Annotated in this window: 111 protein-coding genes, 6 tRNA genes, 3 rRNA genes, 1 pseudogene and 1 riboswitch (2 of these 122 cut by a window edge); of the genes and pseudogenes, 35 read left to right on the forward strand and 86 right to left on the reverse strand. The window is 58.7% G+C overall.

What is annotated here, in order from left to right; genetic code table 11:
* Nucleotides 1-372 carry the end of a cytochrome c gene (locus C4J90_RS19470; RefSeq protein ID WP_124420607.1) on the forward strand. The gene continues 435 nt to the left of window position 1, outside the view, so the window shows 372 of its 807 coding nt (coding positions 436-807); its start codon lies beyond the left edge, outside the window; its stop codon occupies nt 370-372.
* Between the two features lie 213 nt (nt 373-585).
* Here the strand turns inward: C4J90_RS19470 and C4J90_RS19475 are convergent, their stop codons facing one another.
* The 14 genes from C4J90_RS19475 to C4J90_RS19540 form a co-directional block, all read right to left on the reverse strand.
* Nucleotides 586-1,389, reverse strand: coding sequence for a transglutaminase family protein (locus C4J90_RS19475; protein WP_124420608.1), 804 nt, complete (start codon nt 1,387-1,389; stop codon nt 586-588).
* A complete protein-coding gene (locus C4J90_RS19480; RefSeq protein WP_124363975.1) occupies nt 1,386-2,336 on the reverse strand; it encodes an alpha-E domain-containing protein in 951 nt (316 codons plus the stop codon). The genes C4J90_RS19475 and C4J90_RS19480 overlap by 4 nt, the downstream gene beginning before the upstream one ends.
* Before the next feature lie 3 nt (nt 2,337-2,339).
* Entirely contained in the window at nt 2,340-3,749 is a 1,410-nt protein-coding gene (locus C4J90_RS19485) for a circularly permuted type 2 ATP-grasp protein (protein WP_124404991.1), read from the reverse strand.
* 444 nt (nt 3,750-4,193) lie between these two features.
* Nucleotides 4,194-4,535, reverse strand: coding sequence for a ribonuclease E inhibitor RraB (locus tag C4J90_RS19490; RefSeq protein WP_057721151.1), 342 nt, complete (start codon nt 4,533-4,535; stop codon nt 4,194-4,196).
* Between the two features lie 213 nt (nt 4,536-4,748).
* Complete coding sequence (locus C4J90_RS19495; RefSeq protein ID WP_124363977.1) at nt 4,749-5,009, reverse strand: hypothetical protein; 261 nt, start codon at nt 5,007-5,009, stop codon at nt 4,749-4,751.
* Nucleotides 5,010-5,088: 79 nt separating this feature from the next.
* On the reverse strand, nt 5,089-5,694 hold the full coding sequence (locus C4J90_RS19500; protein WP_124415370.1) for an START domain-containing protein: 606 nt from the start codon (nt 5,692-5,694) through the stop codon (nt 5,089-5,091).
* 41 nt (nt 5,695-5,735) lie between these two features.
* On the reverse strand, nt 5,736-5,990 hold the full coding sequence (locus C4J90_RS19505; RefSeq protein ID WP_124410570.1) for a YkgJ family cysteine cluster protein: 255 nt from the start codon (nt 5,988-5,990) through the stop codon (nt 5,736-5,738).
* A 160-nt stretch (nt 5,991-6,150) separates the two neighbouring features.
* On the reverse strand, nt 6,151-6,627 hold the full coding sequence (locus tag C4J90_RS19510; RefSeq protein WP_124420609.1) for a translation initiation factor 2: 477 nt from the start codon (nt 6,625-6,627) through the stop codon (nt 6,151-6,153).
* Between the two features lie 94 nt (nt 6,628-6,721).
* Nucleotides 6,722-8,161: a PLP-dependent aminotransferase family protein gene (locus C4J90_RS19515; RefSeq protein ID WP_124363981.1), complete on the reverse strand. Its 1,440-nt coding sequence runs from the start codon at nt 8,159-8,161 to the stop codon at nt 6,722-6,724.
* 269 nt (nt 8,162-8,430) lie between these two features.
* Nucleotides 8,431-9,243: an OmpA family protein gene (locus C4J90_RS19520; RefSeq protein ID WP_124415372.1), complete on the reverse strand. Its 813-nt coding sequence runs from the start codon at nt 9,241-9,243 to the stop codon at nt 8,431-8,433.
* Nucleotides 9,240-9,602, reverse strand: a complete 363-nt coding sequence (locus C4J90_RS19525; RefSeq protein WP_124363983.1) for a DUF4398 domain-containing protein — start codon at nt 9,600-9,602, stop codon at nt 9,240-9,242. The genes C4J90_RS19520 and C4J90_RS19525 overlap by 4 nt, the downstream gene beginning before the upstream one ends.
* 9 nt (nt 9,603-9,611) lie before the next feature.
* Complete coding sequence (locus C4J90_RS19530; protein WP_124415374.1) at nt 9,612-10,424, reverse strand: ABC transporter substrate-binding protein; 813 nt, start codon at nt 10,422-10,424, stop codon at nt 9,612-9,614.
* Between the two features lie 71 nt (nt 10,425-10,495).
* Nucleotides 10,496-11,425 carry an electron transfer flavoprotein subunit alpha/FixB family protein gene (locus C4J90_RS19535; protein ID WP_124420610.1) on the reverse strand — a complete coding sequence of 310 codons (930 nt, stop codon included), beginning with the start codon at nt 11,423-11,425 and terminating at the stop codon, nt 10,496-10,498.
* A gap of 2 nt (nt 11,426-11,427) precedes the next feature.
* Nucleotides 11,428-12,177 carry an electron transfer flavoprotein subunit beta/FixA family protein gene (locus tag C4J90_RS19540; RefSeq protein ID WP_124368003.1) on the reverse strand — a complete coding sequence of 250 codons (750 nt, stop codon included), beginning with the start codon at nt 12,175-12,177 and terminating at the stop codon, nt 11,428-11,430.
* A gap of 505 nt (nt 12,178-12,682) precedes the next feature.
* Between C4J90_RS19540 and C4J90_RS19545 the strand changes: the two genes are divergently transcribed.
* Nucleotides 12,683-14,347, forward strand: a complete 1,665-nt coding sequence (locus tag C4J90_RS19545) for an electron transfer flavoprotein-ubiquinone oxidoreductase (RefSeq protein WP_124420611.1) — start codon at nt 12,683-12,685, stop codon at nt 14,345-14,347.
* A 171-nt stretch (nt 14,348-14,518) separates the two neighbouring features.
* Here C4J90_RS19545 and C4J90_RS19550 read toward each other — a convergent pair whose 3' ends face one another.
* Nucleotides 14,519-15,412 (reverse strand): AraC family transcriptional regulator, encoded by an 894-nt coding sequence (locus tag C4J90_RS19550; RefSeq protein WP_124420612.1) that lies wholly within the window; start codon nt 15,410-15,412, stop codon nt 14,519-14,521.
* Nucleotides 15,413-15,639: 227 nt separating this feature from the next.
* On the opposite strand from C4J90_RS19550, the gene C4J90_RS19555 reads away from it, so the two are divergent.
* The gene (locus tag C4J90_RS19555) at nt 15,640-16,692 is read left to right on the forward strand and encodes an NAD(P)-dependent alcohol dehydrogenase (protein ID WP_124371559.1); all 1,053 of its coding nucleotides are present in this window, start codon (nt 15,640-15,642) and stop codon (nt 16,690-16,692) included.
* Here the strand turns inward: C4J90_RS19555 and C4J90_RS19560 are convergent, their stop codons facing one another.
* From C4J90_RS19560 to C4J90_RS19585, 6 genes are all read right to left on the reverse strand, one after another.
* On the reverse strand, nt 16,693-17,496 hold the full coding sequence (locus tag C4J90_RS19560; RefSeq protein WP_124420613.1) for an IclR family transcriptional regulator: 804 nt from the start codon (nt 17,494-17,496) through the stop codon (nt 16,693-16,695).
* 182 nt (nt 17,497-17,678) lie between these two features.
* Nucleotides 17,679-18,644, reverse strand: a complete 966-nt coding sequence (araH, locus tag C4J90_RS19565) for an L-arabinose ABC transporter permease AraH (RefSeq protein WP_124363990.1) — start codon at nt 18,642-18,644, stop codon at nt 17,679-17,681.
* A 19-nt stretch (nt 18,645-18,663) separates the two neighbouring features.
* The gene (gene araG / locus C4J90_RS19570) at nt 18,664-20,163 is read right to left on the reverse strand and encodes an L-arabinose ABC transporter ATP-binding protein AraG (protein ID WP_124415379.1); all 1,500 of its coding nucleotides are present in this window, start codon (nt 20,161-20,163) and stop codon (nt 18,664-18,666) included.
* On the reverse strand, nt 20,160-21,140 hold the full coding sequence (locus C4J90_RS19575; RefSeq protein ID WP_124363992.1) for a substrate-binding domain-containing protein: 981 nt from the start codon (nt 21,138-21,140) through the stop codon (nt 20,160-20,162). The genes araG and C4J90_RS19575 overlap by 4 nt, the downstream gene beginning before the upstream one ends.
* Before the next feature lie 32 nt (nt 21,141-21,172).
* Entirely contained in the window at nt 21,173-21,994 is an 822-nt protein-coding gene (locus C4J90_RS19580) for an SDR family oxidoreductase (protein ID WP_124420614.1), read from the reverse strand.
* Nucleotides 21,995-22,144: 150 nt separating this feature from the next.
* Complete coding sequence (locus C4J90_RS19585) at nt 22,145-22,624, reverse strand: GNAT family N-acetyltransferase (protein ID WP_034128422.1); 480 nt, start codon at nt 22,622-22,624, stop codon at nt 22,145-22,147.
* 191 nt (nt 22,625-22,815) lie between these two features.
* Here C4J90_RS19585 and C4J90_RS19590 point away from each other — a divergent pair, with 191 nt between their 5' ends.
* From C4J90_RS19590 to C4J90_RS19600, 3 genes are read left to right on the forward strand one after another with little or no spacing between them, the layout of a single operon-like run.
* Nucleotides 22,816-23,166, forward strand: a complete 351-nt coding sequence (locus C4J90_RS19590; protein ID WP_124363994.1) for a hypothetical protein — start codon at nt 22,816-22,818, stop codon at nt 23,164-23,166.
* 51 nt (nt 23,167-23,217) lie between these two features.
* Nucleotides 23,218-23,484, forward strand: coding sequence for a hypothetical protein (locus tag C4J90_RS19595; protein ID WP_124368013.1), 267 nt, complete (start codon nt 23,218-23,220; stop codon nt 23,482-23,484).
* Between the two features lie 48 nt (nt 23,485-23,532).
* Nucleotides 23,533-23,910, forward strand: a complete 378-nt coding sequence (locus C4J90_RS19600) for a Rho termination factor N-terminal domain-containing protein (RefSeq protein ID WP_124410579.1) — start codon at nt 23,533-23,535, stop codon at nt 23,908-23,910.
* Between the two features lie 119 nt (nt 23,911-24,029).
* Here the strand turns inward: C4J90_RS19600 and C4J90_RS19605 are convergent, their stop codons facing one another.
* The 20 genes from C4J90_RS19605 to C4J90_RS19700 form a co-directional block, all read right to left on the reverse strand.
* Nucleotides 24,030-24,947, reverse strand: coding sequence for a PfkB family carbohydrate kinase (locus C4J90_RS19605; protein WP_124420615.1), 918 nt, complete (start codon nt 24,945-24,947; stop codon nt 24,030-24,032).
* Entirely contained in the window at nt 24,940-26,406 is a 1,467-nt protein-coding gene (locus C4J90_RS19610) for a cytosine permease (RefSeq protein ID WP_124420616.1), read from the reverse strand. The genes C4J90_RS19605 and C4J90_RS19610 overlap by 8 nt, the downstream gene beginning before the upstream one ends.
* A gap of 51 nt (nt 26,407-26,457) precedes the next feature.
* Nucleotides 26,458-27,459 carry an ADP-ribosylglycohydrolase family protein gene (locus C4J90_RS19615; protein ID WP_124420617.1) on the reverse strand — a complete coding sequence of 334 codons (1,002 nt, stop codon included), beginning with the start codon at nt 27,457-27,459 and terminating at the stop codon, nt 26,458-26,460.
* A complete protein-coding gene (locus C4J90_RS19620; RefSeq protein ID WP_124420618.1) occupies nt 27,456-28,169 on the reverse strand; it encodes a GntR family transcriptional regulator in 714 nt (237 codons plus the stop codon). Before C4J90_RS19620 ends, C4J90_RS19615 begins: the two co-directional genes overlap by 4 nt.
* A gap of 70 nt (nt 28,170-28,239) precedes the next feature.
* Entirely contained in the window at nt 28,240-28,800 is a 561-nt protein-coding gene (locus C4J90_RS19625) for a DUF1285 domain-containing protein (protein WP_124364001.1), read from the reverse strand.
* 16 nt (nt 28,801-28,816) lie between these two features.
* The gene (locus C4J90_RS19630; protein ID WP_124420619.1) at nt 28,817-29,422 is read right to left on the reverse strand and encodes a DUF4823 domain-containing protein; all 606 of its coding nucleotides are present in this window, start codon (nt 29,420-29,422) and stop codon (nt 28,817-28,819) included.
* A 129-nt stretch (nt 29,423-29,551) separates the two neighbouring features.
* Nucleotides 29,552-30,520, reverse strand: a complete 969-nt coding sequence (locus tag C4J90_RS19635; RefSeq protein ID WP_124415387.1) for a GTP 3',8-cyclase MoaA — start codon at nt 30,518-30,520, stop codon at nt 29,552-29,554.
* 139 nt (nt 30,521-30,659) lie between these two features.
* On the reverse strand, nt 30,660-31,325 hold the full coding sequence (locus tag C4J90_RS19640; RefSeq protein ID WP_124364004.1) for a TetR/AcrR family transcriptional regulator: 666 nt from the start codon (nt 31,323-31,325) through the stop codon (nt 30,660-30,662).
* A 445-nt stretch (nt 31,326-31,770) separates the two neighbouring features.
* Entirely contained in the window at nt 31,771-32,556 is a 786-nt protein-coding gene (locus C4J90_RS19645) for a TatD family hydrolase (RefSeq protein ID WP_124364005.1), read from the reverse strand.
* 63 nt (nt 32,557-32,619) lie between these two features.
* Nucleotides 32,620-33,609 carry a DNA polymerase III subunit delta' gene (locus tag C4J90_RS19650; protein WP_124420620.1) on the reverse strand — a complete coding sequence of 330 codons (990 nt, stop codon included), beginning with the start codon at nt 33,607-33,609 and terminating at the stop codon, nt 32,620-32,622.
* Nucleotides 33,602-34,234, reverse strand: coding sequence for a dTMP kinase (tmk, locus tag C4J90_RS19655; RefSeq protein ID WP_124420621.1), 633 nt, complete (start codon nt 34,232-34,234; stop codon nt 33,602-33,604). Before tmk ends, C4J90_RS19650 begins: the two co-directional genes overlap by 8 nt.
* Nucleotides 34,235-34,253: 19 nt before the next feature.
* Nucleotides 34,254-35,375, reverse strand: coding sequence for an endolytic transglycosylase MltG (gene mltG / locus C4J90_RS19660; RefSeq protein WP_124420622.1), 1,122 nt, complete (start codon nt 35,373-35,375; stop codon nt 34,254-34,256).
* Entirely contained in the window at nt 35,376-36,191 is an 816-nt protein-coding gene (gene pabC, locus C4J90_RS19665) for an aminodeoxychorismate lyase (RefSeq protein ID WP_124420623.1), read from the reverse strand.
* Complete coding sequence (fabF, locus tag C4J90_RS19670) at nt 36,191-37,435, reverse strand: beta-ketoacyl-ACP synthase II (RefSeq protein ID WP_124364010.1); 1,245 nt, start codon at nt 37,433-37,435, stop codon at nt 36,191-36,193. Before fabF ends, pabC begins: the two co-directional genes overlap by 1 nt.
* A 128-nt stretch (nt 37,436-37,563) precedes the next feature.
* Nucleotides 37,564-37,800, reverse strand: a complete 237-nt coding sequence (gene acpP, locus C4J90_RS19675; RefSeq protein WP_010566559.1) for an acyl carrier protein — start codon at nt 37,798-37,800, stop codon at nt 37,564-37,566.
* 191 nt (nt 37,801-37,991) lie between these two features.
* Nucleotides 37,992-38,735 carry a 3-oxoacyl-ACP reductase FabG gene (fabG, locus tag C4J90_RS19680; RefSeq protein WP_124364011.1) on the reverse strand — a complete coding sequence of 248 codons (744 nt, stop codon included), beginning with the start codon at nt 38,733-38,735 and terminating at the stop codon, nt 37,992-37,994.
* A gap of 29 nt (nt 38,736-38,764) precedes the next feature.
* Nucleotides 38,765-39,709: an ACP S-malonyltransferase gene (gene fabD, locus C4J90_RS19685; protein WP_124420624.1), complete on the reverse strand. Its 945-nt coding sequence runs from the start codon at nt 39,707-39,709 to the stop codon at nt 38,765-38,767.
* 126 nt (nt 39,710-39,835) lie between these two features.
* Entirely contained in the window at nt 39,836-40,846 is a 1,011-nt protein-coding gene (plsX, locus tag C4J90_RS19690) for a phosphate acyltransferase PlsX (RefSeq protein WP_124420625.1), read from the reverse strand.
* Nucleotides 40,847-40,850: 4 nt separating this feature from the next.
* Nucleotides 40,851-41,033: a 50S ribosomal protein L32 gene (gene rpmF / locus C4J90_RS19695; RefSeq protein WP_008152339.1), complete on the reverse strand. Its 183-nt coding sequence runs from the start codon at nt 41,031-41,033 to the stop codon at nt 40,851-40,853.
* Between the two features lie 13 nt (nt 41,034-41,046).
* Nucleotides 41,047-41,577 carry a YceD family protein gene (locus tag C4J90_RS19700; protein ID WP_124364014.1) on the reverse strand — a complete coding sequence of 177 codons (531 nt, stop codon included), beginning with the start codon at nt 41,575-41,577 and terminating at the stop codon, nt 41,047-41,049.
* A gap of 105 nt (nt 41,578-41,682) precedes the next feature.
* Between C4J90_RS19700 and C4J90_RS19705 the strand changes: the two genes are divergently transcribed.
* A complete protein-coding gene (locus C4J90_RS19705) occupies nt 41,683-42,261 on the forward strand; it encodes a nucleoside triphosphate pyrophosphatase (RefSeq protein ID WP_124420626.1) in 579 nt (192 codons plus the stop codon).
* Nucleotides 42,262-42,394: 133 nt separating this feature from the next.
* Here C4J90_RS19705 and C4J90_RS19710 read toward each other — a convergent pair whose 3' ends face one another.
* The 3 genes from C4J90_RS19710 to rluC are packed head-to-tail and all read right to left on the reverse strand — an operon-like array spanning nt 42,395 to nt 45,008.
* Complete coding sequence (locus C4J90_RS19710; RefSeq protein ID WP_124405022.1) at nt 42,395-43,378, reverse strand: S49 family peptidase; 984 nt, start codon at nt 43,376-43,378, stop codon at nt 42,395-42,397.
* A gap of 21 nt (nt 43,379-43,399) precedes the next feature.
* Nucleotides 43,400-44,062, reverse strand: a complete 663-nt coding sequence (locus tag C4J90_RS19715; protein ID WP_124420627.1) for an HAD-IA family hydrolase — start codon at nt 44,060-44,062, stop codon at nt 43,400-43,402.
* Entirely contained in the window at nt 44,049-45,008 is a 960-nt protein-coding gene (gene rluC / locus C4J90_RS19720) for a 23S rRNA pseudouridine(955/2504/2580) synthase RluC (protein WP_065951059.1), read from the reverse strand. Before rluC ends, C4J90_RS19715 begins: the two co-directional genes overlap by 14 nt.
* A gap of 758 nt (nt 45,009-45,766) precedes the next feature.
* On the opposite strand from rluC, the gene rne reads away from it, so the two are divergent.
* Entirely contained in the window at nt 45,767-48,958 is a 3,192-nt protein-coding gene (rne, locus tag C4J90_RS19725; RefSeq protein ID WP_218567456.1) for a ribonuclease E, read from the forward strand.
* Nucleotides 48,959-49,131: 173 nt separating this feature from the next.
* Here the strand turns inward: rne and C4J90_RS19730 are convergent, their stop codons facing one another.
* From C4J90_RS19730 to C4J90_RS19750, 5 genes are all read right to left on the reverse strand, one after another.
* On the reverse strand, nt 49,132-49,716 hold the full coding sequence (locus C4J90_RS19730) for an NTP transferase domain-containing protein (RefSeq protein ID WP_124420629.1): 585 nt from the start codon (nt 49,714-49,716) through the stop codon (nt 49,132-49,134).
* Entirely contained in the window at nt 49,713-50,699 is a 987-nt protein-coding gene (locus C4J90_RS19735) for an XdhC family protein (protein WP_124420630.1), read from the reverse strand. The genes C4J90_RS19730 and C4J90_RS19735 overlap by 4 nt, the downstream gene beginning before the upstream one ends.
* Entirely contained in the window at nt 50,699-53,020 is a 2,322-nt protein-coding gene (locus C4J90_RS19740; protein WP_124420631.1) for a xanthine dehydrogenase family protein molybdopterin-binding subunit, read from the reverse strand. Before C4J90_RS19740 ends, C4J90_RS19735 begins: the two co-directional genes overlap by 1 nt.
* Nucleotides 53,017-53,484: a (2Fe-2S)-binding protein gene (locus C4J90_RS19745; protein WP_124364022.1), complete on the reverse strand. Its 468-nt coding sequence runs from the start codon at nt 53,482-53,484 to the stop codon at nt 53,017-53,019. Before C4J90_RS19745 ends, C4J90_RS19740 begins: the two co-directional genes overlap by 4 nt.
* 253 nt (nt 53,485-53,737) lie before the next feature.
* Entirely contained in the window at nt 53,738-55,069 is a 1,332-nt protein-coding gene (locus C4J90_RS19750) for a dicarboxylate/amino acid:cation symporter (RefSeq protein WP_124364023.1), read from the reverse strand.
* Between the two features lie 340 nt (nt 55,070-55,409).
* On the opposite strand from C4J90_RS19750, the gene C4J90_RS19755 reads away from it, so the two are divergent.
* Nucleotides 55,410-56,408 carry an AraC family transcriptional regulator gene (locus C4J90_RS19755; RefSeq protein ID WP_124420632.1) on the forward strand — a complete coding sequence of 333 codons (999 nt, stop codon included), beginning with the start codon at nt 55,410-55,412 and terminating at the stop codon, nt 56,406-56,408.
* A gap of 138 nt (nt 56,409-56,546) precedes the next feature.
* Here C4J90_RS19755 and C4J90_RS19760 read toward each other — a convergent pair whose 3' ends face one another.
* Genes C4J90_RS19760 through C4J90_RS19770 form a run of 3 tightly spaced genes read right to left on the reverse strand, consistent with a single transcriptional unit; the run spans nt 56,547 to nt 58,894 of the window.
* Complete coding sequence (locus C4J90_RS19760) at nt 56,547-57,893, reverse strand: ATP-binding protein (RefSeq protein WP_124415402.1); 1,347 nt, start codon at nt 57,891-57,893, stop codon at nt 56,547-56,549.
* Complete coding sequence (locus C4J90_RS19765) at nt 57,890-58,567, reverse strand: response regulator (protein ID WP_010208358.1); 678 nt, start codon at nt 58,565-58,567, stop codon at nt 57,890-57,892. The genes C4J90_RS19760 and C4J90_RS19765 overlap by 4 nt, the downstream gene beginning before the upstream one ends.
* An 18-nt stretch (nt 58,568-58,585) precedes the next feature.
* Nucleotides 58,586-58,894: a hypothetical protein gene (locus C4J90_RS19770; protein ID WP_124364026.1), complete on the reverse strand. Its 309-nt coding sequence runs from the start codon at nt 58,892-58,894 to the stop codon at nt 58,586-58,588.
* Between the two features lie 138 nt (nt 58,895-59,032).
* Between C4J90_RS19770 and C4J90_RS19775 the strand changes: the two genes are divergently transcribed.
* Nucleotides 59,033-59,749 carry a 4'-phosphopantetheinyl transferase gene (locus C4J90_RS19775; protein WP_124420633.1) on the forward strand — a complete coding sequence of 239 codons (717 nt, stop codon included), beginning with the start codon at nt 59,033-59,035 and terminating at the stop codon, nt 59,747-59,749.
* A gap of 52 nt (nt 59,750-59,801) precedes the next feature.
* On the opposite strand, the gene C4J90_RS19780 is transcribed toward C4J90_RS19775, so the two are convergent.
* Together C4J90_RS19780 and C4J90_RS19785 are read right to left on the reverse strand one after the other, a co-directional pair.
* Nucleotides 59,802-61,412: an ATP-binding protein gene (locus C4J90_RS19780; RefSeq protein ID WP_124420634.1), complete on the reverse strand. Its 1,611-nt coding sequence runs from the start codon at nt 61,410-61,412 to the stop codon at nt 59,802-59,804.
* Entirely contained in the window at nt 61,409-62,134 is a 726-nt protein-coding gene (locus C4J90_RS19785; RefSeq protein WP_124420635.1) for a response regulator, read from the reverse strand. The genes C4J90_RS19780 and C4J90_RS19785 overlap by 4 nt, the downstream gene beginning before the upstream one ends.
* Nucleotides 62,135-62,708: 574 nt before the next feature.
* Between C4J90_RS19785 and C4J90_RS19790 the strand changes: the two genes are divergently transcribed.
* Complete coding sequence (locus C4J90_RS19790; RefSeq protein WP_124364030.1) at nt 62,709-65,600, forward strand: ribonucleoside-diphosphate reductase subunit alpha; 2,892 nt, start codon at nt 62,709-62,711, stop codon at nt 65,598-65,600.
* A 94-nt stretch (nt 65,601-65,694) separates the two neighbouring features.
* On the opposite strand, the gene C4J90_RS19795 is transcribed toward C4J90_RS19790, so the two are convergent.
* The 7 genes from C4J90_RS19795 to C4J90_RS19825 all read right to left on the reverse strand — a co-directional run bounded on the left by C4J90_RS19795 (nt 65,695) and on the right by C4J90_RS19825 (nt 71,954).
* Entirely contained in the window at nt 65,695-66,735 is a 1,041-nt protein-coding gene (locus C4J90_RS19795; protein WP_124420636.1) for a hypothetical protein, read from the reverse strand.
* 174 nt (nt 66,736-66,909) lie between these two features.
* Nucleotides 66,910-68,220 carry a flagellar hook protein FlgE gene (gene flgE / locus C4J90_RS19800; protein WP_124364032.1) on the reverse strand — a complete coding sequence of 437 codons (1,311 nt, stop codon included), beginning with the start codon at nt 68,218-68,220 and terminating at the stop codon, nt 66,910-66,912.
* 31 nt (nt 68,221-68,251) lie between these two features.
* On the reverse strand, nt 68,252-68,971 hold the full coding sequence (gene flgD / locus C4J90_RS19805; protein WP_124420637.1) for a flagellar hook assembly protein FlgD: 720 nt from the start codon (nt 68,969-68,971) through the stop codon (nt 68,252-68,254).
* A 16-nt stretch (nt 68,972-68,987) separates the two neighbouring features.
* Nucleotides 68,988-69,431, reverse strand: a complete 444-nt coding sequence (gene flgC, locus C4J90_RS19810) for a flagellar basal body rod protein FlgC (RefSeq protein ID WP_024076985.1) — start codon at nt 69,429-69,431, stop codon at nt 68,988-68,990.
* A 3-nt stretch (nt 69,432-69,434) separates the two neighbouring features.
* Nucleotides 69,435-69,842 (reverse strand): flagellar basal body rod protein FlgB, encoded by a 408-nt coding sequence (flgB, locus tag C4J90_RS19815; protein WP_057726450.1) that lies wholly within the window; start codon nt 69,840-69,842, stop codon nt 69,435-69,437.
* A gap of 308 nt (nt 69,843-70,150) precedes the next feature.
* Nucleotides 70,151-70,978, reverse strand: coding sequence for a protein-glutamate O-methyltransferase CheR (gene cheR / locus C4J90_RS19820; protein ID WP_124364034.1), 828 nt, complete (start codon nt 70,976-70,978; stop codon nt 70,151-70,153).
* 43 nt (nt 70,979-71,021) lie between these two features.
* Nucleotides 71,022-71,954, reverse strand: a complete 933-nt coding sequence (locus C4J90_RS19825; protein WP_124364035.1) for a chemotaxis protein CheV — start codon at nt 71,952-71,954, stop codon at nt 71,022-71,024.
* A 97-nt stretch (nt 71,955-72,051) separates the two neighbouring features.
* On the opposite strand from C4J90_RS19825, the gene flgA reads away from it, so the two are divergent.
* From flgA to C4J90_RS19845, 4 genes are all read left to right on the forward strand, one after another.
* Complete coding sequence (gene flgA, locus C4J90_RS19830) at nt 72,052-72,804, forward strand: flagellar basal body P-ring formation chaperone FlgA (protein WP_177412834.1); 753 nt, start codon at nt 72,052-72,054, stop codon at nt 72,802-72,804.
* Nucleotides 72,805-72,945: 141 nt separating this feature from the next.
* Nucleotides 72,946-73,269, forward strand: a complete 324-nt coding sequence (gene flgM, locus C4J90_RS19835; RefSeq protein WP_124364037.1) for a flagellar biosynthesis anti-sigma factor FlgM — start codon at nt 72,946-72,948, stop codon at nt 73,267-73,269.
* Between the two features lie 48 nt (nt 73,270-73,317).
* The gene (locus tag C4J90_RS19840; protein ID WP_124368049.1) at nt 73,318-73,788 is read left to right on the forward strand and encodes a flagella synthesis protein FlgN; all 471 of its coding nucleotides are present in this window, start codon (nt 73,318-73,320) and stop codon (nt 73,786-73,788) included.
* 96 nt (nt 73,789-73,884) lie between these two features.
* Complete coding sequence (locus tag C4J90_RS19845) at nt 73,885-74,634, forward strand: flagellar brake protein (protein WP_124364039.1); 750 nt, start codon at nt 73,885-73,887, stop codon at nt 74,632-74,634.
* A 61-nt stretch (nt 74,635-74,695) separates the two neighbouring features.
* Here C4J90_RS19845 and C4J90_RS19850 read toward each other — a convergent pair whose 3' ends face one another.
* The 6 genes from C4J90_RS19850 to C4J90_RS19875 all read right to left on the reverse strand — a co-directional run bounded on the left by C4J90_RS19850 (nt 74,696) and on the right by C4J90_RS19875 (nt 81,690).
* Entirely contained in the window at nt 74,696-76,069 is a 1,374-nt protein-coding gene (locus C4J90_RS19850; RefSeq protein ID WP_124415406.1) for an MFS transporter, read from the reverse strand.
* A gap of 391 nt (nt 76,070-76,460) precedes the next feature.
* A 5S ribosomal RNA gene (gene rrf / locus C4J90_RS19855) occupies nt 76,461-76,576 on the reverse strand.
* A 171-nt stretch (nt 76,577-76,747) separates the two neighbouring features.
* Nucleotides 76,748-79,639: ribosomal RNA gene (locus C4J90_RS19860) — 23S ribosomal RNA — on the reverse strand.
* A gap of 249 nt (nt 79,640-79,888) precedes the next feature.
* Nucleotides 79,889-79,964 (reverse strand) — tRNA-Ala (locus C4J90_RS19865).
* Between the two features lie 30 nt (nt 79,965-79,994).
* Nucleotides 79,995-80,071 (reverse strand) — tRNA-Ile (locus C4J90_RS19870).
* Between the two features lie 82 nt (nt 80,072-80,153).
* Nucleotides 80,154-81,690: ribosomal RNA gene (locus C4J90_RS19875) — 16S ribosomal RNA — on the reverse strand.
* Together the 16S, 23S and 5S rRNA genes with 2 tRNA genes alongside form the textbook arrangement of a ribosomal RNA operon.
* Before the next feature lie 716 nt (nt 81,691-82,406).
* Here C4J90_RS19875 and C4J90_RS19885 point away from each other — a divergent pair.
* Nucleotides 82,407-83,619, forward strand: a pseudogene (locus C4J90_RS19885) (tyrosine-type recombinase/integrase).
* On the opposite strand, the gene C4J90_RS19890 reads toward C4J90_RS19885, so the two are convergent.
* On the reverse strand, nt 83,616-84,086 hold the full coding sequence (locus tag C4J90_RS19890) for a hypothetical protein (RefSeq protein WP_124420638.1): 471 nt from the start codon (nt 84,084-84,086) through the stop codon (nt 83,616-83,618). The pseudogene C4J90_RS19885 and the gene C4J90_RS19890 sit on opposite strands and share 4 nt — an antisense overlap.
* A gap of 297 nt (nt 84,087-84,383) precedes the next feature.
* Between C4J90_RS19890 and C4J90_RS27490 the strand changes: the two genes are divergently transcribed.
* The 3 genes from C4J90_RS27490 to C4J90_RS19905 all read left to right on the forward strand — a co-directional run bounded on the left by C4J90_RS27490 (nt 84,384) and on the right by C4J90_RS19905 (nt 85,747).
* Nucleotides 84,384-84,476, forward strand: coding sequence for a hypothetical protein (locus tag C4J90_RS27490; protein ID WP_372237508.1), 93 nt, complete (start codon nt 84,384-84,386; stop codon nt 84,474-84,476).
* A 118-nt stretch (nt 84,477-84,594) separates the two neighbouring features.
* Nucleotides 84,595-84,831: a helix-turn-helix domain-containing protein gene (locus C4J90_RS19900; RefSeq protein WP_124420639.1), complete on the forward strand. Its 237-nt coding sequence runs from the start codon at nt 84,595-84,597 to the stop codon at nt 84,829-84,831.
* Between the two features lie 262 nt (nt 84,832-85,093).
* The gene (locus tag C4J90_RS19905; RefSeq protein ID WP_256658879.1) at nt 85,094-85,747 is read left to right on the forward strand and encodes a hypothetical protein; all 654 of its coding nucleotides are present in this window, start codon (nt 85,094-85,096) and stop codon (nt 85,745-85,747) included.
* A gap of 104 nt (nt 85,748-85,851) precedes the next feature.
* On the opposite strand, the gene C4J90_RS27200 is transcribed toward C4J90_RS19905, so the two are convergent.
* Both C4J90_RS27200 and C4J90_RS27205 read right to left on the reverse strand, forming a co-directional pair.
* Nucleotides 85,852-86,217 carry a hypothetical protein gene (locus C4J90_RS27200; RefSeq protein ID WP_256658880.1) on the reverse strand — a complete coding sequence of 122 codons (366 nt, stop codon included), beginning with the start codon at nt 86,215-86,217 and terminating at the stop codon, nt 85,852-85,854.
* 93 nt (nt 86,218-86,310) lie between these two features.
* Nucleotides 86,311-86,538, reverse strand: coding sequence for a hypothetical protein (locus tag C4J90_RS27205; RefSeq protein ID WP_124420641.1), 228 nt, complete (start codon nt 86,536-86,538; stop codon nt 86,311-86,313).
* A gap of 357 nt (nt 86,539-86,895) precedes the next feature.
* Here C4J90_RS27205 and C4J90_RS19920 point away from each other — a divergent pair, with 357 nt between their 5' ends.
* The 11 genes from C4J90_RS19920 (at nt 86,896) to C4J90_RS19970 (ending at nt 95,594) form a co-directional block, all read left to right on the forward strand.
* Nucleotides 86,896-87,930 (forward strand): DUF4365 domain-containing protein, encoded by a 1,035-nt coding sequence (locus tag C4J90_RS19920; RefSeq protein ID WP_124420642.1) that lies wholly within the window; start codon nt 86,896-86,898, stop codon nt 87,928-87,930.
* A 684-nt stretch (nt 87,931-88,614) separates the two neighbouring features.
* Entirely contained in the window at nt 88,615-88,809 is a 195-nt protein-coding gene (locus tag C4J90_RS19925) for a YodC family protein (protein WP_124420643.1), read from the forward strand.
* A complete protein-coding gene (locus C4J90_RS19930) occupies nt 88,809-89,075 on the forward strand; it encodes a hypothetical protein (protein ID WP_124420644.1) in 267 nt (88 codons plus the stop codon). Before C4J90_RS19925 ends, C4J90_RS19930 begins: the two co-directional genes overlap by 1 nt.
* Nucleotides 89,076-89,189: 114 nt before the next feature.
* Complete coding sequence (locus tag C4J90_RS19935) at nt 89,190-90,560, forward strand: PIN-like domain-containing protein (RefSeq protein ID WP_124420645.1); 1,371 nt, start codon at nt 89,190-89,192, stop codon at nt 90,558-90,560.
* 258 nt (nt 90,561-90,818) lie between these two features.
* Nucleotides 90,819-91,127 (forward strand): transposase, encoded by a 309-nt coding sequence (locus C4J90_RS27210; RefSeq protein WP_256658881.1) that lies wholly within the window; start codon nt 90,819-90,821, stop codon nt 91,125-91,127.
* Between the two features lie 8 nt (nt 91,128-91,135).
* The gene (locus C4J90_RS19940; RefSeq protein WP_256658994.1) at nt 91,136-91,966 is read left to right on the forward strand and encodes an IS3 family transposase; all 831 of its coding nucleotides are present in this window, start codon (nt 91,136-91,138) and stop codon (nt 91,964-91,966) included.
* Between the two features lie 883 nt (nt 91,967-92,849).
* On the forward strand, nt 92,850-93,113 hold the full coding sequence (locus C4J90_RS27215) for a hypothetical protein (protein ID WP_256658882.1): 264 nt from the start codon (nt 92,850-92,852) through the stop codon (nt 93,111-93,113).
* Nucleotides 93,110-93,541, forward strand: coding sequence for a hypothetical protein (locus C4J90_RS19950; RefSeq protein WP_124420646.1), 432 nt, complete (start codon nt 93,110-93,112; stop codon nt 93,539-93,541). The genes C4J90_RS27215 and C4J90_RS19950 overlap by 4 nt, the downstream gene beginning before the upstream one ends.
* Nucleotides 93,542-93,715: 174 nt before the next feature.
* The gene (locus tag C4J90_RS27220) at nt 93,716-94,249 is read left to right on the forward strand and encodes a hypothetical protein (RefSeq protein WP_256658883.1); all 534 of its coding nucleotides are present in this window, start codon (nt 93,716-93,718) and stop codon (nt 94,247-94,249) included.
* Between the two features lie 23 nt (nt 94,250-94,272).
* On the forward strand, nt 94,273-94,575 hold the full coding sequence (locus C4J90_RS27225) for a hypothetical protein (protein ID WP_256658884.1): 303 nt from the start codon (nt 94,273-94,275) through the stop codon (nt 94,573-94,575).
* Between the two features lie 422 nt (nt 94,576-94,997).
* A complete protein-coding gene (locus tag C4J90_RS19970) occupies nt 94,998-95,594 on the forward strand; it encodes a tail assembly protein (protein ID WP_124421235.1) in 597 nt (198 codons plus the stop codon).
* A gap of 39 nt (nt 95,595-95,633) precedes the next feature.
* On the opposite strand, the gene C4J90_RS19975 is transcribed toward C4J90_RS19970, so the two are convergent.
* Nucleotides 95,634-97,067 carry a hypothetical protein gene (locus tag C4J90_RS19975; RefSeq protein ID WP_124420648.1) on the reverse strand — a complete coding sequence of 478 codons (1,434 nt, stop codon included), beginning with the start codon at nt 97,065-97,067 and terminating at the stop codon, nt 95,634-95,636.
* Between the two features lie 217 nt (nt 97,068-97,284).
* On the opposite strand from C4J90_RS19975, the gene C4J90_RS19980 reads away from it, so the two are divergent.
* Complete coding sequence (locus tag C4J90_RS19980) at nt 97,285-97,902, forward strand: recombinase family protein (RefSeq protein ID WP_124420649.1); 618 nt, start codon at nt 97,285-97,287, stop codon at nt 97,900-97,902.
* Between the two features lie 9 nt (nt 97,903-97,911).
* On the opposite strand, the gene C4J90_RS19985 is transcribed toward C4J90_RS19980, so the two are convergent.
* Entirely contained in the window at nt 97,912-98,601 is a 690-nt protein-coding gene (locus C4J90_RS19985) for a hypothetical protein (protein WP_124420650.1), read from the reverse strand.
* Between the two features lie 156 nt (nt 98,602-98,757).
* Nucleotides 98,758-98,834, reverse strand: a tRNA-Arg gene (locus C4J90_RS19990).
* Nucleotides 98,835-99,156: 322 nt separating this feature from the next.
* Here C4J90_RS19990 and C4J90_RS19995 point away from each other — a divergent pair.
* The 3 genes from C4J90_RS19995 to C4J90_RS20005 all read left to right on the forward strand — a co-directional run bounded on the left by C4J90_RS19995 (nt 99,157) and on the right by C4J90_RS20005 (nt 100,286).
* Complete coding sequence (locus C4J90_RS19995) at nt 99,157-99,384, forward strand: hypothetical protein (RefSeq protein ID WP_124415407.1); 228 nt, start codon at nt 99,157-99,159, stop codon at nt 99,382-99,384.
* An 11-nt stretch (nt 99,385-99,395) separates the two neighbouring features.
* The gene (locus C4J90_RS27230) at nt 99,396-99,575 is read left to right on the forward strand and encodes a PA3371 family protein (RefSeq protein WP_124420651.1); all 180 of its coding nucleotides are present in this window, start codon (nt 99,396-99,398) and stop codon (nt 99,573-99,575) included.
* A 384-nt stretch (nt 99,576-99,959) separates the two neighbouring features.
* Nucleotides 99,960-100,286, forward strand: a complete 327-nt coding sequence (locus tag C4J90_RS20005; RefSeq protein ID WP_003193592.1) for an Arc family DNA-binding protein — start codon at nt 99,960-99,962, stop codon at nt 100,284-100,286.
* Between the two features lie 100 nt (nt 100,287-100,386).
* Here C4J90_RS20005 and mgtE read toward each other — a convergent pair whose 3' ends face one another.
* The 8 genes from mgtE to ltaE form a co-directional block, all read right to left on the reverse strand.
* A complete protein-coding gene (gene mgtE, locus C4J90_RS20010) occupies nt 100,387-101,829 on the reverse strand; it encodes a magnesium transporter (protein ID WP_065892684.1) in 1,443 nt (480 codons plus the stop codon).
* Nucleotides 101,830-102,179: 350 nt separating this feature from the next.
* Nucleotides 102,180-102,256, reverse strand: a tRNA-Arg gene (locus C4J90_RS20015).
* Nucleotides 102,257-102,329: 73 nt separating this feature from the next.
* Nucleotides 102,330-102,406 (reverse strand) — tRNA-Arg (locus C4J90_RS20020).
* 108 nt (nt 102,407-102,514) lie between these two features.
* Nucleotides 102,515-102,605: transfer RNA gene (locus C4J90_RS20025), tRNA-Ser, on the reverse strand.
* A gap of 62 nt (nt 102,606-102,667) precedes the next feature.
* Complete coding sequence (gene csrA / locus C4J90_RS20030) at nt 102,668-102,856, reverse strand: carbon storage regulator CsrA (protein ID WP_003175645.1); 189 nt, start codon at nt 102,854-102,856, stop codon at nt 102,668-102,670.
* A 174-nt stretch (nt 102,857-103,030) separates the two neighbouring features.
* Entirely contained in the window at nt 103,031-104,272 is a 1,242-nt protein-coding gene (locus tag C4J90_RS20035; protein WP_065950555.1) for an aspartate kinase, read from the reverse strand.
* 97 nt (nt 104,273-104,369) lie between these two features.
* Complete coding sequence (gene alaS, locus C4J90_RS20040; protein WP_124364043.1) at nt 104,370-106,988, reverse strand: alanine--tRNA ligase; 2,619 nt, start codon at nt 106,986-106,988, stop codon at nt 104,370-104,372.
* Between the two features lie 146 nt (nt 106,989-107,134).
* Complete coding sequence (gene ltaE / locus C4J90_RS20045) at nt 107,135-108,139, reverse strand: low-specificity L-threonine aldolase (protein WP_124415409.1); 1,005 nt, start codon at nt 108,137-108,139, stop codon at nt 107,135-107,137.
* Nucleotides 108,140-108,328: 189 nt separating this feature from the next.
* A riboswitch (FMN riboswitch) is annotated at nt 108,329-108,498 on the forward strand.
* A gap of 114 nt (nt 108,499-108,612) precedes the next feature.
* On the opposite strand from ltaE, the gene C4J90_RS20050 reads away from it, so the two are divergent.
* Entirely contained in the window at nt 108,613-109,122 is a 510-nt protein-coding gene (locus C4J90_RS20050; RefSeq protein WP_057723717.1) for a 6,7-dimethyl-8-ribityllumazine synthase, read from the forward strand.
* Between the two features lie 132 nt (nt 109,123-109,254).
* On the opposite strand, the gene astE is transcribed toward C4J90_RS20050, so the two are convergent.
* The 5 genes from astE to astA form a co-directional block, all read right to left on the reverse strand.
* Nucleotides 109,255-110,259, reverse strand: coding sequence for a succinylglutamate desuccinylase (gene astE / locus C4J90_RS20055; RefSeq protein ID WP_124415410.1), 1,005 nt, complete (start codon nt 110,257-110,259; stop codon nt 109,255-109,257).
* 11 nt (nt 110,260-110,270) lie between these two features.
* On the reverse strand, nt 110,271-110,555 hold the full coding sequence (locus C4J90_RS20060; protein WP_124364046.1) for a topoisomerase II: 285 nt from the start codon (nt 110,553-110,555) through the stop codon (nt 110,271-110,273).
* A 26-nt stretch (nt 110,556-110,581) separates the two neighbouring features.
* Complete coding sequence (gene astB / locus C4J90_RS20065; protein ID WP_124364047.1) at nt 110,582-111,928, reverse strand: N-succinylarginine dihydrolase; 1,347 nt, start codon at nt 111,926-111,928, stop codon at nt 110,582-110,584.
* A 150-nt stretch (nt 111,929-112,078) separates the two neighbouring features.
* Nucleotides 112,079-113,548, reverse strand: a complete 1,470-nt coding sequence (astD, locus tag C4J90_RS20070) for a succinylglutamate-semialdehyde dehydrogenase (RefSeq protein WP_164488038.1) — start codon at nt 113,546-113,548, stop codon at nt 112,079-112,081.
* On the reverse strand, nt 113,545-113,688 hold the 3' end of the coding sequence (gene astA, locus C4J90_RS20075) for an arginine N-succinyltransferase (protein ID WP_124420653.1). Its footprint extends 882 nt past the window's final position; only the last 144 of its 1,026 coding nucleotides appear in the window; its start codon lies beyond the right edge, outside the window; the stop codon is at nt 113,545-113,547. The genes astD and astA overlap by 4 nt, the downstream gene beginning before the upstream one ends.

The following is a 113,688-nucleotide window of genomic DNA, read 5'->3' on the forward strand; positions in this document are numbered from 1 at the left end:
TTCCAGCTCTCCGGTATCAAGCAACTGGAGACGGTCGCTGAGCGTTTTCCGACGCTGCTGCCCGACCCGCAACTGGCGGCCAACGATCCGATCAACCAAGGCTTCGCGGTGTTCCAGAAGAACTGTCTGGCTTGCCATCGCCTCAATGGGTCGGGCGATGCGCAGATGGGGCCGGACTTAAATGTCCCCTACAACCCCACCGAGTATTTCAGCGGTGATTTTCTCAAGCGTTACATTCGTGACCCGCAGAGCCTGCGACGTTGGCCGCAGGCGAAGATGCCGGCGTTCTCGGCCAGTGTGTTGCCGGACAATGAGCTGGATTTGCTTGTGGGGTATTTGAAGCATATGGCGGGGCGCAAGCAGCAGCCCTGAGGCTCGCGCAGATCAAAAGTGGGAGGGGGCTTGCTCCCGATAGCAGTGTGTCAGTCAGCTTATCGGTAACTGACACACCGCCATCGGGAGCAAGCCCCCTCCCACATTTTGCATTGAGTACAGTCAGTCAGCCCGGCGCACGGCCATGCCGCATTGCAAAACTCCTGAAACAACACAGCCCCCTCCCACACTGGGCGCGGGTTGTATTTAAGATTATTGCTGCTGCACGGAAACCACCGGGGTCGGCGCGACAAACACCTTGGCATGCATCTGCTCATGCCCTCCCCCACGGCGCATGCCACGCACCGGGCAGGCGTCCAGGTAGTCCAGGCCCACGGCGAGTTTCAGGTGCCGCTCCGGCCGGGCCAATTGGTTGGTCACGTCAAAACTGTACCAGGCGTTATCCAGCCAGGCTTCGGCCCAGGCATGGCTCGCCAGGTGCGTGCTGTCTTCGGTGTACAGATACCCTGATACGTATCGCGCCGGAATCCCCAGGCTGCGCGCACAGGCCAGGAACGCATGGGTATGGTCCTGGCACACGCCCGCGCGGCCGGCGAAGGCCTCGGCAGCGCAGGTGTCGACGTCCGTGGCGCCCGGCGTGTAGACCATCGATTGGTTCAGCGCATGCATCAGGTCGATCAGCGCCGTGCGGTCGCGACGCTGGTGGCAGTGTTGCTGGGCAAAACCGCGCAGGGCTTCGTCGGGCTCGGTCAGGCGCGTGCCGCGCAGGAACGGAAAGGCCGACTGGCTCTCGTGTTCAGCCTCACTCAATTCATCGATATCCACCTGGCCACGGGCGCCGATGATGATGGCGTCGTGAGGTTCGTCCAGGGTCAGCACATGCAGGATGTTGCCGAATGGGTCCACTTGCGCGCGTACGGGGCGCGGCAGATCGAGCTGCCAGCTCAATACACGCTGACGCTCGCTGTCGTGGGGCGTCAGGCGCAGATATTGGATGCTGGCCCGCACCTGGTCTTCGTAGTGGTAGGTGGTTTCGTGGCTGATGGAGAGTCTCATGCCGCCTCCAGGTAGGAGCTGTAGATGGCGTCGCCCAACTGGCGGACCAAGGGGATAAAGTCGGTCAGCCAGGCGTGCAGGCCTTCCTCGAGGATTTCATCGATGGCGGTAAAGCGCAGGCGCGCGTCCATCTCGGCAGCCAGGCGCTGGGCCGGGCGACCGTTGAGGCCCGGCAGGCTGGCGAGGATCTGGTCGATCTCTTCGCTGCAGGCCCGTAGCGAGCGCGGAACATCAGCGCGCAGCAGCAACAGTTCGGCGACTTGCCGGGCGCCCGGCGCATCCCGATAGATCTCGGTGTAGGCCTCGAACGACGACAATGCCCGCAGCAACGCACTCCATTGATAGTAGGCGTGGGCCGTGCCATCGCTGACCGTTGCAGCCTGGTCGCCGGCCATTTCGTAACGCGCGTCCAGCAGGCGCAGGGTGTTGTCGGCGCGCTCGATGAAGGTGCCCAGGCGGATAAAGCGAAACGCATCGTTACGCATAATGGTGCCGTAGGTGGCGCCGCGGAACAGGTGCGAGCGCTCCTTGACCCATTCGCAAAACCGGCTCATGCCGTAGCGGCTCAAGCCTTGTTGGGCGATATCGCGAATATCCAGCCAGGTAGCGTTGATGTTTTCCCACATGTCGGCGGTAATTCGCCCACGTACTGCATGGGCGCTGGCCCGTGCGGCGCCAAGACAGCTGTAGATGCTGGCCGGGTTGGCAGCGTCCAGGGCGAAAAAGTGCAGCAGGCGTTCGGCATGCAGTTCACCGTGGCGCTCGTGGTAGTCCTCCAGGGTGCCGGTGATCAACAGCGGCATGGCCAATTCGTGCAGGCCGTCGCCGCGCCCGTCCTGAGGCATCAGCGACAGCGAATAACTGACATCGAGCATGCGCGCGAGGTTTTCCGCGCGCTCCAGGTAGCGCGACATCCAATACAAATCCGAGGCAGTTCTACTCAACATGTGTCAATCCTCGACCACCCAGGTGTCTTTGGTGCCGCCGCCCTGGGACGAGTTGACCACCAGCGAACCTTCGCGCAGCGCCACCCGGGTCAGGCCACCGGGCACCACGCGGGTTTCCTTGCCCGACAGCACGAACGGGCGCAGGTCGATATGCCGTGGGGCGATGCCGTTTTCGACGAACGTCGGGCAGGTGGACAAACACAGGGTTGGCTGGGCGATGTAGGCGTGGGGCTTGGCCTTGATGCGTGCGCGGAAGGCTTCGATTTCCGCCGCCGTGGACGCCGGGCCCACCAGCATGCCGTAGCCGCCGGAGCCTTGGGTTTCCTTGACCACCAACTCGGGCAGGTTGGCCAATACGTGGGACAATTCATCGGGCTTACGGCATTGAAACGTCGGAACGTTCTGCAGGATCGGTTCTTCATCCAGGTAAAACCGGATCATCTCGGTAACGAATGGGTACACAGACTTGTCATCCGCCACCCCGGTGCCGATGGCATTGGCCAGCACCACGTTGCCCGAGCGGTAGGCGGCAAGCAGGCCCGGTACGCCGAGCATCGACGCCGGATTGAAAGCCAGCGGGTCGAGAAACGCGTCGTCGAGACGGCGATAAATCACGTCCACCGCTTTGGGCCCGTCGGTGGTGCGCATGAACACGCGGTCATCACGCACGAACAAGTCGGCGCCTTCCACCAACTCCACGCCCATTTCCCGGGCGAGGAAGGCATGTTCAAAGAACGCACTGTTGAAACGCCCAGGGGTCAGCACTACCACGCTGGGGTTATCCAGGGGGCTGGAACTCTTCAGGGTGTCGAGCAACAGGTTGGGGTAATGGTCAATCGGCGCGATACGCTGGGCCGCGAACAGCTCGGGGAACAAGCGCATCATCATCTTGCGGTCTTCAAGCATGTAGCTGACGCCGCTCGGCGTACGCAAGTTGTCCTCCAGCACGTAGTAAGTGCCGTCGCCATCGCGTACGAGGTCTACCCCGGAAACGTGGGAATACAGGTCACGGTGCAGGTCCAGGCCCTGCATTGCCAACTGGTATTGCTCGTTGGCCAGTACCTGTTCGGCGGGGATGATCCCGGCCTTGATGATGCGTTGTTCGTGGTAAAGGTCGGCGAGGAACATGTTCAACGCCTTGACCCGCTGGATACAGCCGCGCTCGACCATTTGCCATTCGCTCGCCGGGATGCTGCGGGGGATGGTGTCGAAGGGGATCAAGCGCTCCGTCCCTTGCTCGTCGCCATACAGCGTGAAGGTGATCCCGGCACGGTGGAACAGCAAGTCGGCCTCGCGTCGACGCTGGGCCAGCAGTTCGGCAGGGGTGTCGGCCAGCCAACGGGCGAACTCGCGATAATGGGGACGAACCTGCCCTGCCCCATCGTACATTTCATCGTAATAAGTGCGGATCATGCCGTACTCCTTGTCACCCGGACGACAGACCCTTCGCAAGGCCCGTGCCAGCGGCATAAACACTTTAAAATCAAAGGATTGGATAAACTCCGAATTCCCCTCGCACCGTCCTGGTGCGTGGAATGACCACAGCCCCGCTACACGCCTCATCGTAATGCGGCGTTGGCCTATCAACAGCATAGTCAGCGTTGATTTCATTGCCCGCGCGCTTGTGCGGATAATCGCGTCCATCAGCTGAACAGGACATGTCCTACAGCTAAACCCTTTGCACAACCAGTAACGTGCCGGCTCGTGTGATCGGCTCCTCGATCTTCCCCTTCAGCCACCCTTTCGGGTGGCTTTTTTTTGCGTGCAGGAAAGTGCAAATTCCGAACATTTTTACCGAGCCCAAACAAAATCGGCCGACCCAAAAGGTCAGCCGATACGCTGTGTTGCTCATAAACGCTACATCGGTAACCCACGTACCTCCTGCTTGACGCCCCAGCCTTCGATAATTCCGCCCAACGGCTCCACCACTGCCTCAAAGTCCTGCTCGAAGTCTCCTATGCCGTCGTACGTTGCAGACATGATTTTGCTCAGTTCCAGGTACCAGGCACCGTCGTCGCGGGCGCTGACCTGGGCGTTCAGGGATTCTCCGCGAAATCGACCCGCAGCCCTGCGCGCCCGTTCTTCATCCGGGAAAATCGCGTAGAACTCGATGGGGTGAAAACGTGAAAAGTCAAAGCCGCCTTCTTTCATGCGGCGCAGAACGTTGGTGCTGATGTCTTCTTGATAGGCTGTGCTCATGAAACGTCCTCCTCAGACTGATGGATAGACTTTCCGTGCTTCCTGAAACCCGCGCGCTGCTGGCGCGGGCACCACGGCAATAACGACACCGCAGGAAAACAAGCATGTAGCTGACAAGACCAGACCTTAGCGATTCATTCGCTGATCTCGATTGCAGAGTAACGCGAAGCTATCACCTCTACCAGAGGTGCATGAATCGCTTACAGGGAATATTCAGGCGCAGGGTTCGACCTTGAGGTCTTTGATACCGTTTTGATCGTGCAAGCTCTTGACCGTGGGATCAGGGACACGATCGGCAAGATCGTTGAGGTCCAACTTTTCCAATACCGGCGACACACGCACGCGCACCAGCTGTGCAGCTTCTTCCAGCGTCGGCTCATGATCGCAGTCAAACTGCTCGACTACCGGCTCGCCACGGTCATTGATGAAAGAAATGTTCCACTTCGGCATCGGTGCCTCCTCGATAAAACCCATGTGTGGGTTCACATCTATCTGGACCTTGAGGCTTCACCAAACGTTCCACTCAAGGCAGGAGGCACCGGATCAGGCGCGTTTACTTCTCGGCGTGTTCCTTCAGCGCTTTGAGCGTGTTGAACGGTGCGTCCACCACGAACTTGTTGGCCAACCACGACGGCACGCTGCCGCCTGGCTCGGTGTGCACCTGGTAGGTCACTTCGGTCTCGTTGGCGCCTTTGGGCACCAGCTTCCAGAAACCTTCCACCTGGGCGACCCGGACATAGCCTTTTTCTTCAGGCTTGTACGTCGGCACCCCTTGCAACGTGCGTGTAACGCTACCGTCAGCGGCCTTGGTGGTGGTGACATGGATATACGAGTCGCGATCCGTCACAGGGAACGGTGCCTTGAACTGGGTGTAGGTCCAGGCCTCATCGTCTTTCTTGTCGACCAGTTTCTGGGATTTGCACTCATGGATCCACGCGCAAGCGCCAGCGACATCTTCCTGCAGGGCCTGGATCTTCGCCACGGGCGCCTTGATCAGAGCCACACCGCGATACGCCTTGTACTTGGAGCCGGCGACTTCGCTCAGGGACACCTTGATGCCGTCCTCATTCTTGGCGTCTTGCCAATCCTCAGCCTGGGCAGCGCCCGCGAACATCATCGTAAAACCGCACACCACAGCCATTCGTTTCAGCGAACCCATCGTTGTATTCCTTGTTGTTGAAGTTCCGATAGTAAAGCCCATCAAGCCGCCGTCATCTGCTCCCACCAACCGATCAGACGGATCGCGTCGGCCTGGTCGTTGCCGCAGACCTCGATATCTGCCTTGAAATCACTGCACACCGCTGGCCGCTCCGGTTGGCCGAACAGTTGGCATAGCTGTTCGACCGACAAGTGCAGGCAGCGTTCGCCCGCAGGTTTGCCATGGGGCATTCCCGGTAGGGGCGAACTGATGGAGGGGGCGATGCAGCAAGCGCCACAGCCTTCACGGCATTTCATGACCAACAGGTCCTCGACGACTCAATGGGATGGCCGGGCTAGAGTACGCCCTTAAACAGCCGTTTTAAAATGGTCCAACAGGGGTTTTTCGTACAAAACAGAAGTGACCGACCAGTCTACGACCGGTGGTCAGTGGCGCGGGTCACTGATGCTCGGGGGGTTATTGCTTGAATTCAAAATCCAACGCGGCACCTTCCACGTCACGTCGTTCTTCGTTGCGCAACTGCAGCTTCATCTCGTTGCTGAGCAAGCGGCCGTTGATCTGGAACGCGCTGTTGTCGGACGGTTTCTCGCTAAATAAAGGCGGCAATAACGGCACGCTCTTGGGTTTGGGCATGGTGCCGACGGGCTGCAGCAGCCTGACCATGTCCGAGGGCAGGGACAGGTCCAACTGTGCCGGTGGCAGCTTGGTCTGGGCGACTTCGTGGGCGGACTTGGACTTGCTCGCAATCGGTGCGCGCTTCTTTACCTTGGCGGTTTTTTTCTTCGCCTGCGCTGCCGGTTTTTTCGCAGCGGTCTTCTGTTCGGCGCTTGCAGCAGGCTTGGTGTCCGTCACAGACGCGGCCGCCAGCGCAGTGCCAACGTTGCAGAGACTTAACCAGCCAACCATCCAGACAGCGCGAAAAATAGAGGTCATATCGCCAACAGCATTAACGGCAGAAGGCCATATGCTCGCTTGTTGTGCGTGGCATGACAAGCACAGAGATCAATGTTGTCCCCTTTTATGCCCCTCAAAGGCCCGCCGCCGTCTCCTGGCATAATTGGCTGGCAAGCATCCCCAGGGTCATCAGCGCACGCTCTGCCTCGCGGTTCCACGGGGTGCCGCAATTGAGACGGATACAGTGGTTGAACTGTTCCGTATTACTGAAGATCAGCCCCGGAGCGATACTGATGCCCTGTTGCAGGGCACGCACATGCAGTTCCTGGGTATTGACCCGTCCGGGCAAACTGACCCACAAAATGAAGCCGCCGGTCGGACGGGTCATCTGGGTACCTTCGGGGAAATATTGCTGCACCGCCAGCTGGAAAGCGCTGAGGTTTTTGCGGTATTCCTGGCGAATGTAACGCAGGTGCCGGTCGTAACCACCGTTTTCCAGGTACGCCGCAACGCCCATCTGTGTGACGCTGCACGCGGAGTGGGTGCTGAACATCTGCAAACGCTGGATTTCCTGCTGGTACTTACCGGCAATCATCCAACCGATGCGCACGCCGGGGGATAAAGTCTTGGAAAAACTCGAGCAATAGATGACCCGGTCAAGACGGTCATAGGCTTTCAAAGCCTTGGTGCGGCCCAGTTCGAACATCAGCTCGCCGTAGATATCATCCTCGACAATTTGAATATCGAAATCCGAAGCCAGGCGCAGCAACTGTTTCTGCCGCTCTTCGGGCATCGTGCCGCCCAAGGGGTTGCTCAGGCGCGTGGTCAATACCAGCGCCTTGATCGACCACTGGTTGGCGGCCAGTTGCAGGGCCTCCAGGCTCATGCCGGTGGCCGGGTCGCTGGGAATCTCGATGACCTTGAGGCCGAGCAGGTCGGCCAGTTGCAGCAAGCCGTAGTAGGTCGGTGACTCAGCGGCAATCAGGTCACCGGGACGCGTCAGCACGCGCAGCGACATTTGCAACGCGTCGACGCAGCCGTGGGTAATCACCACTTCGGACGGGTCCACCACCACGCCGGCATCGCGCATGCGAATCGCCACCTGGCGGCGCAGCGGTTCGAAACCGGGGCTGAACATGTAACTGAATGCACGCGGGCTCTGGAAGCGCGTGACCTTGGCCAACTGCTGGTGCAACGCCCGTACCGGCAGGTAATCCACGCTCGGCACCGCCGCGCCCAACGGGAATACGCCTTCACGGCGCGACTCGACCAGCACTTGCTGGATGATGCTGCTGCGGGTGACCAACCCTGGGCGTTCAACCCGCGCGATGTCCGGCGTTGGCGCCGTGAGTGCTGGCGTCTGGTGCACGTAATAGCCCGACTGCGGCCGCGCCCGGATCAGCCCCTGGTCTTCCAGGTTGGCGTAGGCCTGCAGCACCGTGGCATGGCTCACGTTGAGCTGGGAGCTCATCTTGCGCACCGAAGGCACACGCTCCCCCGGCTGATAAACACCACGCCGAATATCCTCAGCCAGTTGCTGGGCGATACGTTGGTAGAGCAACAGATTGGTCATGACGCAGCACTCGATTTCACGGGTATTTTATTTTTGTGTGAAACATACCGGCACAGTTTAGAAGTGTACGGGGACAGTTGCCACAATAGTCGAGCGCGGGAAGGAGTGACAGAAAAAACTGTAGGGGTCGTGAATAGAATTTTCAGGTGTCTACAAAAAAATGTGGGAGGGGGCTTGCCCCCGATGGCAGTAGTTCAGTCAACACTTCAGTGACTGACACTCCGCCATCGGGGGCAAGCCCCCTCCCACATTTTGAGTTGCGCCAGACTTCAGCGAGCGGCGCCGAGTTGGCCTTTTTCGTCGGAGAACACAATTTCCACGCGGCGGTTCTGCGCGCGGCCACGTTCGGACGCATTGGCCTCCACGGGGTATTTGTCGCCATACCCTTCAACCTGAATGCGTTTTTCGTCGATGCCCAGGTCAATCAGCACGTCTGCCACCGATTGCGCGCGGTCATGGGACAGAGTCAGGTTGTCGTGCTCGCCCCCGGTGTTGTCGGTGTAGCCCTCGATGCGCACCTTGCGCCTGGGGTTCAGTTGCAGGAACTGCACAATCTTCAACACCGTGCGGTTGGCCGAGTTCTGCAACTCGGCTTCGCCGGTATCGAACAGTACGTCGCCCAGAGTCATCACCAGGCCACGGTCGGTCTGGGTGGTCAGGCTGGCGATTTGCTGTTCGACCCACTTGCCCTGCTGTTGCACGCTGGCCAGCTTGCTCTCACGCAAGGCCAGTTGCAGGCGTTGACGCTCCAACTCGAGTTTGGCCAGGCGCTCGGCGTTAAGCCCTTGCTCGGTATGTTCTCGGGCAATGGCACTGTAGCGTTGGCTCAGGTAGGCGTAATGCACCACGTCGGCGCCGCTGCCCCAGTAGCTGGACAGGCGATCGGCACGCGCCAGGGACTCACCGGCGCGGATCACATCCTTGGGCGCGAAACGCAATACATTGGCGTCTTCCTTGACCCGCTGAAAGTCACTGCTGGCCTGTTGCAGTGCCTGCTCGCCAGTGGGCTGGCTGGCGCAACCGCCCAACGCTACGCTGCTCAGCAGCAATACAGCGCTCAAACCACGCATCGTCGGGCTCATTGGGCTTCTCCCAGCTGCAACTGCTTGCGCAGGCGGGCGATGCGGGTGTTGACCACGTTCAATTGCTCCTGGCTCTTGCCGGTCAGCACCTTGGCCTCAGCCAGGCGCGCATCCAGCTCAGCCTGTTCGGCCCGCATACGCGCGTGTTTGTAGGACTGGTCGGCCATGTCGGCCCTGGCTCTGGCAAATTTGTCTTCGGCTTGTTTCAGCTCGGCCGATTCATCGGCATTGGCACCGACCGCTGTGGCTTGTTCCAGGGCTTGCTGGGTCAGGCGCATTTGTTCGGTCGGCGCAGGATCGGTGGCGCATCCCGCCAGAGCGACAACGGCAAGGGCCGCGAAAAGAGGTCGAAGAGTCACTGAAAATCCCTACTTTGTTGGGGTGCCGACGGGTTGTTGCAATTGCGCCTTCCAGCGCTCGAGATTGCGCTGCAACGCGGTTTCCGCCACACCGGACGCGGGCAATTCTGTCATCTTTTTGGCCAGCTGTCCGCGCAGCCACGGATCATTGCAGGCGGAATTGTGGGAAATCGCCAGGTACAGGCCAGGCTGGTCGATCGGAATGTCGCGCGCCACCAGGTCATCGCTCATGCCCAGGGTCTGGGCCATGGCCATGCCGGAATAGCGGCTGGCGAGCACATAGTCCACCTCTCCCAGCAACAGTTTCTGGAATGCCGGCGTCAGGCCAGGCAGACGCTGCAGGGTCAATTGCTGGCTGGCAACGGTTTCGAACCCCGCACTCAAGCGCGCGCGCTCCGATACGGCCCCCTTGTGGCCCTGCAAGTCGGCAGCGATGCTATAGACCAAAGACGAGTCCTTGCGCGTCCAGACCAGGTAATCGATCTGCATCAAGGCCGGGTGTATGTAGTCGAGGGTTTGCAACTCGCCGAGGTTCAACGGCGCATCGGCGAGCATATCCATGCGTCCACTGCGCACTTCATCCAGAGCCAGGGAGCGTTTGCCGCCGTAAAGCAGGTCGATTTTCAGGCCGAGGTCTGTGGCCACCTGTTGCAGCACATCGGCGGTGGCGCCGATCAGGTGGGTCGGGTCCTGCGGGTCGCGCCACAGCAACGGCGGTGCATCCGGGCTGCCGGTGATCACCAGGCGCTCGCATTTGCCCGCCGCCAGCGACAACGTCGGCAGCAGCACAAGACCCAGCAAGATCAAAGGACGCAATTGCATGGCGAGGTGCTCCCACACGTCAAAAAAAACCCGGTCACAAGACCGGGCTCTTTATAAGTGAAGCGACTGGATTAGACCAGCTTCTCCAACTCGGGGATGGCTTCGAACAAGTCCGCCACCAGGCCGTAATCAGCTACCTGGAAGATCGGTGCTTCTTCGTCCTTGTTGATCGCAACGATCACCTTGGAGTCTTTCATACCGGCCAAATGCTGGATCGCGCCGGAGATACCGACAGCGATGTACAGCTGCGGCGCAACGATCTTGCCGGTCTGGCCGACCTGCATGTCGTTGGGTACGAAACCTGCGTCGACAGCCGCGCGCGAGGCGCCGACCGCTGCGCCAAGCTTGTCGGCCAGGGCATACAGGTGCTTGAAGTTGTCACCGTTCTGCATGCCACGACCGCCGGAAACGACGATCTTGGCAGCCGTCAGCTCTGGGCGATCCGACTTGGCCAGCTCTTCGCCGACAAAGCTGGAAGTGCCAGCGTCGTGGGCTGCGGCAACGGCTTCAACGGCAGCCGAACCACCTTCAGCGGCAACCGGGTCGAACCCGGTGGCGCGTACGGTGATGACTTTGACCGCAGCGTTGGACTGTACGGTAGCGATGGCGTTACCGGCGTAGATCGGACGCTTGAAGGTGTCGGCGCTTTCAACCGAGATGATCTCGGAGATCTGGTCAACGTCCAGTTGCGCAGCAACGCGAGGCAGGATGTTTTTGCCGTTGGACGTGGCGGCGGCCAGGATGTGGCTGTAGCCAGCGCCCAGCTCTGCAACCAGAGGGGCAACGTTTTCCGGTAGCTGATGCGCGTAGGCGGCGTTGTCTGCATTGAGCACTTTGCTCACGCCAGCGATTTTCGCGGCTGCCTCAGCGACTGGACCCGCGCCTTGGCCGGCTACGAGTACATGAATATCACCGCCAATCTTGGCAGCAGCAGCAACGGTGTTCAGGGTGGCCGGAGCCAGCATCTTGTTATCGTGTTCGGCGATTACGAGGATAGTCATTATCAGATCACCTTCGCTTCGTTTTTAAGTTTCTCGACCAGTTCAGCCACCGACTTGACCTTGATGCCCGCGCTGCGTGCAGCCGGTGCTTCAACCTTGATGGTCTTGTTGGTAGAGGCGGTGGAAACGCCCAAAGCGTCTGGAGTCAGCACTTCAAGAGGCTTCTTCTTGGCTTTCATGATGTTTGGCAGGGACGCATAGCGCGGCTCGTTCAAACGCAGGTCGGTGGTGACGATGGCCGGCAGGTTCAGGGAAACCGTCTGCGCGCCGCCATCGATTTCACGGGTCACGGCAACCTTGTCGCCGCTCACTTCCACTTTGGAAGCGAAGGTGCCCTGGCCGTAACCGGTCAGTGCAGCCAGCATCTGGCCGGTCTGGTTGTTGTCGCTGTCGATCGCTTGTTTGCCAAGGATCACCAACTGAGGCTGTTCCTTGTCGACAACGGCCTTGAGCAACTTGGCCACGGCCAGGGAGGTCAGCTCTTCAGCGGACTCGACCAGAATGGCGCGGTCGGCGCCCAGTGCCAGGGCGGTACGCAACTGCTCCTGGGCAGTGGTCGGGCCGATGGAAACCACGACGATCTCAGTCGCCACGCCCTTCTCTTTCAGGCGTACGGCTTCTTCCACGGCGATTTCACAGAATGGGTTCATCGACATCTTGACGTTAGCCAGGTCGACGCCGGAATTGTCCGCCTTGACGCGAACTTTCACGTTGTAATCGACAACGCGTTTGACAGCTACAAGAACCTTCATGGATTCCTCGTTACTCTCCGGTGAAAAGAAAGTCGCCTGGGCAAGCCTGGCGGTTGATGCTCATCGGCACACAAGGGCACCTCCAAAAACGTCAGCGGATGACTCGGCGATGGGAAAATGATGACCGTTCGTCAGGGGTGACTGAGAAGTCATTCTTTATCGCAGTGTGTAAACTGCGCGCCAGCATACGGCGCGCGTCACCTGTGGTGCTTTTGGACGTGCTCTTGAAACCTGCAGTCTGCCTACGGTAAGCGCAAAACCGACCGTATATTGACCGGAACGCCTATTCTGGTCAATACGGCAAAATGGTCAGTCATAAGCCGCGTTGCTTTGATTTACCTAGGCTGCGGGCAATTCAAACAAACGTTTGTATTGGACGCTGCCAGTGGTGTAGATATAATGCGCCACCTAGAGAGAAAGGTGGGTCTTGCCGTTGCTGCAGGGCCGTACCGAACCTCCACCCATTAGAAAAAAAGCCTGTTGAGCCTTGAGTAGGAGATAGCCTGTGGAACGCGAATACATGGAATTCGACGTGGTCATCGTTGGCGCTGGCCCGGCTGGCCTGTCCGCCGCCTGCCGACTGAAGCAGAAGGCCGCCGAAGCCGGTAAGGAAATCAGCGTCTGCGTGGTCGAGAAAGGCTCCGAAGTGGGTGCACACATCCTCTCTGGCGCGGTCTTCGAACCGCGCGCGCTGAACGAACTGTTCCCGGACTGGAAAGCTCTCGGCGCGCCGCTCAACACCCCCGTGGTGCGTGACGACATCTATGTACTGCGCAGCAGCGAGACCTCCACCAAGGTTCCGGACTTCTTTGTGCCCAAGACCATGCACAACGAAGGCAACTACATCATCTCCCTGGGCAACCTGTGCCGCTGGCTCGCCCAGCAGGCCGAGAACCTCGGCGTGGAAATCTACCCGGGCTTCGCCGCCCAGGAAGCGCTGTTCGATGAAAACGGCGTGGTGCGTGGCATCATCACCGGCGACCTCGGCGTCGACCGCGAAGGCAAGCCCAAGGAAGGCCTGTACACGCCGGGCATGGAATTGCGCGGCAAGTACACGCTGTTCGCCGAAGGCTGCCGCGGGCATATCGGCAAGCAACTGATCCAGCGTTTCAACCTGGACAGCGACGCCGACGCCCAGCATTACGGCATCGGTCTCAAGGAAATCTGGGACATCGACCCGGCCAAACATCAGCCAGGCCTGGTGGTGCACACCGCCGGTTGGCCGCTGGATATCATGGGCAACGAGAACACCGGTGGCTCGTTCCTTTATCACCTGGAAAACAATCAGGTGGTGGTCGGCCTGATCGTCGACCTGTCCTACAGCAACACTTTCCTGTCGCCGTTCGATGAATTCCAGCGCCTCAAGCATCATCCGGTGCTGGCCCAATACCTGGAAGGCGGCAAGCGTGTCAGCTACGGCGCTCGCGCTATCGCCAAAGGCGGCCTGAATTCGCTGCCGAAGATGATCTTCAAAGGCGGCGCGCTGATCGGCTGCGACCTCGGCACCCTGAACTTCGCCAAGATCAAAGGCAGCCACACCGCGATGAAGTCCGGCATGCTCGCCGCCGACGCCGTGGCCGACCGCCTGTTTGCCGAATCCGAAGGCGGTGATGAACTGACCGCGTATGTCGACAGCTTCAAAGCCAGCTGGCTGTACGAAGAATTGTTCGCCAGCCGCAACTTCGGCCCGGCCGTGCACAAGTTCGGCGCCATCGTCGGCGGCGGGTTCAACTGGCTCGACCAGAACATTTTCGGCGGCAAGCTCCCTTTCACGCTGCACGATACCAAGCCGGACTACGCCTGCCTCAAGCTGGCCAAAGACAGCCAGAAGATCGACTACCCCAAACCCGACGGCAAGCTGAGCTTCGACAAGCTGAGCTCGGTGTTCATCTCCGGTACCAACCACGAAGAAGAACAGCCGTGCCACCTGAAACTCAAGGACCCGAGCATCCCGATCGGCACCAACCTGCCGCTCTACGATGAACCGGCGCAGCGCTACTGCCCGGCCGGCGTGTATGAAGTCGTGACTAAAGAAGACGGCGAGAAACGCTTCCAGATCAACGCCCAGAACTGCGTGCACTGCAAGACCTGTGACATCAAGGACCCTTCGCAGAACATCACCTGGGTGACACCGGAAGGTGCGGGTGGGCCGACTTACCCGAATATGTAAGCCAAAACGAGGCTCCCCAAGTGGGAGCCTTTTTTATGGCCAGCATCAATTAAAAATGTGGGAGGGGGCTTGCTCCCGATGGCGGTGGGTCAGTCACAATTTGGCTGACTGATGCACCGCTATCGGGGGCAAGCCCCCTCCCACATTTTGATCCCATGAAGTCAGCAAGCTCTATGCAGCCCGCTCTTCGCCGGGGTTGCGCAGGAAGTAGCGTTTGTACTCGCGACTGAACTGCGACGTACTCTGATACCCCACGCCATGCGCCGCCTGCGCCACGCTCACCCCCTCCACCAGCAGCAGTTGCTGGGCCTTCAATAGCCGCAAGCGCTTGAGATACTGCACCGGCGACAACAGCGTGCAGCGCTTGAAGTGTTCGTGAAAGGTCGATGCACTCATGTGCGCATAACCGGCCAACGTCTCGATGTTCAGCGGCTCGGCGTAATGGGCATGCAGGTGATTCAATGACGTGGCGATGCGCGAAAACTGCCCCTGCTGTTCCACCAACGCACGCAACACATCGGCCTGGGGCCCACGCAACGCCGTGAACAATAATTCGCGCACCCGCGCCGGGCCCATGATCCGGCTCTCCAGCGGATCGTGCAGGCACTGCAACAGCCGTTCGACGCACCCGCGCATGGCGTCATCGAGCACCACCGAACTCATCGATTCCAGGGTCTGCGCCGCCGGCGGCGGTCCGGCTTGCATGCCCATCGCCATGACCAATTCCCCCAGCACCACGCGATCAATGCCCACCGTCACGCCGAGCAAAGGCGCCCCGGGGGCCATGGCAAAGGTCTCGCACTCGAACGGCACCGGCATGGCCTGGATCAGGTAGTGACCGGCGCCGTACTCCAGCGTACGCGGGCCCAGATAGGCGACCTTGCTGCCCTGAGCCACGAACATCAGGCTCGGCTCATAGATCTGCGGCCCACGCGCCACGTCGCAACTGGCACGCAACACCTTTACGCCAGGCAAATGAGTCGGCGAAAAGCCGTCGCGGGAGGCAAGCCCCTCGATCAAGGAAACCAGGGTGGCGTTAGCGTCGAGATGGCGGGTCAGCAGCATAAAAGCGGTTCTCGGGAGGGCTTAGGTTTGAGCGCCAGCGAGCTGCAAGCTGCAAGCTGCAAGCTGCAAGCGCGTACAGTTTATAACTTGCAGCTTGTCGCTTGCGGCTTTTCGCTGCTCCTCCAGAGCTTTAGGCATAAGACTCGGAGCAATCGCCATGGCCGCTGATTCGGTCGGCAGGGAGAATGGCCCGCCTCACTGTTCATTGCTTTTTGCGAGGTTTCTCCATGTACACCGCCATCGGTTACGCCGCCCAGTCGGCCACTACTCCCCTCGCCCCCATGTCGTTCGAGCGCCGCAGCCCGCGTGCCGATGACGTGGCTATCGAGATTCTCTACTGCGGCGTGTGCCACTCCGATATCCACCAGGCGCGCAACGAATGGGGCATTGCCGTTTACCCATTGATGCCCGGCCACGAGATCGTCGGCAAAGTCACCGCCGTCGGCGCCAGTGTTACCGCGCACAAGGTCGGTGATCTGGTCGGCGTGGGTTGCATGGTCGACTCATGCCGCCACTGCGAAGCCTGCCAATCGGACCTCGAGCAATACTGCCTCGAAGGCCCGACCATGACCTACGCCACCCCGGACCGCGTGGACGGCAGCAACACCATGGGCGGTTACTCCGACAGCATCGTGGTCAGCGAGCACTTCGTGGTGAAGATCCCGGCCAAGCTCGACCTGGCCAGCGCTGCGCCGATTCTCTGCGCGGGCATCACCACGTACTCGCCGCTCAAGCACTACGGCGTCAAAGCCGGCGATAAGGTCGGGATCCTCGGCATGGGCGGCCTGGGCCATATGGGCATCAAGTTCGCCAAGGCCATGGGCGCCGAAGTGACACTGTTCACACGCTCGGCGAGCAAAGCCGAAGAAGGCCGTCGCCAGGGTGCCGACCATGTGATCGTGTCCACCGATGCCGAGCAGATGAAAGCCGCCGCCGGGCATTTCGACTTCCTGCTCGACACCATTCCGGTGCAGCACGACCTGAACCCCTACCTCGATGTACTACGCTTTGACGGCGTGCATATCCTGGTCGGCTTGATCGAGCCGGTAGACCCGCCCGTCAATGCCGCCAAACTGGTATTGGGCCGCAAAGTGCTGGCCGGCTCGCTGATCGGCGGCATTGCCGAAACCCAGGAAGTCCTGGATTTCTGCGCCGAGCATGGGATCACCTGCGACATCGAGATGCTCGACATCCGCCAGATCAACGAGGCTTACACGCGGATGATCGCCGGTGATGTGAAGTATCGCTTCGTCATCGACATGGCGACCCTGAAGGCCTGATCAGGCTTTCGCGCCCAGTTCCGCCGAGAGCCGAGCCGCGACCTGTTTGATCACAGGGATCAGCTCGGCCATTTTCTCCAGCGGCATGTAGGGCACGGTACTGGCGATGCTGATGCCGGCGACGATTCGCCGGCTGGCATCGCGCACCGGTGCCGCGACGCAACGGATCGACGGTTCGTTGTCTTCCAGATCGAACGCATAACCGCCCACCACGTATTCATGCATGCGCTGCTCGAACTGCGCCCAGGATTGCTCGGGGTGCTGCGGCCACTGCAGGTTCTTGCCCCCCGCCGGCAAGCTGACGTGGTACAGGCGCTGCCACTCTTCCACGCCGTCATCCAACATCAACGCCTTGCCGATGCCGGTGCGTGCCAGTGGCATGCGATGGCCCACCCGCGAGCGCATTTCCGGTCCGTTACGGCCGGGATTCTTGTGCAGGTAGAGCACCTCGTCGTATTCGCGAATCGCCAGGTGGATGGTGTCGCCGGTGAGGGCTGACAACTCGTCCAGGTAAGGCACCGCCAGGTTGACCAAGGGCAGTTCTTCGCGGGCCTGGAAGCCCAACTCGATCAGCTTCGGCCCCAGCAGGTAACCGACTTGCGGCACCACGCGCAGGTAACGCTCCTCCACCAGGCAACTGGCCAGGCGGTGCGTGGTACTGCGGGTGGTGCCGATGCGCCGGGCGATCTCCTTGAGATCCCGCGCGCCCGCCGCCACCGCTTGCACCACGCCCAGTCCGCGCAGCAGGGTCTGGGTGCCGGTGGGGGCGGTGTCTTTGACGGGGGTGTGGGGGTTTTCCAGCATATCGGGCCTATAGGTATGAAAGCGGGGACATTATGGCAAATACCGATCTTCAATACAGTGGAGATCAAAATGTGGGAGGGGGCTTGCTCCCGATGGCGGTGCTTCAGAAGCAAATGTGCTGAATGGCACACCGCTATCGGGAGCAAGCCCCCTCCCACATTTAGTCCTCATCCGACTTTTAATCAGCGTTGCTTCATGCGGTCGATGATCACCGCCAGCAACAGGATCGAACCCCGAATCACGTACTGGTAAAACGTGTCGATGTTTTTCAGGTTCATCGCATTCTCGATGATCGCCAGAATCAACACCCCGGCAATCACATGGCGGATCATGCCAATACCGCCGCTCAGCGACACCCCGCCCAGCACGCACGCCGATATCACCGTCAGCTCGAAACCCTGGCCGATCATCGGCTGGCCCGAGGTCATGCGCGAGGCCAGAATCACCCCGGCCAGTGCGCCGATAAGACCGTGCACGGCAAAAATGATGATCTTGGTACGGTCAACGTTGACCCCGGCCAGCAGCGCCGCTTCCTGGTTGCCGCCAATTGCCATGGTGTTGCGCCCATAGGTGGTGTAGTTGAGCAGCCAGCCAAAGAACACAAAACACAACACGGTAATGATGATCGGCACCGGCACGCCCATCAGTTGGCCGTTGCCGAACACAAAAAAGCGCTCGTCCATCACCCCCACCGCCTTGCCGTTGGAGAAGATGTAGGCCAGGCCGCGCACAATCTGCATGGTCGCCAGGGTGGTGATCAGCGCGTTGATGCGCAGCTTGGCGATGACAATGCCGTTGATCAGCCCCACCAGCAGGCCCATGGCCAAAGCCGCTGACACGCCGAGCACCACGCTGTCGGTATCTCGAATCACGATCCCCGCCACCACGCCGGCGCAGGCGATCACCGAGCCCACCGACAAGTCGAAGTGCCCCGAGGCCAGGCAGAACAGCATGGTGCACGCGGCGATACCCACGGTTGAAATCGCCAGGCCCAGCCCGCGCATGTTCAGCGGCGACAGGAAGTTGTCGATAAACAGCGCGCTGAGCACAAAGATGCCCAGCGCCGCCAATAGCATTACCCAGTCATCCAGGAATTTGCGCTGGTTGAAACCCGGCCAGAAGCCTTTTGCAGTTTTTACCTCAGACATACCCGTACCCTCGAATTCTTCAAGCCCGCGTACGCGGGAGTGCCAGTTGCAACAGCCGTGCTTCATCCGCCTGTTCGCGGGGTAGCTCGCCGGTGAGGGTGCCTTCGCTCATCACCAGGATGCGGTCGGAGATGCCCATCACTTCCATCAGGTCGCTGGACACCACGATCACCGCAATGCCCTGCGCCGCGAGGTTGTGAATGATCTGATAGATCTCCGACTTGGCGCCGATGTCGATACCGCGAGTGGGCTCGTCCAGCAGCAGCACTTTCATCGGCATCGACAACCAGCGGCCGAGAATGGCCTTTTGTTGGTTGCCGCCGGACAGGTACATGATCTTCTGCTCGGCGTTCGGCGTTTTCACCCTGAGCGCCTTGATCTGCGTGTCGGCGTTGCCCTTTTCCCAGTGATCGCGCAACAGCCAGCCAAATGCCGCGTGGGCGCCACGGGCACTGATGTTGATGTTCTCGGCGACACTGGCCAGCGGAATGATGCCCTCCTTTTTGCGGTCCTCAGGGCACAGCAGTACACCACCGGCGATGGCATCGCGCGGGGAGCGCAGGCGCAGGTTTTCTCCGCAGAGTTCCAGCTGCCCCGCCGTCTTGCGTTCAAGGCCGCTGAGCAGGCGCAGCAGTTCGGTACGCCCTGCGCCGACCAAGCCAAACAGGCCGAGAATCTCGCCCTTGTGCACCTGGAAACTCACCGGTTCACGCAAGCCCGGCCCGAGCAGGCCGTCGACCTTGAGCGCGACGTCGCCCTGCTGCCGTGGCCGGTAGTCGTAGATGTCCTGAATATCGCGGCCGACCATGCAGGTCACCAACTGGTCGTGGGTCAATGTGCCCATGTCGTCGAAGGTGCGCACAAAGCGGCCATCCTTGAATACCGTCACCGCGTCGCAGATGCGGAACACTTCTTCCATGCGATGCGACACGTACAGCACCACTTTACCTTCATCGCGCAGGCGCGTGATGATCGCCATCAACCGATCGATTTCGCGGGCAGACAAACTGCTGGTCGGCTCGTCGAAGGCGATCACATGGGCGCCACGGGACAGCGCCTTGGCGATTTCCACCAGTTGGCGCTGGCCCAGGGACAGGCGACCCAGCTTCTCCTGGGGGTCGATTTCATCGGCCAGGCCCTTGAGACACGCCAGCGCCTGCTGGCGCAGCAAACCACCGTTGACCACACCAAAGCGCGACGGCATATGCCCGAGGAAGAGGTTTTCGGCCACGGTCATTTCCGGCACCAGGTGCAGCTCCTGGTGGATCACCGCGACGCCGCTGGCAATGCTGTCGGCGGCGCTCTTGAACGCCATGGTCTGCTCGCCAATCTGCAGCGTGCCACTGCTGGGGATATAGGCGCCGCCGAGGATCTTCAGCAGCGTCGACTTGCCCGCGCCGTTCTCGCCCATCAGCGCATGCACCGAGTGCGGCCGCGCTTCAAAGCTGATCTGCGCCAGGGCTTTCACACCGGGAAACTCCTTGCCGATGCCGTTGAAACGCAAGGCCGCGCCGGTCATTTCCAGAGGCCGATTTTGGTCAGTTCTTCCTGGAAGTTGGCGCGGGTGATCAAGGTCACTTCGTCCATGGCGGTGTATTTAGCCGGCTCCTTGCCGGTGGTGACCCACTCGTACATCGCCAACGCGGTGTTGTAGCCCTCGATATGCGGGCTGGGCAGCATCGAGCCGAAGAAGCCGCTGTCGGCTTTCTTCAATTCGCCGATGGCGTCGGTGCCATTGATGCCGATACCGATCACGTTGGCGGCCTTGAAGCCGGCGCTTTCGGTAGCGCGTACGCCGCCCAGCACGGTGTTGTCGTTCATGCCGCCGATGATCAGGTTTTTCGCGCCGCTGGGCAGCTTGACCAGCGCCGAGTTGGTGGCGTCCATGCTGCCTGGCACGTCGAGGGTTTTCAGCGCGGCGGTCAGGATATGGTCCTTGGGAATGCCGGCTTCTTCCAGGGATTTGATCGAGCCGTCGGTGCGTTTCTTGCCGGTGTCGAGTTCGTTGAAAGTGTTGATCACCGCATAGGTGTCCTTCCAGTCCCAACCGCGTTTTTTCGCTTCAGCGGCCATGGCGGCGCCCTGCTTCTGGCCCACTTCGAAGGCGGCCATGCCCAGGTACGGCACGTCCTCCATGAAGTTGCCCTTGGCATCGACGAAGCGGTCGTCCACGGCCATTACTTTCAAGCCGTTGACCTTGGCCTTGGCGACGATGGCCGGGCCCAGGGACACGTCCGGCGGGCAAATCACAAAGCCCTTGGCGCCGTTGGCGGCCAGGCTGTCGATGGCCGAAAGGGTTTTTTCACCGTCCGGCACGGCGATCTTGATCACGGTAAAGCCGTGTTCCTTGCCGGCTTTTTCGGCGAAGGCCCATTCAGTCTGGAACCAGGGTTCTTCGGCCTGTTTGACCAGAAAACCGATCTTCACTTCCTCAGCGGATACGAACCCACTGAACGCCATCGCAAGCGCCACAGCGCCGAGTGTTTTCTTGAACATGGACCACCTCATTGTTGTTATTGGAAAACGCTTTAGTCGTGGTACATCACCGACCGCCCGCCATCAATCATCAGGCAGGTGGCATTGATAAAGGGCGCCTCGTCGGTCGCCAGAAACAGCGCGGTCATCGCCACCTCGATGGGCTGGCCGATACGCTTGGGCGGGTGCAGGTCGAACGCACGCTGACGCTCCGCAGAGGGGTCAAGGAACCCGTTCCAGTAGTCGACGTTGAGCTGGGTTTCGATATAGCCCGGTGCAATGGCATTCACGCGAATACCCTTGGGCGCGTATTCGATGCCCAGGGCGCGGGTAAGGCCGAGCAGGCCGTGCTTGGCGACAGGGTAAGGAAAGCAGCCGGGAATGATGTGGCTGGAATGGGTAGAAGCAATGTTGATGATGTTGCCGATGCCCTGCTCGATCATGTGCGGCAGCACCGAGCGACAACCGTACCAGGCGCCGTCAAGGTCAATGGCGAAGCAGCGGCGCCAGTCTTCGTCGGTCATTTCCAGCGGGTCGCGAAACACATTGACCCCGGCGCAGTTGACCAGCACGTCCACACGGCCGTAGCGCTCGATGGCCACATTGACCAGCGCCTGCCATTGCTCCTTGGAGGTGATATCGACGGCCTGCGCGACAATCTCGGCGCCACGCTCGCGCCAATGGGCCGCGACTTTTTCGACTTTGTCCGCCTGGATATCCGCGATCACCAACCGCGCCTGCTGCGCCTGGAAGCAGGCGACGATTGCCTCGCCAATGCCTTGTGCGGCGCCGGTGATGATCACCACCTTGTGCTTGAGGCGCTCGCCGTAAGTCGGCTCGGGCACGGCGGGTAAGGACAACGGTTGTGCCTGCATCGCTTCACCTGTTTTATTTTTGGCAGTGAGTGCTGATGCAGGCGACTATAAACCCAGACCTTGAAATATCTCAATATATAAATTTACGTCCCACAATGTGAGTAAACACATTAAAAAGCCGGCCATGAATGGCCGGCTCCGGGGCGCCTGTCAGCCTTGGGCGAAATCCCTTAGCGCATCGCCTTCCATGCGATAGCGCACCCATTCTTCCTGGGGCTGCGCGCCAATGGATTTGTAGAAGGCAATCGCCGGCTCGTTCCAGTCCAGCACGCTCCATTCGAAGCGGCCACAGCCGTTGTCGCAGGCGATCTTGGCGAGGTGGCGCAGCAACTTCTTGCCCGCCCCGCCGCCACGTTGTTCGGGGTTGATATAAAGGTCTTCCAGGTACAGACAGTTGCTGCCCAGCCAAGTGGAATAACTGAAAAAGAACACCGCAAAGCCAATCGGCAAGCCGTCGCGCAAGCAGATCAGGCCGTGGGCGGTGGCGCCCTCACTGAACAGGCTGCGCTCTATATCCACCACGCTGGCGATCACTTCGTGCCGGGCTTTTTCATACTCGGCCAGTTCCGTGATGAAGGTCAGAATCTGCGCAGCATCGCTGGGTACGGCGGGGCGAATCTCGATGGTCATGGGTGCGCCTTGGGCAAGTTCAAAGCCCACATACTAAGACGCTTTGATGACCGATTGCAGCGCATTTTCCATGTGGTGGGCACACAAAATCTTACAGGTCACGCAAGACCGTTCGTCGCCATCAAGGCACGAACCGCAATTTGGGGCTGACCAATACAGGGTAAGGACATCAATCATATGGAGACACCCTCATGAAAAATTCCAAATTGGCTGCCCTCGCTCTCACCGGCCTGTTGTCTGCAGCGTCGCTGAGCGCTATTGCCGCGACTTCGTCCACCGGCACGACGGACCCAGTCGGCTCCCCACCAAGCCCTGCCACCCAGGAATCCCAGGATTCCATGGGCACAGGCCTGGACACCAATGGCGGCGCGATCATCGACAACACCAACGGCGCCGACCCTCGCACTCAGGGTCACGATACCCAGCGCCAGGCACCTGCCGCCGTCGGTAACGGCAAAATGGGCCCTTCGGTCAACGAGCCGAAGATCAATAAAGGCGACGACTCGAATCTGCCGGGCGCACCGAAGCAACCAGCGCCTTGATGCATCCCTGGCACGATCAACACCCGATCATTTCCCAGTGAAGAGGTACACATGAACGTCGATACAAACCTTGAAAAAGAAGTCCTCACCCGCCTGCTGCATGCCCATCCGCAAGGCTTGGGCAAGGAGGTGCTGGACAACTACCGCGGCGAAAAAGAAGTCGCCAGTGTCTTGGCGCACTTGCAGGACCGCGGGCTGATCAGGGATGGGCATGTGACCACCGACGACGCCGGTGAATATTCGTTGAACCTGCCGATCAAGTTGACCGCGTCGGGTGTAGAAGAAGCGCGCAAGCTCGAAGAACCATCCGTTCAGTGATTCATTTCTGGTCTGGCCCCGCAGCTGGGGCCAGAAGGAGTTTTAGCGATGCCTCGTGGAAGCAAAGCCAAATACACCACCGAACAGAAACGCAAGGCCGCTCATATCGAAGACAGTTATGAGCACAAGGGCGTGTCCAAGGAAGAAGCCGAAGCCCGTGCCTGGGCCACCGTCAACAAGCAGTCTGGCGGCGGCGAAAAGGCTGGATCCGGCAAACGCAAAGCACCGGCTAAGAAGGCACAGGATCGCCAGGATTCGGCAAAGCGCGCAGCAGCCAGTCGCGAGGGACAGCCTCGCAGCAGCCGCGCGTCGCTGGGCACGCAAACCAAGGAAAGCCTGATGAAAGAAGCGCGGGCCAAGGATATTCCCGGGCGTTCGACCATGCGTAAGGATGAGTTGATCGAAGCGCTACGCAAGGCCGGTTGAAAAAAACACCGAACAAATGTGGGAGGGGGCTTGCTCCCGATAGCAGTGGGTCAGTGATAAATGAGCTGGCTGACATACCGCTATCGGGGGCAAGCCCCCTCCCACATTTGGATTCGTGTTTATTCAGTGAGCAGTGCATCGACTTCAGCGGTGCCGGGGGATGTCGCCGGCCCCCAGCGCGTCACCGCCAACGCCGCTGCCGCATTCGCTCGACGGGCCGCCTCAACCGGTTTCAAGCCCTTTGCCAACCCGGCAATGAACACCCCCGCATGCGCATCCCCCGCGCCATTGCTGTCCACCGCCTGCACCTTGAAACCCGGCACATGCTTGATATCGCCCACCTGCCCGACCCAGCAACCATTCGGCCCATCGCGCACCACCAACAGCGTCTCGGCCGGCAGGTGTCGACTCAACTCGGGCAACGCGGCGGCGATTTTCCTGGCCCCGGTGAATGCCAGGGCTTCAGGGCCGTTGCTGGTCCAGATATCGATACGCGGCAACAACGCGCGCATCAAGGCCGAGTCCGGCGCCTTGACCAGCGGGCCCGGATCGAACACCACCATCACCTTGCGCGACAGCGCCAGCAACCAGTCGATCAGTGGCTGCGCCTTGCCTTCAAGCAGCAGGCTGTAACCACTGACATACACGTAATCGTCGGCACGCGGGATGATGCCGGCGAGGTCTTCGGCACTGAGTTCACCCTCGGCACCCAGATGGGAAATGAACGTGCGCTCGGTGGTGGCCTCGGTCAGGGCCACGCACAAACCCGTGTCCTTGCCGCTGCTCGCCGGCAGTGCCATTTCGATCCCTTCGGCCTGCATCGCAGCGCGGGCCAGGTCACCGAACCGGCCGCTGCCGTGCCGCCCCAGGTAAACCACCGGCAGACCATTGCGCCGCGCCGCAGCCATGACGTTAAAGCCGCCACCCGTTTCAAAGCTGGCAGAGCTGGCCAGCACGTCGCCACCGCTCGCCGGTAAGGTATCGAGGGCCATGACCAGGTCGACGATGACCTGCCCGGTGTGCAGCAATCTAGACATTAGGGCTCTCGACTAACGCCGCACGCCGATCGGCCGCGCCGCCCAATACTGCGTACACCCCGCCGGCTACCAGGAAGGTGACGACCCAGCCGAGGCCGTTATGGCCGAGCCAGGAGTCGGACAGCGGCCCGGCAAACCAGATGTTGTCCGCAGTGGTGCCGATGGTGGTGAAGCTGAACCCCAGCACGATGGCCAACGCCCACGCGCCAAATGCGCGCCACTCCACACCGCCGCGATACCAGTAGGCGCTGCTCGGGCTCACATCCAGCAAATCCGTGGGGCTGTAGTAGTGACGGTGAATCAGGTCGACCACGAAAATCCCCACCCAGGCGGTGATCGGTACCGCCAGCAACGAGATGAAGGTAATGAACGGGCCGTAGAAGCTGTCGGCGATCAGCATGAAATAAATGGAGCCGGCAAAAATCGCCACGATGTCGACGATCACCGCATGCACACGCTTGACCTTCAAGCCCAGGGTCAGGGTGGTGAGGCCGGCGGAATACACCGACAGGTTGTTCGACAACAGCAGCCCGCCGAACGCGGTGATCAAGTAAGGCACCGCCATCCAGGTCGGCAGCATGTCGCGGATCGCAATGATCGGGTCCGTGGCCGACGCCAGGTCGTTGTTACCCACCGACAGCAGACCACCAAGGGTGATCAGCAACACCAGCGGAATGCCCGCGCCGAACGCGGCGGAGGCCACCAGGCGCACCGCCTTGACGCTGCGATGCTGGTAACGCGACATGTCGGCACCGGCGTTGGCCCAGCCGATACCGGTGCCGGCCGCCATGGTGCCGACGCCGATGATCATGGCGCTCAGCGGCGCCGGGGTGGCGTTGAACACCGCGCTCCAGTCGATGGTGGCGCAGAGGAAGCCGCCCACCAGGATATTCAGGGCGCCGAACACGTAGGTCGCCCATTTCTGGATCACCAGCAAGGTGGCATGGCCCAGGCCGGAAACGGCCAGGGTCAGCAGCACGAAGAGGCCGATGAAGATCAGGGTCAGCAACGGCGCGCTTTTCGCTTCCACCGGGGAACCGAACAGGATCGAGCACAGCGACAGCAACACGAAGGCGGCCGTGGTGGTGTTGACCGTTTCCCAGCCCAGGCGCGACATCAGCGACACCAGGGTCGGCCCGATATTGCCGCGTACGCCGAAGATGGCGCGGGACAAGGTCAGGCTAGGCGCACGGCCACGACGACCGGCGACGGAAATGATGCCCACCACTGCAAAAGAACCGGCAGCGCCGAGGACCGCGACGATGATCGCCTGCCAGATGGCCAGGCCACGAAACGCCACCAGCGTGGCGCCAAGCGGCAAGCCGAGGATGCTGATATTGGCCGCGAACCATACCCAGAACAGCTGCAGCGGATGCCCGTTGCACTCGTCTTCCGGGACCGGTTCGATGCCGCGCGTTTCCAGTTGCCCGGCGCCTTGGCCGGAAGAAGGGCTGCTCATGTGGGGGCTCCTGATGCTTTATTGTTGTGGTTGTGGCAACGCGTCAATGACTCAACGCAACGCGAGCAGACTTTGCACCAGCGGTTGCAGGTCCAGGCCATTCACGCGTTTGACCTTCTCGACCAGCGCGTGCGGCCAGCACTGCATGCCCAGACAGGCACCGAGCATGGCGCCGAGGATTGCGGCGATGGTATCGGTGTCGCCCCCCAGGCTCGCGGCCAGGCACAGCGCCTCGAAGGCGTTCATGTCTCCCGACGCCACTTGCTGCGCGAGGGCGAATGACACCACCACCGATTCCTGGGACGCGACGGAGGTGCCGATCAATTCATAGAGCAAGTCGGCGAACAGCGCGTTGTCGCCGCTGCCGACGCTCAGGGTGCGGGCCCAACTGATGCGGGTGGCGATGCGTCCGCCGGCTATCCAGTGGCCGTGGTGTTCGGCCTGTTGCGCAACCTGTGTGCCGATGTTGAGCGCTTCGCCCAAGTCGACGCCGTTGATGCCGGCCGAGACCACCGCCGCGACTGCTGCCGCGCTGGCAATGCCCAGGCTGGTGTTATGGGTGACCTGGCAGGCCTGGATCACCGCCTGGATAAACCGGGCCGGGTCACTGACATCGGCGGCGATGCCGACCGGCGTGATGCGCATGGCCGCGCCATTGGTGGTGCCGTAGCGCCCGGATTCTTCCGGAGTGTGCCCGGCGAGAATCATGTCGATCGCACGCTTGGTGGACGGCCCGAGCAAATCCTGGGAGCCCTTGGCGCGCATGGCCGCTTCCCAGTCGATCAGGCGTCGGGCGAGCACGCTGGGTTCGATGGTGCCGTGGCCTTCCACCAACAACTCACCGACCAGGATCGCCTGTTCGGTGTCATCGGTGATGGAACCGGCGGGCATGTTCGGCGCGATGGGCTGATCGGGGCCAGCGTCTTGCAGGGCGGTGATCGCACCGAAACGCTGCCGGACTTGCTCACGGCTCAAGGATTGGGTGGGCATGCCCAGCGCATCGCCCAGGGCCAGGCCATAGAAAGCGCCAAGCGCGCGAATGTCAGCAGTCATTTGGAAGCCCCGAATTGCAGGTGCAAACGAAAGTGCAGCGGGTCGAGCAAGCTTTCAACATGCTCCATGAAACGCTCACGACGGTCATAGGTTGTGCGCGAGGCCTTGAGAAATACCGTGCCGGCCGGATGTCCGAGCAACAGTGCGTCGTCATCGCTCAGGGCCTCGGCGCCGAGCCATTGGTCGCCTGCGGCGCCTACATAGCCATAGGCCGCCAGGGTGATGGTCAGGGAATTGTCGATCAGGCCGATGCGGGGCAGGCTTTCCAGGTCTCCGGTGGCAGGCATCAGCGAGCGTTCCAGCGACACCGCCGTACCGTCGGCCGTGCGTCGCAGGCGGTCGAGGGCAACGAAGTGTTCGCTGCCGAAACGGCTGGCCAACTCCGGGCGCGTCACCGCTTCGAAGCGCAACACCTCGGTGCTCACCTGCGCGCCGGTGTCCGCCAGGGCCTGGGCCCAACCGTGGCGTTGGTCGAGCCCCATGCCGTCAAACGTGACGATAGAGCCAACACCGCTTTGGGTGGCGATGTAGTTGCGGCGCTTGAGCTCAGCCAGCGCTTCGCGCAGCGTGCCACGACTGACCGCAAACTCTTCGGCCAGTTGATGCTCACCGGGCAACAGGAAACCGTCGGCGATCACCCCACCCTCGATACGGCGGATGAGTTCGTCAACGACGCGTTTTTTCTTATCGAATCGAACATGTCTAATCATGTACAAATTGATACCCGAAAGCCGACCTTCCCAGCAAGCGAATTATTGCAGGACAGTCAGAAAACCGGCCTCAGGGCTCCAGGCCAATCGGGTAAAACTCCCCGCTGCTCCATACGCCAAGCCAGTTTTGACCATTGATCGGACGGCTCACGGCCAGCTCGACCAATTGGTAAAACGCGTTGCGGTGCACCAGGGCCTCGAGGTTGCTGCGCACCCGCAGGTAAGGCGCCGGCTCCTCGGTGAGCGGATCGATCACCACACGCAGCGGGTGTTCAGGGCCGGCGTCGATCTGTTCGTCGACATTGGTGGTAAACGTAAGCACCTGGCTTTCGCCCTGCCCTTGCACCTCGAGCGTGACGGCTACGAAGGGCGCGTCATCGACGCGGATGCCGACCTTCTCCACCGGCGTCACCAGGAAATAATCATCGCCATCGCGGCGGATGATGTTGGAGAACAACTTGACCATGGGTTTGCGCCCGATAGGCGTGCCCTGATAGAACCAGGTGCCGTCACGGGCGATGCGCATGTCGATATGGCCGCAGAAATCCGGGTTCCACAGATGCACCGGCGCCGGCCCTTTACCTTTGGGCAGTTGCGCCAACAGGTCGTTGGCCTTGGCGGTATCGGTCATGGGGGTCTCCTCAGGCTTACTGATCACTCATGCCCAGCAAGTTCCGGGCGTACTGGGCCAGGGGCCGGGCGATCAGATCTTGTGGCGAGTTGTCGTGGAACGTCAGTAAACCGCCACGACTGCGAATACGTGCAGTATCAATCAAATACTGGGTACTGGTCTCGATCAACATGATTTGGATCACGCCGCTGTCCAGGCCAAGGCGGTCCAGCGCTTGCTGGTCGGTCCACTCATCGGCGTTGCCGATACGGTCGTCGGCTGCCGCAAAACGGCAATACAGCAAGTAGTGAGCCCCCGCCGCGCGCGCTTCGGCCATGGCCTGCTCAAGGCCTTCAGGCTGACGGGAGCGACGCACCATGGGGAAATATTCGACGAAGCCGTTGAAGGCTTCCTCGGCTACTACGTTCGGTCGCGGATACGCGCTGCCAGGCGGCACGAACGCGCCCTGGGCGATAAAGATGAAGGAATCCGGCTGCACACGGACCGACGCGGTGCGGCGCGTATCGCTGTGGTCGAGCAAGCCGGCGTCGCTCATCTGATAGCGGGTGCCTTCGGCCATATCGCTGACGGTCATGCAACCACTCAGCGCCAACGACGCCAGCAACAAAACCAGACTACGCATCCTATTCCTCCAGAAGCCGGTGACGGAAAACCGGCGAATGGGCGTGAGATGCAGAATCTGGGCCAGGGGAGCAACTGCAAGCTGCAGGCTTCAGGCTTGTAGCTTGCAGCTTATAACTTGCGCTCGACGTCAGCCGCCAATGATCTTCATCACCGTCGCGCCGCCCGAGAACGCTACTTCCTGCTTGTCGCCCAGGGCCTTCATCAACAGCCCCTGCAACGCCGGTAGTGCCTGGTGGCGCGGCTGGTCCAACAGGTCGCCGACGTAGTGACGGTTGCTCGACGACAGGCAGCCGTGCAACCAGCCCGTGGAGGACAGGCGCAAGCGCGAGCAGGTACGGCAGAACGGCACGCTTTCATTGGCGATCACGCCAAAGAAGCCCTTGCCCGGCACTTCATAGCGCACGGCCGTGGCGTCGACGGGCGCATTGGCTTGCAGGTATTCGTGGTGTTCGCCGATCAGGCTGAGCAATTGTTGCAGGCTGACGAATTGCTGCAGGAACGCGTTGGAGTCCTTCGCCAAGTGCCCCATGCGCATCAACTCGATAAAGCGCAGCTCGTAGCCCCGCTCCAGGCAGTAATCGAGCAACGGCATCACCTGGTCCAGGTTCTGGCCACGCAGGGGCACCATATTGACCTTGATCTTGATCCCGGCCGCGCGGGCCTGGTCCATACCGTCGAGCACAGTGGCCAGGTCGCCACCGCGGGCGATACTGCGGAAAGCGTCGGCGTCCAGGGTGTCGAGGGAAACGTTGATGCGCCGGATGCCCGCGTCCACCAGCAGCGGCAGCTTGCGCGCCAGCAACTGGCCGTTGGTGGTCAGGCTGATATCGCTGAGCCCCATCTGCCCTACGGCGCCCATGAAGGCTTCCAGCTTGGGACTTACCAGCGGCTCACCACCGGTAATGCGCAGGCGATCGATGCCGGCCGCTTCGATCAGGTAAGCCACGCCTCGCGCCATCGCCTGGGCCGAGAGTTCGTCCTGGGCAGCCACCAGCCGCTTGCCGTTGGGCACGCAGTAGGTACACGCGTAATTGCAGGCGGAGGTCAGGCTGATCCGCAAATTGCGAAACCGCCTGCCTTGACGATCAACGATCATGAACCACTCCGGCAGAGGATATTTCGGGCGTGCTAGAAGCTGACTTATAAATCAGCTTTTAGCAAGATCCTTGCCTGAGTATATTCCTAGGGTACTGCGCCTGGCAGAAAATCATTGAGCCATCAGCGTGATGAATGACTCAGGCAGCAGGCGCTTCGCCAGCTTTTTCAGGGCCCGGCAACTCAGCGCTGTGTTTGCGCTTGTTGCCCATGCGCACGCCAATGTCCATCAAGAACTGAAAAAAGCCTTCCTGGTCTTCCAGCACATTGCTCCAGAACGGCGAGTGGTACAGCGCGACGGCGCCATGTACCAAGGCCCAGGCGGCGCAGTAGTGGAAGTACGGCGGCACGTCTTCGAGCTTGCCTTCACTGATACGGCCCTTGATCAGCAAGGTCAGGCGTTCAAAGTTCGAGGCGCGGATCTTGTGCAGTTCCTCGACCATTTCCGGCACTTGATGGCCTTTGACGACCTTTTCTTCCAGGCGGTCAAACAGGCGGTAGCGCTGCGGGTCGCGCATGCGGAACTCGAAATAGGCTCGGGACAAGGCTTCTTTGTCCTTGTCGACATCGGCCGAATGCAGCAGCTCGTTCAAGTCGCGCTCGTAGTCGAGCATCAGGCGCAGGTAAATCTCGGCCTTGGACTTGAAGTGCTTGTAGATCGTGCCTTTGCCGATACCCACGGCATCCGCGATCATCTCGACGGTGACGCTGTCTTCGCCTTGTTCGAGGAACAATTTGAGTGCGGTGTCGAGAATTTCCTGCTCACGGCGGCGAAACTCACGGACCTTACGGGGTTCTTTATGCATGAGGAAGAGGTCTGCAAAGGTCGGAATAGGGAGGGTTTCGCGCGCCATGGATACGTGGCGATACGATTTACCCGATGCGAGGGATTATCCCGACTGAACGGTCGTTGGGCAACGCCTATGTGAACCCGTTATGCACTTTACTTTCAATACGCCAACGATTTTGGCGATATCAGTCAGAAACAATACGCACCACTCGACCCGAGCATCCTGTGCAATGAGAACTCAAGCGAAGAGCGCGTATTCCAAATCTGTTTAAAAAACGACCAATCGACACTGGACTGAATCCGATAGTGATCAATACTTCAAGTGTCGGCGCGACATCTCCCCCAAGTGACGCGTCGGCCTGGGTACCGACGGACTGTGTGCCCTTGTTTTACTCCTAATGGTCTTAGCCCGGATTCACCCCCCAGAACCCGGGTTTTTTTTGCCTGGGATTTGAGCGCGATCAGCAGGCCACATGGGCCAGCGGAAACAAACGCCTGAAGTTCTCAGTGGTCTGCTCGGCGAAGCGCTCGTAGGACTCACCGCGCAGCATTGCCAGATAATCCGCCACGTCACGCACGTACTCGGGCAGGTTCGGCTTGCCGCGATGGGGGATCGGCGCCAGGTACGGCGAGTCGGTTTCCACCAGCAGCCGGTCAGCAGGCACCTGGCGGGCGACATCACGCAGCGCGTCGGCATTGCGAAAGGTAACGATACCCGACAGGGAAATATAGAAGCCCAGATCCAGAGCGGCCTTGGCCATCTCCCAATCCTCGGTAAAGCAATGCAATACACCCGCCTGGGGCAGCGCGGCTTCACGCAACAGCGCCAGGGTATCGGCGCGAGCCCCACGGGTGTGGACGATCACCGGTTTGCCGGTCTGTTGCGCGGCCTGCAGGTGCAGGCGGAACGAGGCCTGCTGCAGGTCGGCGGCTTCGGGTTCGTAGTGGTAATCCAGACCGGTTTCGCCAATGGCGACGACGCGCGGGTGATTGAGTTCGCCCAACAGCCAGTCCAGGGCCGGTGCTTCGCCGGGTTTGAGATCCAGCGGGTGGATACCCACCGAACAATCCACGTCGGCGTAGCGATCGGCGAGGGCTTTGACGTCGGCGGCGTTTTCGGCGCTGACGCCGATGCACAGGAAGTGCCCTACCCCGCGCTGGCGCGCAGCTTCAAGGGCGGCGTCAAGGGAGCCGCCGTGCTGAGCGAGGTCGAGTCGATCAAGGTGACAGTGGGAATCTACGAGCATGGGTCTCTACAACTTGAGTTACGGAACGTGTCTAGCCAACGATACACCCGCTGGCCACGGAAATTAACGCCGGCCGAGCAGACCGACCCACTGCACCAGCAGCGCTTCGAGCAAGAGCACGCGGTTGAGGTTGGCCTTGCCGAGCACCTTCTGGCGCTGGGCGAGGATCCAGTCCTGAATGCTCAACACCTTGTCCTGGGCACTTTTCTGCGCCAGGTATTGCACCACCTTGCGCATGTCCGGCAGGCCCAGGCCGTTCTCGTCCTGGGTCAGTTGGTAGCGCAGGATCAGGCTGGACCAGTCGCAGAACCAGTCGAACAGCAGCAACAGGGGAATGTCCTTCCACGCAGTTTCGGCCAATTGCGTGGCGGACAGTTCCTGTTTGATCAGCTTCTTCACCCCGTCCACCACCAGTGCACGTTGCTCGCGCACGCCCTGGGCCTGCAGCTTCACCGCAGCCAGTGGGGAGCCTGCGGCCAGGGTCAGCAATTCGACCCGCTCTTCTGCCGAGCAGTCCGGCAGCGCCTGCGCCAGCCATTGCAGACTCATGGCCTCGCTTGGCAACGGGCACGCCTGCTGCACGCAACGGCTGCGGATAGTCGGCAACAAGCGGCTGGACTGATGGCTCACCAGCAATAGCACGGTGTTGCCGGACGGTTCTTCAAGGCTTTTGAGCAAGGCGTTGGCGGCGTTGATGTTCATCGCCTCCACCGGCTCGATCAGCACCACCTTGCGCCCGCCCATCTGCGCGGTCTGCACCACGAAGCTGACGAGGTCGCGTACTTGGTCGACCTTGATCGCTTTGTCCGCTTCCTCAGGTTCCAGCACATAGTTGTCAGGGTGGCTACCCGCCTTCAGCAGCAGGCAGGATTTGCATGCGCCGCAGGCCTCCAGGCTGACCGGGCGCTGGCACAACAAGCTGGCCATCAAGCGTTCGGCAAGGGCGCGCTTGCCGATGCCTGTCGGGCCGTGCAGCAAATAGGCGTGGGCGTGCTGGGCACGGCCGGCCAATTGTTGCCACAGGCCGTCCTGCCATGGATAGGCATCAGCCACGGGCGCGCTCCAGCAGGGTGGGCAATAGCGCATCGATGGCGTGCTGCACCTGCGCCAGCGGCTGAGCCGCATCGAGCAGGTGATAACGCGCAGGCTCCGCCTTGGCACGCGCGAGGAATGCAGTGCGCACAGCGTCGAAAAACCCCTGGCCTTCCAGCTCGAAACGATCCAGGCGGCCGCGTGCACTGGCGCGAGCCATCCCCACTTCCACCGGCAGGTCGAACAGCAGGGTCAGGTCTGGACGCAGATCGCCCTGCACGAAGGCTTCCAGGGCAGCGATACGTTCCGGGCACAACCCACGACCACCGCCCTGGTAGGCGTAGGTGGAGTCAGTGAAACGGTCGCAGATCACCACGGCGCCGCGTGCCAGCGCCGGTCGGATGACCTCGGCCAAATGCTGGGCACGGGCGGCGAACACCAGCAGCAGCTCGGTATCCGGGTTCATTGGCTCATCACCCGGCGCCAGCAATACTTCACGGATGCGCTCGGCCAGCGGCGTACCGCCGGGCTCACGGGTCAACACCACTTCGATGCCCGCAGCACGCAGGCGCTCGGCCAGGTGGTCGCGGTTGGTGCTTTTGCCGGCGCCTTCCGGGCCTTCGAGGGTTATAAACAAGCCAGTCACAGGCAGTCCTTAGTCAGAGTCATTGCGGGCTTTGCGGGGCGCTGGTGTCCGGCGCAGGCTCTGCCGGTACGTCAACCGGTGGCACCGCGTCGTCCAGCGGCTTGACCGCCGGTGCCGGGCTGGAACGGTAATCGGCACGGCGCTTGAGTTGAAACTCACGCACGGCGGCATTATGCGCATCCAGGTCATCCGAGAAAATATGGCTGCCATCGCCACGGGCGACGAAATACAGGCTGCTGCCCGGCACCGGGTTCAGTGCGGCATGAATCGCCTCGCGGCCGACCATGGCGATGGGTGTCGGCGGCAAGCCGGCGATCATGTAGGTGTTGTAGGGGTTGGCTTCCTTGAGATGGGCGCGGGTCAACTTGCCGTTGTAGCGCTCACCCAGGCCGTAGATCACCGTGGGATCGGTCTGCAACATCATGCCCATCTTCAGGCGACGCACGAACACACCGGCAATTTGCCCGCGCTCTTCGGGCACACCGGTCTCCTTTTCTACAAGAGAGGCCATGATCAGCGCTTGATAAGGCTCAGTGTAAGGCGCATCAGGCGCGCGCTTGCTCCACTCCTGGGCCAGTACATCATCGAGGCGGTTGTAGGCCTTCTTCAGGAATTCGACATCGGTCATGCCGCGCACGAAACGGTAGGTGTCGGGAAAGAAGCGGCCTTCAGGGAACACGCCAGGATGGCCGAGCTTGTCCATCACTTCGCTGTCACTGAGGCCCGAGAGGCTCTGCACGATCTTGTCATGCTTGGCCAGCGCCGAGCGTACCTGGCGGAAGTTCCACCCCTCCACCAGGGTCAGGCTGTATTGCACCACTTCCCCACGCTGCCACAGGCCGATCAGGCCTTCGGCGGTCATGCCTGGGGTCATCCGGTATTCGCCGCTGTGCAGCGGCTGGCCCTCAAGGTTGAAACGCCAATAAAGACGCAGCCAGAAGGCACCGTCGAGCACGCCATCGGCTTCCAGACGATTGAAGGTGCCAGTGGGCGTCGCCCCTGCCGGCACATCGAGCAATCGCTCCTGGGTCAAATGCAACGGCTGTTTCAAAGCATCGTTGTATTTCCAGGCGCAAAAGCCCGCCAGCAAAGCCGCCGAGCACACACCGATCAGCAGCAGTACAACCAGTTTTCGTATCACTCAAATATCCAATAGCGCGCGAACAATGCCCTGCAGTTTACGGGTGAGCGGGCCAACCGACCAGCTCATCCCAGCGCACTCGCATACCGGCCAGATGCCATAAACGCTGTTGCACACAAAGACTTCGTCGGCCTGCTGCAACTGTTCGAGACTGATGTCGGCCACGGCCACCGGGACGCCCAGCACTTGCGCCTGGGCCAGGAGTTCGGCGCGCATCACGCCGGCAACGCCGCAACGCTTCAGATCAGCGGTTAGTAACAAGCCGTTGCGCACCAGGAACAGGTTGCTGAACACACCTTCAATGACACGACCGGACGTATCCAGCATCAAGCCTTCGGCATGCTCGGCATCCCGCCATTCGGCGCGGGCGATCACCTGCTCAAGGCGGTTGAGGTGTTTGAGCCCGGCCAGCAGCGGTTGTTGGGCCAAGCGGGTGACACACGCAAACAGGCGGATGCCGTCGGTTCCATGGGTTTCGGGATAAGCGGCAGGCGGACTGCCCTGCAAGATACGGCGCGCAGCGGCCTCGGGGTCGATGCCATAACCGCGCTGGCTGTCGCCACGGGTCAGGATCAACTTGAGCACGCCATCGCCAAGGGCTGTGGCATAGGCCAGCACCTCGCTACGGACCAGCCCGTGATCTGCGGCTAACCCGAGGCGCCTGCAGCCCTCATGGAGGCGCTGCAGATGGCGGTCAAGCAGCACCGGCTGCCCGGCCTTGACCGCGATGGTTTCAAACACCCCATCGCCATACGCCAGGCCGCGATCTTTCAGGGGCACGCTGTCCGCTGGCTGACCGTCGACCCAGCTGTGCATCACTCGGCGAACCGGCGGAACACCAGCGAGCCGTTGGTGCCACCAAAACCGAACGAGTTGGAGATCACCACGTCGATCGGCATCGGTTGCGCTTCGTGAGGCACGAAGTTCAGGTCGCAACCTTCGTCCGGCTCATCAAGGTTGATGGTCGGCGGAGCGACCTGGTCCTTGATGGCCATGACACTGAAGATCGCCTCGACCGCGCCCGCCGCGCCCAGCAGATGGCCGGTCATGGACTTGGTGGAGCTGACGGCCAGCTTATAGGCATGCTCGCCGAACACCGACTTGATGGCCTCGGCTTCCGCCAGGTCGCCGGTTGGCGTCGAAGTGCCATGGGCATTGATGTACTGCACCTGGTCGGCGTTGACCTTCGCATCGCGCAAGGCGTTGGTGATGCAACGCGCGGCACCGGCACCGTCGGCCGGTGGCGAGGTCATGTGGTAGGCGTCGCCGCTCATGCCAAAGCCGATCAGCTCGGCATAGATGGTGGCACCGCGCGCCTTGGCATGCTCCAACTCTTCCAGCACCAGGGCGCCGGCACCGTCGGACAGTACGAAACCGTCGCGGCCTTTGTCCCACGGACGGCTGGCACGGGTCGGTTCGTCGTTGCGGGTCGACAGCGCACGGGACGCGCCGAAGCCGCCCATGCCCAGGCCGCAGGCAGCCATCTCGGCGCCGCCGGCGATCATCACGTCAGCTTCATCGTAGGCGATATTGCGCGCCGCCATGCCGATGCAGTGGGTGCCCGTGGTGCACGCCGTTGCGATGGCGTAATTAGGCCCCTGTGCGCCCAGGTGGATCGACAGGAAACCGGAAATCATATTGATGATCGAGCCCGGCACGAAGAACGGTGAAATTCGACGGGGGCCGGAATCGTGCAGCGTGCGGCTGGTTTCTTCGATATTGGTCAGGCCACCAATACCCGAACCCATGGCCACGCCGATGCGCTCACGGTTGGCGTCGGTGACCTCCAGGCCGGCATTACGCACCGCCTGAAAACCGGCTGCCAGGCCGTACTGAATGAACAGGTCGAGCTTGCGGGATTCCTTGATCGAGAGGTATTCCTCGACATTGAAACCCTTTACCGAGCCGCCAAAACGGGTGGAATAGGCAGAAAGGTCCGTGTGTTCGATCAGACCGATACCACTGTGGCCAGCCAGAATGCCCTGCCAACTGCTTGGCACATCCGTGCCCAGTGGCGACAACATACCCATACCGGTGACTACGACGCGTCTACGCGACACAGCACTCTCCTTTTTCTAATGACGACACTTTGCTTCGCAGCGTACTTTTCGTCACCGCTTAAAGAAAAAACCGCACGCCGTTACAGCAGTGCGGTTTTTCCCTGACAGCAAGCGACGACTACAAACTATTACGCCTGGTGGGCAGTAACGTAGTCGATAGCAGCTTGAACAGTAGTGATTTTTTCAGCTTCTTCGTCCGGGATTTCGGTCTCGAATTCCTCTTCCAGAGCCATCACCAGCTCAACGGTGTCAAGGGAATCGGCACCCAGGTCTTCTACGAAGGAAGCAGTGTTGGTCACTTCTTCTTCTTTGACGCCCAGTTGCTCGGCAACGATTTTCTTGACGCGCTCTTCGATGGTGCTCATACCTTGTTTAACTCCTAATGGACAAATTCAGGCAGCTGGCCAGTGGGTAAGTGTATAGAAAGCCATTTCAGCTTTTCAACTGAAAGCTTCACCCTGTACCCGCCCTGCCACCTGCCTATAAATTAAGTTGCAGCTTTATAACGGATTTTAGACAGCTCGTATGACATATTTTTGAAGCGATCCGTCACAATTTAACTCATGTACATCCCGCCGTTCACTGGAATTGTAGCCCCAGTCACGTATGCCGCACCGTCGGATGCAAGGAAAGTGACCACATTCGCGATCTCTTGAGCCTGGCCCAGACGGCCCAGCGGAATCTGCGTCAGCAAGGCTTCACGCTGTGCTTCCGGCAGTTCGCGGGTCATATCGGTGTCGATGAACCCTGGAGCCACCGAGTTTACCGTAATCGACCGCGAACCGACTTCACGCGCCAGTGCACGGCTGAAACCTTCCAGACCGGCCTTGGCGGAGGCGTAGTTTACTTGGCCGGCGTTGCCCATGGCACCCACTACGGAGCCAATATTGATAATTCGGCCCCAACGCGCCTTGGTCATGCCGCGCAAAACGCCCTTGGACAGGCGGAACAGACTGTTCAGGTTGGTATCGACTACGTCGTACCATTCGTCGTCTTTCATGCGCATCATCAGGTTATCGCGGGTGATACCGGCATTGTTCACCAGAATCGACGGCGCACCGAACTGAGCGGTGATCTCGGCCAGCACAGCCGCCACAGACGCATCACTGGTCACATTCAGCTCAAGGCCGGTGCCCTGCACGCCGTTTTCCTTGAGGGTCGCGGCAATACGCTCGGCGCCCGAAGCGGAAGTGGCGGTGCCGATCACAACGGCGCCCTGACGGCCCAGCTCCAGGGCGATGGCCTGGCCGATGCCACGGCTTGCGCCGGTAACCAGTGCAACTTTACCTTGCAGACTCATGCAGGCTTCTCCTAAGTACAAAATCGGGATTAAGCGTTCAGGCCAGTGCCGCGAGCGGCAGCGAAGGCTTCAGGGGTATTGAGGTTGGCAGTCGACACACCGTCGGCGCAGCGCTTGTTCAGGCCGGCCAGGACTTTGCCCGGACCGCACTCGACCAGCTCGGTGGCGCCGTTGGCGGCCAGGGTCTGCACCGATTCCACCCAGCGTACCGGCTTGTAGAGCTGCTCCAGCAGGTCGCGCTTGAGGGTGTCCAGGTCAGGGGCAACCGTCGCGCTGACGTTCTGCACCAGCGGGATCTGCGGCGCCTGCCAGTTGATGGCAGCGATAGACTCGGCAAAACGCTCGGCGGCCGGGCGCATCAGTTCGCAGTGCGACGGCACGCTGACCGGCAACGGCAGCGCACGCTTGGCGCCACGCGCCTTGCAGCCTTCGATGGCGCGTTCGACCGCCGCCTTGGCACCGGCAATGACCACTTGGCCAGGGGAGTTGAAGTTGACCGCGCTGACCACTTCGCCCTGGGCCGCTTCGGCACAGGCTTCGATCACCACGGCGTCGTCCAGGCCCAGGATAGCGGCCATGCCGCCCTGCCCGGCCGGAACGGCTTCCTGCATCAATTGGCCACGACGCTCGACCAGCTTGACCGCTTCACCGAGGGTCAGGCTGCCCGCCGCGACCAGCGCGCTGTATTCGCCCAGGCTGTGGCCGGCAACGAACGCCGGGCGCGTGCCGCCTTCGGCCAGCCACAAGCGCCACAGGGCGATCGAAGCGGTCAAAATGGCCGGCTGGGTTTTATCGGTTTGATTGAGTTGCTCTTCCGGCCCCTGCTGGGTCAACGCCCACAGGTCGTAACCCAGTGCGTCGGAAGCTTCCTTGAAGGTGTCCAGGATCAGCGGGTATTGCGCGCCCAGCTCGGCCAACATGCCGAGGGACTGCGAACCCTGCCCTGGAAAGACGAATGCGAGGGATGTAGACATGTAACAAGCCCCTAATGATCTTGTCGTCGGAAAGAGGCGCCCCTACGGTGGGAGCGCACGAAACTGACAGATTGGATGGTCAATTGAACTGGCCGGTCACATTTAAGCACTCCCGGGCCAATTCGCCTAAGGCAACAGATCATCGAGACGGCCGTGCAAACGTTGCGGCAGGTTTTCCTGAATCTCGATCACGGCCCGCGCAATGGCACTTTGAAAACCTTCCACACCAGCCGAACCGTGGCTTTTCACCACAATGCCCTGCAAACCCAGAAAACTCGCGCCATTGTGCCTTGCCGGGGCCAGGTCGGCCTGCAGACGGCGCATCAATGGCAGCGCCAGGGCGCCAACAGCCCGCGACGCCAGGTTCTGTTTGAACAGCGCTTCGATGCGCGTGGCGATCATGGTCGCCAGGCCTTCACTGGATTTGAGCAGGATATTGCCGACGAACCCGTCGCACACCACCACATCCGCCTCGCCACGGTACAAACCGTCACCCTCGACAAAACCGATGTAGTTCAAGCCTCGCGAGCCCTGCAGCAACGCAGCGGCGAGCTTGACCTGCTGGTTGCCCTTGATGTCTTCGGTGCCGATGTTCAGCAAGGCCACGCGTGGCCGTACCACGCCCAGCGCTTCGGCCGCCACCGAGCCCATTACGGCGAACTGGAACAGGTGCTCGGCACTGCAGTCGACGTTCGCCCCCAGGTCCAGCAACTGGCAATAGCCCTTCTGCGTCGGAATCGCCGCCACCATCGCCGGCCGGTCGATGCCCGGCAGCGTCTTGAGCACATGCCGCGACAGGGCCATCAGAGCGCCTGTATTGCCGGCACTGACACAGGCTTGCACCTTGCCGTCGCGCAACATTTCCAACGCCACGCGCATGGACGAGTCGGGCTTCCCGCGCAAGGCCGCTGCCGGCTTTTCGTCCATGGTGATGGCTTCGCTGGCCGCTGTAACCGTCAGGCGCGCGCGATCCACCGCCGGATGGCTGGCAATCAGTTCTTCAAGTAGGGAGGGTTGACCGACGAGGGTCAGGTGCAGCGAGGGCGTAGCGGTCAGGCTGGCAATGCAGGCCTGAACAATGCTGCGGGGACCGAAGTCCCCGCCCATTGCGTCAATCGCGATGACTTGAGCAGACAAGTGATTACTCGTCAGCGCCCTTGTCGATCACTTTACGGCCACGGTAAACGCCTTCTGGCGAAACGTGGTGACGCAGGTGAATTTCACCGGTGGTTTTTTCTACAGACAGAGTGCTTGCCGTCAGGGCATCGTGCGAACGACGCATGTCACGGGCAGAGCGGGATTTTTTGTTCTGCTGAACAGCCATAATTGATTAACTCCTAAACGTTTGGGTCACGCTTTAACTGCGCCAATACACTGAACGGGTTGGACCGCGTTACCTCGTCCTCGCTCGGTTCGGGCTCGTCATCGAGACCCGCCGGCTGCTGGCATTCTTCCGGATGATGAGCAGGCACAATGGGCAAGGCGAGCAAAAGCTCCTCCTCGATCAGTGCATGCAGATCCAAAGGATCTTCGCCCAGTTCCAGCACGTCATAACCTTTCGGCAACGACTGGGTATTCGCACCCTCCTTCACCACGGCATAACTGCATTCGCTGTGGATCGGCAGGGTGACCAGCTCAAGACAACGCTGGCAAACCATCTTGACTTCGGTGTCGATAAAACTGTGGATCACCACAGACTTACGTTCATCTCGTTCAAAAACGAATTTGGCCTGGACCGCACCGACAGTGTCGGAAAGCGAGTCGCAGAGTCTCTCCAAATCGGCCAGCGGCAATTCACCTTGAAGGGAAGTGCCACGATCAGCCAATTTGCGCGGGTCAACGTGAGGTGGAATCGGGTCATTCAACATAGGCGCAGCATTATAGGGATGCACCCAGCCATGTCAAAGGAAATTCAGCCCTGTGCGTCAGCCGGTCACGCCGCTAGAATCTGCGGCTGCCTTGAGGAGACGTCCATGCTGCCTTTATTACTTGCGTCCAGCTCGGTTTATCGCCGGGAATTACTGAGCCGCCTGCACTTGCCGTTCACCTGCGGCGCGCCGGATATCGATGAAAGCCATCGCCCGGATGAATCCGCCATTGAGCTGGTCAAGCGCCTGGCCGAAGAGAAAGCGCGCGCCCTCGCCGCCAGTCATCCAGGACACCTGATCATCGGCTCGGATCAGGTGGCTGCGCTTGAAGGACGGATTATCGGCAAGCCGCACACCTTCGAAAACGCCCGCGAGCAATTGCTGGCAGCCAGCGGCAAACGTGTGAGCTTCCTCACCGGACTGGCGCTGCTCAATAGCGATACCGGGCACTGCCAGGTGGACTGCATCCCTTTTACGGTGCGCATGCGCGAACTGAGCATTGAACGCATCGAACGCTACCTGCGGATCGAGCAGCCGTATGACTGTGCGGGCAGCTTCAAGGCCGAAGGCCTGGGCGTGAGCCTGTTCCAGAGCACCGAAGGGCCGGATGCGACCAGCCTTGTGGGCCTGCCGCTGATTTGCCTGGTAGATATGCTGCTGGCGGAAGGCGTGCAAATCCCCTAGATACACCACAAATCCAAATTTGGGAGGGGGCTTTCTCCCGATAGCAGTGGATCAGTCAGCTTATCTGTAGCTGGCCCACCGCAATCGGGAGCAAGCCCCCTCCCACATTTTGAGCTATGCCAGCCTAAGGATTTCAGCGCAGGGTCGGGCCCTGGAAGCCCATGTACAGGGCCAGCTTCTCAGCCACGCTGGCGCCGAGCTTCTTGGAGAAGCGGTCAAACGGCGATTCCTCAACCGTAAAATCCACCAACTCCTTCTCGCCAATCACATCTCGCGCCACCGAACTGGCACTGCCCAGGCCGTCGATCAAGCCCAGCGGCAGCGCTTGCTCACCCGACCACACGAGGCCGGAGAACAGCTCTGGATGGTCCTTGTCCTTGAGCCGATCGCCGCGCCCTTGCTTGACGCTGGCAATGAACTGACGATGGGTGGTATCGAGCACGCCCTGCCAGAACTGTGTTTCATCGGCCTTTTGCGGCTGGAACGGGTCGAGGAACGCCTTATGCTCCCCCGACGTGTAGGTGCGACGCTCCACGCCCAGCTTCTCCATGGTGCCGACAAAACCGTAGCCGGCCGCCGTCACGCCAATGGAGCCGACCAGGCTGGCCTTGTCCGCATAGATCTGATCGGCGGCGCTGGCGATGTAATAGGCACCCGAGGCCCCCAGGTCCGAGATCACCGCATAAAGCCTGGTATCTGGATGCAGGGCGCGCAGACGGCGGATCTCGTCATACACATAACCCGACTGCACCGGGCTGCCACCGGGGCTATTGATGCGCAGGACCACGCCTTTGACCTTGGGGTCTTCGAACGCGGCGCGCAGGCTGCTGACGATGTTGTCGGCGCTGGCGGGTTCCTTGTCGGCAATCACCCCGCGCACTTCGATCAAGGCGGTGTAGTGGCTGCCACGGGTGGCGCTTTTTTCCATGTCCATCAGCGGGCTGAACAACGCCAGCATGCCCAACAGATACACGAAGGTCAGCAGCTTGAAGAAAATCCCCCAACGCCGTGAACGACGCTGCTCCTGCACGCTGGCCAACAAGGTCTTTTCCAGCAACTTCCAGCTTTTGTCGTCGCTGCTATCGGCCTTTTCAGGCGCTTTCCACTCGTCACTCATGCCATTAACCCCAGCAAAGACTTATTGAGCCCGACCGAGCCAGGCCTGCAGTTCAGAAAAATGATCGATCGTCAGCCTGGGCTCATATTGCTGCAAGGCTTCGGCCGCCTGGGCGCCGTAGCTGACCGCCACGCTGTCCATGCCCGCATTGCGCGCCATCATCAGGTCGAAGGACGCGTCCCCCACCATCAGTGCCTGGCGCGGCGCTACCCCGCAGTGAGCCAGGATCTGCTCCAGCATCAGAGGGTGGGGTTTGCTGGCGGTTTCATCGGCGGCACGGGTGATGTCGAAATAATCGTCCCAGCCATGTGCCTTGAGCACGCGGTCGAGCCCGCGCCGGGCCTTGCCGGTGGCCACGGCAAGGTAATAGCCTTGGGCACGGAACGCCTCCAGGGACTGCCTCACACCGTCGAACAGCGGGGAAGGCTCGGCCTCCAGGGCGATGTAGTGATCCGCGTAGTGCTGTCGAAACGCGATCAGTTGCGAGTCGTCGATCTGCGGGTACAGGGTGCGGATGGCCTCAGGCAAGCCCAGGCCGATGATGCCCTTGACCTCAAGGTCGCTGCACGGCTCGAAGCCGGAACGGGTCGAGGCCATGTGCATCGACTCGACAATCCGCCCTATGGAGTTGGCCAGCGTTCCATCCCAATCGAAGATCAGCAGCTTGTAATCAAGGCGCGACACTCAAACGCTCCACGGTCTTGGCCCACATCTCATCGACTGGCGCCTGCAACTTCAACTCACCGCCATCGGGCAGCGGCACGGTCAGCATATAGGCGTGCAGGAACAGGCGCTTGCCACCCAGGTCGCGAATTTCCCTGGAGAAATCCTCGTCACCGTATTTGGTATCACCGGCAATGCAGTGACCGGCGTGCAAGGTGTGCACGCGAATCTGGTGGGTACGCCCGGTCACCGGCTTGGCCTCGACCAGGGTGGCGAAGTCGCCGAAGCGGCGCAGCACCTTGAACAGGGTCAGGGCCTCTTTGCCCTCCTCGTCCACTTCCACCATACGTTCACCGGAGCGCAGGTTGCTTTTCTGCAACGGCGCTCGCACGCTCTTGATCGAACTGGCCCAGTTACCACGCACCAACGCCATGTAGCGTTTGTCTACGCCATCGCCACGCAGGGCGGTGTGCAGGTGGCGCAACATGCTGCGCTTCTTGGCGATCATCAACAGGCCAGAGGTGTCGCGGTCCAGTCGGTGGACCAGTTCCAGCTCCTTGGCATCCGGGCGCAGCTGACGAAAGGCTTCGATCACGCCGAACGTCAGGCCGCTGCCGCCGTGAACGGCAATGCCGCAGGGTTTGTTGATCACGATGAGTTTGTTATCTTCGAACACGATCGAGGCTTCCAGGCGCTGCAGCAGGCCCTGGGCCAGCGGCACCGGCTCGTCGCGCTCGGGCACACGCACTGGCGGCACCCGGACGATATCGCCCGCCTGCAACTTGTATTCGGGCTTGATCCGACCTTTGTTCACGCGCACCTCGCCTTTGCGCAAGATGCGGTAAATCAAGGTCTTGGGCACGCCTTTGAGCCTGGCCAGGAGAAAATTATCGATGCGTTGGCCGGCATATTCCGGCGAGACCTCGAGCAGCTGGACGCTGGGGGTCTGGGGGGCGGTAGTCGTCATGGCGGCGATGATAACAATTTTTTATGGAATTGAAGCACTTAATCATTGCTGCTATAGTCGCGAACGCCGCCAAAAGCGGCCTGGACAGAGGACTTGCGGCAAACTGCCGGCCCTGACCATCGCAATTCATCAGGACGCGAGGCCGTCCTACGGGGCGTTCGCCACCTTGGAAGGCTTGAGATTGTAACAAGCGCAGGTGACATGAGGCCTGAAGCGAGTGCGCAAAGCAGAGTGAATACTCGCCTTGCGCGCCGATATTTACGGCCAGTTCACAAAGTGCAGTCAGTCTCGGGCCAGACCATGGCGAATGCTTCGGAAACAACGCCTGTTAAGAGCTGAGTGCGAGCGCAGTCGCCCACACCTAGTCTTGTTTAGCCATGAGCGTGGACTCCCCATTGGAGAACACGGTAAATGCCAACCCGCTGCGGATTCTGCGCGCGGCAGCACCCGAATTATCAGGGATACGTGTAGGGTGGAGATGCACAACCGTCGGACCGTGTAGCACTAGGCTTATATTTAGACGCTTCATCTCGTCCACAGTCGCCGGTTGATTCCTCCTCCTGACCTTAGCTTTTGTTGAAGTGGTGCCTTTGTCACCACCGCTAACAAGCAGGACGCGTCCGTCGCGATACCCGCCCAATTGGCAGGTTTTGCTGGACACTGGAGTGGCCAACCACTCTTGACGCACCTGACACCGACCGTGAGAAGTCGTGTGTGCCGAACGCCGTTTCCGGCAGCCCGGAAACCGACGGTACAACATGAAAAGAATGCTGATTAACGCAACCCAACCCGAAGAGTTGCGTGTTGCACTGGTAGATGGCCAACGCCTCTACGACCTGGATATCGAATCCGGTGCCCGCGAGCAAAAGAAGGCCAACATCTATAAAGGCCGTATTACTCGCATCGAACCTAGCCTTGAGGCTGCCTTTGTCGATTTCGGCTCCGAGCGCCACGGCTTCCTGCCCCTCAAAGAAATCTCCCGCGAATACTTCAAGAAGGCCCCCGAAGGCCGGGTGAACATCAAGGACGTCCTGAGCGAAGGTCAGGAAGTCATCGTTCAGGTCGAGAAAGAAGAACGTGGCAACAAGGGCGCCGCCCTGACCACCTTCATCAGCCTGGCTGGCCGTTACCTGGTGCTGATGCCGAACAACCCTCGTGCCGGCGGTATTTCCCGTCGCATCGAAGGCGAAGAGCGCAACGAACTGCGTGAAGCGCTCAACGGCCTGATCGCACCGGCCGACATGGGCCTGATCGTGCGCACTGCAGGCCTGGGCCGCAGCAGCGAAGAAATGCAGTGGGACCTCGACTACCTGCTGCAGCTGTGGACCGCCATCAAAGAAGCGTCCCTGGATCGTTCCGCGCCTTTCCTGATCTACCAGGAAAGCAACGTGATCATCCGCGCCATCCGCGATTACCTGCGCCAGGACATCGGCGAAGTGCTGATCGACAGCGTGGAAGCCCAGGACGAAGCCCTGACCTTCATCCGCCAGGTGATGCCGCAGTACGCCAGCAAGATCAAGCTGTACGAAGACAGCGTTCCGCTGTTCAACCGTTTCCAGATCGAAAGCCAGATCGAGACCGCTTTCCAGCGCGTAGTCGAACTGCCTTCCGGCGGCTCCATCGTGATCGACCCGACCGAAGCCCTGGTGTCCATCGACATCAACTCGGCGCGCGCCACGAAGGGTAGCGACATCGAAGAAACCGCCCTGCAGACCAACCTGGAAGCGGCTGAAGAAATCGCCCGCCAGCTGCGCCTGCGTGACATCGGCGGCCTGATCGTGATCGACTTCATCGACATGACCCCGGCCAAGAACCAGCGCGCCGTGGAAGAGAAAGTCCGCGAATGCCTGGAAGCTGACCGTGCCCGCGTGCAGGTCGGCCGCATCTCGCGCTTCGGCCTGCTGGAAATGTCCCGTCAGCGCCTGCGCCCATCCCTGGGTGAAAGCAGCGGCATCGTTTGCCCGCGTTGCAATGGCACCGGCATCATCCGTGACGTTGAATCGCTGTCGCTCGCGATCCTGCGCCTGATCGAAGAAGAAGCCCTGAAAGACCGCACCGCCGAAGTTCGCGCACAAGTGCCGATTCCGGTTGCGGCCTTCCTGCTCAACGAAAAACGCAACTCGATCACCAAGATCGAACTGCGCACCCGCGCCCGTATCGTGATCCTGCCGAACGATCACCTCGAGACGCCGCACTTCGAAGTGCAGCGCCTGCGCGATGACAGCCCGGAAGCCCACAGCGGCCAGTCCAGCTACGAAATTGCTGCTGCCGCTGCCGAAGTGGAAGAAGTCCAGCCAGCCGCTGCGACCCGCACCCTGGTCCGCCAGGAAGCCGCCGTGAAGACCGCACCGGCCCGCGCCAACGCACCGGTTCCGGCTGAAGCCGCCGCTCCGGTTGCCGCGCCGGCCGCCCTGCCTGAGCCAAGCCTGTTCAAAGGCCTGGTGAAATCCCTGGTCAGCCTGTTCGCCACCAAGGAAGAGCCCGCCGCGCCGGTTGTGGTTGAAAAAACCGCCGCTGAACGCCCTGCGCGCAACGAAGAGCGTCGCAACGGTCGTCAGCAGAGCCGTAACCGCAACGGTCGCCGCGACGAAGAGCGCAAGCCGCGCGAAGAACGTGCTCCGCGTGAGGAACGCGCGCCCCGTGAAGAGCGTGCACCTCGCGAAGCCCGTGAAGAAACCCCGACCGTAGCCCGTGAAGAACGCGCACCTCGCGAGGAGCGTGCACCGCGTACTCCACGTGCCCCACGTGAAGACCGCAAGCCGCGCGGCGAGCGTGAAGAACGTGTGCGCGAACTGCGCGAGCCTCTGGACGCGGCACCTGCCGTTGCCGCAGCCGCAGCCACAACCACCGAAGAACGCCCGGCCCGTCAGCCGCGTGAAGAACGCGCGCCACGTGAGGAACGCCAACCACGTGCTCCGCGTGAAGAGCGTCAACCGCGCGCCGAACAAGCCGCTGCCGCCAGCGAAGAAGAAGTGCTGACCGGCGAAGAGCAACTGCAGGAAGAGGGCCAGGACAACGCCGAAGGCGATCGTCCACGCCGTCGTTCCCGTGGTCAGCGTCGTCGCAGCAACCGTCGTGAGCGTCAACGTGATGCCAACGGCAACGTGATCGAAGGTTCGGAAGAAGCCGGCGAGCACGCAGAAGCTGGCAACCACGAACCGACCGGTGACGAACTGGCTGCCGGCCTGGCCGTGACTGCCGCCGTGGCCAGCTCGGTCATCAGCGCACCAGCTGAAGCCCAGGCTCATGAGCAGGCTGAACGCGCTACCGCCGCTGTCGAAGAGACTGCTGCTTTCGAAGAGACCGCTACGGTAGAAGCGCCTGTTGCCGAGACTCCAGTGGTTGAAGCACCGGTGGTGGAAGCCGCTACCCCAATCGAAACCCCAGTGGTTCCGGAAGTGGAAGTGGCACCGGTTCGCGACGCTCAACCCGTGACCGAAGTGGTTGCCGTTGAAGTCGCCCCGGTCGTCGAGCCTGAGCCAGTGGTTGAAGCTGCAGCTGAAGAAACTGTGGTTGAAACACCGGCTGCCGAAGAAGCCGCCCCGGCCGTGCGTGAAGTTCGCGAAGAACAGACCGCCTTCCAATGGTCCGCCGAACCTGCCGCCCCGGTTGAAGCGCCTGCGCCTGCGCCGGTGGTAGAGGAAGCGCCAACTCCGGTTGCCGAAGTCGTGGTTGCCGAGCCTGCCCCAGTGGTTGAGCCGCCCCCTGTGATCGAGCCAACGGCGGTCGTAGAGCCTGCGCCAGTCGTGGAAGCCCCGGTGGTAGCCGAAGTCGCCGCTCCGGTGGTTGAAGCTGCACCGGCAAGCGCCCTGACTGAAAACGGCCGTGCACCGAACGACCCACGTGAAGTGCGTCGTCGCCGCAAGGAAGCCGAGGCTGCCGCCGCTGCTGCCGCGTCGGTAGAGCACAAGGCCCAGGAAGAAGAGCACGAGCCTAAACCCTTCGTCTGATTCCACCAGCCAATAAAAAGCCCCGCCTGAGCAATCAGGCGGGGCTTTTTTTGCAAAAAAATCGAACACACGGTTGTTCAAAGGTGGGAGGGGGCTTGCTCCCGATAGCGGTGGATCAGCCAACACCTCCATGAGCTGACATACCGCTATCGGGAGCAAGCCCCCTCCCACATTCAGTCGGCGCTGAAACTCAACTGTTGCGGCACATCCACATCCCATAGCACGCCAGGATCATCCACCGGCACGCCTCGCACCTGTGCCAGTGCAAACAAAGCTTTCGCGCCACGGTCGCCGGCCAATGCCATCAATGCAGGCCCAAATACACGGCCGAAAGCGACTGGATGCCCATACTGTCCGGCATGCACCGGCACAGTGATGCTTCCCGGATCGGCCAGCACACGCTCGATCGTCGCGGAACGAATAAACGGCATATCCCCCAGTACCACTAGCCAGCCCTCTGCCGAAGCACTGGCCGTGACAGCGGCGGCAATGCTATCGCCCATACCGGCCGATTCCAGCAGCAGGACCTTACAACCATGTGCCTCAGCCAACCGAATCACCTCAAGGCGTTCCGGTGACGTCACCACCCAACGCTCAACAAGCGTCGTCGGCAGGTTCACCAATACCTGCTCGATCACAGGCCGCGTCACGCCGTCCAGGCCGACGCAATCGGCCAGCAATTTATCGCAGTCGGCGCCGGCCTCAGCACGGAAGCGACTACCCTGCCCCGCCGCCAGCACTATTGCCGTCACTGTCACTGGGCAGCCACCGGCAGCGGCTTTTTCTGCAGGGGCGCCACGCCGTTCTTGATCGCGACGATTTCCGCCATGAGCGACAGTGCGATTTCCGCCGGCGTATGGCTGCCGATGTGCAAACCGATGGGCCCATGCAAGCGCGCGATTGCGTCCGCCGACAAGCCCAGCGCCACCAGGTTTTCCCGACGTTTCAGCGTATTGACCCGCGAGCCCAGGGCGCCAATGTAGAACGCGCTGGAATTCAACGCCGTAAGCAACGCCATATCGTCCAGGCGCGGGTCGTGGGTCAGGCAGACAATCGCCGTGCGCTCGTCGGTCTGAATATTCAGCACCGCTTCATCGGGCATGCCCGGCACAAAGCGGCCGTGTTGTTCCTCCCAACCGTAGACAAACTCTTCGCGCGGGTCGCAGATCAGTACTTCGAAGTCGAGCAGGCGCGCCATTTCCGCAACGTAGCGCGACAGCTGCCCAGCGCCAATCAATAACAGGCGCCAGCGCGGCCCATAGATGGCGCGCAAGCACTGCTCGTCAAAGGTCACCACGTCGGTCTTGCTCGCAGGGGTGAGGGTCACTTCGCCGGTGGCCAGGTTCAGCTCCCGCGCGACAATCTGATGATCCTCGCAGCGCGCCAGCAATTGCTCCACCCAGGCCCACTCTTCCACCCGTTCTTCGGTCAGGCGCAACGTGCCGCCGCAAGGCAGGCCAAAACGCGCCGCCTCATCGCGGGTGACGCCGTAGGTAACCAGTTGCACGGGCGGGCCGTCGGCGGGTAAACGGCCATCCTGCAGGCGTGCGATCAAGTCGTCCTCGATGCAGCCGCCGGACACCGAGCCGATCACCACCCCGTCGCCGCGCAAGGCCAACATCGCCCCCGGTGGGCGCGGCGCGCTGCCCCACGTCTGCACCACGCTGTACAACACCACGCGTTGCCCTGCGCGGCGCCATTGCAGCACGCTGCGCAAGACATTCAGATCCACACTGTCCATCAGGCTTTCGCCTCCTGCCAACCCTGCAATTGATAGCGTACCGGCAGGTTACGGATGCGCTGGCCGGTCGCTGCGAAGATCGCGTTGCACAACGCCGGCGCAATCGGTGGTACGCCGGGCTCGCCGACACCGCCCAACGGCACCTCGCCGGTCGGAGTCACCAGGTGCACGGCGATCTGCTTGGGCGCCAGGGACATACGCGCCACTTCGTACATATGAAAATTGTCCTGCTGGACCTTACCGTCCTTGAAGCTGATCTCGCCCAGCACCGCGTTGCCCAGGCCCATCACACACGCGCCCTCGAACTGCGAGCGGATGCGTTCCGGGTTGATCTGCGGGCCGCAGTCCACGGCGATATCGGCCTTGTGCACGATCAGCGTGCCGTCGTCTTTGACTTCCACCTCGATCACCGCTGCCACATAGGTGACGAAACTGTAGTGCACCGCCAGCCCCAGCCCACGCCCCTTGGGCAGCTTGCGCCCCCAGCCGGCGGCCTTGGCGGCGGTTTCCAGTACGCCACGCAGGCGCGCGGTGTCGATCGGGTAACGCTCGGGGGATTCGCCGTAGTTCCACTCGTCGCTCAGGGTCTTCGGATCGATCTGACGGTCCGGGCCGAGCAACTTGAGCTGGTACTGCAACGGGTCCTGGCCGGCCTTGTGCGCCAGCTCATCGACAAAACTCTGGATGGCAAAACCGTGGGGAATGTTTGATACCGAACGGTACCAACCCACACGGGTATGCGCCGCCGCTTCAGGGTTTTCCAGGCGCACGTTGGGAATGGCATAGGCCATATTGGTAAAGCCCATGCCCAGTTCGAATGCCGCTTCGTGGTTCATGCCCGGAGCGAACAGCGCGGTAATGCTCGGCGCTACCGTCCGGTGCAGCCAGGCGGCAGGCAGGCCGTCCTTGTTCAGGCCGGCTTTGAGGTATTCGGCCGACACGGTATGAAAGTAGGAATTGTGGATATCGTCTTCACGGGTCCACTGTACCCGCACGGCTTTGCCCGGAAACTGTTTGGCAAGCACGGCGGCTTCGATGATGAAGTCCGGCTTGGATTTGCGCCCGAAACCACCGCCCAGCAAGGTCACGTGCACCGTGACGTTATCGAAGGGCACGCCCAGGCGCTCAGCGATACGCTCGCGAGTGACTTGCGGTGCCTGGCTCGGCGCCCAGGCTTCGCACTGGCCCTTGTCGAAACGGGCAACGGCGACCATCGGCTCCATCGGCGACTGCGCCAGGTGCGGCAGGTAGTAGGCCGCCTCCAAGGTGCTGTCGGCATCGCCCATGGCCTGGTCGAGGGTGCCGGTGTTGCGCACCACTTTGCCGGGCTGGCGGGCGGCGGCCTCCAGCTCCTTGCGGTAATCGACGGAGTTGTAGCCGGCGTTGACGCCGTCGTCCCACACGATGTTCAGCGCGTCACGGCCCTTGATCGCCGCCCAGGTATTGCTGGCCACCACGGCCACGCCACCGAGAGGCTGGAATTCGGAGGGGATCGGCCGGCTTTCGATTTCCAGCACCCTGATCACCCCCGGGACTTTCATCGCGGCACTGGCATCGAAGGATTTGACCTTGCCGCCATATACCTTCGGCCGTGCGATGGTGGCATAGAGCATGCCGTCGATATGCACGTCGGCACCGTAGATGGCGCTGCCGTTGACGATGTCGACGCCATCGATGGCCTTGACGCCTTCTTTGCCGATATAGCGAAATTCCGTCGGCTGCTTGAGCCGCAGGCTGTCGCGTGCGGGAACGGCCAGCGCACCGGCCGCGGTGGCCAACTCGCCATAGCCCAGCTCACGACCGCTAGGTTGGTGGATCACCTTGTGCAATTGCGCACGGCACTCGCTGACCGGCACCTTCCACTGCTCGGCAGCGGCCTGCTCCAGCATCGCCCGCACACTGGCGCCGCAACGCCGCATCGGCTCGTACCAATGGCGCATGCTGCGCGAGCCATCGGTGTCCTGGTTGCCATAACGCACCTCATCACCCGGCGCTTGCTGGACCTTCACCTTGGCCCAATCGGCCTCCAGCTCATCGGCCACCACCAGGCTGAGGCTGGTGCGCACGCCCTGCCCCATCTCCGAACGGTTGCAGACCACGGTCACCGTGCCGTCGGTGGCGATGCTGACGTAGACCTTGGGGTCATCGATCAACCCATGGGGCATTGCATCGCCGCCATATGGCTTGACCGCATCAGCCGCGAAGGCGTCAGGCAGACCCCAGCTGGCAGCGATCACCAGCACACCGGTGGCCCCCGCGCCTTTGAGAAAGCCGCGACGACTGAGGTTATTCAGTACGAAATCAGCGGGTAACCGGCTCATGCCTTGGCCCCCAGGTGCGTGGCCGCCTGACGGATCGCGGTTTTGATCCGGTTGTAGGTGCCGCAGCGGCAGATATTGCCGACCATGGCCTCTTCGATCTGTTCATCACTGGGGTTGGGGTGGGTTTTCAGCAACGCGGTGGCCGACATGATCTGCCCGCCCTGGCAATAGCCGCACTGGGCCACGGCGGTGTCCAGCCAAGCTTGCTGCACCACCTGGCCGACAGGATCGGTGTGCAGGTTGTCGATGGTGCTGATGGCCTGGCCTTTGACCGCACCGATCGGGGTGATGCAACTGCGTGCGGGCGCACCGTCGATGTGGATGGTGCAGGCACCGCACAGGCCCATGCCGCAACCGAACTTGGTGCCGTTGTAGCCCGCTGCATCGCGAATCGCCCACAACAGCGGCATATCTTCGGTGACGTCCAGTTGATGGTCTTGGCCGTTGAGTTTCAGGGTAATCATGGGCACGCCCGCCTGTTCATTGCATGGTTAGGGGCGAGCAATCTGTTGCAAGAGGTCACGCGGTTCGGTGCGCACAGATTGGCTCAGGCTGAGGAGGCTCTCTTGTGAAGACAGGTCTTCACCGGGCCTTTGGTGGAGCATCCACGTAATGTAAACCAAAACGCTCGAAAGTCAGCGGCGCAAACGCAAACGCCCCGAACGGATCGGGGCGTTTGCGGATAACCGAGCGGCGCGGGTTCACGCCATCAGCGGCTTACTTGATGACAGGTGCAGGGCCTTCGGCCACGCCCAGGTCGTCTTCCTGGCGGGTGTCGGAGATACCGGTACCGCCGGATGCCAGCTCGCTTTGCAGCTTGTCGGTGTCCAGTTCCTTGACCCACTTGGCCACAACGAGGGTGGCCACTGCGTTACCCACCAGGTTGGTCAGCGCACGGGCTTCGGACATGAAGCGGTCGATACCCAGAATCAGCGCCAGGCCGGCAACTGGCAAGTGGCCGACGGCCGACAGGGTAGCAGCCAGTACGATGAAACCACTGCCCGTCACGCCCGCAGCGCCCTTGGAGGACAGCAGCAGCACCAGCAGCAGGGTGATCTGGTGAGTGATGTCCATGTGGGTGTCGGTCGCCTGGGCGATGAACACGGCGGCCATGGTCAGGTAGATCGAGGTACCGTCAAGGTTGAACGAGTAGCCGGTTGGGATCACCAGGCCGACCACGGATTTCTTCGCGCCCAGACGCTCCATCTTGATCAGCATGCGTGGCAGCGCAGACTCGGAAGACGACGTGCCCAGTACGATCAGCAGCTCTTCACGGATGTAGCGGATCAGCTTGATCACGCTGAAACCGTGGGCGCGGCAGATAGCACCGAGCACCACCAGCACGAACAGCAGGCAGGTGATGTAGAAGCAGATCATCAACTGGCCCAACTGCACCAGGGAACCCACACCGTAAGCGCCGATGGTGAATGCCATGGCGCCCAGGGCGCCGATTGGCGCGAGCTTCATGATCATGTTGATGATGTTGAACATCACGTGGGCGAAGCGATCGATGAAGTCCAGCACCGGCTTGCCATAGGCACCCAGGCGGTGCAGGGCGAAACCGAAGATCACCGAGAACATCAGCACTTGCAGGATGTCGCCGTTGGCGAAGGCGCCGACGATGGTGTTAGGGATCACATTGAGGATAAAGCCGACGATGCTCTGGTCTTTACCGGCCGTCACGTAGGCGGCGACTTTGGAAGCGTCCAGGGTTGCCACGTCGATGTGCATGCCGGCGCCCGGTTGCACGACGTTGACCACGATCAGGCCGATCAGCAACGCGATGGTGGAAACCACTTCGAAGTACAGCAACGCATAGCCGCCGGTCTTGCCGACAGATTTCATGCTTTGCATGCCAGCGATGCCGCTGACCACGGTGCAGAAAATGATCGGGGCGATGACCATTTTGATCAGCTTGATAAAGCCGTCACCCAGTGGCTTGAGGGCCACGCCGGTCTGCGGGTAGAAGTGACCAAGCAAAATACCGATAACGATTGCAACGATCACCTGGAAATACAGGGATTTGTAGATTGGCTGACGAGTCGTCATTGCAAAGTTCCTCAATCGTCCCGTGTGGCAAATATCCGCCATTGCCCACGGCACTTGAATTGCGAACCCTCCTGCACTGGAGGGATTTGTTGTTTGCGAGGTTTGTAGAAACAAGCCTGCGCTGTCATCCTTACTGCAAACGGCGCGCCACTTTGCGCTAAATACCCTGAAGGCCTTTAGGCATCAGGCCCGAAGGTTTACCGGGGCCTGCTCGGGTCACGAACCAGGTGGCGGATTTCCGCCTACCTGCCCAATCGCGTCCTGCAATTTGGCGGATATCCGCCTTGTCGCCTCGTCGGGTGATGACTACCATCGCCACTCCCATGGACGAGGCCCTGTCATGCGTGAACGCACCATCGCCAGTCACTTCGCCCGCGCCGCCCTGGAGGGCGCGCGTCGGTGCGGTTACGACTACTCGGGCCTATTGCAGCAGGCGGGCATCACCCCCGAACTGCTGAACGAACCCCGTGCACGTATCGCTCCGGAGCAATTTACCCGGTTGCTGCAACTGCTCTGGCAGGCGCTGGATGACGAATACCTGGGTTTCGCCGACGGGCCAAGCAAGCGCGGCACCTTTGCCATGATGTGCCATGCGCTGATTCATTGCCGCACGCTGGAAAAAGCGCTGGAACGCGGCTTATTGTTTTATAGCCTATTCCCACACGGCCCGCGCTGGCAGCTGACACGGGAAGGCGACATGGCCCGCTTGAGCCTGGACGACTCGCAGCTCTGGGACCCCGACCACTTTCTCAGCGAATGCCTGCTGGTGATCTGGCATCGCCTGGGCAGTTGGCTGATCGGCCAGCGCATCCGGTTGCACCAGACCACGTTCAGCTACCCGATGCCGCCACATGCCAATGAATATGACCTGTTGTTCCCCTGCCCTCTGGTATTCGGTGCACCGAACAGCAGCCTGGTGTTCCCCGCCCGCTACTTGAGCCTGCCGCTGTTGCAGGACGAGCGCACCCTCAAGCACTTTCTCGAGCGCTCCCCCGCCGACCTGTTGTCACGCCCGGATGAAGGCGACAGCTTGAGCAGCCAGTTGCGCCGCCTGTTGAGCCGCGACCGCACGCCCTGGCCAGACCTGGAAGCCGTTGCCCAGCATTTGCATATCAGCCCACAGACCCTGCGTCGGCATTTGCGCGAAGAAGGCAGCAGTTTTCAGGCACTCAAGGATGAGCTGCGGCGGGACATCGCCATCTACCACTTGGGGCGAGCGGATTTGTCATTACAGGAGATCGCCGAACAACTGGGCTTCTCCGAGCCGTCGGCGTTTCATCGGGCGTTCAAGAAGTGGACGGGGCTGACGCCGGGGGCCTATCGGGCGCAGGAGAGTTAGAAGAGTGTTGTGGCAGAGGGCCTCATCGGGGGCAAGCCCCCTCCCACATTTGACTGGGTTCACACAGTTTGACTTGTGAATACATTCACACTGTGGGAGGTGGCTTGCCCCCGATAGCGCCAGCCCAGCCACTACCGATCACACGGTGGGAAAATGAATCCTGAACGCCGCGCCACCCAGCGCCGAATCACCCAGGGTCAGTCGTGCGTGATAGCTTTCAATGATGTCCTTGACCACCGCCAGCCCGATCCCCTGCCCTGGATGCTGACGGTCGAGCCGCTCGCCCCGCTGCAGAATCCGCGCGCGCTGATCCGGTGGCACGCCGGGGCCGTCGTCTTCGATGCACAACTCAATGCCCTCGAGGTTTTCCACCAGGCTGATGCGCACTTCGCTCAGGCATAGGCGATAGGCGTTTTCCAGCAGGTTGCCGAGCATTTCGAGCAGGGCGCCTTTCTCGATGGGCACGTCGCACTCGTCGGGCAGCTCGAGGGAGACGGTGACGCGTTTGTCCCGGTAGACCTTGTCCAACGTGTCGCACAGGCTTTGCAGCACCGGTTCCAGACGGACCTGGTGGCGTACCAGGCCGCTCTTGCGCAGGCTGGCGCGCTGCAATTGATAGCCGATCTGCTGGCTCATGCGCTCGATTTGCGATTGCAGCACCCAGGCCTGGCTGCGTTCTTCGGGGCGCTGGGCCATGTCTTCGCTGACCCCCTGCAGTACCGCCAGCGGGGTTTTCAGGCTATGGGCCAGGTCATCCAGAGAGTCGCGATAGCGCGCACGCTGCTCGCGTTCGCTGTGCAGCAAACGGTTGAGGGAACCGGTGAGGCGCAGCAGTTCCCGGGGATGTTCTTCGCTGAGGCTCTCCCGGGTGCCGCCTTCGATCTGGTCCAGCTCCTGGCTCAGCCGCCGCAAGGCCTGCAGGCCCCAGGTCAAGCCAAGCCACAGCAACGTCAGCAGCACCAGCAACGCCGCGCCGAACCCCAGGTAGAGATTCTCGCGCAGGCCTTCGAGGGTCAATTGGTACTCGCGCACCGGTTGCAGGGCGACGATGCTGAAGGCCGCACTTTTGCCGCCCAGCAACCGGACCTCGACGTCGTAGACGAAAAATTCCTGGCCGTTGGCCTCGCGAATGCGCGCAAATTCGTTGCCGCGCCCATCGTAGCGCGGCTTGTAGTTGATGTTTTCTTCCTGGGTCGCCCGCGAACGCCACACCAGGTGGCCTTCACGGTCGTAGATATAGCCGAGCAGGCGGCTGTCGGTCAGGTTGAAGCGCTCATCGGGCAACTGCGCCGGCATCAGCAGCCGGTTATTTTCCACGCGTGCCGCAGAGATCAAGGTGGTCACATCCGACGCCAGGCGCTGCTCGATGGAATCCTGCAGCGCCAGGCTGAACGCGCCTTGCATGGCGGGCAGCAAGCCCAGCATGAACAGCACCGCCAGGGTGGCGGCGGCCAGCATCAGGCGCACGCGTAGCGAGCGAATCAACGGCAGCGCTCATTGAACAGGTAGCCCAGGCCCCGCACGGTGTCGATCGGCTTGAACCCGGCCGGCCCTTCCAGCTTGCGGCGCAGGCGACCGACCAGCACTTCGATGACGTTCGGGTCGCGCTCGTCGTCATCGGGATACAGCTGCTCCATCAAGCGGTCCTTGGCCACCACTTGTTGATGATGGCGCATCAGGTACTCGAGGATCCGGTATTCATAGGCGGTCAGCGCCAGCGGCTGCTCATCCAGCGAGGCTTGCTTACGATTGAGGTCCAGCAGCAGCGGGCCGGCAACGATAGTGGACTGGGTAAAGCCGCTGGAGCGGCGCAGCAAGGCGTTCATCCGCGCCTCCAGCTCTTCGAACTGGAACGGTTTGACCACGTAGTCGTCGGCACCGGCAGCCAGGCCTTCGACTTTGTCCTGCCAATTGCCACGGGCGGTAAGAATGAGGATCGGAAAGGTCTTGGCCTGGGTGCGCAGTTGCCGGATCAGGTCCAGGCCGCCCATGCCGGGCAGGCCCAGGTCGATGATCGCCAGGTCATGGTTGAATTGGCCGGTCTGGTACAGGGCTTCCTCGGCATTGGCCACAGCCTCGACGACGTGGCCGCTGTCGGTCAGGCGGGTAAACAGGTGATGACGCAACAGCGCCTCATCTTCCACCACCAGCAATTTCATAAGGCTCTCCAAGGCAATTCAACAGTCCGACCGAGGGATATCATAGCGGCCCTGCACGTCTTGCGGGCGCAGTTTAATGCCATTGTAGTGGCCCGACTCAAGCGCGTAGCCGGTGCGGTAGCCCGGTTTTGGGGCGCCGGCGCTCAGCGACTGGCCCCACGGGGCGGCCTGAATGCTCACTTCTTCGAAGCTGACACGCTGGATCAGGTTGCTGGATTTCCTGTTCTTCTCGCGGCCAAAGCCGGCAAAGCTGCTATCGCTGGCTTGCACACCGGCGGTGGCACTGAGCATGGTCAACGCCAACATCAGCTTCTTGATCGCAGTCATGGTCGTTACCTCGTACGCGTTTAGGCTGTGACGTCCAGACTACGCAAGCGCCCCTGAACTCCCCCTGAACAGGCTCTGAACCCGGCCTTAACCGCAACGGGCTATGCACTGGCGCGCCAACTCGGCAAAATGTCGCGCATGATGCCCCTACCCGCCTGTTGTACCCCACTCGATGCCCATTGCCCGCTGCCTGCTCCCTTGCCCGGCACCGTATTCTTGAGCACGCGTTTCGACCCGGCCTTATTGAACCCTGAGGATTTTCAGCGCAGCGCCGTGCCACCACCGGCGAGCATCCAGCGCTCGGTGGCCAAGCGCCAGGCGGAATTCCTCGCCGGCCGCCTGTGCGCCCGCGAAGCGCTGCAACGGCTGGATAATCTCGATTGCATCCCGGCCATCGGTGAAGACCGCGCGCCGATCTGGCCAGGTCATATCAGCGGCTCCATTACCCACAGCACCGGGCACGCCGCAGCAATTGTCGGGCATAAGGCGCAGTGGCGCGGGCTGGGGATGGACCTGGAGAACTTGCTGGCGCTGGAACGGGCGGAACGCCTAGCGGGCGAAATTCTCACCGTGGATGAACTGCAGCGCATGGCGGCCCTGCCCCGTGAGCAAATCGCCTTGCTGGTGACACTTACGTTTTCAGCCAAGGAGAGTCTGTTCAAGGCGCTCTACCCGATCGTGCAGAAGCGCTTCTATTTTGAGCATGCCGAGGTGGTGGAGTGGTCACTGGCGGGGCAGTTGCGGCTGCGGTTGCTGACGGACCTGTCCAGTGAGTGGTGTCATGGCAAAGAGCTGGTGGGGCAGTTTGCGGTGAAGGGGGAGCAGTTGTTGAGCCTGGTGGCTGTCGGCGCTTGATAGACCGCCATCGGGGGCAAGCCCCCTCCCACATTTGGAATGCATGGCAATATCAGGGTTTCTCCTGATCCCTGGGCCAGCTCAGACTGAAGCACGCGCCGCCCAGGTTGTTGCTCTTGCTGATCAACGCCCGCCCGCCATGCCAATGGATAATCCGCCGCACAATCGACAAGCCCAGGCCATGCCCGCCCGAGGCGCGGGTGCGGCTGTCGTCCAGGCGCAGGAAGGGTGTGAAGATGCGTTCCCAGGCGCTTTCCGGTACGCCGGGACCATCGTCTTCCACATCGATACGGCAACGCACCTGCCCTACCTGATAACTGATCAGCACCTGGCCCTTGGCGTGGCGCATGGCGTTACTCACCAGATTCTGCAACGCGCGATGCAGGTAGCGGGGTTCGGCATCGACCCAGGCATCCTGCCAATGCGCCGATGACAGGCAGGTACCCCGGCTGACGCTGACCTGCGGGCGCAGTGGCGACAATTCGCCGACCACCTGATCAATTAACGCGTCGAGATCGACGCGCTGGAAGTTCAACGCCGGCGCGCCCTGCTCCAGGCGCGCATAAGTGAGCATTTCATCCACCAGGCCGTCCAGGTCCTGGATATCCCCGTCCATGCCCTCCAAGTATTTGCGCCGCGCCTCGGCCGTGGTGGCATCGCCCAGCATCTCCAGGCCGAAGCGCAGGCGCGCTACCGGCGTGCGTAGTTCGTGGGACACCGCACGCACCAGTTCACGCTGAATCGCCAGCAATTGTTGCAGGTGCTCGGCCATGCCATTGAACGCGGCCGCGAGCCGCCCTACCGAATCGGCGCCACGGGCCGGTACGCGAACTTCCAGATTGCCCTTGGCGATCCGCGTGGCCGCCGCCTCCAGCCCCTTGAGCCGGCGCTCGAGCTGACGCACCAACAGGTAGACGATCAAACCGATCAGGGTCAGGCCGATCAGGGCGATCAGGATCAGCCATTGCGCGGGGTACGGATTCATTTGATACAGCGGGCCGATTTCCAGCACCCACGGCGTGCCGACCATGCCGGCGAACACGCGGATCGAATCACCGCCCTTGCCCAGGGCCATCACCGTATCGCCTTCCGCCACGCGACGGCGCTGGTCGTCGTCCATATCGGCCTGGTCGAGGGCCATCAGATGCATCTCGAAACCGAAGCCCTTGGCCTGCTTGAGGTCAGCCAAACGTTGCGGCTGCTCGGCCACCGGGAACCGCACCAGTTCGTCGGCCAGCAGGTAGATCGTGGCGCGGGCCAATTGCTCGCTGATTTGCTGCACTTCGCCGGTGAGCACCAATTGCTCCGGTTCGCTGACCAGGCGCACTACGCGCGCGGCATGGGGCCCGGTCTGTTCCACCAGGACCTGGCCACGTTGCAGACGCTTGCGCTGGCTCAGGTCCAGCTGTGCATCAGCGAAGGTGCGCAACTGCAGCGGGATGCCCAGCAATCGTTCCCACACCGCCAATGCACGCTGGCGCTCGAGGGCGCTCATGGGCTGCAGGTTGTCGCCCATCAGCGCAAAGGTGCCGTGGGCCAGGCGCTCGCGGTATTGGTCGCTGCGCACATCGTTGAGCAAGTGCAGCGCCAGTACGCCCAGCAGCGCGACCAGGATCAGCGCGGCGCACATGCCGCCGTAGATGCGCAGGAAGATCGAGTTCACAGGGGCATATCGGCGGCGGCTTCAGGCACGAACAGGTAGCCTTTGCTGCGGATGGTCTTGATCAGGCGCGGGTGGATCGGGTCATCGCCGATCTTCGGGCGAATACGTGAGATGCGCACATCAATCGAGCGATCCTGGCCGTCGTAGCCAACGCCACGCAGGGCAATGAAGATTTCTTCGCGCGAGAGAATGCGCCCGGCATTCGCCACCAACAACCACAGCAGGTCGAACTCGGCACTGGTCAGTTCGATACCCTTTTGGTGCAACCAGGCCTCGCGCAAGGCGTTGTCCACCACCAGCGGGCCGAATTGCAGGCGGCGCTGGTTTTCCACCACAACCGGTAACGCCGGCTCGCTGCGCCGCAGCAGGGCCTGGATGCGTGCCAGCAACAAGCGCGGGCGCACGGGTTTGCACACGTAGTCGTCGGCGCCCAGGTCCAGGCCGAGCACTTGGTCCACCTCATCGGTACGCGCCGTCAGCATCAGAATCACGCCCTCATAGCGCTCGCGCACCTTGCGGCAGATGCTCAGGCCGTCTTCGCCCGGCAGCATCAGGTCGAGGATCACCAGGTCCGGCTGTTCGGCGACGATGCGCGCTCCGGCCTGGGCGCCGTCGTTCTCCACTGACACCCGCAGGCCGTTGCTCTCCAGGTATTCGCGGGTCAGCTCGGCCAGCCGCTCGTCGTCCTCGACAATCAATATCTGCCAGGGTTCTTGCTCCACGCGGTGTCCTCATTGTTATAAGAAATGCTGATGGTCGACACGGTCGAGGCATACCCTGGTTGTCATGTATTGAGGGCATAACGAGGGTCGATTGTAGCCACGGGCTAACCCCTGAACACAAGCCTGGAAATCCATTCGGTCATGGCGTTTTTTTGTGATAGGGTTCGCGCCCTCAAAAATCCAACCGACAGTTTTTGCCTGGAAATATTCGGTGACAGGCGGCGTAATCCAGCAGTACTGCGGCCTACACGGGCGTTCCATGATTCATACACATTTTACCCACAGCGTTATCCACAGGTAGTGCGTTGCTAAGCCCCCCAAAACGCATTATCTTGTACCTCGGCACTTCCAGAGACCCTACATGTAGGGTTTTGGAAATAAGCGCCCAACCACATAAGCAGCTCGAAATTCAAGCGTTTTATTGCTAGCACAGCGTGGAACCAACCGATTATCAGTAGACCAAACCGCTCACGCGGATGGCAGCTGTTTTTCATCCAAGTCATGGAAAACGGTACGGGTGTTGCAGGAAAGCCTGGCACTCGCAATCAAATATAGAACGTGGAGACAACCCCCCATGCAAACCGACACAACTCGCGAGAACCCGCAGGGCTCCGTGCCGCAGGCCGCTGATTCGAATATGGATCTGGCCGCCACTGCACCTGGCCAATTGCGCGTGATCAAGCGTAACGGCACTGTCGTTCCTTACACCGATGACAAAATCACCGTCGCCATCACCAAAGCGTTTCTTGCAGTTGAAGGCGGCACCGCTGCCGCCTCGTCGCGCATCCATGACACGGTTGCACGCCTGACCGAACAAGTGACTGCGACCTTCAAGCGTCGCATGCCATCGGGCGGCACTATCCACATCGAAGAAATCCAGGACCAGGTCGAACTGGCCCTGATGCGTGCCGGCGAGCAGAAAGTTGCCCGTGACTACGTGATCTACCGTGATTCCCGGGCCAAGGAACGTGCCGTGCACGCGCCGGCCGCCGAATCCGTCCAGGCGCATCCTTCGATCCGCATCACCCTGGCCGATGGCAGCTTTGCGCCGCTGGACCTGGGCCGCCTCAACACCATCATTACCGAGGCCTGCGAAGGCCTGGAAGAAGTCGACGGCGACCTGATCCAGCGCGAAACCCTGAAGAACCTGTACGACGGCGTGGCCCTGACCGACGTCAACACCGCCCTGGTGATGACTGCCCGTACCCTGGTCGAGCGTGAGCCGAACTACTCGTTCGTCACCGCGCGCCTGCTGATGGACACCCTGCGCGCCGAAGGCCTGGGTTTCCTGGGCGTGGCCGACAGCGCCACCCACCACGAGATGGCTGACCTGTACGCCAAGGCGCTGCCCGCCTACATCGCCAAGGGTATCGAATTCGAATTGCTGAACCCGATCCTGGCCACCTTCGACCTGGAAAAACTCGGCAAGGCGATCAACCACGAGCGCGACCAGCAGTTCACCTACCTGGGCCTGCAAACCCTGTACGACCGTTACTTCATCCACAAGGACGGTATCCGCTTCGAACTGCCGCAAGTGTTCTTCATGCGCGTGGCCATGGGCCTGGCGATCGAAGAGAAACATAAAGAAGACCGTGCGATCGAGTTCTACAACCTGTTGTCGTCCTTCGACTACATGTCGTCCACGCCGACCCTGTTCAACGCCGGTACCCTGCGTCCACAGCTGTCGAGCTGCTACCTGACCACCGTGCCGGATGACCTGTCGGGCATCTACCACGCGATCCACGACAACGCCATGCTGTCCAAATTCGCCGGTGGCCTGGGTAACGACTGGACGCCGGTGCGTGCACTGGGTTCGTACATCAAGGGCACCAATGGTAAATCCCAGGGCGTCGTGCCGTTCCTCAAAGTAGTGAACGATACCGCCGTAGCCGTAAACCAGGGCGGCAAGCGCAAAGGCGCTGTGTGTGCCTACCTGGAAACCTGGCACATGGACATTGAAGAGTTCATCGAGCTGCGCAAGAACACCGGTGATGATCGTCGTCGTACCCACGACATGAACACCGCCAACTGGATCCCTGACCTGTTCATGAAGCGTGTCTTCGATGACGGCAAGTGGACCCTGTTCTCGCCATCCGAAGTTCCGGACCTGCACGACCTGACCGGCAAGGCCTTCGAAGAGCGCTATGAGTACTACGAAGCCCTCACCGAGTACCCAGGCAAGGTCAAGCTGTTCAAGACCATCCAGGCCAAAGACCTGTGGCGCAAAATGCTGTCCATGCTGTTCGAAACCGGCCACCCATGGCTGACCTTCAAAGACCCGTGCAACCTGCGCAGCCCGCAGCAGCACGTCGGCGTGGTCCACAGCTCGAACCTGTGCACCGAGATCACCTTGAACACCAACAAGGACGAGATCGCCGTTTGCAACCTGGGCTCGATCAACCTGCCGAATCATATCGTCAACGGCAAGCTGGACACCGCCAAGCTGGAACGCACTGTCAACACCGCCGTACGCATGCTCGATAACGTGATCGACATCAACTACTACTCGGTGCCACAGGCGCAGAACTCCAACTTCAAGCACCGTCCGGTCGGCCTGGGCATCATGGGCTTCCAGGACGCCTTGTACCTGCAGCACATTCCTTACGGTTCCGATGCTGCCGTCGAGTTCGCCGACAAGTCCATGGAAGCGGTCAGTTACTACGCAATCCAGGCGTCCTGCGACCTGGCCGACGAGCGCGGTGCCTACGAGACGTTCCAGGGTTCGCTATGGTCCAAGGGCATCCTGCCGCTGGATTCGCAACAGATCCTGATCGAGCAACGTGGCCAGAAGTACATCGATGTTGACCTGGAAGAATCCCTGGACTGGGCGCCAGTACGTGCCCGTGTGCAGAAAGGTATTCGTAACTCCAACATCATGGCCATCGCACCGACCGCGACCATCGCCAACATCACTGGCGTTTCGCAGTCGATCGAACCGACCTATCAGAACCTGTATGTGAAATCGAACCTGTCGGGCGAATTCACCGTGATCAACCCGTACCTGGTCCGCGACCTGAAAGCCCGCGGCCTGTGGGACTCGGTGATGATCAACGACCTGAAGTACTACGATGGTTCGGTGCAGCAGATCGAGCGCATCCCGCAGGAACTCAAAGAGCTCTACGCCACTGCGTTCGAAGTGGACACCAAGTGGATCGTTGACGCCGCCAGCCGTCGTCAGAAGTGGATCGACCAGGCGCAGTCCCTGAACCTGTACATCGCCGGCGCTTCGGGCAAGAAGCTCGACGTGACCTACCGCATGGCCTGGTACCGTGGCCTGAAAACCACGTACTACCTCCGTGCCCTGGCCGCGACCAGCACCGAGAAGTCGACCATCAACACCGGTAAGCTCAACGCTGTTTCCAGCGGCAACCATGGTGATGATTCGGTACTCGCTGCGCCTGCCGGCCCGGCACCGGTGCCGAAGGCTTGTGCGATTGACGAGCCGGATTGCGAAGCTTGCCAATAAGCTGAGCCGACCCTGGGTTTAACAGCTCAAGGTTGTAAGGCCCCCGATGCGCTTTCAGTGTATCGGGGGCTTTTTTCATTCAACAAAATATTCCCTAGAACAATATGGTCGCAATACCCGACTGGGGCACACCGCCGCGGCGCCCCCACAGTTCAATCCTGCCGTTGATCACGGCCATTGAGTGACCGCCGTACTCTACGGTTCCTACCTTGCTATTTCTCAAGTCGGCATCGGTCGCAGGCCGGTAATGACCTTTCAGACCCAAGCGGTCAAGACCCTCGCGTGAATACTCACCGTTGTTAAGGCTGTTCATCGCAGCCTGAAAGCTGCGCCCGGCGGTGCCATCATTGTTTTCCATCTGCGCCCGCTTGGCACTCGCGGCGTACATAAAATTGGCATTTGTCATCATCGCGGGGTCATCGCCCTTGAAACGAGCGTGTGTCGCCGCCTGCCTCACCTCATCCTTGGTCAGTGAAAGCTTGAAGCCATCTCGCATCGTGACGTCATACCCCTTGCTCGTCTCTTTAACGTCCTTGAAGACGTCTGTAGGTTTTTGACCGAACTGCATCATGGCGGCTTTTATGGCAGAAACGGTGACACAGTTACCATCAGGTCCTTGGCTGAAACCGCTCCAGATATTGTCGGGTTTCTTCCCGGGATTACTGTTGTCGGGCTTGTAATTGAAATGCCTCGAGCCTTCGGTGATTGGCTTGTTACTCGTAGACTCGCTGGGCCCGAACCCACCCGGGTTGACTCTACGTCCACCCCCACCGCCTCCACGGCCGCCTGGCGGCGTGGGCGATGGCGCGGGTGGCGTTACATCTTCATCGGGAAACAACTCCTTCAACAGCCGCCGTAGAAATTCGAGAAACTTGTCATCGTTGTTGTCGATGAGCTTGTTAAGCATCTCCTCGAGTTTTTTATCACCCAGCTGTTCACGCAGCTTGTTCAATTTATCCCGGGCGTCTTGCACCGCTTGCGTCTTACCTGTTTGCTGCGCATCAAACATGTCGTTGAGCAGCTTCCTGACTGCGGCTACCTCGTCAGCCGGCGTGGCGGATGCCTGCCTGTGCGCGCCCCTGGGCCCAAGAACTGCGCGCCCTGCCTCTGGACCGAAAACCCCTGAACACCACATACCGCGCCCCCATGATTGGTGAACCTCTCAGGCTCTGGTCCGATCAGTGGCAAGACGGGTACGGTGCGTTCCTCGCCAAACAATTCAGCGCATAACCTTATGGGTCGGCGGATGTTTTCTTACACGCACAAAAAAGCCCCTCTTACGAGGGGCTTCTTGTGGAGCGCTAACGCATCACGTCATCTGAATGATGGTCTGCATGATGGTGCTCTGGGTGGAGATGGTTTTGGCGTTCGCCTGGTAGTTGCTTTGGGCCTTGATCAGGTCCACCAGTTCGTTGGTCAGGTTGACGTTGGAGTTCTCCAGGGAGTTGGCCACGATCGAACCCAGTGTGCCGGCTTGCGGAGTGTCGTACCCAGGCTGGCCCGAAGCGAAGGTCTCTTTCCAGGTGGTGCTGCCGCCGGGTTGCAGGCCTTGTTCGTTGTTGAAGCTGGCCAGCGAAATCTGGCCGATGGCCTTGCTCTGCTGGTTGCTGAAGGTGGCGAACATTACGCCGTTGCCGTCGATCTTCAGGCCGGTGATCTGGCCGGTGGCATAGCCATCGGTGACCGGAGGGTTACGGTAGGTGGCCGAATTGTATTGGGTAATGTTGGCCATGTTGACGGCAATCCCGCCCGGGTTGGCGTTCGCGCCGTTAGCCTTCCACACACCATTAGTCACTGTGCCCGGCACCCAGCCTGCAACGGTGAGCGTCTTATCGGACACACCACCGGTCACCACGCTGGTGAGTTTGCCCGCGCCATCGAAGGTCAATGTCGACGCCACAGGGGGGGTCGATGGGGTGCCCGTCGGTGCCGAACCATCAGGATTGCGACCGTCGATCAGGGTGTAGGCATTCCATTTGTTGCCGTCGGTTTTCACCAGGTACTGCACCATTGGGTGCGCGTTGCCCTGGGAGTCGTACAAAGTGGTGCTGTATTGAGTGGTGAAGGTATCGGTCTTGGTGGGGTCGAACGGCTTGGCCGTTTGGTCGATCACCGGCTCCGAGGAATTCAGGTTACTGGTGGAGTCCACCTTGGTGGACGCCTTGGGCGGCAGGTTAGTCAGGTTCAGTTGCAGGTCGGTGAGCCCGCCCTTGATGATCTTGCCGTCATCATCCGCCGCGTAACCCTGCAGGCGCGAGGTACCCGTGTTGTTGGTGATGAAGCCGTCTTTGTCGGCACGGAAGGCACCGCTGCGGGTGTACTCCAGCGAACCGTCGCTGCCCTTCTGTACGAAGAAGCCACCGCCCTGGATCGCCATGTCCAGGATACCGCCGCTGCCGTTGACGTCACCCTGGGTGAATTGCTGGGATACCGCCGCCAGGTTCACACCATTGCCGATGCTGTTCTGGCCGGTGCCCAGTTTGGACGCTGCGTAGATATCCGCGAACTCTGCACGAGACGACTTGAAACCCGTGGTCGCGACGTTGGCGATGTTGTTGCCGGTCACGTCCAGTTGTTTGTTGGCCGCATAGAGGCCGCTAAGGCCGATATTAAAAGACATGTTTCTCTCCCTCTGCCGTATTTAGCCGGCTCTATGTACCGATAGTCTGAATTTGCGACAGCTTGACGCTGCCCATGCCGCCTGCCAGGTTCAGCAGCATCTCGCCGCCGGTCTTGCTCAGCGTCACGCTGGTGACGGTTGCCGGCAGCGAAGTGGCCAGGGCAACCGCGTCGCCCTTGTCATTCTTGGTGGAGGCCGCGAAGGTGTAAGTACCGGCTGAAGCCACCTCACCCGCTTCGTTCTTGCCATCCCAGATAAAGTCCGAAACCCCTGCGCTTTGGGCGCCCAGATCGAGGGTGCGCACCACGTTGCCGTCTTTATCGGTGATCTTGACCGAGACGTTGCCCGTCGCCGCTGTCACCGCCACCGAACCGGTCATGCTCTTGCTGGTATCGACCAGCGCCTTGTCGGTCTGGGTGATGATCGAGCGTCCGACCAGCGACGAAGCCTGCAGCGCCTGGGAAGAACTGAAGTTGCTCGAGATGTTATTCACCGAGTCATTCAGGGTGTTGATGCCTTCCAGGCTGCTGAACTGCGCCAGCTGGGCCACGAACGCACCGTTATCCTGTGGCGACAAGGGGTTCTGGTTTTTCAGCTGGGTCACCAGCAATTGCAGGAATGCATCCTTGCCGAGGGCCTGGTCGCCGGTGGCGGCCTTGGAAACATTCGCTACATTGTTTGAAGCGTCCTTGACCTTGGAATTGAAGAGGTCCTGGACTGCCGTATTGTTCGACGTATCAACGATGGCCATTATTTGGCGCCCCTTATCACTGACCCAGGGTCAGGACCTTCTGCATCATGGTTTTGGCGGTGTTCATCATTTCCGCGTTGGTCTGGAACGAGCGACTGGCGGAAATCATGTCGGCCATTTCCTCGACCACATTGACGTTGGGGTAATAGACGTAACCCTTTTCGTTCGCCGCCGGATGGTTGGGCTCGTAACGCGCTTCGAGGTTGCTCTGGTCTTCGACCACGCCCAGCACCTGTACGCCTTGACCGGCGGCATCCTGGTTCTGGAACAACGAATCACTGCCACCGCTCTGGCCGCCCTGGAACATGGTGGCGAATACTGGATGCCGGGCGCGGTAAGTCTGGTCAATGCTCGAAGACACAGTCTCGGCGTTGGCGATGTTACTGGCGACGGTGTTCAAACGCGTGGTCTGCGCGCTCATGCCACTGCCGGCAATATTGAAAACACTGGACAGGGACATGGCTTATTCTCCACGCAGGGCTGACATCAGCCCTTTGAATTTGCTGTTGAGCAGGGTAAAGCTGGCCTGGAAATTCACCGAGTTTTCGGCGTAGTTCGATTGTTCCAGCTGGGCATCGACGGTGTTCTGGTCGATCGATGGCTGCATTGGCGTGCGATACAGCAGCGACTCGTCACCACTGCTCAGGCCTTGCGCTTCGATATGACGGCTGTTGGTCATGTTCAAGGCGAAGGTGCCGTTCTTGGTCTTGTCCTGCTGCGCGGCGAGCACGGCGGAGAAGTCCAGATCCCGAGCCTTGTAGTTCGGGGTATCGGCGTTGGCAATGTTGTTGGCCAGGACTTCGGCACGCTGGGCGCGGAAGCCCAGGGCTTGTTCGTGGATACCGAGCGCTTTATCGAAGCTGATGCTCATGGCGGAAACCTTTAGGCTGACCTGCTATTCGTTAACAGGGCTATAGCAAGGTGCATGCCAATCTGCGGGGGTCCCGTATATCAAGGGCTGGCGGGGAGGTTGCCGGCGGCAATGCCAGAAAAGCGGCAAGTACTTTCCGCGTGGCGCCAGTAAAGCGGCAATACAATTTGCCGCTTCCGGTGGGATGGTGGCAAACAAATGTGGGAGGGGGCTTGCCCCCGATAGCGATGTGTCATGTCATGAATAGCTGACTGACCCACCGCCATCGGGAGCAAGCCCCCTCCCACATTTTTACCGCGTAAACTTTGTTATTTGGCCTGGTAGATGATTCCCGGGCTGCACTGCACCATCTGGTAGTGATCCGGCAATCCGTTCAAGGCTTCCGAAGCGCCGAGGAACAGATACCCGCCACGCTTGAGCGTGCCATGGATGCGCAACAGGATGTCCTTCTTCACTTCGGCCGAGAAATAAATCAGCACGTTGCGGCAGAACACCATGTCGAACTTGCCCAGGCTGGCGTAGCTGTCGAGCAGGTTGAACGAGCGAAACTCCACGCGATTCTTGATCGGCGCCTTGATCGCCCAGCGCCCTGCCCCTTTCGGATCAAAGTAGCGCTGCAGACGCTCCGGGGACAAACCCCGGCCCAGGGCCAGGCTGTCGTATTCACCCGTCTTGCAGTTGGTGAGCATGGTGCCGGACAAGTCGGTCGCCACGATTTGCGCGCCGGCCTTTAACTGTCCCATGTTGGTCCGTTCGAACTCGTCGATGGACATCGAGATCGAATACGGTTCCTGTCCGGAAGAGCACGCCGCCGACCAGATACGCAGGCGCTGGCCCGGGCTGGCCTTGATGGCCGCCGGCAGCACTTTGTTCTTGAGCACCTCAAACGGGTAGGTATCGCGAAACCACAGGGTTTCGTTAGTGGTCATGGCATCGACCACCATCTCCTTGAGCCCGCTGCGCGGCTGCCCCTGGATCCGCTGGACCAACTCACCCAGGGACTTGATGCCCTGCTGTTCCATCAGTTTGTTGAGACGGCTGGATACCAGGTATTGCTTGTTTTCACCGAGCAATATGCCACAGGCTTTTTCCAGGAAGACCCGGAACTGTTCGAAATCCAAATTACCCGTAGACAATGATACCGCCTCTTAAATCGTGTGACCGCCAGGGGAAATCCCCCTAGCCGTGATCTGCTGCCTTGATCCGGTCGACTACCCGGGATGCGAGGTCATCAGGCCGGAATTTAGCCAGGAAGTCATCTGCGCCGACCTTCTTGACCATTGCCTGATTGAATACCCCCGACAACGAAGTATGCAGGATGATATGTAATTTTTGCATGCGTGGATCGTTGCGTATTTCAGCTGTAAGGGTATAGCCGTCCATTTCCGGCATTTCAATGTCGGAGATCATCATCAGAAATTCTTCTTCCGGCTTCTTGCCCTCATCGACCAACTTGCGCAGGTAATCCAAGGCTTGGCGCCCGTCATTGAGGGCCACCACATCGACGCCGATGGTTTGCAGGCAACGCGTGACCTGCTTGCGGGCGACAGAGGAGTCGTCCACGGTCAACACGCGCAGGGACACCGCCTTGTGCGCTGTCTCGGCATCCACCACACCGACCGAAATGGTCTCCGACGTGGGCGCGACTTCGGCGAGAATTTTCTCTACGTCGATGATTTCCACCAACTGGTTATCAACCCGCGTCACGGCCGTCAGGTAATGATCGCGCCCGGTGCCCTTGGGCGGCGGATGGATCTCTTCCCAGTTCATATTGACGATACGTTCCACCGAGCGCACCAGGAACCCCTGGGTCTTGGTGTTGTATTCGGTAATGATAACGAACGGGTTCTGACGGTCCTGCAAACCAGCGGAGCCGGTGGCCATTGCCAAATCAAGAATCGGAATGGTCGCGCCACGGATATTGGCTACGCCGCACACCACCGGGCTGGATTTAGGCATGATCGTCAGCTTGGGGCACTGCAACACTTCCCGCACTTTGAACACGTTAATGCCGTACAGCTGCTTGCCGTCCAGGCGAAATAGCAACAACTCCAGGCGATTCTGCCCTACCAGCTGTGTGCGCTGGTTTACTGAATCCATTACTCCTGCCATGCCCAGACTCCTAAATCCCAGAGGTACGATGCGTACCCAACACTAAACGGCACGAGCTTTGCTAAGTTTTGCTATTCGGTTGGCTTTGGATATTAAAATGACAGTTTCCCGACATCCCTGCCGCCCAAAGTACCGCAGACTGCTCTGCGCCGCGATGGCGCTGCTTGTCTGGGGCGTGGGCGTCGCGGCTCGTGCCGACAACGTCACCCTGCCTGATCTACTTATCGGCGTCACCCAGGGCTTTCTTGAATTCACTGTAGAAGATTATCTGGCAACCACCCAGACACCGGGCCGCTATGAAATCCAGGTCAACCCATTGGACCCGCGCCTGCGCCTGCCAATGTGCGACAAGGAATTGACAGCCACCCTGGAAAGTCCCGCCCAGCCCATCGGTCGGGTAACCGTTAAAGTCCGCTGTGAGAGCGCCTCCCCCTGGACGGTGTTTGTGCCGGCCCAGGTCAAATTGTTCCGCGACGTGGTCGTGGTGGCGCGCCCTTTGAAGCGCACCGGCATTATTGGCTATGACGATGTTGTGCTGCGTGAGCGGGATATCAGCCTGATCAATCAGGGTTACCTGACCTCCCTGGACCAGGCTATCGGGCAGCGACTCACCCGACCAATGGTCACCGATCAGGTGATCACGCTGGTGCATCTGGAGCAGGCGGAAGTGATTCGCAAGGGTGACCAAGTGGTGATTTCCGCCAGCAGCGGCGGGTTGAACGTAAGAATGCCGGGGGAAGCGCTGTCCAATGGCGGTATGAGCGAACAGATCCGGGTCAAGAACCTCAACTCCAACCGTGTGATCAAGGCGCGGGTGACGGCCCCCGGCCAAGTCGAGGTGGCGCTATAGATGACTGGAATCAATTGCCCGCTTTTCCTACACTGTGGGTTGGATGCCGCGCCGTACAGGTTTATTGTCACTAAAGCCTAAAGTTTGTTTGGGTATGGCCGAAAACATGGCAAGCGTCCACTACCCAGAGGTTTTTTTATCATGGTCATTGATTTCAATCGTTTGAACAGCACTCAGCCCTTACCAGGCAATACGCGCACCAACGGTACCAAGGACAGCGTAGAAGCCAAGTCTCAGCCCCTGCCCGCCAAGGCAGAGCAAGCGGGCGCGAGCCAAAGTGGGGAATCGGTACACCTGAGCAATGAGGCTCAACAGTTGCAGAAGGTCACTGACTCGCTGCGCGATCAACCGATTGTCAATAAAGCCCGTGTGGCCGAGTTGAAACAGGCAATCGCCGATGGCACTTATACGGTCGACAGCAACCGTGTAGCCAGCAAGCTGCTTAACTTCGAAGCCGAGCGCTAGGCAAAGGCCTGCGCTGGGCTTCTGGACGCTTAAAACCCAAGGCCAGCCATGCACCACGACGAACATTTGCTTCAACTGATCATTGATGATCTGGCGCCGACGCAGCAATTGCTCGAGCTGCTCAAAGAGGAATCCCTGGCCCTGTATGGCCGGGATATGCCTTTGCTCGAAGAAATACTGGCGCGCAAACAGTCGCTGATTGTGCTGCTCGAACAGCACGGCAAGAAGCGCAGCGAAATCCTCACCAGCCTGGGCCTGCCCGCCGATCACGACGGCCTGGCACAGCTGGCGAGTCATTCTTCGGTCGGCGATCAATTGCTGGCGCAAAGCAAAGAACTCAATCAGTTGCTCGCCCAGTGCCAGGAAGCCAATCTGCTCAACGGCCAGTCGATCCAGCTTCAGCAAGCCACCACCGCCAACCAGTTACGCATCCTTCACGGCGGCGAGCCACCGGCCCTGTATAACGCCCAAGGTTCCACTTCACGCCTGGTCAAGCCAAGCACCCGCAGCCAAGCCTGACGCCGGTTTACAGCGCGAGCTATCCAAGGTGCGCTACATACTGGCAAAATGCCGGTTCTTGCGTGTAGTCGTATTTTGCCTGGAGATGGAACAACCGTGTTCAACGCCCTTAATGCGGAAGATGCACCGCAGCCACCGAAGGTCCTCACCACGCCTCTGGAAATCGCCAGCACTTTGCGAATGCTCCAGGAAAGCCATGATCCATTGATCATCACTTTCCACGAACGCAGCCAACGTTTCCAAAGCTATCTGGTGGATATCGATCGGGATAACAAAACGCTGGCACTGGACGAAATGATCCCGCGCGATGGTGAACGTTACCTGGAAAATGGCGAGCCCTTCCGCATCGAGGGTTTCCATGATGGCGTGCGGGTCGCCTGGGAAAGTAACGGCACGCTGAGCGTCAGCGAAAAAGACGGCCACCGCATTTACACTGGCGGCATGCCCGGCGAGGTGGTTTACCATCAACGTCGTAACGCATTTCGCGCTGCATTGAAGCTGGCGCAATTGGTGAACATCGAACTGGGCGGCGAGAAGCTCAAGGCACCGTTCAATGGCAAGCTGCTGGATATCTCGGCCACCGGATGCAAATTGCGCTTTGAAGGCGACATTTCCGACCGCTTGCAACTGGGCCAAGTCTATGACCGCTTTGTCGCCGCGCTGCCGTTCGGCAACATGACCACCGCTGTCGAGCTGCGTTACCTGCATTTCGAAGACAAGATCAACACCACCTTCGCGGGTGTGCGTTTCCATAACATGAGCGGCCTGGTGCAGCGCCAGGTGGAGCGTTTTGTGTATCAACTGCAGCGCGAAGCTCGACGCTTCGACAAGGATGACGATTTTTAAGCCTTGGACGCAGCTGTAAAAAAACGGGCAGATCCTGATAGGATCTGCCCGTTTTTTTCGTTCAGGGGCGTGCCCTGCTCAAATCATGGGGATGATCGTCCGGGTCAGTTGACTCCGGTGGCGTCTGCGCAGCCGGCTCGTCCACCGTGGGTTCGGGCTCTGGCTCAGGAACAGTGGCCTGCATCTGCTCCTGTACCACCTGCTCATCTACCCGTGGGTCAAGGGCGGCCACCAACGGCGAACTGGACATGCTGTCAGGCATCGCCACGTGATGCAGCGGCGCATCGTCTACCTGGTGCAGGTTAGTCACCGCCTTCGGCCGAATACGCCATACCAGGATCAACGCACACAAACTGAAGAAGGCGTACAGCATCTGGCTGCCGAACAGCTTCATCAGCACGCCCGCCAGAAGCGGCCCGATACTGGCCCCAATGCCGTAAGTCACCAGCAACATAGCGGTCAGCGACACCCTGCGATCACCTTCCACATGATCGTTGGAAAACGCCACTGCCAACGGGTAAAGACAAAACTGCACGAGTGAACATAGGAAGCCCGCCACGAACAGCATTTCCAGAGGGACCTGGGTCATGATCGCCAAGGGCAGCGCGGCTACGGCCAAGCACAAGGCAAAGCAGCGAATCAGCAGTGCGCGGTCATAGCGGTCCGACAACCAGCCCAGCGGCCACTGCACGAGCAGTCCCGCGAAAATACAGGAGCCCATGAACAAACCGACCTGTTCGGTCGTCAACCCCTGCTGGGAGGCATAGAGCGGTGCCAAGCCGTAGAACGAGCCGACGATCAGCCCTGCCCCCAGCACTGTGCTGAGCGACTGGGGCACACGCTTGATAAAGAAACGCGGCTCCATCGGCGCCGGATGCAACGGCGCCGGGTGAATGCGGCGGGTCATGGCTACCGGCACCAGGCAGAGGGCGAAGCACAGCGCCACCAGCATCAGCAGTTCAAGACCCAGGTGGGGATGCATGACCAGGATCAGCTGGCCCAGCACCAGACCGAGGTAAGAGGCGATCATGTAGCCGCTGAACACTACGCCGCGCTGCTTGGCATCGGCCTGCTCGTTGAGCCAGCTTTCGATGACCATGTACTGGCACATCATCCCCAGGCCCACGATCACCCGCAATACGATCCACGCCGGTAGCCAGTCGATCAAGCCATGACCCAGCACGGCCGCGCCGACGATACCGGCGCAGGTCGCGTAGGCGCGTATATGGCCGACACGCGCAATCAAACGGTGCCCGATCTTGCCACCCAGCACCAGGCCAAAGTAGTTGGCCGCCATCAGCGCACCGACCCACAGGCTATCGACGTTATCCGCCGCCAAACGCAAGGCCAGATAAGTACTGAGCAGGCCGGAGCCGATCAGCATCATCAGGGAGGCGAAATAGAGGGCTCGAAAAGATTTCCAGATTTGGCGCATCGGCGTTCCGAGCGGCTCCTTGCAGTGAGGGGACAGGGCTATCGGCATGATAGTCCGCAGTGGTCGGGTCCGGACAGGCGGCATGAGCCGTTTCCGGGATTATTTTGCTTAACCGTTCAGACGCTGTATGCGCGTCTGCGAGGTACATGAAGTGGAGATAAATATACAACGCACCACCTGTGAACCCTGATCATAGGCAAGGTTCGACTGGTCTTTGGGTAAATGCCATAAAAGGCCCGAATAGAGCGTTCTATAGGATATAGAGCCTTCCTGGTACGTTCGCGTCGGGGTTGGAGTTCTCGCGAGCAGGCTTGTGTCTGCAAGAGATGTGGGTTTCGACCGCGCAAAACAAAACCCCATCTGCTTTCGCAAATGGGGTTTCGGAATTTAATCTTGACGATGACCTACTCTCACATGGGGAAACCCCACACTACCATCGGCGATGCATCGTTTCACTACTGAGTTCGGGATGGGATCAGGTGGTTCCAATGCTCTATGGTCGTCAAGAAATTCGGGTACTGAGTCGTGGCCAGATGGCCTCGCTTCAGCAAATTGGGTATGGGATAGAAGTCGGTGTTTTGTGAGCCTCGAACTTTCGGTTCATTGCGTCTTCACACACCGCAATCTGTTGCTTCTGCTTTTTTAAAGTCAGGAGTAGTCAAATTGCTTGGGTGTTATATGGTCAAGCCTCACGGGCAATTAGTATTGGTTAGCTCAACGCCTCACAGCGCTTACACACCCAACCTATCAACGTCGTAGTCTTCGACGGCCCTTCAGGGGACTCAAGGTCCCAGTGAGATCTCATCTTGAGGCTAGTTTCCCGCTTAGATGCTTTCAGCGGTTATCTATTCCGAACATAGCTACCCGGCAATGCCACTGGCGTGACAACCGGAACACCAGAGGTTCGTCCACTCCGGTCCTCTCGTACTAGGAGCAGCCCCTCTCAAATCTCAAACGTCCACGGCAGATAGGGACCGAACTGTCTCACGACGTTCTAAACCCAGCTCGCGTACCACTTTAAATGGCGAACAGCCATACCCTTGGGACCGGCTTCAGCCCCAGGATGTGATGAGCCGACATCGAGGTGCCAAACACCGCCGTCGATATGAACTCTTGGGCGGTATCAGCCTGTTATCCCCGGAGTACCTTTTATCCGTTGAGCGATGGCCCTTCCATACAGAACCACCGGATCACTAAGACCTACTTTCGTACCTGCTCGACGTGTCTGTCTCGCAGTCAAGCGCGCTTTTGCCTTTATACTCTACGACCGATTTCCGACCGGTCTGAGCGCACCTTCGTACTCCTCCGTTACTCTTTAGGAGGAGACCGCCCCAGTCAAACTACCCACCATACACTGTCCTCGATCCGGATAACGGACCTGAGTTAGAACCTCAAAGTTGCCAGGGTGGTATTTCAAGGTTGGCTCCACGCGAACTGGCGTCCACGCTTCAAAGCCTCCCACCTATCCTACACAAGCAAATTCAAAGTCCAGTGCAAAGCTATAGTAAAGGTTCACGGGGTCTTTCCGTCTAGCCGCGGATACACTGCATCTTCACAGCGATTTCAATTTCACTGAGTCTCGGGTGGAGACAGCGCCGCCATCGTTACGCCATTCGTGCAGGTCGGAACTTACCCGACAAGGAATTTCGCTACCTTAGGACCGTTATAGTTACGGCCGCCGTTTACCGGGGCTTCGATCAAGAGCTTCGCGTTAGCTAACCCCATCAATTAACCTTCCGGCACCGGGCAGGCGTCACACCCTATACGTCCACTTTCGTGTTTGCAGAGTGCTGTGTTTTTAATAAACAGTCGCAGCGGCCTGGTATCTTCGACCGGCATGAGCTTACGGAGCAAGTCCTTCACCCTCACCGGCGCACCTTCTCCCGAAGTTACGGTGCCATTTTGCCTAGTTCCTTCACCCGAGTTCTCTCAAGCGCCTTGGTATTCTCTACCCAACCACCTGTGTCGGTTTGGGGTACGGTTCCTGGTTACCTGAAGCTTAGAAGCTTTTCTTGGAAGCATGGCATCAACCACTTCGTCGTCTAAAAGACAACTCGTCATCAGCTCTCGGCCTTAGAATCCCGGATTTACCTAAGATTCCAGCCTACCACCTTAAACTTGGACAACCAACGCCAAGCTGGCCTAGCCTTCTCCGTCCCTCCATCGCAATAACCAGAAGTACAGGAATATTAACCTGTTTTCCATCGACTACGCTTTTCAGCCTCGCCTTAGGGACCGACTAACCCTGCGTCGATTAACGTTGCGCAGGAAACCTTGGTCTTTCGGCGTGGGTGTTTTTCACACCCATTGTCGTTACTCATGTCAGCATTCGCACTTCTGATACCTCCAGCAAGCTTCTCAACTCACCTTCACAGGCTTACAGAACGCTCCTCTACCGCATCACTTACGTGATACCCGTAGCTTCGGTGTATGGTTTGAGCCCCGTTACATCTTCCGCGCAGGCCGACTCGACTAGTGAGCTATTACGCTTTCTTTAAAGGGTGGCTGCTTCTAAGCCAACCTCCTAGCTGTCTAAGCCTTCCCACATCGTTTCCCACTTAACCATAACTTTGGGACCTTAGCTGACGGTCTGGGTTGTTTCCCTTTTCACGACGGACGTTAGCACCCGCCGTGTGTCTCCCATGCTCGGCACTTGTAGGTATTCGGAGTTTGCATCGGTTTGGTAAGTCGGGATGACCCCCTAGCCGAAACAGTGCTCTACCCCCTACAGTGATACATGAGGCGCTACCTAAATAGCTTTCGAGGAGAACCAGCTATCTCCGAGCTTGATTAGCCTTTCACTCCGATCCACAGGTCATCCGCTAACTTTTCAACGGTAGTCGGTTCGGTCCTCCAGTTAGTGTTACCCAACCTTCAACCTGCCCATGGATAGATCGCCCGGTTTCGGGTCTATTCCCAGCGACTAGACGCCCTATTAAGACTCGCTTTCGCTACGCCTCCCCTATTCGGTTAAGCTCGCCACTGAAAATAAGTCGCTGACCCATTATACAAAAGGTACGCAGTCACCTAACAAAGTAGGCTCCCACTGCTTGTACGCATACGGTTTCAGGATCTATTTCACTCCCCTCTCCGGGGTTCTTTTCGCCTTTCCCTCACGGTACTAGTTCACTATCGGTCAGTCAGTAGTATTTAGCCTTGGAGGATGGTCCCCCCATATTCAGACAAAGTTTCTCGTGCTCCGTCCTACTCGATTTCATGACTAAGAGATTTTCGCGTACAGGGCTATCACCCACTATGGCCGCACTTTCCAGAGCGTTCCGCTAATCTCAAAGCCACTTAAGGGCTAGTCCCCGTTCGCTCGCCACTACTAAGGGAATCTCGGTTGATTTCTTTTCCTCAGGGTACTTAGATGTTTCAGTTCCCCTGGTTCGCTCCATACACCTATGTATTCAGTGTAAGGTAACCATCTTATGATGGCTGGGTTCCCCCATTCAGACATCTCCGGATCAAAGTCTGTTTGCCGACTCCCCGAAGCTTTTCGCAGGCTACCACGTCTTTCATCGCCTCTGACTGCCAAGGCATCCACCGTATGCGCTTCTTCACTTGACCATATAACCCCAAGCAATCTGGTTATACTGTGAAGACAACATTCGCCGAAAATTCGATCATACTCAATTAAGAGCGACTCACAAATTTTACCTTAGCCTGAGCCGTTACCAGTGAAAGTAACGTTCAGTCTATCTTTCTATCACATACCCAAATTTTTAAAGAACGAACTAGTCAAAGACTAGAAATCAACATTCACCATCACAACGATGGAATGCTCATTTCTAAGCTTTCTACAAACAGAAGCAGTAGTGGTGGAGCCAAACGGGATCGAACCGTTGACCTCCTGCGTGCAAGGCAGGCGCTCTCCCAGCTGAGCTATGGCCCCGTATTTCTACAGGCGTTTCCCACACAAAATTGGTGGGTCTGGGCAGATTCGAACTGCCGACCTCACCCTTATCAGGGGTGCGCTCTAACCAACTGAGCTACAGACCCAATTTCGGGCTGCTTCTTTTCGTCTTCTTCAATGAATCAAGCAATTCGTGTGGGAACTTATGGAGCAGCTGATGTCGTCGATTAAGGAGGTGATCCAGCCGCAGGTTCCCCTACGGCTACCTTGTTACGACTTCACCCCAGTCATGAATCACACCGTGGTAACCGTCCTCCCGAAGGTTAGACTAGCTACTTCTGGTGCAACCCACTCCCATGGTGTGACGGGCGGTGTGTACAAGGCCCGGGAACGTATTCACCGCGACATTCTGATTCGCGATTACTAGCGATTCCGACTTCACGCAGTCGAGTTGCAGACTGCGATCCGGACTACGATCGGTTTTCTGGGATTAGCTCCACCTCGCGGCTTGGCAACCCTCTGTACCGACCATTGTAGCACGTGTGTAGCCCAGGCCGTAAGGGCCATGATGACTTGACGTCATCCCCACCTTCCTCCGGTTTGTCACCGGCAGTCTCCTTAGAGTGCCCACCATTACGTGCTGGTAACTAAGGACAAGGGTTGCGCTCGTTACGGGACTTAACCCAACATCTCACGACACGAGCTGACGACAGCCATGCAGCACCTGTCTCAATGCTCCCGAAGGCACCAATCCATCTCTGGAAAGTTCATTGGATGTCAAGGCCTGGTAAGGTTCTTCGCGTTGCTTCGAATTAAACCACATGCTCCACCGCTTGTGCGGGCCCCCGTCAATTCATTTGAGTTTTAACCTTGCGGCCGTACTCCCCAGGCGGTCAACTTAATGCGTTAGCTGCGCCACTAAGAGCTCAAGGCTCCCAACGGCTAGTTGACATCGTTTACGGCGTGGACTACCAGGGTATCTAATCCTGTTTGCTCCCCACGCTTTCGCACCTCAGTGTCAGTGTTGGTCCAGGTGGTCGCCTTCGCCACTGGTGTTCCTTCCTATATCTACGCATTTCACCGCTACACAGGAAATTCCACCACCCTCTACCACACTCTAGTCAGTCAGTTTTGAATGCAGTTCCCAGGTTGAGCCCGGGGATTTCACATCCAACTTAACAAACCACCTACGCGCGCTTTACGCCCAGTAATTCCGATTAACGCTTGCACCCTCTGTATTACCGCGGCTGCTGGCACAGAGTTAGCCGGTGCTTATTCTGTCGGTAACGTCAAAACAATCACGTATTAGGTAACTGCCCTTCCTCCCAACTTAAAGTGCTTTACAATCCGAAGACCTTCTTCACACACGCGGCATGGCTGGATCAGGCTTTCGCCCATTGTCCAATATTCCCCACTGCTGCCTCCCGTAGGAGTCTGGACCGTGTCTCAGTTCCAGTGTGACTGATCATCCTCTCAGACCAGTTACGGATCGTCGCCTTGGTGAGCCATTACCTCACCAACTAGCTAATCCGACCTAGGCTCATCTGATAGCGCAAGGCCCGAAGGTCCCCTGCTTTCTCCCGTAGGACGTATGCGGTATTAGCGTCCGTTTCCGAACGTTATCCCCCACTACCAGGCAGATTCCTAGGCATTACTCACCCGTCCGCCGCTCTCAAGAGAAGCAAGCTTCTCTCTACCGCTCGACTTGCATGTGTTAGGCCTGCCGCCAGCGTTCAATCTGAGCCATGATCAAACTCTTCAGTTCAAACATCTTTGGGTTTTTAAGAAACCCTAAACTTGGCTCAGCAATCGTTGGTTACATCTTTGATTTCTCGCGGAGTAACTTGTGATGCTGACAATCTTGTTGACTATCAGTCTGACTCCACAAGCACCCACACGAATTGCTTGATTCAGTTGTTAAAGAGCGGTTGGTTAAGAGCTATTCGTCTCAACCGAGGCGCGCATTCTACAGCAGCCTCATTTGCTGTCAAGCGGTTATTTTCAGAAGTTTTCGAAGATTTCTTCAACAACTTCAACCACTTGCGCTTGCGATCTCTCGTAAGCGGGATGCGAATTCTACAGTTTTAAGCAGCAGCGTCAAGCAGTTAAATCAAAAACCTGGGAATTCTTTTCCATCCCACCGCCCTTCTATATATAGAGGAAACAAAAGGACGACCCAGGGACCATTGCCATCCGATTGCCCATCAACCAGCGACTGAATACCGCCGCACTTCTTACGGCTACAGTCAGGACGCTAAGGGAGCAATGGCTTTGATATTGACGAACGCAACAAGACAACAGCTGAGGGGATGGTGTCCCAGGGCCGGTTCGAACGGCCAACCTTCCCCTTAGGAGGGTCAATTTCGACCCAACAGACACAGCCACAAGCCCAGTATTACTGGGCCTTTTAGTCCCATTGAGTCCGTGAACATCGAGCGGTATAGTGCTTTTTGCTGCTACCCTGCTGTCACGGTCGAACCCTTGAAAACCAAAATCACTCAGAAGCTAATTGGCAGCCTAGCCGCCGAGGCGAAAGCATACCGCGTGCATGACACCGTGCAACCCGGTTTCTTCATTCGCGTACTGCCCAGTGGTCACAAGTCCTATATGGTCACTTGGGGCCGAAACAAGAACGCTACGCTTGGGCGTGTCGGCGTGCTTACTCTTGACCAAGCCCGAACCGAGGCCGCCCAGTAATTAGCCGATGCCCACGCCCACGGCGAGCCCCTGGCCATCGCCCAGGGCCGTAAGGGGTCAGCCCTGCCCTCTCTGCGCGACTTCATCGACGACACCTATGATGCCGTGGTTCAAGGCTCATCACAAAGGCCACGAGAAGACGCAGCACACCCTCAGTAATAACTTCGACCCAATCATGGCCCAGCGCCTGGACGCGATCACCGGACGAGACCTGGAGCAGATCCGCACAGGATGGATGCAGGCCGGCAACAAGCGCTCCACGGTCAACCGGAAAATGGGCTCTATCAGCGGAGTATTCAGCCGGGCGGTCGAGTGGGATTACATCGATGAGCACCCTCTGGCCAAGCTGAAACAGCTCAAAGTCGATTCAAAGGGGGTGATTCGCTACCTGGCTGCCGACGAGACCAAGCGTCTACGCGCTGCCCTGGACGCCCGACAGGATGAAATGAGGGCCGAGCGCGAGAGTGCAAACGCCTGGCGGACGGATCGCCACAGAGAGCCGATGCCAAGCCTGCTGGAACTGGCCTTCACCGATCACCTGAAGCCAATGGTGTTGGTATCGTTGAATACAGGCATGAGGCGCGGAGAGCTATTTGACTTGAAATGGTCAGCGGTGAACTTCGACACGAAGACAATCACAGTCGCCGGGGCCACCACCAAGACAAGCGATACGCGCCACATCCCGATGAACAAGGAGACTATAGGTGTGCTGGAAGCCTGGAAGAAGCAGGTGAACAAGTCGCCGTATGTCTTCCCAGGTCAGGGCGGCGGTCGCTTTGAGGACGTCAAAAGCGCCTGGCTCAAGTTACTTGAGCGGGCTCAGATCGACGGGTTCCGTTGGCACGATATGCGTCACGACTTCGCTTCACGCCTTGTAATGGCCGGCGTACCGCTCAACACGGTACGGGATCTGCTGGGGCACGCCGATATCAAGATGACTTTGCGCTACGCACACCTTGCGCCGGGGACAAAAGCCGCTGCAGTGGAGTTGATCTAGAAAGGGATTGGTTCAAAAAACTGTTTCACGTAGCTGCTAGTTTTGTTCTCTTCCACGTGCAGCATAAGTTCTTCCCAGTTCTCGCGAAGAAGTGGCACGTTCAGTTTATTCGGATAAAGGGCCGATCCTTCCTTTACACCCCAGAAATATCGAGAAACCTTAATCGTCTCCCAAATTCTGAGCTCGTCGTACGTCAAAGCTTGAGGCATCCGCTCAGCGAGGTTGACTAGCCGATTAATCTCGTCCGTGGACCAAATCTGATCTATCTCGCTTGATAGGTTTGTGTGCTGGTCAAGATATTCTCTTTCTAAGGTATTGAGGATCGCCCACTCAATCACCGCAGTCAGAGAGCGCTTTTGCAGGCGCCCCATAATATCGAGCGCGAACTTGATTTTCGGGTCAATCCGAATCCCAACGCTCACAGTAGTGCTCGTTTCGCCCGCGCGTTTGCTCGTCTTAGTAGCCATACCCTTCCATCTGCTCTGATGAGGTCAGCCTTACTGACCTGACATTCACAGCTTGCGTGACACGCAAACCGCTGTCAATCCGTGCGAGTACGAGTTTGTTTAGCATTTGCTTGCACAAATAGATTTATGCGTTGTAACCTAGCAACAGCCGACACCCGCTTCGGCGTCGGAATTTAGGGAGATAACCATGGAACAAGCTCAGCAACAAATGGCACCGCTATCGGTGGGCGTCGAAGAGTCTGCCCGCATTCTGGTATCTCGCGCTCGGCCACTTACGAGCTAATCGCTCAAGGCGAAATCAAGACTTTCAAAATCGGCCGTCGGCGCCTGGCATTGGCATCCGAGCTGAAGGCCTCCATCGAGCGCGCAGCAAAGTTCGGCGCACGGTGAAGTGCGAAAAGAATAAGGATTGGGGGTTGCGCATGGCTGCGCGAGAGGTTGCCAAGGCGGTGCTCGAACACCGCCTTAGTGAAAACACACTGGATAGCACCAACGTGAAGGGCAAACTATGATACGTCATTCTTCAACTGAGCAAGACCGCAAGATGATGGAGGCCCTGCGACACGGGCCGGTATCGACCATCGAAGCCGCCAAGGACCTGGACATCGTCCAGCCACCCAATACCATTCGGCGCCTTAGAAAAAAGGGGCACGAAATCCGCACCTACTGGACGCATCAGTCCACCGAGCCAGGCCGCCCACCTCACCGCGTCGCCAAGTACATCCTGATGCGCGAAGCGTCGTAATCCAGAGTTCGCAGAGGTCTCCCCAGTATTGCGGCGACCTCTTACGCCTGCCTGTGAACTGCTTCTGGGCTTCGGCCCTCTGGTTATCCAGCCGAGTTACGCTGAGGTCGATTCAGTGGAATGCCTAGCCACAAAACTACTTAGCCGTGGACACACGGTTAGCATTGAGCTTGGGCAGCTCGCCATTCAACCGGCGAGCGGCAAGCCCGTACCGCCGGAGTGGATCAGTACCAACCGGGCCAGAATTTGCCGTGAAGTGCTTATGTCGGTAGGCCTGGATGCATTCGAGTACGTAGGCTATTCAACTGGGCACTACGGCAAAACCCGGAGCGCCGGTATCACGCTTCAGTTTGTCTCGATGCTGTCGGGCCAATCTGTCTACGCAGTGTTCAACGCCGATCTGACGCGTCAGCGGAACACCGCTACGGCTAAGGCTGGCGCTCTGCTACCAAAAGGACAATTCCGCATCGGCAAGCGCAGCCACTTCTACAAGTTCTGGATGGGGACCGGCCTGCCTTTTCCTCGGCGGCTGGCGGCTATGCACGATTACATGGGGAAGCTACGTAGCGTCCTGGTGACTGGATCAGTGACTGATGACCGCTTCAAAGTCGGCACCCTGGTACCTGTCAGTCTGACCGCAGAACAATTCAGAGCAGCAATTTTGCCGGACAACATCCGGACAATTTCCGGACAAGCGCCGGACAACTCCCGGACAAAAGTACCGGACAAGGAAATGCCTACAGACCACGAACCACAAGGGTTACAGCCGTTTCCAACTACGTGTGCTTCAAACTACGGAAACAAGGTAATAAGGGAGGACGGTTACAAGACCTTTCCTTACTCCCCCATACACACCCCTAAGCCACCACAGGACCAGAGTGTTGATGAGTGGTTGGAGGCATACAGCTCAACCTGATCTACTTTGCTGAGAAGGCACCGACCGCCAGCAAATGAAAAAGGGCACCACCCTGTTTCGGGGTAGTGCCCTCGATGCCGCGGAGGTATCGTTGTTTGTCAGCCCTATTCCAACACCACCGCGCGGTATTGCTGATCGCCGCCCAGGTCATCCGAGCCGAACAGAGCCTGATTGACGGCCTTCCTACTCTCAAGCAGCAGGTCATGCTCATCATGAGTGCCAATGTCCGCTGCAACCCACTCAGGGAGCTCCTTACGCCGCCGCATCTCACTTAGGTGCGTCCACCACCGAGTAGCGTAACGCCGCTCTGCGAGAATGAGCTCAACCACTAAGGTTCGTTGCTTCTCGGTGAAGAGGGGCAGGTGTAAGGCGCTAGAGTCGCTTGACTCAAAATCTGCCGAGCGCTCCACTTCAAATTCGGGCTTATCTTGGCCTTTCAGGGCGTTACTGATATTTTGGTAAAGTTGCATGACGTTGGCCTCTAAGCGTCGTCGTGTGATAGCCGGCCCGGTGGTTACACACCGGGTTGGCACCTCTTCAATATCGGCGAAACATCCCGCCGATTACTGCTTACCCTTCTCACTTATCCAGCCTGCGGCCCAGCTCAAAGGGTCTTTCGACTCCATAGGCGCCAAGGGTTCTCCTTCTCGCGCCGCCCGCCGGCCCTCTTCCTCTGTTTCGCCGTGAATCCATACAGTAGTCTGCCTGAATCCCGCTTGGCGCTGACGATCCTTGTAAATCCTCTGACGATCAGCCGCAGATAGCGGACCTCTCGAATTCTCGTTCTTCATCAAAATATCCGTTAGCAGTCACGACTCCAATAATGCAATATCGTTAGCAGTTACGCAATGGAAAAGTGTAAAATAATTGCAGCCGCCTTCCGCTCCAACAGTGACTATCGTGGAGCGGTAACGAACAACCAAAGGAATCAGAGGCCGGGAGGAAAAGCAAAGAGGGCGTCAGCGAAGGGCAAGAGCGCGATGCTTTGAATGCCCCCCCCCTGCTCCAATTCCCCGCTAGGTCGATAAGCAGTAAATTAGCTTACCTATGACTGCCGTTTTGAATAAAATAGCTGATTATAGTGGCAGCAAAACTAAATGCTGAAAGCAAGTTGAAAGCAACCGCCGCAGGAAAACAAGGAAGAAGCCGTGACATCAGAGTCCAATAGAATTTCAGTTCTCAGCACAAATTTTGTACAGAGCGTTGCCGCAGTTTGGGGGTGGACCTGCCAAGCAATGGCACAGGAAAATGACGACGGCTTCGATGGATATCTTTACATCAGAACAAAACAAATAAACAAAAAAAGGCCACAAGATAGACGCTCATGGAGACACTCATTTACGGGAGGGATGATTCACATCCAAGTAAAAACAGGAGACTCTTTAATTACAGAATCACAAGATCATTTCGTTACAAAAATTTCAGACCTTGAAGTCAAGAAGGAGCTATGGCAGCTGTCTCCTGTTCCTTCCATATTGATCTATGTCAAACAAGTTCAGCAAGGGGTACCTACGGAAGCTTGGTGGGTAAACTTAAAATCTGAAGAGACATACTTCACAGAAACTCAAATAAAAATACCTAAGATCAATCGATTTCAACCTTCACTTGAGTGCAGATCCCCACTAGCACGGCTGGCAAGACGTCAAATTTTCTCGGCACAATTACCAGTCATAAAACTTCCAGCAGGGACATATCACAAAATGGGAGCGCTGAACAAGTCAGCTAAGTTCAACGCTTGGGGGTTCTATACAAAATGGAGAGAAAGCTTACCGACTAACCCTTCGCTGGGACCAGTAATTATTAATCGAACTGGTTGGTCTCATATTACTCGAAGAGGAAGGCCTATAGCGCGAATCCTAACAAGTTTTGACCTGCTGCCTATTGCTGCCAAAATAATTGCGGAGATAAAAGACTGGCGAGTATTAGCACGAAGAGGAGAGCAGAAAAACAGCGATGGAAGCCTGTCTGTTATCGAGTACTTAGGGATTTCAGCATGGGTTGAAGGCCCCTCTCGAATATCCTCAGAAGTAATGGTGATATTGAAAAGAAGGACTACATATACTGAGGAAACCAGTAAGTCAACGAGCCCTGAGCAACCAGAACAACTCATTACCAAGATAGATATTATGCGCAAAGAGCTATGGTTTTATACGGTCTACCAACCAGGTCGCTCGAAAAAATAAATGTGGTCGATGCGATGCTCTCAGACTGATCCAGACACATTGCTACTCACTAGAAGTATCAAGCCGGCGGACCTCATGCGAGGTTTCTTCTCTCTTGCACGCATCGACCACCAGCAGATCCTACAAAAAAAAATCACTGAGCGCCAGTACAGATTTCGGACGTGTAGAAAAACCGAGTTCCGTATGTTGACAAGCAGAAATTCATAGCGTCCATCGATCAAAAAAAAAACATCAGCCATGCGAACGAGTGCCACGGCAGTCCCGCCCACTTGGAGAACCGATGATGGAGGGTACTACGCTGACTCAACAAGCATCTGATGCAACGCGATCCAACAAGCGAAATGGTTCGCCACATTTCAGATATTCCGATACAGATTTCTCCTTCCAGACAATGAGGGCAGCTTTGAATGCCTCGTTTCCAGGAGTGGTACGACTGACACCGCCAATTTCGCAAATTGGTGCGCCACCTCCGCCAAGTAAAAGTCCCGCAACACCACGCGTCTACATGGAAATCTCCCAATGTGTGACGTTTTGGTCTCACTGAGACGATTTGGTCTCTCACGCGTTGCTATAGCCCGTGCCTACCCTGCGCTGATTCGAGAGCCCTAGTGACTTGAAAGCAAGCAGCCATTAAATGTACTTTCGCATAAGGGATGTCCCTCATATCAAAAAAGGATCAGAGCTATGGCTGAAGGAAATGAGTTTGCCACCGGAGACTTTGTCAAGCTGAAGTCGGGCGGCCCTGTGATGACAGTGAAGGGATATCGAAAAATTAGCGATGCATTCATTTGCCAATGGTTCGCAGGGAAGAAGCTTGAGCAGGGAGAGTTTTTTCCAGATAGCTTGGAAGCTACAACGATAGAGCAAAAGGTGAATTGATGGACGCTGACTCGATTGCGGTTTGGATGCTAGCTCAAATTTACACTGAAGCGTGCGTCTACCAAGACGATGTCGTCGATCACCTGGTGAAAGCAAAGCGCGAAGATTTGCTAACAACAAACGCCGATGGTAATCAGGTCATCGGCAAAGGAGTACTCGCTGCTTTCCGCAAGCTGACTCCAGATATTGTGGTCTGGGTGAAGCCAGATCGATACTGGCGTTTCAGGGTTGCTGAAGATGAGCCGGGGCGAGACGCACGGGGTTAAAGAGCAAACCCAATAGTTCTGACTCCGGCGAGACAGACGGCCCCATATCGCAGAAAAGCTTCAGCATTTAACGGCATTCCTATTAGCTACAAACAGAACATGCATGGAGGGCAGATGAAAGAACTATTTCCAGAATACGATCATTCAGAATCACTAAATTATCCGGACGTATGGGAAAGTGCGTTATTCGTATTCGACACGAACGTTCTTCTGAATCTTTATCGATATCATGAAAGCACACGTAGAGAGCTTTTAAAAATCCTGAAGACATTAGAGGATCGTATATGGATACCACATCATGTAGCTTTAGAATTCCAAAGAAACCGGCTCTCAGTTATTGCAAGTCAAGGAAATGGCTTCAAGGAAATGAGGACGATACTAACCACAACAAAAAACAAACTGAAGGATGATATTTACAAACTAGGCCTTCACAACAGACACACACTTATAAATGCTGAAAAACTGATCAACGACTTCGAAGAGCTGACTAATAACTTTTCCAAAGAGCTAGAAACACTAGAATCTTCCCAACAAAAAATCAATGAACATGACCCTATAAAAAAACTCATTGAAGAGCTTTTTTCAGGCAAGGTAGGTTCTGCCCACAAATTGCAAAAGGAAGTTGATGACCTTAGCAAAGAGGCAGAAACAAGGTATAAACTTAAGATTCCACCGGGGTACAAAGATGATGAAAAAGACAAAAACAAACCTGATGACTTTATGCACAAGGGGATTTTCTATAAGCGTAAATATGGCGACTATATAGCTTGGTCGCAGACATTAGATAAAGCCCAGACCCTTACCTCAAAGAAATTAATCTTTATAACGGATGATGGCAAAGAAGATTGGTGGCAAAAACTCAATGGGGAAGGCTCAAGCAACAACGTTGGACCTAGAACCGAGTTAATTGATGAAGCCCTTCGCATCGGAAAACTTGAAGCCTTTTTAATGTACAGGCCAGAAGGTTTTCTAAAATATGCAAAAGAGTCGTTGCAGGCAAGCGTCTCCGAAGACGCAATGAACGACGTAAGAAAAATCTCAATCAGCAATACGGTCACACACTTAACAGACTCATACGTGGATTTGACATCTACAAATGCCGAGTACGCAATTAAGGATTGGCTGTCGACGACTTTTCAGTACGTTGAGGGCGTTCGCGCAAACTTTCCAGATTTTATAGTTCATCATGAAGAAGAAATATTAGCTTTTGAGATTTTTCTATTTACTCCAGACCGCCTCGACAGAGAGCTTCGTATCTTTAATGACATCTGCGAGACTGAAAGCTTTTTCAATGAAGATCTATTTGACGACCTCACTATCATATGGGTAGTAAACAAGGAAAGTGACTTACCAGCACTGTCAAAAATTCTAAAAAAACACACTAATTTTAACCACAACCGCAACATATCAATACAAGCAGCATTAATGGAGTCCACTGGAAACTTCCCAACAATCACAAAACTCTGGCCGATTAACACTTGGTAACATTCCAGACAACGTCACAAGGTGGAGAAACCCTCAGGCCCAAGGGGTCCCTAGCGCTAGGCCAAGCGCTCAGTTGTGGCAATTTTGATTACTGCGAGACAGACCAAAGGAGCCGACTCGGACCGTTTGGTCTGCTTGGCTCCCGCTTCTCCTGACAGCAGGCTGGAGCAGGTATTGCGATGACAGCAACACCTGAACTGGCCTAATGATCCCGGACACCTCTTAAGGGCGATATGATTCGCCCAATCAGGAGGTTCCATGAAACAGCGAAAGACCTACACCCACGAGTTCAAGCAACGTGCTGCAAGCATGGTTCTTGATGATAACTGCTCAGTTCCCGACGTCTGTGCATCGATGGACGTTGGCCCTACGGCTCTGCGCCGCTGGGTTGATCAGGTTCGTAAAGAGCATCACAAAGGGCAGCCAGTGGCAGGTACCAAGGCTATCAGCGACGAACAGCGAGAGCTTCAACAGCTACGAGCCAAGGTCAAGCGCCTGGAGAGTGAGGCTGAAATCTTAAAAAAGGCTACGGCTCTCTTGATGTCGGATCCCGATCGTTTTTCCTGATCGAGGAACTGAGGGAGTCGAGTTCATATCCGACCAGCCTGCTTTGCAGTGCACTAGGCGTTTCTCGCAGCGCGTTTTATGACTGGATTAAGCGTCGCTCAGCGCCAAATACCAAGCGTGACGCGCTTAGAGCAAAAGTCGTGCAACTGCATGTCGAAAGCCGAGAAAGCGCAGGCGCGCGGATGATCTCTCAGCGCCTGAAGGCCCAGCAGATCAAGGTGGGGAGGTATTTAGTCGCAAGACTCATGGCGGAGGCAAATCTGGCCAGCAGGCAGCGCCGCCGCCATCAGTATCGCTCTAGAGGCGTCGAAGCATTTGTGGCCAAGAACTTGCTTGAGCGTAACTTCGAGCCAACCGCAATTAATCAAGTCTGGTGCGGCGACGTTACCAGCCTGATGGTTGGGAAACGCTGGTATCACTTGGCAGTGGTCATTGATCTGTTCGCCCGCCGAATCGTTGGTTGGGCGTTTTCTCTGATCAATGACGCCAACCTGGTTAGCAAGGCGCTGAGAATGGCGGTGGAGGTTCGAGGCAAACATGCAGGCTTGATGTTTCATTCGGATCAAGGCTGCCAATACACCAGCCAGCTCTTTCAGTCCGCGTTGCTGGAGTATGGGATAACCCAAAGCATGAGCCGCAGAGGGCAGTGCTGGGACAATGCACCAATAGAGCGTTTCTTCGGGACGCTCAAATCAGAGTGGGTGCCCACCAAGGGCTATATGACGGTTGAAGAAGCCAAGCAGGATATGACCAGCTTCTTCATGCGATACAACCGAATCAGGCTCCACAGCTACAACAAATACCTGTCGCCAATAGCCATGGAGCAAAAAGTGGCATAAACACCGTAATCGGTGTCCGGGATTACTTGACCAGTTCACACCTTCGCTCAATCGTGCTCCTTGCTCACCTTTAAGCGGTGGGGTGGTGAAGCGCCACCTCGTCTAAATCTGTCTCACGGACAGAATTGCATCTGATCAGCCAGATTTGCCTCACTCCAAAGCAGGAAATCCTGCTTTTAAATTCCCCCGATCATGGATGTTCCACCACTGGTGGAAGATGCACCCAAAACTGGATGCATCAAATCCGCGCCACGTTTTCACATCTCACAAAACGTGGCGCGGAAACCTGACATCCCGAAACGGTAGGTCAGCCCTCCCCGCTCGATCCTCAATCAGTGGTTGGACTAAGCCGAAAGCATGGCCATGTATCACTTTGCTTACCCTAGACTTAATGCAACAAAAATGCCCTCTTCAATCCATCCAAAACTAACTATTTCAGTCCCGTTTAATCCGGTTATGTGTATCACCTAGAGTGCACCTAAAAAGCACTGGATAAATGATCAGATCATGCTTAATGTGAGTTTTTGAGCCAATCAAAACCCATTCGAGGCAGCACCTATGAACACAGCTAAGCCCGCCCGAGGACGTCAGCACAAACCAACTCGCTCCGAAGTTGCTGCCGCCTGGGGCCGCCTTCGCGAAGCCGCAGCAGACGGAAGCGTTCAAGCATCCGCCCTGCTGATAGCGCTCGCTGAAAACAAACCGGTCATCGCCATCGAATCGCCGGCCGCATGACTGATCGCGATAAAGCCGGCAAATGGAAGCCCGGACAGTCGGGTAATCCCGGCGGCCGATCCGGCCAGACGCAAGAGCTGCGCGCCCGACTCGCGGAAGGTGCAGACGCCGTGACAAGAAGGTTCTGACAGCAGCCAAGAAGGGCGATATGCAGGCTTGTCGGCTGATCCTTGAGCGCCTGGTACCACCAATCAAGCCAACTACCGAGACAGTGTGCTTCGAACTCGACGACACCGACTTACCCAGCGCAGCCAAATCAATCCTTCGCGCAGTTGCCGCCGGCGAGCTACCGCCCGACCAGGGCAAAGCATTGATCGAAGGGCTAGGCGCTGTTGCCCGGGTCATTGAAGTTGCCGAGCTACAGAAGGCCGTCGAAGAACTCCGCGAGCAGATGGAGGGAATGCGGCAATGAGCATTAAGTGGATGCGGGCCGAGCTCAAGCGAATTGCAGAAAAGATCGGCGCCGACGACGAAGAGACAGTTCTCGTTATGTTGACGGTGGTGGACTGCAGGGTTGACGCGGTTGAGGACGAGATGGACTACCTAAAGACCGTGGGCCATTCATTCAACTATCCAGTCCTGGGCGTGCAAACGGTGATGCACTTCCCACTATGCACCATGAACAGCAGCGACGCGGCCAATCTGGCAGAGGCGTTCATTCTCCACGTCCGCGCAATTGAAAGCCTCCGCCGTCCCGCTCCGGTAGGTGTGATGGATATGCGGCCATTCCCAAGTCCGGGTGCCTGGATCTTCCCGCCGCTGGCTGATGGGCGAGACATCAAAGACCACGTCGCAGAACAGTACCAACTGATCATTGAGGCCCGCCATGAGCATCCGTAGCCAGGTGGCCAAGCTGCGTCAGCAATCCGGGCTCATTCAATTCACTCGTGACGTGCGAGAGATCAGCGCCCTTATGGACGAGCTGCACGAAGCAGCAGCCGGCGTTAGCGCCCGAGAAAACGTGTCCCTACTCCAAATCCTGAGCGAATCATCAGACCAAAAACCGGCCGAACCATGGCCAAACAATCAAAAGGTAACCCAATGAAAATCGGCAAACGATCCGTCCTCAAAGTTGGCTTGGCCAACCTCCACTACTCCGAATACGAGCACTCTCAGGTAGAGGCAAGAACCTTCAATATTCAGCGCCCCGATGGCACCAAAGGAACTTGGCAGGCCGGTGGCTTGCTGAAGTCGGTTCGCCATTTGCAGGGCTTGGCGCTGGAGACTTTCAAGGACCTTGGAGAAGAAATTCTCTCGATTCGTGGAAACAAAGACCTCAACGCCGCGGCCATCGAGCGCAAGGGCAAGGAGCAGATCGACGGGATCGTTCCTGTCTTGATGCCGGCTATGGAAAAGGCGGCAAAGGATATGCTGACGCCGGCCCAAACAGTGGTCAACGGCTTTGCTCCGGTCACGCCTCGCGCAAGCTCGGACGTTGTTGGCTTCCTGGCTGATCAGGAGCTACGAGCCATCGTGCGGAGCCTTAAGCCGGAAGAGCGCCAGCGACTGGTCGCTGAGGCGCGTGCAGGTAGTCATCCCGACGTGTAGAGGCGGTGCTCAGGGCAAACCCAATGCTTTCCGGACTATCGCCAGAGGCGGCTGACAGCCTTTCGCGTGCAGGTATTGCAGCGTCCCGCGCCGAGGAGATTGAAGGGCTCAAGCAGATGCTAGCGATCTACGATGACGTGCTGGCCACCGCCTCCAATGCTGGTGTCGCACTGAGCGGTATGGTCGCCAATTCGAATGGGTACACCGGCCGGTTTGAGAAGTGGCGATCGGGCTGTGAGGGCTCCGAAGCACTTCGCGAATGGCTGGCGAAAATGCCCACTCGCACCTCTGCAAAAGCGACCCCTGATCAATCTGAAGCGGCCTAACTGCCCATCCGTGCGCTACGCAAGTATTGGTAGCGCCGATCAGCGGCAGACTTTGTGAGTGTGACGATATGACCTTTCAAGAGCGCTTTACCGAGGCGTGCAAAACGCAGAAATTCAAACCCTACGAGCTGATCCAAGGGCCGGACGCCGGCTACACGGTGTGGGAGGTCCAGCACGTCAGTGGTGGCCAGCAGGTAACCGTCGACGGCCCCTTCTTCACCGAGGAAGAGGCCAGGGTTTCGGCCGATCTGCTGAGGGGAGCATTCCGCGGCGCCCGGGCCAGCGAGACGATCTACAACCGGGTGTGGAACTACGACCCACGCCAGGAACAACTGACCATCGACCAGGCGCATATGTCGCGCGCAGTGCTCGCCATTCGCCTTGGGGCTTCCAGCCCCTTCCACCAATCCATAGGAGGCCCCATGGCCGCTACAGCAATCGAATACGCCCCGCTCACCACCATCAAACTGTACGGGCAGCTACGGCAATTCGGTAAGTCCTACCAGTTCTCCGTCCGCACGCCGGCCGAGGCCATCAAAGCACTGTCAGTGCAGATCCCAGGGTTTGAACGGTTTCTGTCTAACTCAAAGTCTCGCGGGCTCGTGTTCGCAATCTTTCGAGGCAAGAAAAATATCGGTGAGGGTGAGCTTGGATTTCAGGGCAAAGGCGACATCATCATTGCCCCTGTAATCGTAGGCAGCAAACGCTCGGGAGCTCTGCAAACCGTCATCGGCGCCGTGCTGATCGCAGCGTCATTCTTCACGTTCTGGGCGCCTCCAGTATCAGCCGGTCTGTTTGCATCTGGCGTGGGTATGGTCGTCGGCGGCGTCATTCAAATGCTCAGCCCCCAGGCCGGCGGTCTAAAGACCAGCGCAGCACCCGAGAACACCCCCGGCTACGCCTTCGGCAGCGCCAAGAACACCACGGCATCTGGTAACCCAGTACCACTCTGCATCGGCGAGCGCCGCTGGGGTGGGGCAATCATTAGTGCCGCGATTTATGCCGAAGACAAAATGTAAACTTGATATACCAACCCATAGCGAGTGAGCGCTTACTTCTCACGTCTCCTTAAAGCGCGCAAGAAGTCGCTTAGAGTAATCTATCTCTGAACAAGCGATCTCAGCTTTTAGTTTCCTAACCAGTTCATTAACTTGATCCTCGTCACAAGCCTCCATATTTTTGTATAACTCAATCGTGCGAAGAATGGCATCCTCGGCTCTGCGTTCTTCCTCTTGACGAAACTCCTCAAGAATTAGAGCGCTTCGTTGATGCCCCGCTCTACGAGTAGCGGCCGAAATCTGTTTTGAGAGCAGCTCAGCCTCCGTTCTTTCAATCCCTGCCACAGAGTCAAAATATTCCGTAGCACCGGAATTAACAATGCTCACTTGAGGTGCAAGATGAAGTAAAAAAGACGGAACATCTCTTAGGCTAGGGTTTACAATCTCTATAGAACGATCCGATGAAAATTCCAACCACTCCTTCAGCACCTCATTAACATGATGATCACCGAATCCGTATCCTACGCACACCAACTTACTAATAAAATTAATGTTTGCTTTAAAATGCTTGAGCATTGACTTAGGTAAAACTTGTGTAGAGTGCTCATGAAACTTTCGAGCGCCGGAAAGCAAGCTTCGACGTAGGAACTGCATTTCCCCATCCGAATCAGCATAAGCAATTTCATTCAAAGCCTTCACTTTCCCACCAGGCATTCCGGGCGCTAGGTACACAAGCTCTTCATTCGCAGCCCTTAAAACTGAAACTACGGCCTCTGGTGTCTCTCCATCAGGCAACAGCTTCATTAAATCATGGCCATCATTAAACGTGAAAACGTCAAGAGCCCCATGAAGCTTCAGTAAATATATTCCTTTTTTTGCAGGATTTGGAAAGTTCATCGCGCCATGATCGAGTGTCTTTTGATCAATAGTTTCCACGGCTATATAACCAACGATATTCCCCTCCATATCCCTACGAGGCAGCTTAATATCGCTAGCACAAAGACCAGAAAACAATGGAATGGCGTATTTTTGTGCGACCATTTCAATGACAGAGTCGTGATTTAGAGAAAAAACCCAGAGAGGCTCGTTTTCTTCGTACAGGTGGACAACCCCTTTATACCACTCCAAGTGACCAACAATAAACTCAGCACCATGTATGTGCCTAAAGTAAAGCTTGTAATAAATAATCTCGACGAGCCAAGTATATAGACTGTGATACTCTGAAGCCTTAGATGACCGTCTTCTGGCTTGCACATCCAAATAACCTAGCACGCTTTCGTAGTGCAGATCTTCCCTTGCCAATACAGATAGTAAATCCTCTATGACCTCATCCGAATGCCCTTCACCCTGCTGTCTCCAACCTGCATTTAAAAGTTTCAACTTTTCAGCGGTTAACCACTCCTTTAGTTCAGATGTGAGTTCCCAAACGAGAGGCATACTGACGTCATAGGAAGCACCGGCCCCAAGAAACAATCCTGTTAAGCTGCGATTCATAATTCCTCCCTTAGTACCCCAGGTGATAGCCACCCCCTCAGAGTCGGGGCAGGGCATACGTAGTATCCCGAATTGTGGCCCAGGTGCCGAGCATCGTTTTTGCGTATGCCTGAGCTGATACGCGCATATTTGCGTATATCCTCGCTTTTCGCTTGATAAGTAACACCCAAAGTGCAACAGTATTAGTAGAACGCCCTAACTGATACAGGCACCCATCATGTTCATCCGCGCATACCTCCGAGCCTCCACCGAAGAGCAAGACGCCGGCCGCGCCCGCGCCTCGCTCGAGCAGTTCGCCAGCGACCATAACAAGGTCATCGCCAGCGTGTACTTGGAGAACGCCAGCGGCGCCACCGCCGACCGACCGGAGCTGCTGCGCCTGCTGAAGGATGCGCGCAAGGGTGACGTGTTGCTGGTGGAGTCGATAGACCGTCTCTCCCGCCTGCCGGTGGAAGACTGGCAAAAGCTCAAGGCTGCGATCGATTCCAAGGGCCTGCGCATCGTCGCGCTCGACCTCCCGACCAGCCACCAGGGAATGCAGGACACCAAGGGCGACGAGTTCACCGGGCGGATGCTGGGGGCTATCAACTCAATGCTGGTGGAAATGATGGCCGCGATCGCGCGCAAGGATTACGAGCAGCGCCGCGACCGCCAGGCCCAGGGCATCGAGAAGGCCAAGGCCGCCGGCAAGTACCAGGGGCGCCCGGTGGACGCCGATCTGCACAAGCGCGTGACCGAGTTGCTCGGTGCCGGCCTGGGCATTCGCGCGACGGCCAGGCACGCCAATTGCTCCACCACCACGGTGCTGAGGATTAGAGGACTAGCCACAGCTTGACGCTGAACCTTATAGGTCCTGGAAGGTGTAGGTCCCTCCTGGCTCGACTTCTCTTGCAATTGCTCGCACTCCATTGAAGGTCATGATCCCAACGTCGAAAACCCGCGAAACACTAGGGCTTACCTGTGCGACTTGGTCGACTAGCCAGCCAAAATGAGAGATCGCTTGATCAAGGACGCTTTTAGTCCCGGCGGAATGATCAAGAGAGGCCATTCGGGCCCGAATTGCTTCGCTCCACTCAATTGCCTGAGATTCGGACGTTCCTCCAGGATAGATCGGAAAAGTCTGCTCAATAATCGAGAAAAGTGATTCGTTGAGATAGGGGTGATATAGGGCAAGCCTTACGATCGGCTCGTCATTTTCATCCACCGTGCCGTAGCAGAGTAACCACGATGTGGTTGACAGCGCATAACTGGCCCAAGGGGTACCCGCCTCTGCGGTTTTAAACCGCTGCCGCTCCGAGGTGATGACCTCAAGAATCTCATCGCTGTTTGAAACGTCCATTCCAGCTAGCCGGGACTTCACTGGCGACAATAGGTCCACAGCTCCGCAGGCAGCGATGATTCCAGCTTTGGTCGATACGATCTTGTCGGCATCGTCTGACGAGTAGACGATCTCGCCGTCGACGCAGGCGATTTCCCTCTTGTCAGAAGCAATCAGAGCAAAAGCGCCCAAATTAACGCCAATTAACAACGTCATGTTTCACCACCGAGATTCAATCCATGAGGTTCGAATTTAGCAGTTATCGGCGTTCCGGAGGTTTTTTCGCAAGGCTGTACGAGGTCGCTTGCTGTCACCCTGCTGTCACGGGTTGTAGCGTTGCGAGAGGGATAAGGCTGAAAGCCGCATAGAATGTGGTGTCCCAGGGCCGGTTCGAACGGCCAACCTTCCCCTTAGGAGGGGGATGCTCTATCCAATTGAGCTACTGGGACAAATCGCAATCAACAAGCCAAAGGCTCAACGACGGACGGCGTGCATGTTAACGGGCAAGGTAGTTTTTGTCATGTCATCCCTTGGCTTTTTGATCGTAAGCCAACGCTTGCAAGCATGCGGTAGTGCAGCCCAATACAATCCGGGCGACCTATGCTGTCGTGCAAAATGCACTCTCCCAAAGTGCCATCATTGCAAATTGCACTACACGACACCCCATAAAACAATATAACTCATTGATTATATTGAATAAATCAGTTGGCACGCGACCTGCAACACTTCTCCCACAACCCCATTTGGCCAAGGCATACGGAGAAGAAGACCATGAACAGCGCCCTACTACTCGCCCTCAACACAATGGCACTGGCTGCGCTGGTAACTTTTCATTTCTTCCCAGCCAAATTGCAAGACCCAGCTCAAATCACCCAGGCCGTACCGCACCACCTGCAGCAAAGACCACAGCTGGCGGTGATGACAGCCGACCCTCAATCCCCTATTCGTTTAACCCAAGGCACCCAAGCCACCCCAACATCCGAGCACTGGGTTTTCTGAGAGCGCTACTCATGTCCAAACCTGCGTGGCTTTTTCTGTGCCTGACGCTCGCGACCGCCCTACTGGGCTTTTGTAATGCTATGCAAGACACTCGCACCCTGACGTTCATCGCCAGTGCTGTTTTTGGATGCCTCTTGGTCCTGACGCTCGCCCTCGGGCGGCGGATAAAATTCGACCCCATACTGCGTTAACCCCCCTCCAGCCGACCTTATGTCGCTTTGCGCTAGCAAATCAGCAAAAACTGCCACTACCCTTACAGATGAGGGCAAAAGGCCATGTTGCTTAAGGCGTGCGCTCTTCAACCCGATTTCGGATAAGGCTTGCGTGAAGATCAGGAATACCCGATCCAACGCGAAAACTTTTCCAACCAGTCCGCAAAAATGCAAATCAGTGCTGGCATAAAGCCTTTAGGCGGTTCAATATTTGTCACAGAATTGACGCCAAGGAAATGTCAAATCTGAGGCATGATGCGGCCTCTTTGCAATTCGGGTTGAACTTTGGTCGTGAGCCTTGTCTTAACACTCATCTTGCGGCCAATTCCAAAAACCGCTCCCCTGAACTAACCGGTTAAATATATGCGCCCATTGAAACAGGCAATTTATTCCAGCCGTACGGCTGACAAGTTCGTCGTACGTCTGCCAGACGGAATGCGGGAACGCATTGCCGAGGTGGCTCGCAATCATCATCGCAGCATGAACTCCGAAATCATCGCTCGCCTGGAACAGAGCCTTATTCAGGAAGGTGCCTTGGGTGAAGAGTTGAGCATGCGCCTGGACAGCCCAGAGCTGTCACTGCACGAACGCGAACTGCTGCAGCGTTTTCGTCAGCTTTCCCACCGCCAGCAAAATGCTCTCGTCTCGCTGATCGCGCACGACGTAGAGGCGGCCGCAGAAGCCAATTGATTTACAGCTGAAAGCCGAAGCCAGCCATGTGCTGGCTTTTTTTTGCGTGGGATTTGAGCAAGAAAGCAATGCGAGGGCAGATTTGCCCCCGCAGGTAAGGTCAGAGCAGGAAGATCGTAGCCAAGCCCAGGAAGATGAAAAAGCCACCACTGTCAGTCATGGCCGTGATCATCACGCTGGCCCCCATGGCAGGATCGCGCCCCAGACGCGCCAGGGTCATAGGGATCAAAACCCCCATCAAGGCAGCCAAAAGCAAATTGAGGGTCATGGCAGCGGTCATCACCACACCCAGCGACCAACTGCCATACAGCAAGTAAGCCACCACGCCGATTACGCCTCCCCACACCAGGCCGTTGATGAGGCCCACAGCCAGCTCCTTGCGCAGCAGGCGCGAAGAGTTGGCGGTACTGACCTGATCCAGCGCCATGGCGCGTACGATCATGGTGATGGTCTGATTACCGGAGTTACCGCCGATGCCGGCCACAATCGGCATCAACGCCGCCAGGGCCACCAACTTTTCGATGGAGCCTTCAAACAGCCCGATCACGCGGGACGCGATAAATGCAGTAATCAGGTTAACGGCCAGCCAAGCCCAACGGTTGTGCAGCGAACGCCAGACTGACGCGAAAATATCTTCCTCTTCACGCAAACCCGCCATGTTGAGGACTTCGGTTTCACTCTCTTCGCGAATAAGGTCAACGATTTCATCAATCGTCAGACGGCCAATCAGCTTGCCGTTCTTGTCCACCACCGGGGCAGAGATCAAGTCGTAACGCTCAAAAGCCTGGGCTGCGTCGTAGGCATCTTCATCCGGGTGAAAGCTCACGGTATCGCTGGCCATCAGGTCAGCAACTCTCTTCTCCGGATCATTTACCAGCAGGCGCTTGATGGGCAATACGCCCTTGAGAATGCCTTCGTAGTCGACCACAAACAGCTTGTCGGTATGCCCCGGCAGCTCTTTGAGACGACGTAGGTAGCGCAGTACCACTTCCAGGCTGACGTCTTCGCGGATGGTGACCATCTCGAAGTCCATCAACGCGCCGACTTGGTCTTCATCATAAGACAGTGCGGAACGCACACGCTCACGCTGCTGGGTGTCCAACGCCTCCATCAGCTCATGAACAACATCGCGCGGCAATTCAGGCGCCAGGTCGGCCAGCTCGTCCGCATCCATCTCCTTGGCCGCAGCCAGGAGCTCATGATCGTCCATGTCGGCGATCAGGGTTTCACGGACCGAATCGGATACTTCGAGGAGAATGTCGCCGTCGCGATCAGCCTTGACCAACTGCCAGAGCGTCAGGCGATCATCCAGCGGCAAGGCTTCGAGAATATAAGCAACGTCGGCGGAGTGCAGGTCATCGAGTTTGCGTTGCAGCTCGACGAGATTTTGCCGGTGAACCAGGTTTTCGACGCGGTCGTGGTGCGGTCCTTCCTGGCGGTGCGTGAGGTCTTCGACCACGCGCTGGCGCTGCAGCAGCTCGATAACTTGAGCCAGGCGATCCTGCAGGCTTTCTTGTGTTTTCTTTACTTCTACTTCGGTCATAGGCGAACTCCACTCCCAGCAGCGGAGCGCGCCGGAAGAATCAATCAGTCAATTCATGATTGGTAAAGCGGGATACTGAGTAACTACTGGGTAAGTCCATGGAGGCATTCCACAAGCCCCGGCGGGGCTGACCGGCGCATGATACACCGCTCGGCCGCTTTTAACGTCAAAAAAAACTGGAAAGAACAAGCGCTTGCAAGCCAAAGCTGAGTGTTGGCTACATCTATGAACTGCGACGACGCAGCGGGAAGGGAAAACACAAGGGAAACAGAAAAAGACGTACGCCAGGATAAAACCTACACAAACCCCAGACGGCAAAAAGCCCGCACTAGGCGGGCTTTTTGTTTGTATGGTGCACTCGACAGGATTCGAACCTGTGACCGCTCGGTTCGTAGCCGAGTACTCTATCCAGCTGAGCTACGAGTGCAGAGTGTGTTTTTTAGACCAGATCACAACTGGTTGAAACCAAGCCATTTGCATCGCTGCAACTGACTCTTAAATGGTGCACTCGACAGGATTCGAACCTGTGACCGCTCGGTTCGTAGCCGAGTACTCTATCCAGCTGAGCTACGAGTGCATTTGTTGCCGCGCATTATAGGCCGTTCAATCTCTATGTAAAGCTATTTTTTCGATCAATTTCAACAACTTACCGAAAAAACCAGATTGCAACGTACTAAGCAAATAATGGCGGAGAACGGGGGATTCGAACCCCCGACACCCTTTTGAGGTGTACTCCCTTAGCAGGGGAGCGCCTTCGGCCACTCGGCCAGCTCTCCGCAACACGGGGCGTATATTAACCACGTTCCTCCCCGTTTGCAAACATAAAAAACGATAAAAATTAAAGGCTTGGTTCTTCGTCCTTCTCTTTCTTGATCCGCAGGTAGATTTCCTCGCGATGGACCGCTACCTCTTTCGGAGCGTTAACCCCGATACGCACTTGATTGCCTTTGACGCCGAGCACGGTCACGGTGATTTCGCCATCACCGATAATCAGGCTTTCTGCGCAACGACGAGTCAGAATCAACATACCTTTCACCTCACGCAATTCATTTCAGGAACAACAGTCTGCAAAAAAAAGGCATTCGACCTACAACCAAAAGGCCGTAGCCCTACCGCCTAAGTATTGTCGAGCCCACGCAAAAGAACATGCGCCCTACAAAAAAATGAAAGGCGCGGTAAGCCGCGCCTTCCTGGCATCGCATCACTCGCCCTGTCGGGCCGGAGCGTCCAGCTCAAAAGCGGTATGCAGCGCGCGCACGGCCAGTTCCAGGTACTTTTCTTCAATCACTACCGAGACTTTGATTTCCGACGTGGAGATCATCTGGATGTTGATGCTTTCCTTGGCCAGCGCCTCGAACATGCGGCTGGCAACACCGGCATGGGAGCGCATGCCCACACCCACGATCGACACCTTGGCAATTTTGGTATCGCCGATCACTTCACGGGCGCCGATCTCGCGTGCAGTGTTCTGCAGGATACGCTCGGCCGCATCGTACTCGTTGCGGTGCACGGTGAACGTGAAATCGGTGGTGTTATCGTGCGAAACGTTCTGCACGATCATGTCGACTTCGATATTCGCGCCGCTGATAGGACCGAGGATCTTGAAGGCCACACCCGGAGTGTCTGGCACGCCACGGATCGTCAGCTTGGCTTCATCGCGGTTGAAAGCGATGCCGGAAATGATCGGCTGTTCCATGGATTCCTCTTCATCAATAGTAATGAGGGTGCCCGGACCCTCTTTGAAGCTGTGCAATACGCGCAGCGGAACGTTGTACTTGCCGGCGAACTCCACCGCACGGATCTGCAGCACCTTGGAACCGAGGCTGGCCATTTCCAGCATCTCTTCGAAGGTGATCTTGTCCAGGCGCTGGGCCACGGACACGACGCGCGGGTCGGTGGTGTAGACGCCATCCACATCAGTATAGATCTGGCATTCGTCAGCCTTGAGAGCCGCTGCCAGCGCCACGCCCGTGGTGTCCGAACCGCCACGCCCAAGCGTGGTGATATTGCCCTGCTCGTCAACACCCTGGAAACCCGCTACCACAACCACGCGCCCAGCTTTCAGATCAGCACGAATCTTCTGATCATCGATCTGCAGGATGCGCGCCTTGGTATGTGCGCTGTCGGTAAGAATGCGCACCTGACTGCCAGTGTAGGACACCGCTGGCACACCACGCTTGTTCAGAGCCATGGCCAGCAGCGCAATGGTTACCTGCTCACCGGTGGACACAATCACATCCAGCTCACGCGGGAGCGGTTGTTGATCACCGCTGATGGCCTTGGCCAGGTCGATCAGGCGATTGGTCTCGCCGCTCATGGCCGACAACACCACCACCAGGTCGTCGCCAGCATCACGGAACTTCTTAACCTTGTCGGCCACCTGCTCGATTCTTTCGACAGAACCGACCGAGGTGCCTCCGAATTTCTGTACGATCAAAGCCATTTCTAAGCCGCCTCAGCCCGTAAAGGGGCGCCCAATAAACGAATCTTCCAGCAACCGAGCGAGCCCACGACTAGACTATGGGCTCATTAACAGCGCCTTAAATACCTGCCTCGACAAACGGCACGGTCAAGGCCAGCGCCGCGTCCAGGGCGCCGGCATCTACACCACCGCCTTGCGCCATGTCCGGACGACCACCGCCCTTGCCGCCCACTGCCGCAGCGGCTTGCTTCATCAAATCACCGGCTTTGAGTTGGCCAGTCAGGTCCTTGGTTACACCGGCAACCAGCACGACCTTATCCTCATGGACACTGCCGAGCAGGATCACTGCGCGGCCGAGCTTGTTCTTCAACTGATCGACCAAGGCCAGTAACGCCTTGCCGTCCTGACCGTCCAGGCGCGCCGCCAGGACTTTTACGTCCTTGACGTCAACCGCCGAGGCCGACAGATCGTCGCCCGCAGCACTGGCCGCCTTGGCTTGCAACTGCTCCAGCTGTTTCTCCAGCGCACGGTTGCGCTCAAGCACGGCGGACAGCTTGTCGATCAGATTGTCGCGGCTACCCTTGACCAGGCCGGCCGCTTCCTTGAGTTGTTCTTCGGCTGCATTGAGGTACGCCAGCGCCGCGGCACCGGTGACTGCCTCGATACGACGCACACCGGAGGCCACACCGCCTTCGCTGATGATTTTCAACAGGCCGATGTCACCGGTGCGGTTGGCGTGGATACCGCCACACAGCTCCACCGAGAAACTGCCGCCCATGCTCAGTACGCGTACTTCATCGCCATACTTCTCGCCAAACAGCGCCATGGCGCCCTTGTTCCTGGCGGTTTCGATATCCGTTTCCTCGGTTTCAACCGGGGTGTTCTTACGGATTTCGGCGTTGACGATATCTTCCAGCGCCTTGATCTGATCAGGCTTGATCGCTTCGAAGTGGCTGAAGTCGAAACGCAGGCGCTGGCTGTCGACCAACGAGCCCTTCTGCTGCACATGCTCGCCCAGCACCTGACGCAATGCAGCGTGCAGCAAGTGAGTGGCCGAGTGGTTCAACGCGGTCGCATGCCGTACATCGGCATCGACCTGAGTCTCGACTGGCGCGCCGACGACCAGGTTGCCCAGCACCAACACACCATGGTGCAGGAACGCGCCACCGGTCTTGGTGGTGTCGCGCACGTCGAAACGACCGGACGTCGAACTGAGGAAACCACAGTCACCGATTTGCCCGCCCGACTCCGCGTAGAACGGCGTCTGGTCCAGGACCACCACCGCTTCATCGCCCTCGTTCAGCACATCGACTGACTTGCCGTCTTTATAAATGGCAACGATTTTGGCCGCGCCGGCGGTAGCCTTGTAGCCGATGAACTCGGTAGGCACATCAACCTTGACCAGGGTGTTGTAGTCCAGGCCAAACGAGCTGGCGGAACGCGCACGCACACGCTGGGCTTCCATCTCACGCTCGAAACCGGCCTCATCGACGGTCAGCTCACGCTCACGGGCGATGTCGGCGGTCAGGTCCATCGGGAAACCATAGGTGTCGTAGAGCTTGAACACCACATCGCCCGGCACCACGGTGCCTTTGAGTTCAGCCAGGTCCTGCTCGAGAATTTTCAGGCCGTGCTCCAGGGTCTTGGAGAACTGCTCTTCCTCAGCCTTGAGCACCCGCTCGATGTTGGCTTGTTGCTGCTTCAATTCCGGGAAGGCATCGCCCATCTCGGCTACCAGCGCAGCCACGATCTTGTAGAAGAAGCTGCCGGTAGCGCCCAGTTTGTTACCGTGACGGCAGGCGCGACGGATAATGCGGCGCAGCACATAGCCACGGCCTTCGTTGGACGGCAGCACCCCATCGGCAATCAGGAAACCGCAGGAGCGGATGTGGTCCGATACGACCTTGAGCGAAGACTGGCCTTCATTGGCGCAGCCAATGGCCGCAGCCGATGCACTCAACAGGTTGGTGAACAGGTCGATTTCATAGTTGGAATGAACGTGCTGCATGACCGCACTGATCCGTTCCAGCCCCATGCCGGTGTCCACCGACGGTGCCGGCAACGGATGCAACACGCCATCAGCGGTGCGGTTGAACTGCATGAACACGTTGTTCCAGATTTCGATGTAGCGGTCGCCGTCTTCATCCGGCGAACCCGGTGGGCCACCCCAGATGTCGGCACCGTGATCGTAGAAAATCTCGGTGCAGGGGCCGCAAGGGCCGGTGTCGCCCATGGTCCAGAAGTTATCGGAGGCATACGGCGCACCTTTGTTGTCGCCGATGCGGATCATGCGCTCGGCGGGCACGCCGATTTGCTGGGTCCAGATGTCATACGCTTCGTCATCCGTGGCATAGACGGTTACCCAGAGCTTTTCCTTGGGCAGCTTCAGCACGCCGGTCAGGAAGGTCCAGGCGAAGGTGATCGCGTCTTTCTTGAAATAATCGCCGAAGCTGAAGTTACCCAGCATTTCGAAGAAGGTATGGTGGCGCGCGGTGTAACCCACGTTTTCCAGGTCACTGTTCTTGCCGCCGGCGCGTACGCACTTCTGACTGCTGGTGGCGCGGGTGTAGGCGCGTTTTTCCTGGCCCAGGAAACAGTCCTTGAACTGGTTCATCCCCGCGTTAGTGAACAGCAGGGTGGGGTCATTGCCTGGGATCAAGGAGCTTGAGGCTACACGGGTGTGGCCTTGCTCTTCGAAGAAGCGAAGGAAGGCTTCACGGATTTCTGCGCTTTTCATTAGGTTCTTCCACGGAGGCTGCGGCCAAAGGCCAGTGCGCAACATCATCAGACGAAGCGACGGCAAAGGGCCGCATTATATCGGCCCTTTGCCGGTGGTACAGCGTGTTTATGTGATAGAAGCAGTCAATTAGACGGCCTGCACTGTCATTTCTGCGAAAATGCGACGAATGTCTGCACGACTTGCTCAATCTGCGCCCGGCTGACGTCCAGGTGCGTCACCATGCGCAGGCGCGGAGCGGCGCTCAACTTGATCCCGCGCTCGGCGGCAAACGCCTTTAACGCCTGGGCCCGGTCACCGATCTGCACATAGACCATGTTGGTTTGTACCGGCTCCACGCTGTAACCGGCCTTTTGTAACTCATCCCCCAGCCATTGCGCGTTAGCGTGATCTTCAGCCAGGCGCTGCACCTGATGATCCAGGGCATACAGGCCTGCCGCCGCCAGTGAGCCGGCCTGGCGCATGCCGCCGCCGACCATCTTGCGCAGACGCCGCGCCTTGGCGATCAATGCCGTGGAACCGCACAGTACCGAGCCGACCGGCGCGCCGAGCCCCTTGGACAGGCACACCGACACCGAGTCGAAATGCCCGGCAATTTCACGCGCGTCCACGCCCAGCTTGACCGCTGCGTTGTAGAGCCGCGCGCCATCCAGATGCAACGCCAGGCCATGTTCACGGGTAAACGCCCGCGCCTTTGTCAGGTATGCCAATGGCAGCACCTTGCCTTGCATGGTGTTTTCCAGCGCCAGCAAGCGCGTGCGGGCGAAGTGGAAATCATCGGGTTTGATCGCCGCCAGCACCTGGTCGAGGTCCAGGGACCCGTCTGGCTGCACCTCCAGCGGCTGCGGCTGGATCGAACCCAGCACGGCCGCCCCGCCCCCTTCGTATTTGTAGGTGTGGGCTTGTTGCCCGACGATGTATTCCTCACCGCGCTCACAGTGAGCCATCAACGCCAGCAGGTTACTCATGGTGCCAGTAGGCACGAACAAAGCGGCCGGAAAGCCCAGGCGCCTGGCCAACTCAGCCTCCAGTCGGTTGACGCTGGGGTCTTCGCCGTAGACGTCATCACCGCTGACGGCGCTGGCCATCGCATCGAGCATACCGGGGGTAGGTTGGGTCACGGTGTCGCTGCGCAGGTCGATCACGGTCATGAAGGGGGCCTCTAACGGAATGGATAAGTCCTTTTGTGAGTGATTACTGCGGGCAAAGCCACGCAATATCAAGTCCCACCGCATTCAATCGCATACCCACCAAACAAACCGATATAGCTTATCGATACGGCAACCGTGCAGTTTTTGAAAAAGCATGTTAAAAACTCTCCGCCGCCAGGGTTCTGGCGGCAACGTTCTCAGGGCGGGGTGCAATTCCCCACCGGCGGTAATTGCGCGCAATGTGCATAGCCCGCGAGCGCTTGGCGCCTCGAACTGCTCAGGCAGGACGGCGACAAGGTCAGCAGACCCGGTGTGATCCCGGGGCCGACGGTCATAGTCCGGATGAAGAGAGAACGGGATTGGCACCTAAGGGCCGCACGTTGAATTCATGCCTGCATGAAAACAGCGGTGCGTACCCTTAAATCCCATTCGATTCATAACGCCCTGTTTTTTTCTTAAACAGGAGTCAGAACATGCAACCCACCGCAATCGACAGCAAAAGCAAAAACCACCACGGCGAGCGCGTCGCATTTATCCAGGCCTGCTGGCACAAGGATATTGTCGATCAGTCGCGCAAAGGTTTCCTCGCCGAAATGATCGCCCAGGGCTACCAGGAATCGGATATCGACTTCTTCGAAGTCGGCGGCGCCTTTGAAATGCCCCTGCACGCCAAGCTGCTGGCCAAGACCGGACGTTACGCCGGTATCGTCGCCGCCGCGCTGGTGGTGGATGGCGGCATCTACCGTCACGAATTCGTCGCCCAATCGGTGGTCAGCGGCCTGATGCAGGTGCAGCTCGAAACCGAAGTGCCAGTATTTTCGGTATCGCTGACCCCACACCACTTCCACGGCGGCAGCGAACACACCACGTTCTTCTACGAGCACTTCGTGCACAAGGGCCAGGAAGCTGCGCGTACGTGTGCCGACACGCTGCACAAGGTCCGTGCGATCCGCCGCAGCGAGCCACGCGCTGTAGCGGTGTAAGCCACCCTGAAAAACCAATGTGGGAGGGGGCTTGCTCCCGATTACAGTGTGTCAGTCAGCTCATCTGTAACTGATACACCGCTATCGGGAGCAAGCCCCCTCCCACATTTGCATAGGGTCAGGCCTTGAAAACTACACTAGGTCGGCGTCCGTGGTCGGCACGATCAATATCCCCGCGCGCAAACCATTCTTCACCTTCGGGTTGGGGAAGATGATGCGTGCGCCCTCTTCCTCGATCACCCAGCGGGTCTTGGCTACGTCTTCGGCCAGCAGGTAGCCTTTTTCCAACTCCGAAAAGTTTTCCACATCCGCCGGCAGGTGCAGCAGGAAGGCGTCACTGTGCTTGATCACTTCACGCGCAACGGCGAACAGCTGCATACCGTCGAGGCTGTCCGTAGCAGGCTCGGTGCCCTCGATGATCTGCTTGAGGCGCAGCTCCAGGCGGGAAACATCCACGCCCTCGTTATGCCCGAACGGCCGCGCCTTGCCCAATTCCAGGGTGAAGGCTTCGGCGTCCAGTTGCTCGTAGGTAAACGCAGTGAAGGTGATCGAGGTTTTGTTTTGGAGCAGCACGGCCTGCATGCCGGCAGCGCAAAGGCGGGCCAGTTCGTGGCGTGAATGCTGGCGCCCTTCCTTCCATGGGTACAACGCAAACTGCTCGATCTTCGAGCCACGAATCGCGGTGTGCAGGTCGTAATGCAGGCGCGAACGGCCAGGCTGGCTGAAAAAGCTGCGGGCCAGCTGTTCCAGTTCGGCGGCGCGCATGGCTTCGGGGCCGATGTTGCTTTCATGCCGGCCGTTGAACAGCCGGTTGACGTCCAGTTCAAGGTAACGCTCGCCGCGACGCATGGCCTCGGGGTTGCCGAACAGGAACAGAATACGGGTGCGGGGTTTGATTTCCCCACGGGCGATGCCATGCAACAGACGGTCGAGCAACTCGATCGGCGCGGTTTCGTTGCCATGGATGCCGGACGACAACAGCAGGTCGCTGCCATTGTCCCGTGCTTCAGGAGGACGCACTTCAAGCGCGCCCTCACTGAGCCAGCGCATCTGCACGCCGTCGACAGTCAGTTGAATTTTTTGCGCCGGTTCACGACCGGCGAGGGTCAGTTCAAGCAGTTTGCCGAGGGCGAGCATAAGCAGCTTCCTTAGTGGTTGCAGCCAGGGCCATGGACGTGATCGTCGTCGCCTTCAACCTCGGCCGGTTCCATTTCCAGTTGCAGGCTCATCAGGTTGGTCGCCAATGGCCGCATCAGCAGGTTGGCGTACTCGGCGTCACCCTCCTCCACATCCACGCCGATCAGCAGTTGGCCACGGCCGTCGTGCTGGATCCAGATCTCCTTGCCCTGCCAGACCACGGCAACGCGGGTGCAGGAGGTTTCCAGCTGGGTGCCGTCGGTGTCTTCAAGGATCAGCTTCAGGGTGTCGGTCATAAATAAAATATCTCAGCCGTAGGGCGTTAATGGGTCTGGAAAGGATAAACCGAGCCCAGTTTAAGGATTTGCGTCAGTTCATCCAGTGCCGTCCGGCACTCAAGCAGCAGTTGCGGGTCAGCCAGGTCGGTTTCGCGCAGGCTGTCGCGGTAGTGCTTGTTGACCCACTGGGTCAGGGTGTCGTACAGCGGCGCGGTCATGATAACGCCTGGATTCACCGCCGCCAGTTCGGTTTCGTTCAGCGCCACACGCAAACGCAGGCATGCCGGGCCGCCGCCGTTCTGCATGCTTTGCTTGAGGTCGAATACGTTCACTTCGCGGATCAAGCCGCCAGAGGCCGTGAGCTGTTGCAGGTACTGCCAGACGCGCTCGTTGGCGCGGCATTCTTCCGGCACGATCAGCAGCATCGAGCCGTCAGGACGGGTCAGCAACTGGCTGTTGAACAGGTAGGAGCGCACCGCGTCCTCCACACTGACCTGGGCACGCGGCACGCAGACCGACTGGAAATTGCCGCCCAGCTTGCCCAGTTTGCCCTGCAACTCAGCGAGCATCTGTTCGGTATGGAGGAACGCGTCCTCGTGGTAGAACAGCACTTCGCCGTTGCCTACCGCGATCACGTCGTTGTGGAACACACCGGCATCAATCACTGCCGGGTTCTGCTGGGCGTAGACCACGCCTTCATCCTTCAGGCCGTGCAAACGCGCAACCGCCTGGGACGCCTCGAGCGTCTGGCGTGCCGGGTATTTCTGCGGCGCCGGGTAACGAGCGTCGAACGCACTGCGGCCGAAGACAAAGAACTCTACGCCCGCCTCGCCATAGTCACGGCAGAAACGCGTGTGGTTCGCCGCACCTTCATCACCGAACTGCGCCACCGCCGGTAACGCGGCGTGGTGCGCGAAGTGCTGCTGATCGGCAAACATCGCCCCCAGCACGCGGCTGGTGGTCGGGTGTTCGATGCTGCGGTGGTATTTGCAGTTGAGGTTGGCCGCGGTGAAGTGCACGCGGCCGTCCGCCGTATCGGCGCTGGGGCTGACCGTGGCGGCGTTGGCCACCCACATGCTCGACGCCGAGCAGCTCGCCACCAGCAACGGCATGGCCTGCTTGGCCGCCTGCTGAATGACCTGCGCGTCGGTGCCGCTGAAACCGAGGCTGCGCAAGGCGGCCACGTCCGGACGTTCCTGGGGGGCAAGCACGCCTTGCACAAAGCCCATGTCCATCAGCGCTTTCATTTTCTGCAGCCCCTGCAACGCCGCTTCCTTGGGGTTGGAGTGTTGCTGGCTGTTGCTCTGGGACGCAACGTTGCCGAAGGACAAACCACCGTAGTTATGGGTCGGCCCCACTAGACCGTCAAAATTGACTTCATAGGATTTCATCGGCGAGGCTCCACGAACATCTGTTTTTATAAGCAATCTTCAACACATCACAGATTCAGTGTGGGAGGGGGCTTGCTCCCGATAGCTGTCTGTCTGTTGATAAATCAGGTGACTGGTCCACCGCTATCGGGGGCAAGCCCCCTCCCACATTTAGACCAGTGTTATGCCCGGGGTCAGAGTGGCTGGAACCACCAGGCTCGGGGTTTCCAGCGACGCCACCGGGTACGCGCAATAATCCGCCGCGTAATACGCACTGGCGCGGTGGTTGCCCGAAGCCCCTACCCCGCCGAACGGTGCGGTGCTGGCGGCGCCGGTCAGCTGTTTGTTCCAGTTGACGATGCCGGCGCGGCTTTCCAGCCAGAACTGCTGGTAACGCTCCTCGGAATCCGAGAGCAAACCAGCGGCCAGGCCGTACTGGGTGTTATTGGCCTCAGTGATTGCCGCAGCAAAATCTGCGTAGCGAATCACCTGCAACAGCGGGCCGAACAGTTCTTCGTCTTCGCGCTCGGCCACCGCCGTCACGTCGATGATGCCTGGGGTCAACAAGGCGGCCTGATCTCGCGGCTGGGTCATTTCCAGCAGTGCCACGGCGCCATTGGCCAACATCAGCTCTTGGGCGTCCATCAAGGCTTTGGCGGCCGCCAGGGAAATTACCGAGCCCATGAACGGCGCCGGTTGCTGGTCGAACGCGCCCACTTCAATGGCCGCGCTGACCGCCACCAGACGCGCCAGCAACGCATCACCCCAGGCGCCTTGTGGCACCAGCAAGCGACGGGCGCAGGTGCAGCGTTGGCCGGCGGAGATAAACGCCGACTGGATGATGGTGTACACCGCCGCATCCATGTCGGCCACTTCGTCCACTACCAGCGGGTTGTTGCCGCCCATCTCCAGGGCCAGGATCTTGTCCGGACGCCCGGAAAACTGCTGGTGCAGATGGTTGCCGGTGCGGCTGGAGCCGGTGAAGAACAACCCGTCGATGCCTGTGTTGGCCGCCAACGCGATGCCGGTTTCCCGCGCACCTTGCAACAGGTTCAACACGCCCGCTGGTAAACCCGCTTCGACCCAGCACTGCACGGTCAACTCGGCCACTTTCGGCGTGAGCTCGCTCGGCTTGAACAGTACGGTGTTGCCCGCCAGCAGCGCCGGGACGATATGCCCGTTCGGCAAGTGGCCAGGAAAGTTGTAAGGGCCGAACACCGCTACCACGCCGTGGGGCTTGTGACGCAGCACAGCGGTGGCGTCGCCCAGGGGGCCGCTCTTCTCGCCGGTACGCTCGCGATAACTTTGCACGGAGATCGCGATCTTGTTGGCCATGCTGGTGACTTCGGTGGCCGATTCCCACAGCGGCTTACCAGTTTCCTCACCGATGCAGCGGGCGATTTCATCGGCGCGGCTTTTCAGGGTACTGGCGAAGGTTTCGAGCACACTGATGCGCTCTTCCAACGAGCGCCGCGCCCAGCCTGGAAATGCCTGGCGTGCGGCCTGCACGGCGGACTCGACCTGCTCGGCCGTCGCACCGTTGCCGCTCCACAGCACCTGCTGGGTCACCGGGTTACGCGATTCAAACAGTTCACCCTGGCCGGCCAGCCAGCTACCTGCGATATACAACGAATTCATTATTTCGCCTCCCGGGCTGCGGACAACGGTACGGCACGCACTTGATCACCGACCACAAGCTGCAGACGCTTGGCGGTCAGCGGATCGACCACCAACGTGCCCGCCGCCAAGCGAGCCGGGGCAGCAGTGATGCGGCAGTCTTC

The sequence above is a fragment of the Pseudomonas sp. R2-60-08W genome (assembly GCF_003852335.1).
In the GTDB taxonomy this organism is placed as follows: Bacteria; Pseudomonadota; Gammaproteobacteria; order Pseudomonadales; family Pseudomonadaceae; genus Aquipseudomonas.

Bases quoted from the DNA above. Each gene is read 5' to 3' on its own strand.
- flgM (WP_124364037.1), top strand. From the start codon at position 72,946: ATGGTCATTGATTTCAATCGTTTGAACAGCACTCAGCCCTTACCAGGC.
- C4J90_RS19475 (WP_124420608.1), bottom strand. From the start codon at position 1,389: ATGAGACTCTCCATCAGCCACGAAACCACCTACCACTACGAAGACCAG.
- fabD (WP_124420624.1), bottom strand. From the start codon at position 39,709: ATGTCTACATCCCTCGCATTCGTCTTTCCAGGGCAGGGTTCGCAGTCC.
- C4J90_RS19750 (WP_124364023.1), bottom strand. From the start codon at position 55,069: ATGACGACTCGTCAGCCAATCTACAAATCCCTGTATTTCCAGGTGATC.
- pabC (WP_124420623.1), bottom strand. From the start codon at position 36,191: ATGCACAGCTGGGTCGACGGTCAGCCAGCGGACAGCGTGCCCCTGAAA.
- C4J90_RS19585 (WP_034128422.1), bottom strand. From the start codon at position 22,624: ATGACCATCGAGATTCGCCCCGCCGTACCCAGCGATGCTGCGCAGATT.
- C4J90_RS19575 (WP_124363992.1), bottom strand. From the start codon at position 21,140: ATGTTCAAGAAAACACTCGGCGCTGTGGCGCTTGCGATGGCGTTCAGT.
- C4J90_RS20050 (WP_057723717.1), top strand. From the start codon at position 108,613: ATGCAACCCACCGCAATCGACAGCAAAAGCAAAAACCACCACGGCGAG.
- C4J90_RS19490 (WP_057721151.1), bottom strand. From the start codon at position 4,535: ATGAGCACAGCCTATCAAGAAGACATCAGCACCAACGTTCTGCGCCGC.
- C4J90_RS27220 (WP_256658883.1), top strand. From the start codon at position 93,716: ATGGCCAAACAATCAAAAGGTAACCCAATGAAAATCGGCAAACGATCC.
- C4J90_RS19980 (WP_124420649.1), top strand. From the start codon at position 97,285: ATGTTCATCCGCGCATACCTCCGAGCCTCCACCGAAGAGCAAGACGCC.
- C4J90_RS19550 (WP_124420612.1), bottom strand. From the start codon at position 15,412: ATGCTGCTGACCCGCCATCTCGACGCTAACGCCACCCTGGTTTCCTTG.
- C4J90_RS19775 (WP_124420633.1), top strand. From the start codon at position 59,033: ATGATGCCCCTACCCGCCTGTTGTACCCCACTCGATGCCCATTGCCCG.
- C4J90_RS19535 (WP_124420610.1), bottom strand. From the start codon at position 11,425: ATGACTATCCTCGTAATCGCCGAACACGATAACAAGATGCTGGCTCCG.
- C4J90_RS19635 (WP_124415387.1), bottom strand. From the start codon at position 30,520: ATGATCGTTGATCGTCAAGGCAGGCGGTTTCGCAATTTGCGGATCAGC.
- ltaE (WP_124415409.1), bottom strand. From the start codon at position 108,139: ATGACCGTGATCGACCTGCGCAGCGACACCGTGACCCAACCTACCCCC.
- C4J90_RS19615 (WP_124420617.1), bottom strand. From the start codon at position 27,459: ATGACTGCTGACATTCGCGCGCTTGGCGCTTTCTATGGCCTGGCCCTG.
- flgA (WP_177412834.1), top strand. From the start codon at position 72,052: ATGACAGTTTCCCGACATCCCTGCCGCCCAAAGTACCGCAGACTGCTC.
- C4J90_RS19520 (WP_124415372.1), bottom strand. From the start codon at position 9,243: ATGAGCCCGACGATGCGTGGTTTGAGCGCTGTATTGCTGCTGAGCAGC.
- astB (WP_124364047.1), bottom strand. From the start codon at position 111,928: ATGAAATCCTATGAAGTCAATTTTGACGGTCTAGTGGGGCCGACCCAT.
- C4J90_RS19755 (WP_124420632.1), top strand. From the start codon at position 55,410: ATGCGTGAACGCACCATCGCCAGTCACTTCGCCCGCGCCGCCCTGGAG.
- mgtE (WP_065892684.1), bottom strand. From the start codon at position 101,829: ATGACCGAAGTAGAAGTAAAGAAAACACAAGAAAGCCTGCAGGATCGC.
- C4J90_RS19700 (WP_124364014.1), bottom strand. From the start codon at position 41,577: ATGTTGAATGACCCGATTCCACCTCACGTTGACCCGCGCAAATTGGCT.
- C4J90_RS19480 (WP_124363975.1), bottom strand. From the start codon at position 2,336: ATGTTGAGTAGAACTGCCTCGGATTTGTATTGGATGTCGCGCTACCTG.
- C4J90_RS19485 (WP_124404991.1), bottom strand. From the start codon at position 3,749: ATGATCCGCACTTATTACGATGAAATGTACGATGGGGCAGGGCAGGTT.
- C4J90_RS27205 (WP_124420641.1), bottom strand. From the start codon at position 86,538: ATGAAGAACGAGAATTCGAGAGGTCCGCTATCTGCGGCTGATCGTCAG.
- C4J90_RS19905 (WP_256658879.1), top strand. From the start codon at position 85,094: ATGTCGGTAGGCCTGGATGCATTCGAGTACGTAGGCTATTCAACTGGG.
- rne (WP_218567456.1), top strand. From the start codon at position 45,767: ATGAAAAGAATGCTGATTAACGCAACCCAACCCGAAGAGTTGCGTGTT.
- astE (WP_124415410.1), bottom strand. From the start codon at position 110,259: ATGCTCGCCCTCGGCAAACTGCTTGAACTGACCCTCGCCGGTCGTGAA.
- C4J90_RS19595 (WP_124368013.1), top strand. From the start codon at position 23,218: ATGAACGTCGATACAAACCTTGAAAAAGAAGTCCTCACCCGCCTGCTG.
- C4J90_RS19790 (WP_124364030.1), top strand. From the start codon at position 62,709: ATGCAAACCGACACAACTCGCGAGAACCCGCAGGGCTCCGTGCCGCAG.
- C4J90_RS20060 (WP_124364046.1), bottom strand. From the start codon at position 110,555: ATGACCGACACCCTGAAGCTGATCCTTGAAGACACCGACGGCACCCAG.
- C4J90_RS19540 (WP_124368003.1), bottom strand. From the start codon at position 12,177: ATGAAGGTTCTTGTAGCTGTCAAACGCGTTGTCGATTACAACGTGAAA.
- C4J90_RS19770 (WP_124364026.1), bottom strand. From the start codon at position 58,894: ATGACTGCGATCAAGAAGCTGATGTTGGCGTTGACCATGCTCAGTGCC.
- C4J90_RS19495 (WP_124363977.1), bottom strand. From the start codon at position 5,009: ATGGGTTTTATCGAGGAGGCACCGATGCCGAAGTGGAACATTTCTTTC.
- C4J90_RS19605 (WP_124420615.1), bottom strand. From the start codon at position 24,947: ATGTCTAGATTGCTGCACACCGGGCAGGTCATCGTCGACCTGGTCATG.
- C4J90_RS19890 (WP_124420638.1), bottom strand. From the start codon at position 84,086: ATGGCTACTAAGACGAGCAAACGCGCGGGCGAAACGAGCACTACTGTG.
- C4J90_RS19795 (WP_124420636.1), bottom strand. From the start codon at position 66,735: ATGTGGTGTTCAGGGGTTTTCGGTCCAGAGGCAGGGCGCGCAGTTCTT.
- rpmF (WP_008152339.1), bottom strand. From the start codon at position 41,033: ATGGCTGTTCAGCAGAACAAAAAATCCCGCTCTGCCCGTGACATGCGT.
- C4J90_RS19500 (WP_124415370.1), bottom strand. From the start codon at position 5,694: ATGGGTTCGCTGAAACGAATGGCTGTGGTGTGCGGTTTTACGATGATG.
- C4J90_RS19620 (WP_124420618.1), bottom strand. From the start codon at position 28,169: ATGATTAGACATGTTCGATTCGATAAGAAAAAACGCGTCGTTGACGAA.
- C4J90_RS20005 (WP_003193592.1), top strand. From the start codon at position 99,960: ATGCGCCCATTGAAACAGGCAATTTATTCCAGCCGTACGGCTGACAAG.
- C4J90_RS19825 (WP_124364035.1), bottom strand. From the start codon at position 71,954: ATGGCAGGAGTAATGGATTCAGTAAACCAGCGCACACAGCTGGTAGGG.
- araG (WP_124415379.1), bottom strand. From the start codon at position 20,163: ATGACCGGCGCGGCCTTGCGTTTCAACGGCATCGGCAAGGAGTTTCCC.
- C4J90_RS19630 (WP_124420619.1), bottom strand. From the start codon at position 29,422: ATGCGTAGTCTGGTTTTGTTGCTGGCGTCGTTGGCGCTGAGTGGTTGC.
- C4J90_RS27225 (WP_256658884.1), top strand. From the start codon at position 94,273: ATGCTTTCCGGACTATCGCCAGAGGCGGCTGACAGCCTTTCGCGTGCA.
- C4J90_RS19975 (WP_124420648.1), bottom strand. From the start codon at position 97,067: ATGAATCGCAGCTTAACAGGATTGTTTCTTGGGGCCGGTGCTTCCTAT.
- csrA (WP_003175645.1), bottom strand. From the start codon at position 102,856: ATGTTGATTCTGACTCGTCGTTGCGCAGAAAGCCTGATTATCGGTGAT.
- C4J90_RS27230 (WP_124420651.1), top strand. From the start codon at position 99,396: ATGTCCAAACCTGCGTGGCTTTTTCTGTGCCTGACGCTCGCGACCGCC.
- C4J90_RS19510 (WP_124420609.1), bottom strand. From the start codon at position 6,627: ATGACCTCTATTTTTCGCGCTGTCTGGATGGTTGGCTGGTTAAGTCTC.
- C4J90_RS19710 (WP_124405022.1), bottom strand. From the start codon at position 43,378: ATGAGTGACGAGTGGAAAGCGCCTGAAAAGGCCGATAGCAGCGACGAC.
- C4J90_RS19590 (WP_124363994.1), top strand. From the start codon at position 22,816: ATGAAAAATTCCAAATTGGCTGCCCTCGCTCTCACCGGCCTGTTGTCT.
- flgD (WP_124420637.1), bottom strand. From the start codon at position 68,971: ATGGCCATCGTTGATACGTCGAACAATACGGCAGTCCAGGACCTCTTC.
- C4J90_RS27200 (WP_256658880.1), bottom strand. From the start codon at position 86,217: ATGCAACTTTACCAAAATATCAGTAACGCCCTGAAAGGCCAAGATAAG.
- C4J90_RS19530 (WP_124415374.1), bottom strand. From the start codon at position 10,424: ATGCAATTGCGTCCTTTGATCTTGCTGGGTCTTGTGCTGCTGCCGACG.
- C4J90_RS19610 (WP_124420616.1), bottom strand. From the start codon at position 26,406: ATGAGCAGCCCTTCTTCCGGCCAAGGCGCCGGGCAACTGGAAACGCGC.
- C4J90_RS19985 (WP_124420650.1), bottom strand. From the start codon at position 98,601: ATGACGTTGTTAATTGGCGTTAATTTGGGCGCTTTTGCTCTGATTGCT.
- C4J90_RS19970 (WP_124421235.1), top strand. From the start codon at position 94,998: ATGGCCGCTACAGCAATCGAATACGCCCCGCTCACCACCATCAAACTG.
- C4J90_RS19930 (WP_124420644.1), top strand. From the start codon at position 88,809: ATGGACGCTGACTCGATTGCGGTTTGGATGCTAGCTCAAATTTACACT.
- C4J90_RS19745 (WP_124364022.1), bottom strand. From the start codon at position 53,484: ATGATTACCCTGAAACTCAACGGCCAAGACCATCAACTGGACGTCACC.
- C4J90_RS19925 (WP_124420643.1), top strand. From the start codon at position 88,615: ATGGCTGAAGGAAATGAGTTTGCCACCGGAGACTTTGTCAAGCTGAAG.
- C4J90_RS19505 (WP_124410570.1), bottom strand. From the start codon at position 5,990: ATGAAATGCCGTGAAGGCTGTGGCGCTTGCTGCATCGCCCCCTCCATC.
- C4J90_RS19600 (WP_124410579.1), top strand. From the start codon at position 23,533: ATGCCTCGTGGAAGCAAAGCCAAATACACCACCGAACAGAAACGCAAG.
- C4J90_RS19765 (WP_010208358.1), bottom strand. From the start codon at position 58,567: ATGAAATTGCTGGTGGTGGAAGATGAGGCGCTGTTGCGTCATCACCTG.
- fabG (WP_124364011.1), bottom strand. From the start codon at position 38,735: ATGAGTCTGCAAGGTAAAGTTGCACTGGTTACCGGCGCAAGCCGTGGC.
- alaS (WP_124364043.1), bottom strand. From the start codon at position 106,988: ATGAAAAGCGCAGAAATCCGTGAAGCCTTCCTTCGCTTCTTCGAAGAG.
- C4J90_RS19515 (WP_124363981.1), bottom strand. From the start codon at position 8,161: ATGACCAATCTGTTGCTCTACCAACGTATCGCCCAGCAACTGGCTGAG.
- C4J90_RS19645 (WP_124364005.1), bottom strand. From the start codon at position 32,556: ATGCTCGTAGATTCCCACTGTCACCTTGATCGACTCGACCTCGCTCAG.
- C4J90_RS19705 (WP_124420626.1), top strand. From the start codon at position 41,683: ATGCTGCCTTTATTACTTGCGTCCAGCTCGGTTTATCGCCGGGAATTA.
- C4J90_RS19950 (WP_124420646.1), top strand. From the start codon at position 93,110: ATGAGCATTAAGTGGATGCGGGCCGAGCTCAAGCGAATTGCAGAAAAG.
- araH (WP_124363990.1), bottom strand. From the start codon at position 18,644: ATGTCTGAGGTAAAAACTGCAAAAGGCTTCTGGCCGGGTTTCAACCAG.
- C4J90_RS19995 (WP_124415407.1), top strand. From the start codon at position 99,157: ATGAACAGCGCCCTACTACTCGCCCTCAACACAATGGCACTGGCTGCG.
- C4J90_RS27215 (WP_256658882.1), top strand. From the start codon at position 92,850: ATGCAGGCTTGTCGGCTGATCCTTGAGCGCCTGGTACCACCAATCAAG.
- C4J90_RS19900 (WP_124420639.1), top strand. From the start codon at position 84,595: ATGATACGTCATTCTTCAACTGAGCAAGACCGCAAGATGATGGAGGCC.
- C4J90_RS19580 (WP_124420614.1), bottom strand. From the start codon at position 21,994: ATGCAGGCACAACCGTTGTCCTTACCCGCCGTGCCCGAGCCGACTTAC.
- C4J90_RS27210 (WP_256658881.1), top strand. From the start codon at position 90,819: ATGAAACAGCGAAAGACCTACACCCACGAGTTCAAGCAACGTGCTGCA.
- flgC (WP_024076985.1), bottom strand. From the start codon at position 69,431: ATGTCCCTGTCCAGTGTTTTCAATATTGCCGGCAGTGGCATGAGCGCG.
- flgB (WP_057726450.1), bottom strand. From the start codon at position 69,842: ATGAGCATCAGCTTCGATAAAGCGCTCGGTATCCACGAACAAGCCCTG.
- C4J90_RS19560 (WP_124420613.1), bottom strand. From the start codon at position 17,496: ATGCTGGAAAACCCCCACACCCCCGTCAAAGACACCGCCCCCACCGGC.
- C4J90_RS19935 (WP_124420645.1), top strand. From the start codon at position 89,190: ATGAAAGAACTATTTCCAGAATACGATCATTCAGAATCACTAAATTAT.
- C4J90_RS19640 (WP_124364004.1), bottom strand. From the start codon at position 31,325: ATGCATAAAGAACCCCGTAAGGTCCGTGAGTTTCGCCGCCGTGAGCAG.
- C4J90_RS19840 (WP_124368049.1), top strand. From the start codon at position 73,318: ATGCACCACGACGAACATTTGCTTCAACTGATCATTGATGATCTGGCG.
- rluC (WP_065951059.1), bottom strand. From the start codon at position 45,008: ATGACGACTACCGCCCCCCAGACCCCCAGCGTCCAGCTGCTCGAGGTC.
- acpP (WP_010566559.1), bottom strand. From the start codon at position 37,800: ATGAGCACCATCGAAGAGCGCGTCAAGAAAATCGTTGCCGAGCAACTG.
- flgE (WP_124364032.1), bottom strand. From the start codon at position 68,220: ATGTCTTTTAATATCGGCCTTAGCGGCCTCTATGCGGCCAACAAACAA.
- C4J90_RS19735 (WP_124420630.1), bottom strand. From the start codon at position 50,699: ATGGACAGTGTGGATCTGAATGTCTTGCGCAGCGTGCTGCAATGGCGC.
- C4J90_RS19625 (WP_124364001.1), bottom strand. From the start codon at position 28,800: ATGACCGATACCGCCAAGGCCAACGACCTGTTGGCGCAACTGCCCAAA.
- C4J90_RS19850 (WP_124415406.1), bottom strand. From the start codon at position 76,069: ATGCGCCAAATCTGGAAATCTTTTCGAGCCCTCTATTTCGCCTCCCTG.
- C4J90_RS19740 (WP_124420631.1), bottom strand. From the start codon at position 53,020: ATGAGCCGGTTACCCGCTGATTTCGTACTGAATAACCTCAGTCGTCGC.
- C4J90_RS19555 (WP_124371559.1), top strand. From the start codon at position 15,640: ATGTACACCGCCATCGGTTACGCCGCCCAGTCGGCCACTACTCCCCTC.
- C4J90_RS20035 (WP_065950555.1), bottom strand. From the start codon at position 104,272: ATGGCTTTGATCGTACAGAAATTCGGAGGCACCTCGGTCGGTTCTGTC.